At 36.2% G+C, this 115,343-nt stretch carries 109 protein-coding genes, 3 pseudogenes, 2 riboswitches and 1 other annotated feature (2 of these 115 cut by a window edge); of the genes and pseudogenes, 22 read left to right on the forward strand and 90 right to left on the reverse strand.

Annotated features, from left to right (window positions below; translation table 11 throughout):
* Both M3182_RS00595 and M3182_RS00600 read right to left on the reverse strand, forming a co-directional pair.
* A protein-coding gene (locus M3182_RS00595; protein WP_251555751.1) for a ThiF family adenylyltransferase crosses the window boundary here: on the reverse strand, nt 1–1,665 show its 5' portion. The gene continues 180 nt to the left of window position 1, outside the view; 1,665 of the gene's 1,845 nt are visible here — the first part of the coding sequence; the start codon lies at nt 1,663–1,665; its stop codon lies off the left edge, out of view.
* Nucleotides 1,665–2,705, reverse strand: a complete 1,041-nt coding sequence (locus tag M3182_RS00600; protein ID WP_251555754.1) for a nucleotidyltransferase domain-containing protein — start codon at nt 2,703–2,705, stop codon at nt 1,665–1,667. The genes M3182_RS00595 and M3182_RS00600 overlap by 1 nt, the downstream gene beginning before the upstream one ends.
* Before the next feature lie 667 nt (nt 2,706–3,372).
* Here M3182_RS00600 and M3182_RS00605 point away from each other — a divergent pair.
* Nucleotides 3,373–4,371: a phage lytic cycle repressor MrpR family protein gene (locus M3182_RS00605; protein WP_251555757.1), complete on the forward strand. Its 999-nt coding sequence runs from the start codon at nt 3,373–3,375 to the stop codon at nt 4,369–4,371.
* A gap of 219 nt (nt 4,372–4,590) precedes the next feature.
* On the opposite strand, the gene M3182_RS26305 is transcribed toward M3182_RS00605, so the two are convergent.
* From M3182_RS26305 to M3182_RS00675, 14 genes are all read right to left on the reverse strand, one after another.
* Nucleotides 4,591–5,547 (reverse strand): HNH endonuclease, encoded by a 957-nt coding sequence (locus tag M3182_RS26305; protein ID WP_251555761.1) that lies wholly within the window; start codon nt 5,545–5,547, stop codon nt 4,591–4,593.
* Between the two features lie 865 nt (nt 5,548–6,412).
* Complete coding sequence (locus M3182_RS00615) at nt 6,413–7,120, reverse strand: hypothetical protein (RefSeq protein WP_251555763.1); 708 nt, start codon at nt 7,118–7,120, stop codon at nt 6,413–6,415.
* A gap of 247 nt (nt 7,121–7,367) precedes the next feature.
* Nucleotides 7,368–10,325: a Tn3 family transposase gene (locus tag M3182_RS00620; protein ID WP_108072854.1), complete on the reverse strand. Its 2,958-nt coding sequence runs from the start codon at nt 10,323–10,325 to the stop codon at nt 7,368–7,370.
* 29 nt (nt 10,326–10,354) lie between these two features.
* The gene (locus M3182_RS00625; RefSeq protein WP_108072856.1) at nt 10,355–10,909 is read right to left on the reverse strand and encodes a recombinase family protein; all 555 of its coding nucleotides are present in this window, start codon (nt 10,907–10,909) and stop codon (nt 10,355–10,357) included.
* Between the two features lie 528 nt (nt 10,910–11,437).
* Nucleotides 11,438–11,929 carry a PTS sugar transporter subunit IIA gene (locus M3182_RS00630; RefSeq protein WP_061810986.1) on the reverse strand — a complete coding sequence of 164 codons (492 nt, stop codon included), beginning with the start codon at nt 11,927–11,929 and terminating at the stop codon, nt 11,438–11,440.
* Nucleotides 11,930–11,944: 15 nt separating this feature from the next.
* Nucleotides 11,945–12,715 (reverse strand): MurR/RpiR family transcriptional regulator, encoded by a 771-nt coding sequence (locus M3182_RS00635; protein WP_061810985.1) that lies wholly within the window; start codon nt 12,713–12,715, stop codon nt 11,945–11,947.
* Nucleotides 12,716–12,799: 84 nt separating this feature from the next.
* Nucleotides 12,800–14,134, reverse strand: coding sequence for a 6-phospho-alpha-glucosidase (locus tag M3182_RS00640; protein WP_061810984.1), 1,335 nt, complete (start codon nt 14,132–14,134; stop codon nt 12,800–12,802).
* 157 nt (nt 14,135–14,291) lie between these two features.
* The gene (locus M3182_RS00645) at nt 14,292–15,872 is read right to left on the reverse strand and encodes an alpha-glucoside-specific PTS transporter subunit IIBC (protein WP_061810983.1); all 1,581 of its coding nucleotides are present in this window, start codon (nt 15,870–15,872) and stop codon (nt 14,292–14,294) included.
* 216 nt (nt 15,873–16,088) lie between these two features.
* Nucleotides 16,089–17,081 (reverse strand): Gfo/Idh/MocA family protein, encoded by a 993-nt coding sequence (locus tag M3182_RS00650; protein WP_221816605.1) that lies wholly within the window; start codon nt 17,079–17,081, stop codon nt 16,089–16,091.
* A 5-nt stretch (nt 17,082–17,086) separates the two neighbouring features.
* Nucleotides 17,087–17,233 (reverse strand): hypothetical protein, encoded by a 147-nt coding sequence (locus M3182_RS00655; protein WP_251555764.1) that lies wholly within the window; start codon nt 17,231–17,233, stop codon nt 17,087–17,089.
* 518 nt (nt 17,234–17,751) lie between these two features.
* Complete coding sequence (locus M3182_RS00660) at nt 17,752–18,588, reverse strand: hypothetical protein (protein ID WP_251555766.1); 837 nt, start codon at nt 18,586–18,588, stop codon at nt 17,752–17,754.
* A 279-nt stretch (nt 18,589–18,867) separates the two neighbouring features.
* Nucleotides 18,868–19,167 carry a hypothetical protein gene (locus M3182_RS00665; RefSeq protein WP_251555767.1) on the reverse strand — a complete coding sequence of 100 codons (300 nt, stop codon included), beginning with the start codon at nt 19,165–19,167 and terminating at the stop codon, nt 18,868–18,870.
* A gap of 158 nt (nt 19,168–19,325) precedes the next feature.
* Nucleotides 19,326–19,685 carry a GIY-YIG nuclease family protein gene (locus tag M3182_RS00670; protein WP_251555769.1) on the reverse strand — a complete coding sequence of 120 codons (360 nt, stop codon included), beginning with the start codon at nt 19,683–19,685 and terminating at the stop codon, nt 19,326–19,328.
* A gap of 243 nt (nt 19,686–19,928) precedes the next feature.
* Nucleotides 19,929–20,156: a hypothetical protein gene (locus M3182_RS00675; RefSeq protein WP_251555770.1), complete on the reverse strand. Its 228-nt coding sequence runs from the start codon at nt 20,154–20,156 to the stop codon at nt 19,929–19,931.
* A 77-nt stretch (nt 20,157–20,233) separates the two neighbouring features.
* On the opposite strand from M3182_RS00675, the gene M3182_RS00680 reads away from it, so the two are divergent.
* Nucleotides 20,234–20,461 carry a hypothetical protein gene (locus M3182_RS00680; RefSeq protein ID WP_251555771.1) on the forward strand — a complete coding sequence of 76 codons (228 nt, stop codon included), beginning with the start codon at nt 20,234–20,236 and terminating at the stop codon, nt 20,459–20,461.
* Between the two features lie 118 nt (nt 20,462–20,579).
* Here M3182_RS00680 and M3182_RS00685 read toward each other — a convergent pair whose 3' ends face one another.
* Nucleotides 20,580–21,089: a PIN-like domain-containing protein gene (locus M3182_RS00685; RefSeq protein WP_251555772.1), complete on the reverse strand. Its 510-nt coding sequence runs from the start codon at nt 21,087–21,089 to the stop codon at nt 20,580–20,582.
* A gap of 372 nt (nt 21,090–21,461) precedes the next feature.
* Nucleotides 21,462–21,641, reverse strand: a complete 180-nt coding sequence (locus tag M3182_RS00690; protein WP_251555773.1) for a hypothetical protein — start codon at nt 21,639–21,641, stop codon at nt 21,462–21,464.
* 378 nt (nt 21,642–22,019) lie between these two features.
* On the opposite strand from M3182_RS00690, the gene M3182_RS00695 reads away from it, so the two are divergent.
* Complete coding sequence (locus tag M3182_RS00695) at nt 22,020–22,253, forward strand: helix-turn-helix domain-containing protein (protein ID WP_251555775.1); 234 nt, start codon at nt 22,020–22,022, stop codon at nt 22,251–22,253.
* Nucleotides 22,254–22,257: 4 nt separating this feature from the next.
* Nucleotides 22,258–22,632, forward strand: a complete 375-nt coding sequence (locus M3182_RS00700) for a hypothetical protein (protein WP_251555777.1) — start codon at nt 22,258–22,260, stop codon at nt 22,630–22,632.
* Nucleotides 22,633–22,664: 32 nt separating this feature from the next.
* On the opposite strand, the gene M3182_RS26310 is transcribed toward M3182_RS00700, so the two are convergent.
* Together M3182_RS26310 and M3182_RS00710 are read right to left on the reverse strand one after the other, a co-directional pair.
* Nucleotides 22,665–22,976 carry a helix-turn-helix domain-containing protein gene (locus M3182_RS26310; protein ID WP_251555778.1) on the reverse strand — a complete coding sequence of 104 codons (312 nt, stop codon included), beginning with the start codon at nt 22,974–22,976 and terminating at the stop codon, nt 22,665–22,667.
* Nucleotides 22,977–23,003: 27 nt separating this feature from the next.
* The gene (locus M3182_RS00710; RefSeq protein WP_251555780.1) at nt 23,004–25,109 is read right to left on the reverse strand and encodes a hypothetical protein; all 2,106 of its coding nucleotides are present in this window, start codon (nt 25,107–25,109) and stop codon (nt 23,004–23,006) included.
* A 1,166-nt stretch (nt 25,110–26,275) separates the two neighbouring features.
* Between M3182_RS00710 and M3182_RS00715 the strand changes: the two genes are divergently transcribed.
* On the forward strand, nt 26,276–27,676 hold the full coding sequence (locus tag M3182_RS00715; protein ID WP_251555781.1) for a helix-turn-helix domain-containing protein: 1,401 nt from the start codon (nt 26,276–26,278) through the stop codon (nt 27,674–27,676).
* A 1,334-nt stretch (nt 27,677–29,010) separates the two neighbouring features.
* On the opposite strand, the gene M3182_RS00720 is transcribed toward M3182_RS00715, so the two are convergent.
* The 4 genes from M3182_RS00720 to M3182_RS00735 form a co-directional block, all read right to left on the reverse strand.
* Nucleotides 29,011–31,743: an ATP-dependent DNA helicase gene (locus M3182_RS00720; protein ID WP_251555782.1), complete on the reverse strand. Its 2,733-nt coding sequence runs from the start codon at nt 31,741–31,743 to the stop codon at nt 29,011–29,013.
* A gap of 937 nt (nt 31,744–32,680) precedes the next feature.
* Nucleotides 32,681–32,875, reverse strand: coding sequence for a hypothetical protein (locus M3182_RS00725; RefSeq protein WP_251555783.1), 195 nt, complete (start codon nt 32,873–32,875; stop codon nt 32,681–32,683).
* Between the two features lie 148 nt (nt 32,876–33,023).
* Nucleotides 33,024–34,082 (reverse strand): HNH endonuclease, encoded by a 1,059-nt coding sequence (locus M3182_RS00730; RefSeq protein ID WP_251555785.1) that lies wholly within the window; start codon nt 34,080–34,082, stop codon nt 33,024–33,026.
* 340 nt (nt 34,083–34,422) lie between these two features.
* The gene (locus M3182_RS00735; RefSeq protein ID WP_251555787.1) at nt 34,423–35,232 is read right to left on the reverse strand and encodes a hypothetical protein; all 810 of its coding nucleotides are present in this window, start codon (nt 35,230–35,232) and stop codon (nt 34,423–34,425) included.
* 1,385 nt (nt 35,233–36,617) lie between these two features.
* On the opposite strand from M3182_RS00735, the gene M3182_RS00740 reads away from it, so the two are divergent.
* Nucleotides 36,618–36,830, forward strand: a complete 213-nt coding sequence (locus M3182_RS00740) for a hypothetical protein (RefSeq protein WP_251429621.1) — start codon at nt 36,618–36,620, stop codon at nt 36,828–36,830.
* Between the two features lie 207 nt (nt 36,831–37,037).
* Here M3182_RS00740 and M3182_RS00745 read toward each other — a convergent pair whose 3' ends face one another.
* The 6 genes from M3182_RS00745 to M3182_RS00765 form a co-directional block, all read right to left on the reverse strand.
* Nucleotides 37,038–37,970, reverse strand: coding sequence for a D-2-hydroxyacid dehydrogenase (locus M3182_RS00745; protein WP_251429619.1), 933 nt, complete (start codon nt 37,968–37,970; stop codon nt 37,038–37,040).
* 122 nt (nt 37,971–38,092) lie between these two features.
* Nucleotides 38,093–38,221 carry a hypothetical protein gene (locus tag M3182_RS26075; protein ID WP_285866542.1) on the reverse strand — a complete coding sequence of 43 codons (129 nt, stop codon included), beginning with the start codon at nt 38,219–38,221 and terminating at the stop codon, nt 38,093–38,095.
* 23 nt (nt 38,222–38,244) lie between these two features.
* A complete protein-coding gene (locus M3182_RS00750; protein WP_251555788.1) occupies nt 38,245–38,412 on the reverse strand; it encodes a hypothetical protein in 168 nt (55 codons plus the stop codon).
* 227 nt (nt 38,413–38,639) lie between these two features.
* Nucleotides 38,640–39,185: a 50S ribosomal protein L11 methyltransferase gene (locus M3182_RS00755; protein ID WP_251555790.1), complete on the reverse strand. Its 546-nt coding sequence runs from the start codon at nt 39,183–39,185 to the stop codon at nt 38,640–38,642.
* A gap of 120 nt (nt 39,186–39,305) precedes the next feature.
* A complete protein-coding gene (locus M3182_RS00760) occupies nt 39,306–40,229 on the reverse strand; it encodes a deoxyribonuclease IV (protein WP_349775410.1) in 924 nt (307 codons plus the stop codon).
* A gap of 244 nt (nt 40,230–40,473) precedes the next feature.
* Complete coding sequence (locus M3182_RS00765) at nt 40,474–41,811, reverse strand: MATE family efflux transporter (protein WP_251555792.1); 1,338 nt, start codon at nt 41,809–41,811, stop codon at nt 40,474–40,476.
* Nucleotides 41,812–42,209: 398 nt separating this feature from the next.
* Here M3182_RS00765 and M3182_RS00770 point away from each other — a divergent pair, with 398 nt between their 5' ends.
* Nucleotides 42,210–42,446, forward strand: a complete 237-nt coding sequence (locus tag M3182_RS00770; RefSeq protein ID WP_251429607.1) for a hypothetical protein — start codon at nt 42,210–42,212, stop codon at nt 42,444–42,446.
* A 56-nt stretch (nt 42,447–42,502) separates the two neighbouring features.
* On the opposite strand, the gene M3182_RS00775 is transcribed toward M3182_RS00770, so the two are convergent.
* The 11 genes from M3182_RS00775 to M3182_RS00825 form a co-directional block, all read right to left on the reverse strand.
* Entirely contained in the window at nt 42,503–43,309 is an 807-nt protein-coding gene (locus M3182_RS00775; protein WP_251429605.1) for an ABC transporter permease, read from the reverse strand.
* Nucleotide 43,310: 1 nt separating this feature from the next.
* Entirely contained in the window at nt 43,311–44,087 is a 777-nt protein-coding gene (locus M3182_RS00780) for an ABC transporter ATP-binding protein (protein ID WP_251429602.1), read from the reverse strand.
* Nucleotides 44,088–44,102: 15 nt separating this feature from the next.
* Complete coding sequence (locus M3182_RS00785) at nt 44,103–45,155, reverse strand: ABC transporter substrate-binding protein (protein WP_251429599.1); 1,053 nt, start codon at nt 45,153–45,155, stop codon at nt 44,103–44,105.
* A gap of 181 nt (nt 45,156–45,336) precedes the next feature.
* Nucleotides 45,337–45,522: a hypothetical protein gene (locus M3182_RS00790; RefSeq protein WP_251429596.1), complete on the reverse strand. Its 186-nt coding sequence runs from the start codon at nt 45,520–45,522 to the stop codon at nt 45,337–45,339.
* A 17-nt stretch (nt 45,523–45,539) separates the two neighbouring features.
* Nucleotides 45,540–45,695, reverse strand: a complete 156-nt coding sequence (locus tag M3182_RS00795; RefSeq protein WP_251429593.1) for a hypothetical protein — start codon at nt 45,693–45,695, stop codon at nt 45,540–45,542.
* A 13-nt stretch (nt 45,696–45,708) separates the two neighbouring features.
* Nucleotides 45,709–46,137, reverse strand: coding sequence for a DUF1292 domain-containing protein (locus M3182_RS26315; protein ID WP_349774443.1), 429 nt, complete (start codon nt 46,135–46,137; stop codon nt 45,709–45,711).
* Between the two features lie 139 nt (nt 46,138–46,276).
* Nucleotides 46,277–46,771: a flavin reductase family protein gene (locus M3182_RS00805; protein WP_251429591.1), complete on the reverse strand. Its 495-nt coding sequence runs from the start codon at nt 46,769–46,771 to the stop codon at nt 46,277–46,279.
* Between the two features lie 121 nt (nt 46,772–46,892).
* Nucleotides 46,893–47,735 carry a 2OG-Fe(II) oxygenase gene (locus M3182_RS00810; protein ID WP_251429588.1) on the reverse strand — a complete coding sequence of 281 codons (843 nt, stop codon included), beginning with the start codon at nt 47,733–47,735 and terminating at the stop codon, nt 46,893–46,895.
* Between the two features lie 206 nt (nt 47,736–47,941).
* The gene (locus M3182_RS00815) at nt 47,942–48,691 is read right to left on the reverse strand and encodes a glucose 1-dehydrogenase (RefSeq protein WP_251429585.1); all 750 of its coding nucleotides are present in this window, start codon (nt 48,689–48,691) and stop codon (nt 47,942–47,944) included.
* 177 nt (nt 48,692–48,868) lie between these two features.
* Nucleotides 48,869–50,050, reverse strand: a complete 1,182-nt coding sequence (locus M3182_RS00820) for an acetyl-CoA C-acetyltransferase (RefSeq protein ID WP_251429582.1) — start codon at nt 50,048–50,050, stop codon at nt 48,869–48,871.
* A 124-nt stretch (nt 50,051–50,174) separates the two neighbouring features.
* The gene (locus M3182_RS00825; RefSeq protein WP_251429848.1) at nt 50,175–50,546 is read right to left on the reverse strand and encodes a hypothetical protein; all 372 of its coding nucleotides are present in this window, start codon (nt 50,544–50,546) and stop codon (nt 50,175–50,177) included.
* A 182-nt stretch (nt 50,547–50,728) separates the two neighbouring features.
* Here M3182_RS00825 and M3182_RS00830 point away from each other — a divergent pair, with 182 nt between their 5' ends.
* On the forward strand, nt 50,729–50,977 hold the full coding sequence (locus tag M3182_RS00830) for an inner spore coat protein YmaG (protein WP_251429580.1): 249 nt from the start codon (nt 50,729–50,731) through the stop codon (nt 50,975–50,977).
* A gap of 177 nt (nt 50,978–51,154) precedes the next feature.
* Here the strand turns inward: M3182_RS00830 and M3182_RS00835 are convergent, their stop codons facing one another.
* Nucleotides 51,155–53,407, reverse strand: coding sequence for an AAA domain-containing protein (locus M3182_RS00835; RefSeq protein WP_251555794.1), 2,253 nt, complete (start codon nt 53,405–53,407; stop codon nt 51,155–51,157).
* Between the two features lie 84 nt (nt 53,408–53,491).
* Nucleotides 53,492–54,421, reverse strand: a complete 930-nt coding sequence (locus M3182_RS00840; protein ID WP_251429574.1) for an SDR family oxidoreductase — start codon at nt 54,419–54,421, stop codon at nt 53,492–53,494.
* Nucleotides 54,422–54,586: 165 nt separating this feature from the next.
* Between M3182_RS00840 and M3182_RS00845 the strand changes: the two genes are divergently transcribed.
* Nucleotides 54,587–54,760 carry a hypothetical protein gene (locus M3182_RS00845; protein ID WP_251429571.1) on the forward strand — a complete coding sequence of 58 codons (174 nt, stop codon included), beginning with the start codon at nt 54,587–54,589 and terminating at the stop codon, nt 54,758–54,760.
* Between the two features lie 74 nt (nt 54,761–54,834).
* On the opposite strand, the gene htpG is transcribed toward M3182_RS00845, so the two are convergent.
* Nucleotides 54,835–56,712, reverse strand: coding sequence for a molecular chaperone HtpG (gene htpG / locus M3182_RS00850; protein WP_251429568.1), 1,878 nt, complete (start codon nt 56,710–56,712; stop codon nt 54,835–54,837).
* A gap of 180 nt (nt 56,713–56,892) precedes the next feature.
* Nucleotides 56,893–58,563, reverse strand: coding sequence for a dihydroxy-acid dehydratase (gene ilvD / locus M3182_RS00855; protein ID WP_251429844.1), 1,671 nt, complete (start codon nt 58,561–58,563; stop codon nt 56,893–56,895).
* Nucleotides 58,564–58,838: 275 nt separating this feature from the next.
* Between ilvD and M3182_RS26320 the strand changes: the two genes are divergently transcribed.
* A complete protein-coding gene (locus M3182_RS26320) occupies nt 58,839–59,663 on the forward strand; it encodes an MBL fold metallo-hydrolase (RefSeq protein WP_251555799.1) in 825 nt (274 codons plus the stop codon).
* Here the strand turns inward: M3182_RS26320 and M3182_RS00865 are convergent.
* The 3 genes from M3182_RS00865 to fabF all read right to left on the reverse strand — a co-directional run bounded on the left by M3182_RS00865 (nt 59,660) and on the right by fabF (nt 62,440).
* Nucleotides 59,660–60,337 (reverse strand): NUDIX hydrolase, encoded by a 678-nt coding sequence (locus tag M3182_RS00865; protein ID WP_251429562.1) that lies wholly within the window; start codon nt 60,335–60,337, stop codon nt 59,660–59,662. The genes M3182_RS26320 and M3182_RS00865 overlap by 4 nt on opposite strands.
* Nucleotides 60,338–60,477: 140 nt before the next feature.
* A complete protein-coding gene (locus M3182_RS00870; RefSeq protein ID WP_251429559.1) occupies nt 60,478–60,852 on the reverse strand; it encodes a replication termination protein in 375 nt (124 codons plus the stop codon).
* Between the two features lie 349 nt (nt 60,853–61,201).
* Nucleotides 61,202–62,440 (reverse strand): beta-ketoacyl-ACP synthase II, encoded by a 1,239-nt coding sequence (gene fabF, locus M3182_RS00875; protein ID WP_251429555.1) that lies wholly within the window; start codon nt 62,438–62,440, stop codon nt 61,202–61,204.
* Between the two features lie 146 nt (nt 62,441–62,586).
* Between fabF and M3182_RS00880 the strand changes: the two genes are divergently transcribed.
* Nucleotides 62,587–62,838 carry a DUF2533 family protein gene (locus M3182_RS00880; RefSeq protein WP_251429552.1) on the forward strand — a complete coding sequence of 84 codons (252 nt, stop codon included), beginning with the start codon at nt 62,587–62,589 and terminating at the stop codon, nt 62,836–62,838.
* 44 nt (nt 62,839–62,882) lie between these two features.
* Here M3182_RS00880 and M3182_RS00885 read toward each other — a convergent pair whose 3' ends face one another.
* From M3182_RS00885 to M3182_RS00910, 6 genes are all read right to left on the reverse strand, one after another.
* Complete coding sequence (locus M3182_RS00885) at nt 62,883–63,881, reverse strand: LLM class flavin-dependent oxidoreductase (protein ID WP_251555800.1); 999 nt, start codon at nt 63,879–63,881, stop codon at nt 62,883–62,885.
* A gap of 16 nt (nt 63,882–63,897) precedes the next feature.
* Nucleotides 63,898–64,182: a DUF3219 family protein gene (locus M3182_RS00890; RefSeq protein ID WP_251429546.1), complete on the reverse strand. Its 285-nt coding sequence runs from the start codon at nt 64,180–64,182 to the stop codon at nt 63,898–63,900.
* 140 nt (nt 64,183–64,322) lie between these two features.
* Entirely contained in the window at nt 64,323–65,294 is a 972-nt protein-coding gene (gene trhO / locus M3182_RS00895) for an oxygen-dependent tRNA uridine(34) hydroxylase TrhO (RefSeq protein ID WP_251429543.1), read from the reverse strand.
* A gap of 269 nt (nt 65,295–65,563) precedes the next feature.
* Nucleotides 65,564–66,385: an undecaprenyl-diphosphate phosphatase gene (locus M3182_RS00900; RefSeq protein WP_251429539.1), complete on the reverse strand. Its 822-nt coding sequence runs from the start codon at nt 66,383–66,385 to the stop codon at nt 65,564–65,566.
* A 600-nt stretch (nt 66,386–66,985) separates the two neighbouring features.
* Nucleotides 66,986–67,192 (reverse strand): copper chaperone CopZ, encoded by a 207-nt coding sequence (gene copZ / locus M3182_RS00905; protein WP_251555803.1) that lies wholly within the window; start codon nt 67,190–67,192, stop codon nt 66,986–66,988.
* 381 nt (nt 67,193–67,573) lie between these two features.
* On the reverse strand, nt 67,574–68,197 hold the full coding sequence (locus tag M3182_RS00910; RefSeq protein WP_251429533.1) for a DUF421 domain-containing protein: 624 nt from the start codon (nt 68,195–68,197) through the stop codon (nt 67,574–67,576).
* 257 nt (nt 68,198–68,454) lie between these two features.
* A riboswitch (cyclic di-AMP (ydaO/yuaA leader) is annotated at nt 68,455–68,594 on the forward strand.
* A 130-nt stretch (nt 68,595–68,724) separates the two neighbouring features.
* Between M3182_RS00910 and M3182_RS00915 the strand changes: the two genes are divergently transcribed.
* Nucleotides 68,725–69,966 carry a dicarboxylate/amino acid:cation symporter gene (locus M3182_RS00915; protein ID WP_251429530.1) on the forward strand — a complete coding sequence of 414 codons (1,242 nt, stop codon included), beginning with the start codon at nt 68,725–68,727 and terminating at the stop codon, nt 69,964–69,966.
* 64 nt (nt 69,967–70,030) lie between these two features.
* On the opposite strand, the gene M3182_RS00920 is transcribed toward M3182_RS00915, so the two are convergent.
* Nucleotides 70,031–71,038, reverse strand: coding sequence for an NADP-dependent oxidoreductase (locus tag M3182_RS00920; RefSeq protein WP_251555805.1), 1,008 nt, complete (start codon nt 71,036–71,038; stop codon nt 70,031–70,033).
* Nucleotides 71,039–71,197: 159 nt separating this feature from the next.
* A riboswitch (cyclic di-GMP riboswitch) is annotated at nt 71,198–71,283 on the forward strand.
* A gap of 129 nt (nt 71,284–71,412) precedes the next feature.
* Here M3182_RS00920 and M3182_RS00925 point away from each other — a divergent pair.
* Both M3182_RS00925 and M3182_RS00930 read left to right on the forward strand, forming a co-directional pair.
* Nucleotides 71,413–71,550, forward strand: a complete 138-nt coding sequence (locus M3182_RS00925) for a hypothetical protein (RefSeq protein ID WP_251429523.1) — start codon at nt 71,413–71,415, stop codon at nt 71,548–71,550.
* Between the two features lie 176 nt (nt 71,551–71,726).
* Nucleotides 71,727–72,320, forward strand: a complete 594-nt coding sequence (locus tag M3182_RS00930) for a DUF1256 domain-containing protein (RefSeq protein WP_251429520.1) — start codon at nt 71,727–71,729, stop codon at nt 72,318–72,320.
* An 85-nt stretch (nt 72,321–72,405) separates the two neighbouring features.
* On the opposite strand, the gene pepF is transcribed toward M3182_RS00930, so the two are convergent.
* A complete protein-coding gene (gene pepF, locus M3182_RS00935) occupies nt 72,406–74,193 on the reverse strand; it encodes an oligoendopeptidase F (RefSeq protein WP_251555810.1) in 1,788 nt (595 codons plus the stop codon).
* 260 nt (nt 74,194–74,453) lie between these two features.
* Here pepF and M3182_RS00940 point away from each other — a divergent pair, with 260 nt between their 5' ends.
* Entirely contained in the window at nt 74,454–75,230 is a 777-nt protein-coding gene (locus tag M3182_RS00940; RefSeq protein ID WP_251429516.1) for a hypothetical protein, read from the forward strand.
* Between the two features lie 118 nt (nt 75,231–75,348).
* Nucleotides 75,349–75,810 carry a YndM family protein gene (locus tag M3182_RS00945; RefSeq protein ID WP_251429513.1) on the forward strand — a complete coding sequence of 154 codons (462 nt, stop codon included), beginning with the start codon at nt 75,349–75,351 and terminating at the stop codon, nt 75,808–75,810.
* A gap of 34 nt (nt 75,811–75,844) precedes the next feature.
* On the opposite strand, the gene trpB is transcribed toward M3182_RS00945, so the two are convergent.
* The 8 genes from trpB to M3182_RS00985 form a co-directional block, all read right to left on the reverse strand.
* On the reverse strand, nt 75,845–77,014 hold the full coding sequence (trpB, locus tag M3182_RS00950) for a tryptophan synthase subunit beta (RefSeq protein WP_251556014.1): 1,170 nt from the start codon (nt 77,012–77,014) through the stop codon (nt 75,845–75,847).
* Between the two features lie 333 nt (nt 77,015–77,347).
* Nucleotides 77,348–78,193 carry an MBL fold metallo-hydrolase gene (locus M3182_RS00955; RefSeq protein WP_251429510.1) on the reverse strand — a complete coding sequence of 282 codons (846 nt, stop codon included), beginning with the start codon at nt 78,191–78,193 and terminating at the stop codon, nt 77,348–77,350.
* Nucleotides 78,194–78,298: 105 nt separating this feature from the next.
* Nucleotides 78,299–79,192 (reverse strand): MBL fold metallo-hydrolase, encoded by an 894-nt coding sequence (locus M3182_RS00960; RefSeq protein WP_251429507.1) that lies wholly within the window; start codon nt 79,190–79,192, stop codon nt 78,299–78,301.
* A 174-nt stretch (nt 79,193–79,366) separates the two neighbouring features.
* A complete protein-coding gene (gene menC / locus M3182_RS00965) occupies nt 79,367–80,518 on the reverse strand; it encodes an o-succinylbenzoate synthase (protein ID WP_251556016.1) in 1,152 nt (383 codons plus the stop codon).
* 2 nt (nt 80,519–80,520) lie between these two features.
* A complete protein-coding gene (locus M3182_RS00970) occupies nt 80,521–81,336 on the reverse strand; it encodes a GNAT family N-acetyltransferase (RefSeq protein WP_251429504.1) in 816 nt (271 codons plus the stop codon).
* Between the two features lie 23 nt (nt 81,337–81,359).
* On the reverse strand, nt 81,360–82,502 hold the full coding sequence (locus M3182_RS00975) for an amidohydrolase (RefSeq protein ID WP_251429501.1): 1,143 nt from the start codon (nt 82,500–82,502) through the stop codon (nt 81,360–81,362).
* Nucleotides 82,503–82,530: 28 nt separating this feature from the next.
* Nucleotides 82,531–83,916: a YjiH family protein gene (locus M3182_RS00980; RefSeq protein ID WP_251555811.1), complete on the reverse strand. Its 1,386-nt coding sequence runs from the start codon at nt 83,914–83,916 to the stop codon at nt 82,531–82,533.
* A 63-nt stretch (nt 83,917–83,979) separates the two neighbouring features.
* On the reverse strand, nt 83,980–84,834 hold the full coding sequence (locus M3182_RS00985) for a MurR/RpiR family transcriptional regulator (protein WP_251429495.1): 855 nt from the start codon (nt 84,832–84,834) through the stop codon (nt 83,980–83,982).
* A gap of 245 nt (nt 84,835–85,079) precedes the next feature.
* Between M3182_RS00985 and M3182_RS00990 the strand changes: the two genes are divergently transcribed.
* Complete coding sequence (locus tag M3182_RS00990; RefSeq protein WP_251556018.1) at nt 85,080–86,243, forward strand: glycosyl hydrolase family 18 protein; 1,164 nt, start codon at nt 85,080–85,082, stop codon at nt 86,241–86,243.
* A 55-nt stretch (nt 86,244–86,298) separates the two neighbouring features.
* Here M3182_RS00990 and M3182_RS00995 read toward each other — a convergent pair whose 3' ends face one another.
* From M3182_RS00995 to M3182_RS01005, 3 genes are all read right to left on the reverse strand, one after another.
* Nucleotides 86,299–86,604 (reverse strand): hypothetical protein, encoded by a 306-nt coding sequence (locus tag M3182_RS00995; protein WP_251555813.1) that lies wholly within the window; start codon nt 86,602–86,604, stop codon nt 86,299–86,301.
* A gap of 95 nt (nt 86,605–86,699) precedes the next feature.
* A complete protein-coding gene (locus M3182_RS01000; RefSeq protein ID WP_251429489.1) occupies nt 86,700–87,473 on the reverse strand; it encodes a class I SAM-dependent methyltransferase in 774 nt (257 codons plus the stop codon).
* 62 nt (nt 87,474–87,535) lie between these two features.
* A complete protein-coding gene (locus M3182_RS01005; protein ID WP_251429486.1) occupies nt 87,536–88,126 on the reverse strand; it encodes a class I SAM-dependent methyltransferase in 591 nt (196 codons plus the stop codon).
* 607 nt (nt 88,127–88,733) lie between these two features.
* Here M3182_RS01005 and M3182_RS01010 point away from each other — a divergent pair.
* A pseudogene (locus M3182_RS01010) lies at nt 88,734–89,956 on the forward strand (IS110 family RNA-guided transposase).
* Nucleotides 89,957–90,090: 134 nt separating this feature from the next.
* Here the strand turns inward: M3182_RS01010 and M3182_RS01015 are convergent.
* Nucleotides 90,091–90,954, reverse strand: a complete 864-nt coding sequence (locus M3182_RS01015) for a dimethylarginine dimethylaminohydrolase family protein (protein ID WP_251555814.1) — start codon at nt 90,952–90,954, stop codon at nt 90,091–90,093.
* Between the two features lie 186 nt (nt 90,955–91,140).
* Between M3182_RS01015 and M3182_RS01020 the strand changes: the two genes are divergently transcribed.
* A complete protein-coding gene (locus M3182_RS01020; protein ID WP_251429479.1) occupies nt 91,141–91,947 on the forward strand; it encodes an AAC(3) family N-acetyltransferase in 807 nt (268 codons plus the stop codon).
* 224 nt (nt 91,948–92,171) lie between these two features.
* Here M3182_RS01020 and M3182_RS01025 read toward each other — a convergent pair whose 3' ends face one another.
* The 9 genes from M3182_RS01025 to hutP all read right to left on the reverse strand — a co-directional run bounded on the left by M3182_RS01025 (nt 92,172) and on the right by hutP (nt 102,595).
* On the reverse strand, nt 92,172–93,089 hold the full coding sequence (locus M3182_RS01025; RefSeq protein ID WP_251429475.1) for a CBASS cGAMP-activated phospholipase: 918 nt from the start codon (nt 93,087–93,089) through the stop codon (nt 92,172–92,174).
* A 58-nt stretch (nt 93,090–93,147) separates the two neighbouring features.
* Nucleotides 93,148–93,420, reverse strand: a complete 273-nt coding sequence (locus M3182_RS01030; protein ID WP_251429473.1) for a hypothetical protein — start codon at nt 93,418–93,420, stop codon at nt 93,148–93,150.
* A gap of 234 nt (nt 93,421–93,654) precedes the next feature.
* Nucleotides 93,655–94,761, reverse strand: coding sequence for a branched-chain amino acid aminotransferase (locus M3182_RS01035; RefSeq protein WP_251429470.1), 1,107 nt, complete (start codon nt 94,759–94,761; stop codon nt 93,655–93,657).
* Nucleotides 94,762–94,810: 49 nt separating this feature from the next.
* Nucleotides 94,811–96,058 (reverse strand): glutamate-5-semialdehyde dehydrogenase, encoded by a 1,248-nt coding sequence (locus M3182_RS01040; protein ID WP_251555816.1) that lies wholly within the window; start codon nt 96,056–96,058, stop codon nt 94,811–94,813.
* 11 nt (nt 96,059–96,069) lie between these two features.
* A complete protein-coding gene (proB, locus tag M3182_RS01045; protein WP_251429465.1) occupies nt 96,070–97,158 on the reverse strand; it encodes a glutamate 5-kinase in 1,089 nt (362 codons plus the stop codon).
* A gap of 58 nt (nt 97,159–97,216) precedes the next feature.
* Nucleotides 97,217–97,432 (reverse strand) — a binding site (T-box leader).
* An 80-nt stretch (nt 97,433–97,512) separates the two neighbouring features.
* Nucleotides 97,513–98,775, reverse strand: coding sequence for an imidazolonepropionase (gene hutI, locus M3182_RS01050; protein WP_251555818.1), 1,263 nt, complete (start codon nt 98,773–98,775; stop codon nt 97,513–97,515).
* Nucleotides 98,776–98,857: 82 nt separating this feature from the next.
* Nucleotides 98,858–100,522 carry a urocanate hydratase gene (gene hutU, locus M3182_RS01055; RefSeq protein WP_251555820.1) on the reverse strand — a complete coding sequence of 555 codons (1,665 nt, stop codon included), beginning with the start codon at nt 100,520–100,522 and terminating at the stop codon, nt 98,858–98,860.
* A gap of 14 nt (nt 100,523–100,536) precedes the next feature.
* Complete coding sequence (gene hutH / locus M3182_RS01060) at nt 100,537–102,060, reverse strand: histidine ammonia-lyase (RefSeq protein ID WP_251429457.1); 1,524 nt, start codon at nt 102,058–102,060, stop codon at nt 100,537–100,539.
* 97 nt (nt 102,061–102,157) lie between these two features.
* Nucleotides 102,158–102,595: a histidine utilization transcription antiterminator HutP gene (gene hutP / locus M3182_RS01065; RefSeq protein WP_251429454.1), complete on the reverse strand. Its 438-nt coding sequence runs from the start codon at nt 102,593–102,595 to the stop codon at nt 102,158–102,160.
* 222 nt (nt 102,596–102,817) lie between these two features.
* On the opposite strand from hutP, the gene M3182_RS01070 reads away from it, so the two are divergent.
* On the forward strand, nt 102,818–103,711 hold the full coding sequence (locus tag M3182_RS01070) for a UCP032817 domain-containing protein (protein ID WP_251555821.1): 894 nt from the start codon (nt 102,818–102,820) through the stop codon (nt 103,709–103,711).
* Between the two features lie 233 nt (nt 103,712–103,944).
* Here M3182_RS01070 and M3182_RS01075 read toward each other — a convergent pair whose 3' ends face one another.
* From M3182_RS01075 to M3182_RS01125, 11 genes and pseudogenes are all read right to left on the reverse strand, one after another.
* Nucleotides 103,945–104,697 (reverse strand): SDR family NAD(P)-dependent oxidoreductase, encoded by a 753-nt coding sequence (locus M3182_RS01075; RefSeq protein ID WP_251429450.1) that lies wholly within the window; start codon nt 104,695–104,697, stop codon nt 103,945–103,947.
* 65 nt (nt 104,698–104,762) lie between these two features.
* Complete coding sequence (locus M3182_RS01080; protein ID WP_251429448.1) at nt 104,763–105,158, reverse strand: acyl-CoA thioesterase; 396 nt, start codon at nt 105,156–105,158, stop codon at nt 104,763–104,765.
* A 470-nt stretch (nt 105,159–105,628) separates the two neighbouring features.
* Nucleotides 105,629–106,219: a branched-chain amino acid aminotransferase gene (locus tag M3182_RS01085; protein WP_251555823.1), complete on the reverse strand. Its 591-nt coding sequence runs from the start codon at nt 106,217–106,219 to the stop codon at nt 105,629–105,631.
* A 2-nt stretch (nt 106,220–106,221) separates the two neighbouring features.
* A complete protein-coding gene (locus tag M3182_RS01090; protein ID WP_251555825.1) occupies nt 106,222–107,751 on the reverse strand; it encodes a DEAD/DEAH box helicase in 1,530 nt (509 codons plus the stop codon).
* Nucleotides 107,752–107,877: 126 nt separating this feature from the next.
* Entirely contained in the window at nt 107,878–108,183 is a 306-nt protein-coding gene (locus M3182_RS01095) for an iron-sulfur cluster assembly accessory protein (protein ID WP_251555826.1), read from the reverse strand.
* Nucleotides 108,184–108,299: 116 nt separating this feature from the next.
* Nucleotides 108,300–108,641, reverse strand: coding sequence for a hypothetical protein (locus tag M3182_RS01100; protein WP_251555829.1), 342 nt, complete (start codon nt 108,639–108,641; stop codon nt 108,300–108,302).
* 141 nt (nt 108,642–108,782) lie between these two features.
* A pseudogene (gene glsA / locus M3182_RS01105) lies at nt 108,783–109,711 on the reverse strand (glutaminase A).
* Nucleotides 109,712–109,727: 16 nt separating this feature from the next.
* On the reverse strand, nt 109,728–110,153 hold the full coding sequence (locus tag M3182_RS01110) for an EamA family transporter (protein WP_251429435.1): 426 nt from the start codon (nt 110,151–110,153) through the stop codon (nt 109,728–109,730).
* Nucleotides 110,154–110,292: 139 nt separating this feature from the next.
* Entirely contained in the window at nt 110,293–110,505 is a 213-nt protein-coding gene (locus M3182_RS01115; RefSeq protein WP_251555831.1) for a hypothetical protein, read from the reverse strand.
* Nucleotides 110,495–110,910: pseudogene (locus tag M3182_RS01120) on the reverse strand (AarF/UbiB family protein). The gene M3182_RS01115 and the pseudogene M3182_RS01120 overlap by 11 nt, the downstream one beginning before the upstream one ends.
* A 49-nt stretch (nt 110,911–110,959) precedes the next feature.
* Entirely contained in the window at nt 110,960–111,451 is a 492-nt protein-coding gene (locus M3182_RS01125) for an ABC1 kinase family protein (RefSeq protein ID WP_251555837.1), read from the reverse strand.
* A gap of 404 nt (nt 111,452–111,855) precedes the next feature.
* Between M3182_RS01125 and M3182_RS01130 the strand changes: the two genes are divergently transcribed.
* Both M3182_RS01130 and M3182_RS01135 read left to right on the forward strand, forming a co-directional pair.
* Nucleotides 111,856–113,238 carry a class II fumarate hydratase gene (locus M3182_RS01130; protein ID WP_251555838.1) on the forward strand — a complete coding sequence of 461 codons (1,383 nt, stop codon included), beginning with the start codon at nt 111,856–111,858 and terminating at the stop codon, nt 113,236–113,238.
* Between the two features lie 79 nt (nt 113,239–113,317).
* Nucleotides 113,318–113,983, forward strand: coding sequence for a DUF3889 domain-containing protein (locus M3182_RS01135; RefSeq protein WP_251429419.1), 666 nt, complete (start codon nt 113,318–113,320; stop codon nt 113,981–113,983).
* A 119-nt stretch (nt 113,984–114,102) separates the two neighbouring features.
* Here the strand turns inward: M3182_RS01135 and M3182_RS01140 are convergent, their stop codons facing one another.
* Nucleotides 114,103–114,375 (reverse strand): DUF4282 domain-containing protein, encoded by a 273-nt coding sequence (locus M3182_RS01140; protein ID WP_251429416.1) that lies wholly within the window; start codon nt 114,373–114,375, stop codon nt 114,103–114,105.
* Nucleotides 114,376–114,567: 192 nt separating this feature from the next.
* A protein-coding gene (locus M3182_RS01145; protein ID WP_251555840.1) for an alpha/beta hydrolase crosses the window boundary here: on the reverse strand, nt 114,568–115,343 show its 3' portion. 151 nt of this gene lie beyond the right edge of the window; 776 of the gene's 927 nt are visible here — the last part of the coding sequence; its start codon lies beyond the right edge, outside the window — the gene reads right to left on this strand; its stop codon occupies nt 114,568–114,570.

A 115,343-nucleotide genomic window follows, 5' to 3' on the forward strand; every position in this document is an offset into this window, starting at 1 on the left:
CCCCGTTAATACCTTGATACCAGCCTCCACCGCTAACATTGCAGAACGTTCACTATCTAAAAAGCTGTACGGTGTGAATACAGACCCACAACCAGTAATTGATTTAGAAAAATCCTGAAACGGTTCTGCAAATGCTGAACGATTATATATAGGGGAGTCTTCTTCTGATTTAAATAAACAATGATAACACCCTTTTCTTTCGTTATTTAGCGTTAATAACGTGTGTCCACCGATACCAAGAGGTTCCACCCAGGTATATATGGTTGGCGGAGGTTCAGTTAACTTATGCAATCTTTCGTTAATCATCATTTCTTTGTTTGGGGAACCAATTGCAACTATAAAAAGATCTATATTACTCTTACTAATTTCTAGTTCCTCAAATAACGAAAAAATATTGTCATAGTACGCTTTCACTTCTGTAAAAGGATACTTCCTTTTTATTTCTTCTTCCAACCCCCATACTTTCGGTTTATTATAAAGCCCTAATTTTTCGCTTATATCATAAACTTGATCACTGCCAAGTGCGTGACGATGAACATTATCTATTTCCAATTTATCGAAATCAACTAACGAAATTTTTTTAACTCCAGCCTTTGCAAATCTCATAGCAATCTCGCTTCCTATTGAGCCGACTCCAGCAATTAATATATGCTTATCTTTTAATTCCGTATTTCCGCCTGTCCGATTAAGAAGATGATTAGGATGCCATCTTTCGATATTCGCTTTATACAAGGCCGCATCTTTAGGCTTTGATATAAATGGATGTAGATGCCTTTTGAGTTTATTTTTATTCTTATGTGATTTGAAATCAAATACATTCCCATTCATACCATAACCAAATAAGGCCACATTCCCCTTTGGCGTAGGCAATCCTATAATAATAAATTCAAGATTGGAACGAACACCATTTATCTGTTTACTAACTAAACGATAAAACTCTTTTCTGTTCTCTTCCGATAAATTCGAAAATATATTATTTTTCAATTCTCCAAAATCCCACTTTTCCTCATTTATCGGAGGCAACAAAAAAGTCCCTTCTACTAAAGGGATATATAAACATCTATACTTAGTCGCCATGTCAACATCTATATGAAAAATTCGGCTAATCACTTTTTCCAAAGAATCTCTTTTCTCAGCAGCAACAACAATAAAATTGTCATTTTCCACTGGCTTATTCCATAGATCCAGTTCTCTTAATTTTGAATTTGTCGTATCGATATGAGCATAAATGTTTAATAATAGGTTATTCTGCCAATAGACCTCAAATTCATCTAGAAAATCTTTATGATTTATACCCTTCATTCCATCCTCTATTAACTTAATTACCTTATTCAAACAGTGTAATAAGATGGAAGCTGGATACCTCTCATCCAAAATGAGCGATTCATTTCTGGTAAAACACAAGAATCCATTAGGCATCTTGTGAGGGATTATTTTAAATAAGTTTCTTTTATCATAGAACTTTGGAAGTTCATTTGGGAATTTTTCAGGGAAACCAACTGTTAAAACAGCAGTTTCCCCATTTATTTGTACCTCTATTTCTGCAACCTTGGCACATCCAGGATATTCTTCTAAGTCCACTTCTTCTAAAATCGAAAATGAACTAATTATGTCTTGTTCTATTTCACTTAATTCTAGTTTAATATCTTCTAAGCTAAGTAACATTATCCTTTTTCACTCGCTGACTCAGAGCTGGAAATAACAGCAGCGGCCATTGCCTTTTTACCAGTAGTTGACTTTTCCGGAACCGGAAAATCATCTCCGAATTGCTTTTTCAATAATTCTGCCGCATCAGTAGGATCCGCTTTCGCCTTTGCATCTTCTAATGCTTCTAATAATGTTTCCAACTTTTCTTTAAATGTTTTCATTTGTTTGTATGTCATTGTTTCTAATAACTCTGGTTTTGGTTCCACGGGAAGCCGTACTTTTAGCCTTGGCATAAACTTATATTCACCATCTATTTCTACATATTCTTGTTGGAAATTTGAAATTATTTTAGAAACGACGTTGATTAATGCTTCCAGGTCCTTGTATGTCGTCTTTCCAGTAAACGTATCTGTTTCTTTTTGTATATCCAACCAATGATATACGCAAGAAGTTAATGCGATACCTGTTGGCTTACCGTTTACAGAAGAAAATTTAACATCTTTCCATCTTTTTAGATAACGTACAATTCTTCTAAACTGTCTTCGGTCATCTTTGTCAGGTAAATGCTCTCTAATTTCTGTAATTAAGTCTTTTGGATTGGATTCATCCCATTTCTTATCCTCCACTTTGCCATTAGGTTTCCCTTTCGCAAGATACACTTTTCCGTCACTATTATTAGCAGCGTATACAGTTACATCTACGTGATACCCTTCCGCATATGTAACAGTCACACAAGGATTTTTAATCTTTACATCCGATGTATGCCCATCCAGTGCTTTATAAATCCAATTTTTTGCGGTCAAAGGATCTACATCATCCTTTGACATATCAAAATACAAACCGACATCGATGTCATAATCCGAACCTAACGGCTTTATCCCTGTATGCATTGCATATGAACCTTGATTAAAAATATCAAAACTATATGCAGCTTCTTCTGGCAACTTATCTTTAATGCGTTTTACAATAATGTCCCGCTTACTACTAAGTACCTCATTTTCTTCCTTTAATTTGATAGTATCGTGAAAATCTTGAAATTGTTTCTTGCATAAAGCCAAGCTAACCCCTCCCACTAATTTTTATTTCATAACCAAATTATACCATAATACAACGGAATATACGTTCGTTTTTTTAATAAAAAAAGATGAGAAATGCAAGAGCTCCATTAAGAAAAATGATGCTTTTGCCAGTGCATCCTTACTTTCACGTAATTTTCCAGTTCTGCTTCTAGATCCCCGCGGGCTTCTTTATATTGGTTGTTTTTTTGTATTTTGAATTTATTATAATATCATTGTTGCACTAACCTGATCCGGTAGTTTGGTAGTTTAAGTGAAATTTTTCACAATCTAATGATTCTTCATAAGAAAATAATTTTAGATAATAACGAATTGAGTGTAAAAAGAATGAAACTATAAGTATCTAAACTATGCATAGTTGGTTAATTACTTGCTGCACAGTATTCAGTCTACTATGTAAAAAAAGAATTAATCCTGCTGTGAGATGTTTTTATTAAAAAAGGGATTCAGTGGTAAACGCCTGTCATCCGCTGGTAATATATTTGACACTTGGTGGTGAAAAGTATGACAATGGTGGTAAATTTTATTGGTCGTAATCAGTTGTAACAATAATCTTCATTTACCTGTTATATTAAAGGTAAACACTAGATGATAGAGAAAGGTAGAAACAGTAAAAGTATCATAGCCAAAAAGGGAGTAGTATTGAAAAATGAATATATTATATAATGAAGAAATAAAAAATATATTTTTATCAATTTATGATAATCCTAGGACTCAAAATACCATTAAATATGTATTTTATAAGTCTGCTTCTATTGAGAGATATTTGGATAAAGATTTATATAATTTCTCATTAACTCAAATCGGAGAAGTCATTGAGAAAAGTAGACCTTATTCTTCAACTGTTGCAAGAAGTAGTGGTAGGAATATTTCTCAATATATCTCATGGGCGATCGAAAATGGATATAGTGACATTAGCTTAAATCCATTAAAAGATGTAGATTCAAAGTGGTGCGATCAATTTGTAGATAAAAATAAAAGAACTCATTTTAGTGAAGATGAATTATATAATATTATTATTGAACACTTGCCCAATGCACAAGATCAAGCTTTAATCAGTGTTTTATTTGAAGGAATTATTGGAGAAGATTTTAAGGAATTAAAAAATTTAAGTTATAACAATATAAACTGGGAAACTAATGAAATAATTATAATTGGCAGAAATACGCCAATAATGGTTTCTGACAGAACTATTTGGTATTTAAAGAAGGCTACCAATGAAACCACGTATTATTTTTATAATACCGAATCTGATGACTATACTAAAAAGGAATTAATTGATTCTAAATTTATTTTTAAGAACGTAATGAGCCCCAGAGCTAAAAAAGGACAACCAGTTAGCAAACAGACTTTCTACAGTAAGTTGAACTCTATTAAGGAAATTTTAGATGTAGATTTCAATCCGAATTCAATTAAACAATCTGGCATGATCAAAATGGCCGCAGATATTGTGAAAAAGAAGGTTGAAATTGGAGATATGCCTGAATTGGCATATAATGAATTTGCTTTGATTGGTGAGAAGTATAATGTTTCCAAATTGAGTAACAATGGATATGAATACTATAATACCAATTTAATTCGCGAATTCATAACTGAGGACAAGTTAAACGAACTATATGGCTTAATTGTATCCATTTCTAAAAGATGATAATTTGATGGAGCTCTTTAATTTAATACTCAGAGGTTATATTCGTAATATCAAGCATCTTTACATTAACACTGAAACTTTCAATAAAAATATCCAAACAATGAAAATGAGCAAAGCAACTGAGACTATGCTCATTTTCACATCTCATGTAAAAAGCTAGAATTATTGTGGCGTGAGATTTTCTAATCCTATACTCGGTAAAATAATAGAGATGTTTATTTACTTATTGTCCTTATTTAACGAATCTTTAAGACCTATAAAAACCTCCCACGCAAAATTAAGATACTCCTGGCCTAAAGTGTGATCTTTCACCATATAAAGGTCTTTCATATGATTCTCGTTACCCGTATCTAAACAATGAACAGTAAATGTTTCTGGATGAATAGCATAGAAATACTCATCAAATCTGGAGTGACAATTTGGACATAGTACAATAAGATTTTGGTAGGAATCATCACCCTTATGAGTTATATTATATGGTTTAATATGATGAGCTTCTGAAATATAACCATTTGTACTTTTTATTTTACTTCTACATAACTGACAAGTACTTTTGTATAAAATCTTAATCTTTTTCGCCATCTTTGTATCCCGTACCATGCGTTGAATAAACACTTCTCTTAATTTATGATTATATACAGATATACTATTATATCCTATGACATCATCAATCGACATATCTAATCTGTTTAAATGTTGCTCTGAGGACTTAGTTCTTTTTTGTAAAAGGTATAATAAATCTCTATCAATTCTAAAGGTTGCTAATCGTTTTAAAAATTCATGAGGATCAAGCAAATGATATTCATAAAACATTTCCAATGAAGTACCTTCTGCCATTCTTTTTTTAATTAACTTAAGTGTTTGTCCATCTACACCATCTTGAAAAAGTGTTGAAAAACCTGTATAAGGATTTTCTTCAAATAATTTCTTGAATTCTTCAAAAGATAAAGCCATTTTAACAATTCTATCAAGACGATATCTTTGCATAGCTTGGCTAGCTCTTGAATACTCATTAAGTTTTACACTATGTAAACTTTGTTGAATTTCCTCATTTTCATAATATTCTATAAAGTCATTGTATTCTTCCTCGGATTGAATTAGAAATGTTAAAGTTCCCCTCTGCCAAGGTACAAGCTTCGATAATAATTCCTCTATATTCGGGATAATAATAATCACCTCTTATATGTTTCGATTAAACTATTTAAGAAATTAATTTTATTTTTTCAAAAAAATGTTGTTTTAATTGTTGTTTTATAGGTAGTACAATAAATTTTGTATTTCTCAAATCTAATTTTTAACACCAAATTCAAATCAATCCGACCAAAATTAAAAAGTCTCCTTTTAATAGAAATCTTTATTACTATTTAAATAGGAAAAATAAATTCCAGAGCCCAGTCGGTTCAAAGTTTACTTCTGTCCATTTTGACATGACCTATATTATTTTATGTAGAGCACTCTTGTTAAGGTGTTTATGTAAAATTAGTTTGGCTTCGCCCACACTAAATTTCCCTATTCAACTTTTTCAGTGCAAGGCAAGTATACCTTTTTTTTTCCTACCTATATTTATCCTTATTTCAGGTGCGTTTTAGTATTTAGAATCCAACATTAATTCGAAAAATTCCATGATCCCCTTAATCCATATGGTCCTTGATTTAATGACCTCCTTGCATTATCTCCTGAAAGAACAAAGTTATCACCTATTTTTCGATATACCGCTTTGCAATTTAATTTATAGTCACGAATGTTTAAAAATCTACTGCAATCCCGTTATATCCTGTGTATTATTGGTAATACCAGTAATAAAAAGCTTTTCTCAAAGTATGGATCTAATGCCAGTCAGGGATATAAAGCTTGTTTTAAAGTAATCCAAGGTCTGTTAAGATATTAACGATTGCAGCTGCTGTACCTGAAATAAAGAGTGCATCCTATTATTCCTTTAATCAATTGGATTTTCTTTCTCTCCTTTTCCAGAAAATAAACAAAATAAAAATCCGCTTCCCTTATCATTTGATTAAAGAAACTGTTATTTTTGAAATGCAATTTATTTTGGTGAGAAACCACCGCCATAAAAGGTTTTGTATGAATAAAAACGTGAACACCTGTGATTATCACTGACTTCTACTTTATGAACCGAGCATTTAGAACCAGAGTTGTTAGCGCAGTTTTCACAACGCTTAAAAGCATTAGGGCGTGCTAAATATATCCCTTTTGATTTTAAATCCTGCTCTTGTTGAATAGAAGAATCTCTATATTTTACTTCATATTCGTCAAACTTTTTTAATAATTTATCTAAGAGTTCTTTTCGCTCCTCTTTTTTTCTTAATTTCTCACTTTCTCGTCTTTGTATTTGTTTGATTTTATTTATAAGGTCTACCGGAGGATATTTAATTTCTATAATATATGAACCTCGATCTTCATGTTTATTTTTTATGAATAGTGGTCCTTTAGTAAAATCATGTGCTGCAACTTGAGAAATGTCATTAATTTGTATTCCTAGGTCAATTGTTTCATCATCATTTCTTGTGATAAAGAATGGAGCGAGGTTTCTGGCTCTTTTTTTATTTTTCTTAGTTCTACAATTCTTGATAAAATTAAAATGGTTCCCCATTAAATTTATAATAAACTTATATCCTTTAACTTGATAAGTTAAAGAATATGACTTCCCAATCCTCTCTAACAAGGCGAGTGGGATATTATGAATTGAAAACCTTGCTTTAAGGTCACTTGAAACTTTTGTACTTAAACCCAAGAATATCAACTCCTAGTAATTTCTATATTTTTGTAAGAGTAGAGCCATAACGAAAACAGTCAATATTATGATTTCTTTGGTATCACGAATTCTCTATGCGTTATACGTTCCTGTTTTAACCCGGATTCGAAGTGGGCGATTTGTATTTAGTGGGGTCCTACCAACAAAAAGCGCAAAACATACGCTAAGCAAATTTCGACATAAATAAAGCCGAGTTTTCCTACGCTAAGAAAATTCGGCTTATTATTTATTGAATAAGAGGGCGCAGCGAATGTAAGCTTGCTATTTTCTTCATATCAAAGGTGTATTCCCCAAGAAAATTGATATGTTCCCATCCTAATGGCGAAATATGTTTTAGTAGATCTTCTTGAAAATCCCCTTTTTCCTTCAACAATTTTGTTGCTTCGGTAAGATATACGGTGTTCCATACACTAATAGCGTTAATTATAATATTTAAAGCGCTTGCACGTTGAAGTTGATCTTGCAGTCCTCGTTCCCGTAACTCCCCTCGTTTTCCAAAGAATAATGATCTTGCCAAGCCATTCATAGCTTCTCCTTTATTCAATCCTCGTTGAATACGCCTACGTAGAGCTTCATTAGATATGTAATCTAAAATAAAAATAGTTTTTTCGATTCTTCCCATTTCTCGTAATGCAGCAGCTAACTTGTTTTGCCTTGCATATGATCCCAATTTCCCCATAATAAGCGAACCAGACACTTTTCCTTCTCGAATCGAATGGGCTAAACGGAGCACGTCATCAAAGTTTTCCTGAATAATCTTTGTGTTAATCCGTCCACGAAGTAATTTTTCTAGGTCAGGAAAATCACTTGGCTTTTGAATTGTGTATAGTTTGGAATCAGCTAAGTCACGAAGCCTTGGCGCAAAACGAAAACCTAACAAATGACTTAATCCGAATACAGAATCTGTATAGCCGGCCGTGTCTGTGAAATGCTCTTCAATATTTAATTCTGTTTCATGATGAAGCAACCCATCGATGACATGGACAGCATCTCTTGCATTGGTATTAATGACTTTCGTATAAAACGAGGAAAATTGATCACTTGTAAACCTATAAATGGTTGCCCCTTTTCCTGTGCCGTAGTGGGGATTTGCTTCGGCATGCAACGATGAAACACCAACCTGTACTCGCATTCCGTCGGATGAAGATGTGGTGCCATCTCCCCAATAAGAAGCTAGAGCAAGTTTGTGTTGAAAATTTACCAAAGTTGCCTGTGCTCGATTTATAGCATCATCATATAATCTCCATTGTGCGGCATTGGCCATCTGATGATAAGTAACTCCAGGTGTAGCATCTGCCATTTTAGTCAATCCAATATTCGTTCCCATTGCCATAAGCGCAGCCATCAAAATGACCTTTTCTTCTCCATTTGGAGGGCGATTAGTGGAAGCATGTATTAACATTTCGTCAAAACCTGTCCAGTGCGCTACCTCCATTAAAAGATCAGTAAGCTTAATTCTCGGAAGCATATTATATAAGGATAAACTGAAAGTTCGTGCATCTTCTGGGGTATTCTTTTCCAAACGATCCACTCTAAGTTTTGCTTTTTCTATATTTATTCCTTCAAGACTATCAAGGTTATTTGAAACCCATGTAAGGCGTTCAGCTAGAGCTTTCTTTCTTTCCTCAAGGTATTCCTCTGCTGATGAACGAACTGCCAGTCTAGTTTCTTTAAGATTGGTTGTTGTCCATTCATCTTTGGGAACAAGGTACTCCTCAAAGTCTTTATGAAGCCTACTGCCGACTACAGATACGTCTCCTGAACGAATATGATTTTTTAATTCCGTAAGGGCAGCCATTTCATAATAATGTCGATTAATTGTTCCTTCCTCATCGTATACATGCTTTTGCCATCGTTTTGGGACGAAATCTAATGGAGCTCCATCTGGTACTTTTCTTTTTCCGGATTCATTCATCACGTTCAATGTTTTTAATGCACGTAATAATGGTTCTGCTGCTTTTGTAGAATGAAATTCTAATGATTTCAAAAGAGTAGGGGTATACTTTCTCAGATAAGTAAATCGATTCTCTAGCAAATCAAGGTAATCATAATCCATTGGTCGAGCTAATTTTTTCGCTTCTTCAACAGAAGTAACGATTTTATCCCAAGGCATTATCTTTTCAATGGTCCTAAATGGATCAAGCCCTTCATCTCGTGCTTGAATAAGTGCAGCCCCAATATCTGCAAAATGAACAACTTTTTCGTTAACTGCTTTTCCATTTTCTTTTTGCATTTCCTCTTGTGTTTTACGACCTTTCGATTGTAAAATCATCATTTGCCGATCATGAATTTCAATTGCTTGGTCAATTAAATCCTGACTTAGAGTTACTAGGTATGCGACAAGAATGGTATATTTCTTATTTTCTTTAAATCTGCGAAACGAATGGGGTTCATAACGTGCCCCAATGCGAGATAATTGTAGTAACCGATTAGGATGAACTTCATTTATGTTTAATGGAAGTTTCAACTCCCGAATATATTCTAAACGCTCTATTACTTTTAGAAAGGCATCCGGTGATGACTGACCCGGAAGTTCTCTCAACCATGCCAATGGGGTTTTCCTGCTTTCCGCAAAGGGATCTATAAGTTTATCCAATTTGTGTCTTTGCCACGGTGAAAGAGTAGCAGTTAAAGAGTTAAAAATCCTTTCCTCTGCTCTCCGACGGGTATCCCACACAAGTCGCTCTATTGTAGTCATTCCAGGAAGGATTATTTTTCGATTCCTAAGTTCTTCTTGAACAGTTCGAAGTAGATACATAGAATTGCCATTTTGAAGTGCATGTTTCAAAAGATACTGAGCTAACTCCCGATATGTACTTACAGAAAAATTCTGGTATCCATATACCTGTCGAATTTCTTCCATATGTTCATGCTTGGTTGGGTCACGTTGGGCATATAAAGAAAATGAATCGGGATTAGCATTTATTTGTTTTGCTATATAGTGGAGTACATAGTCTGGTATAGGTTCAACATCTGTGAGAGACCACCCTGGATAGCGCAATACACATAATTGGACAGCAAACCCTAAGCGATTATGATCTCTTCTGTGTCGTTTTATAATTTCCATATCAAATTGCGAAAAAGTATAATAGGTTTCTAGTTCTTGTTTACTCATTTCATCCGGTATTTTTACAAATTCTGCTCTTTGATCTGCTGTAAGTAATTCTTTCCCTCTTGATGCCATTTCCTCCCCATCCTTTCGTAAGCAAAGACTTACTTCTTTTCTAAATATCGATAAACAGTTGTTCGGGAAACTCCCCACATTTGAGCAATATCAGTAACGGGTGTCCCATTTGCTACCAATGTCTTCAACATTTCTAATTCCTTTTTATCTAACTTCTCCGGTCTTCCTCCTAAACGCCCTCTGGCTCTTGCAGCAGCACGACCAGCTGCTGAACGTTCTTGAATAAGATTACGTTCGAACTCAGCAAAGGCCGCAAATAGATGAAACATAAGCTGCCCTGTTGCACTAGCCTTGTCCATCGTAATGTTTTCCTGCAAGCTGTGGAAACTAATACCTCGGTCATTAAGGTCATTCACAATTTTAATTAAATGCTGCATATTTCTCCCTAATCGATCTAAGCGCCAAACTACTATCGTATCACCAGAGCGTACAAATCGAAGGGCTTCTTCCAATCCTTGTCTTTTATCTTTGGCGCCACTAATTTTATCTGTAAATATTTCTTCGCAACCATGTTCTTTAAGAGCATCCAATTGTAAATCAAGATTTTGAATGCCTGTTGAAACACGAGCATATCCTACCTTCATTAATTTCTCCCCTTATTTTTAAATTTCTCTGTTTTATCGTAACATAACTTAATGTTAGGGGTAATATCTGAACATAGATTTCTTTACAGAGTTTATGAACACATATAGTAGATAGAAAGCTATAAAACTATTTAAATTTCCCTGCGTTCAGAAATTGATGAGTTTTTGAACAAAACAAATAAGTATCCTGAATGACAAGACTTCTAGGCTGCAGAACAATTTATTTTAGATCTTTCATTTTTAGTTTTGCGCCACTGTTTTTCTAAATGGAAAGCGCCGTAAAACCGAGGAACGTAATAAAAGCCTGAATGAAGGAAGTATCATACAGGCTAATTATTACTTAATAAATTCACTTTTTGATCTAAGAATTAGGTTGTCAAAAATAAATAACAACTATGGCATGAGAATCTTCCTTACCAAGAATGGAGGCCGTTTCGCTTTTTAAAATCAGTTCAAGCTACGAATTTGGCTGGGTCTTAAATTTTTGAGAGCCCCATCACAAATCGATTTTCAAGTATGAAATTTGAGTTATTTAAAAATCAATTGAGCAATTTCCGTTCCACTTTCAACTTCATCTGACTTTAACGGAATCATTTCAGAGATTTTTTCTTCAAAATTCGGGAAAACAAGGACTGAAATAATTTCTTTTCCCTTCTCCTCAATATAGGAAAGATCAAAAGTACCAATGTGGTCATTAACACTAACTATATCTCCAGCATTAATTTTGATATTAAATCCTTCACCTTTTAATTCAACTGTTTCAAGTCCTAAATGTAATAGCATTTCAAGGCCATCTTCCGTTACCATTCCAATTGCATGTTTAGTAGGAAACACTTGTGTAACCTTCCCATTTACAGGAGAAAAAACTTCGCCGTTAGTTGGAATAAAGGCTAGCCCTTCGCCCATCATTTTCTGGGAAAAAACGGGATCTGGAACACTTCCTAATGGAATAACCTCGCCCTTTAAAGGGCTATGGATGAATATATTTTTTTCTTTTTTACTCTTCTTAAAAAACATCATTTCACACCTCAATGTCTATCTTTTACTATTTATATAATCTAAATATCCAAATGCCAATGCTTCTACCACAATAAAAAAGGAAGAGGCAGATCGTACCCACCAATTTTTCGGAATAGGATTCATCGTACTGGAAGCATATAAATTAAAATCAGCATGTCCTGACAACCAATTACTTTTAAAATTGGTAAGGGAAATCATTTTTGCACCCTTAACTGCAGGAATATCAGGTAACCCTTGTAAGTTTGGATTTTCACCGGATAGCGAAAACAAAATAATTAAATCTTTAGAAGTTAACTTTTCAATTATAAGCCTATATTCATTTGCGTGGGCCATTGCAGGAATAATTTGAACGGGTTTGCCAATAAGTAGGAATAGTCGTTGCAGTTCTGCAGCTTGATTTTTCTGGGCTATTCCTGTTGAAATGACATAAATATTTTCGCTAGTATCAATTGCTTTATAAATAGGTTCAAAGTCCACACTATTTAAATAGTCTAACGTTTTATTGACATCATAAAGAACTTGTTCAAACAATTCATTTGGTTTAAGTTCCTCATTTGGGCTGGCATTTTCCCATTTTACAAAGTTTTTAAATTCACTATATCCACTAAAACCTAATTTTTGAGCAAATCTTAATACAGATGATTTGGATGCTAAACTATTTTTAGCTAACTGATTAATACCCATGTTCCCAATTTTATCTTTATTAGCAAGAACGTACTTAGCAATAGTAAAATCAGTATCACTCAAATACTCATAATTTTTATTAATTAACTCTTCAAGATTCACAAGGAGATCCTCCTAACTTAATTACCAGGCAACAGGGTATGAAAACACCTCATACCCGCTACTAGTTTAGCAAACCCTTTTTCCTTAAGAAAGTTCCGGCCAAAAATCCTTGTTTGCCTCGATAAGGTCATCTAAAATTGCTTTTGCAACACTCGCACTTGGTACTGTCTTTGACAATGTTAGCGCCTGCCAAAGTTTTTGATATGATTTTTCTAAATAAGCTTGAACGACTAACTTTTCTACTGATACTTGTTGTTCAATCAATCCCTTTTGGAATTGAGGAATCGTCCCAATAGATAGTGGTTCCACACCTGCTTTACTTACTAAACATGGAATCTCAACCATTGCAGTTGGTTCAACGTTTGCAATCGCCCCATTATTAGGAACAATTAATAGCATTCTTTCATATGTGTTGTATGCAAGCGCTCCTGCCAATCGAACGATGAATTCCGCGTGTTCCCCGGCTTCAATACTTGTTCCTTCAGCGGTGCCAGCTTCGGCAATTCGTATACATTCGGCAAAAACATTCTTTTCACGATGATCCATCACTTCGTTTGCCCGTGTATGTTCTGGGTTTGAATGTTGTACTACATAGTCAGGGAATAAATAATATTTTAAATACGTATTTGGTAGTGTATCCGGGTCAACAGCGTATACGTCCTTAGCTTTAGTAAATGTATCCATCCAGCTGGATTCCGCTAGCAGTGGATTATTAATCCCATCATTTTTAGCCCCATAACCCCATTGTTTTACATGTTCTTTCAATCTTGGCATTAAGTCATTGCCTTCTTTATCATAAAGCTCAGTCCACCAACCAAAATGGTTTAGTCCATAATACCGTTCAATAATATCATTCTCAGATTCCAACCCTAAAATGTCAGCCATTGATTTTTTAATGGCAACTGGCATATCACAAATATTAATGATTTTCGAGTTAGGACGTAAGATACGTGTTGCCTCTGCAACAATCGAAGCTGGGTTAGAGTAGTTTAACATCCAAGCATTCGGTGAATACTTTTCCATATAATCAATTAATTCAATTACTCCTGGAATTGAACGCATACCATAGGCCATGCCGCCAGGTCCACATGTTTCTTGACCAACGGCCCCATATTTTAATGGAATTTTTTCATCTAGTTCACGCATTTTTAGACCACCGACACGAATATGTGCCATTACGAAATCAACATCTGTAAAAGCTTCCTCGGGATCTGTTGTTGCTATGAATTCAATTTTAGGAGCACGTTCCTTAATGATAATTTCACATGCTTTCGCAACGATATCTTGACGTTCTTTATTATTATCGTAAAATTTTAATTTCCGTAATGGAAATTTATCTTGATTTTCAATTAACATCATTACAATTCCAGCTGTATAAGTACTTCCCCCACCAGCAATTACTACAGAATTTTTTTTCATTTTTAGTCCCTCTTTCCTTATTGTTGTTATGTCTTAGTGTATAAATATTTCTTTAAGGTTAGTATACTGCGATTTTTCCTTCATCGTAATAGTTTGGAAAGATGATGGGAAAGGTTTCACTCATTGGGAGATTTCTTTAACCTTCTTACATCCTATTTTACTTTCGAACACTTTTAATCTTTTCTTCCATTTTATCTCGAACTTGACCAACTGATAGTCCAACTATTACTTGGATCGCTTGTTTATTTCGAACTAAGCCATGTGCTCCATGTTTTCTAAAAACTTGTTCACTTTCTAGTTTTTCAGGATCTTTTACTGTAACACGTAATCTCGTTGCACAGTTTGTAATATCTTGAATATTTGCAGCGCCACCTAAATCTGCTAAAAAGTATTCAGCTAATTGTTCAAAAGAACTGCTTCCACCTGTATTTCCTAATTTCTTCTCTTTGTAATCTGCTTTCGTAAATAACTTGCTTTCTACATCATCAGACTCCCTGCCTGGCGTCAAAATATTAAACTTAATAATTAGATATCTAAATAAAACAACATAGATAACGGTAAATCCTAAACCAATACCTATTTGAAGCAGCCAAGTTGCCCAGTGATTTTGCCATGTACTTGCCCAAGTGATTGAGAAATCAAGTAAGCCGTATATAAAGTTACCTGAAACACCAAAGGCATACATAATTGCAGTCATTAAACCAGCCAAAATAGCATGAATTAAAAATAAATAAGGAGCAATAAACAAGAATGTAAACTCTATTGGTTCTGTTATCCCTGTAATTACTGCAGTAAATGCAACAGGTAAAATTAATCCAATTGTTTGTTTTCTTTTCTCTGGTCTACTTGTAATGATAAGTGCAATTGCTATGCCCAAGCATCCAAATACTTTGGAATTCCCAAACAAGGTAAAACCACCCTGAGGAAACAACTCTGTCATTGATTTAGTCGAATTTGCAAACTCTGCTACATGAGAAAACCAATAAGCTAGAAGTCCCCCATTTACTGCAGCTGGTCCATAAGCAAAGGGCTGCCAGATAAAATGGTGTAAACCAGTTGGAATCAGAATTCTTTCTAGAAAACTGTAAAGCCCTACACCTATAGCTCCAGATGTTTTTAATAGCCCTTGAAGTGAAAAAATCCATTCTTGAATATGTGGCCAGACAAGACAAGTTAAAAGTGCTACTGGTATCATAACTAAGAATCCTACTATCGTGACCAAGGCACTTCCTTGGAAAATTGCTAAAAGGTCTGGCAATTTTTTATCATAAAAGCGTTCATGAAGCCAGATAGTAATTCCTGCAATAATTAATGCACCAACCATACTCGTATCAAGCGTTTTAATACCTGCTATACTTGCTAATCCGCTATATCCGCCTACATCCTTAGAGAAATCCACCCCAAAAGTTGAACCAGATGTAGATAGTAATGAGTTGATAAATACATTAAAAAACATATAAATAACGAAAGCTTCCAATGCAGCCCTGCTCTTTGATTTCTTTGCTAAACCAATAGGTAAACCGATAACAAATAAAAGGGGAATATTTTGAAATACAACGTAACTCCCATCAAAAATTAATTTCCAAAATGCATACCAAATGGTACCTTTAGCAGCAATACTTCCGACCATTTGCTCATTTAATAAAGTGTTACTGAGACCTAGTAACAATCCCATAGCCGGCATAATCATTACTGGAATAAACATGGCTCCACCAAATCGCTGCAATTTCTGCATCATAATGAATCAACTCCTTTTTAGTTTTTATAAGAAAGCGCTATCTCTAGAGCAATTATAGAGCTGCATGATTATTCTAACAATCACTTATCAATAACTTGGGAAAAGTACCAGATAATGAAACAAATGAGACTCAGAAAATTGAAAATAACTTTTAGGAGTAGACCTTGATTATTAATAAAAAAATCCCTTTAGTTTAAACTGAAGGGATTACTCGTACTATTTATTTATCCTATCCGCCGGAAATTCAAGACCCATCTGTTTCCGCGCTTCTTCTATAATTCTCATAGTTATCATTGAATGATTGTGCGAATTGATACTTGATTCTAACTGACCAGCCTTAATTAAATTAATAAATTCTTTGGTTTCATAATACATTGTGTTGTTAGATTGTGGGTAGGAAATATCTTCTACTCGTCCATCTCGATAACGAATTTCTACTTTTTGTGGTTGATTGATATTATCTATAATAATGTTTCCATTTTCGCCTTGAATTTCAGAAGGAATATTCGAATCTGTTATTTTTGAATACATAATTACTGCATCCATATCTTTATACTTCAGCAATAGACTTCCTTCTCCGTCTATTCCCGAGTCAAGCATCAACGCATTGGCTTGGACACTAGATGGTACGCCAAATAATACAACCATTGGATAAATACAATAAATACCAATATCCATTATAGAACCATTTGAAAATAAAGGATTGAATGCATTTAATATAGTTCCTTGCTTATAAGCATCATAACGAGAGGAGTATTGACAATAACTTGCAAAATATCGACGTATTTTTCCTATTTTATGTAAATTACTGTAAACACTTTGAAAATTAGGAAGTAATGTTGATTTTAATGCTTCCATTAAAACAACTTTATTACTTTGAGCAACTTGAATCATCGTTTGTAATTCTGTTGTATTGGAAGCAATGGGTTTTTCACAAAGCACATGTTTGCCATACTTCATAAAAATTATAGCTTGCTCGGCATGCAGGGCATTTGGACTGGCTATATAGACTGCATCAATTTCATCGCTTTTTGCCATACTTTCCAAATCCACAAAAATATTCTGTATATTATATTTTCCAGCAAATTCTATTGCCTTTTTCACTGTCCGAGAATAAACAGCAGTTAAAGAAAATTCCTTTAAAGTACTCGCATCTTGTATAAATATGTCCGTTATTCGATTCGTCCCGATTACTCCAAATCGTATCATTTTTCTTACCTCCAATGGACCTTCAGTCGTAATAATTCCCAATATTTCCAATTTAATAGAGTATTACTTGGTCCTTGTAATAATCCCATTGCCGGCATAATCATTACCTGAAATAAATATGGCTTTGCCAAATCGTTGCATTTCTTCATCATACTAGCTAGTTACTCCTTTTTTCTCCTAAGAAAGCGCTATCTATTAAACCATTATAAATTTGTGTAATTACTCTAACAATTACTCATAAATAACTTGGGAAAAGTTTCAGATAATGAATCAAATGAGGTTGAGAAAATTGGCCTTATCTATAAGGTTTAACATTCTAAGCGAAAAAAGATAAAAGATATCACTAACTTTTATCTTCAATACTATTAATAGGGGCATTTTTAAAATCATATTAAGCAACTAAGTGGATATACCCCATCTCAAATATACAGAAGACATTATCAAAGCCAATTCCTCTACATAAAAAAAGACCCTAGGATTCAGGGGTTAAATAAGGTTGAGTTTTAGAAAAAAGGAGTATATCATCGCTTAGAATTCTAAGATTATTTAGCCAATATGAAAGGCTATTAATTCCTTAGCATAGGAAAAAGTCGATTTATTTCATCCAGAAATTGACTTAGCGTATGTTTTCCGCGTTTTGTTGGGGGGACCCCTTAGTTAAAACAATCTATTATCTCTTACACACCTGACAATAAAACCGAGCCAATAAATGATCGCTGCGTATCTTCCATGTATGCCCGCAGCCTTTACATTCCGCTGTTACTTTCTCTCTACTTGAAACATAATTTGTAACATCAATAGCGTTATTTGACCTCGCTAACACTTTTTCTCTAAACGCTTCTGCTCGTTTTATCTTAGGATTTCCTTTTTTCGTTTTCTTTGGGTTCTTAGTCGCTTTCTTAATCCTTGTTTCAGAGCGCTTCCTCCTTTTTCCGATTTTAAGCAACTTCTCTGCAAAGGGATGATTTTGCATTCCTTCATTAAAAAGACTTTTTTCTAGACATCCATATGACTCCAGATTAGATAGATAAAAAATGGTTTCATCATCCACTAATTGTTGGAGTTCATCGAATACTTCCTCTAACCGAACCAATTTTTTATCTTTCAATGTGTAGTCATTGATTCCATGCTTATACTCAGCCAAGACGGATATAAAGGAGTGATCAATTTCATTATCTATCACACTGGTAATCGAATATCTCTCTGGCCTGAAAACAAAAAATCTATCAAAATCCTTCTCGATATATTCGATACCTGATAAACAACGAGGGGTTGTTTCATTCTCAATATAACACTGTTTTTCGACCGTTCTTCCTTTCCCATCCAGGTAACAATAATCGAATCGAATGATGAACGGGTCCTTTCCGTATTCCCCTTTAGTCCTTCCGTTATTTGAAATGAATAGTTGGATATAATAGGCATTCTTCTCTTCCTCGATTTTCGGTGGAAAGCGCTGTACTCTATCCCCTAAAGAAAATGAACTAAATGGATTTGAAGGAAAAATCATTTTATATCTTTCCTGCCTATATCCCCCTCTTTTTTTCTGCAGCAAATGATAAACTTCATCACTACGTTTCTCTCTATTATTTTTTTCTACTATCTTTTCGTTCACCACTTCTATTTGCTTAGTAAACAGTTTATAAAAGTCCAAATCACATTGTTTAGAATCTCTGTATTTTAAGAATGGCTGGCCTGTATTCCTCTTTTTATTCCTTGATAATACTAAACAAAAGTTTTTAAAGGCCTTATCGCTATAAAATCGCAGCTCTTTGAATTTTCTTCATACTTAATCACTTAGATTCGAGAATTCTTGTTGATATTCACCCTTTGCTTCAAGGAAATGATTATATAAAAAGTCCCACCTTTCCACTAAGGATTGAGTTTCAGCCATTTCAACATCAAGGTGATAATGTTTTATTAACTGATCAACCTCAGACACCACTTCTTTAAAAAGTTTTGTGTCACTTAAGTTATCGTTCAGCTCTAACAAGAAAGAAAAATTTTTAGAGAATGAATATTCAAAATTAAATCTGGTAAACCCATAATCATAATAAGAATAGATTCCTTTCACATCTTCCTGGACCAATCTCAGGAAATCCTCGAACTCATTTATTTCGGTATCTCCATGACTCAACTTTAAAACCGCAAGAAAGGTGTTTAATTGATTAAATCCGAAAAACGAGGCATTTAACCTTTTTATGTATTCCTGTTCTTTTTTCTTTAAATCTTCTACCTCAACCTCTTCTAAAAAATCATACGGAAATCACGAGGAGTACAGTTTTTTTCGAGCATGTATTTAAAGATTTTACAGGTTTTGAAGCGTCCATCATAAAACGATTTAGACTTATGGAAGAAGTAGTTTTCGTACTCCTGATGAGAAAGCCGGTTTAATGAAAGGATTTCACTCAAATGACTCTTATACCGTTTTTGTACATCCTTTGACTGTCCGATATAAATAGGAACTATTTTGTCTGAAGTGAAATGGTCTATATAAATCATATAAATTCCAGCAGTATTGTAGCTTGTCGATGATGTGATTTCTCTATCGGAGTGTTCTTCTATCAATCGGTTTACCATGTTTTTGATATCACTAATAGTTTCCATGCTCCCCAACTCCCACAATCACAAATTTTATCGCTCCCTTTCCTATATTTTACCACACGGTCTGCTTTTGATAATTTTTACTTAGGGTATTTTGAAAGCGCCCTCATTCATCTTTCCGATACCCGGTACAAATTCTGAAAAAGCTTCCCTTACAAAATTCTACTAAGCGGCAACTACACTACAGTGCGACTATACGTTAAAGTCCCGCTCCTGCTTTCTACAATCCACCCTTTAAAAATTCCATTATGAACAAAAAGGAACCCACTCCATGAGGTCTGCACGACCAGAAGTGGGTTCCTTTATTTCCCTGGCCACTTTGAAGGCATCATATTTTTCTAGTGCAGCTGTCCAACTGCCAAACACTGTTCTATACTTATCTCGATTGAAACCGTTTTTAAGATATTTCACCAAGTCTGTACAATAGGGTCGTCTATTTTCCATTTCCTCAATATAAAGAAGATGTTCTAACATCTCTGTTTTAGCTTCTTTATAAGCATCAATTCATCAAATCAGTGTATGATGCTAACAATGATAAATTTGAATCTTGTGTGAAGGAACTCTTTGAGGAACATTGGTTTACATTGTTAGGTGAAGAAGGAGACGTAGAAAAAGTTGAGTTTCTATCTATTGAATTAGATGAGGATCCCTATATTATTGATGTTGACGAAGAAGGAGAGAAAACGGCAACAATCGCATTCAATGGAATTGTTTCATTCCTTGCTGATGTATCTTATGTAGATTATTCAAACGCGTATTATGAGAAAGAAGAGCGATAATATTTGTATTTGGAAACTGTGAACGGAGAGATTGATGATGACGTTACCGTACCAGTATTAATGAAAATCAATTACAAGTATCATCACAAAGAAGAATTAGATGTGTACAGTGTCTCTCTCAATGAAGGTGAATCCATTGAGATTGCATTTCCTTATGACTATTAAACAAGTTTCCTTTTGAAAAGATATGATCTATTTTTGCAGCTACTTCTACATTTATCATTTCTTGAATTTTCTCGTTAGATTGATCCAAACCGTCAATAAAAAACTCAAATTTATCTGTCATTATGTAGGGGTGTTTACTTTTGACTGTATTTAGTGTTTTTATAGCATCCTCTTTTAGTTTCATTAGCTCTTTTTGTAATAATGCATAGCCCTCATTTTGTTTGTACATATTGTCCTCATAATTAAAAAAGTACTCTAAAGCTACTTGATGAGGTATCCATAATCTTTCATTATCTTTTAACTTTTTTAGAATATCTAACAAGCTCTTGGTAGACTGGTTTGACTTATATTTATAAAAGTTAATTAGTATATTTGTATCAACTACAAAAATTGCTTGTTCCCAAAGTTCTTTAAATTCATCCTCTGTATATCCAATAAATCCTTTAAACTGTTCTAACATCATTTAACACCTTCTTAAAAATACTATTAATTTAATAATAGCAAAAAAAGGAAGAGCATAGATACCCTTCCCAAAATATTCTTTATTTACTAAGCCCTTTCTTAATGCATGTGTTATAAAGTATTTCAATTTAATTTCTATCTTAATATTATCTTATTTTGTATAAAACAATGGAATATAAATTGTCGCTTTGAGTTAACTTTATATATCTTCCGAATGTGTTAGGTAGTTTTAGATTATCACATCTCGTTCTCTAATAATTAATTAATTTGTATCATCGGAAATGATTTTTTTAAGTTCATCTAATGATAATCCTTTCCATAATAAAGCCAAGAGGAATATACTTAACAACAACCATTAGATGTATATAACCCATTAACTATGTCCAGTTTGTTTATGCTCATTTTGATTCTCAATATTTTTTAGAAAAACTTTAATTTCTTCAACGTCCTCTTTACTTACTCCTGTCTTTTCTACGATTTCATCAACCGACAACTCTTTAATTAGTGATATGCCAATTTCCACAGTTAAGTCTCGAAGTTGTTTTATTTCCATTTAACTTCTCCTTTTTTCCATAGGTAAATTATCTATTAGAGTATTCGTTCTTTCAGGGCTTCAGTGGCTAAGTCGACTCTCACACCTATAATTACACAGATAGCAAAATGCTAAACAGCCTGCAACAATGCATTGATGGTACATTTCAGTGGCCGTAGTGCTTCCCGCGAATTTTATCTTCCTTATTCTATCAGCCCTATATGGGATATTTGAAAGAATGAGGAAGATAATTTTTTTGACTTTATATTTGATTCATCTTAAAAAATTTATTAAAAGATTTTAACTAAATTTTAACTAAAACTACTTTAGAAGGTATTTCTCCTAAAGTATAAATGTGTAACATTTTGTGTAAAATGTGTTATATGGAGGTTGGATCTAATGAATAATGAATATATAGAGTTGTCACCAATATTTGATGTTCCTGATGATGTTATCCTTCATATTGAGGATATTGCTGATTTAGTTGGAATGCATCCAGAGTCTGTCCGGCGTTGGTGTCGGGATGGAAAAATGGCATCCTATTGTTTCGGTAACAAATATATTGTAACGGGACAGGATTTCAAAAACTTTATGAAAGCTTCACGTGTAAAACCAAAATGGACTCGGGAGTAGTTATATGGGTAAACACTATGTTGTTTTATCTTTTTTTAAAGCCAATAAAATAAATTATTATTTTGATTCAAATAGGATGACAATTGTATTCCCTTGTCCATATTGTTGGGAACAAACAAAAATGAATGCGATAACCAGCGAATGGACATGTAATAATTGTAATCAAATCGGAAATCTTTTAACTCTTATTCAAGTTAACAAGGAAGATCCAATTAAAACGAAAGTAGCTGTTTATAATCCTAAGAAAGAAAGATTACAGATTAATTATCTTTTCGATAAAATGTTAGACCTACAAAATAACACTAATTCAAAAAGCACTCTTTTAAAATTAAAGAATAAAGTGAATGACCTTATTGAGTATTATGAAAATAGTGTGTGAGATTTTAATGTGCATTAGTAACACATAAGAATTCAATTTGTTTTTTTAATAAGATTCTTTATTAAGTCATTACGTGTCCATGAAAACAAAAAATCTTTTAAGTCTTTTCCCTTAATATTATACGGCGGTCGCCCTGTGATGGTTTTTAACTTCCATGAACGACACCATCGACGAATTGTTTCTTCAGAATAACCTGTTAACTCAGCTACATCATTGGGTGTTAGCAAATCTTCATCTCGTATTTTGTCAAAAACATATGGAATTTGGCCTTCAAAACCATATTCTGCAACGTACTCTTGGAATTCTTGCCAAGTTGAGTATTGAATTAAGACATCCTTATTCACATTGTCTTCCCCCTCGTAATATGTTATCTACTTTATAGAGAACAGTTCTTTCTCTAAAGCTTCTCTTTTTTCGAACCACTCTTCCAGTGAAAGTTCTTTAGGACGTTTTCGTAATTTATTTAATTGCTTCTTTATTTCCATTATGCGTGCAGAAAGCTCACTATTATCAATCAAATGTGTAGGAGAAACTTGATGATTAGAAAGGGCATATTCCTCTTTGTTATTTTTAGGTTTAGAAATAAGTCCTCTATCCTCTTTATAAATTTCCTTTTCCCATTTTGCTAATTCATTTAAATCCCATGGAAAGTTAATTGTTAGGTCTAAAACTGTATAAAAATCCTCTTCTGAAATTGTTTCTGTATAATGCTTCTCACCAATATCTCCAGCAATTTGGTGACGCATTTGAACATCCGCAGCCACTTTTTGAATACGTCCGTTTAAGCGTTCAATCGGTAGTTTTACTGAGAATCCATCAATAAGGTTATTCATTGATCGACGCGCAGTCTTTAATTCAAAGTCCCTTCTTTGTTCTAAGGTTAAAAAATCAAGTTGTTCTTTTAATCTTGTCATATCAAATATTATTGAAGATTTATAACCGCTCTCAGGAAATAAATCCTCAGGGCGAAACATATATCCAACACCAACTGGTTCATTCCTCTGTTTTTTATACAAACGTCTAAGATACTCATTAATCCTTTTAACTGTTCCTGGAGGAATAGGTGTACCATAAATTGGATGTGATGATGAACGTTCTTGTTTTGAAGCTTCACGCGGTAGGTGTAAAACTCCCCAGCCCCGATTGTTAAGAGCGAGAAATCCCTCACTATCCAATAAGAAATACTCAATTCTAAGTTTCCTTACTTCATAAGGCCTTAGTGCACTTACGCAACACAGCTCCCAAATTGAAGCATACTTATAAGGATTGTGTGACAGAGGGGCATTAAGTATTTTCATTCTTACAAGAACCATTTGTTCACGAGTTAAGAATGCCTTTTCTTTTTGATTAATTTTCTCATCTGCTGGAACTTCATTGTAGTTTGCAGGAAACTGGTTTAAAAAGGACTCAATTCTTCTTTCTAATTGTCCAAACTCAAACCATTTTTCAGGTGTCGATGCTTCTGCTTTCCTTCTTTGAAGAACCCAGGAATAAAAAGGTTTAATAGTTTGGTAAACACTAACTGCAGTAGTCGTTTTTGATTTTGCAGTAAAAGCAAATGCATCCTCCACGTCTACGTCTAAAGGATTAAAAATATCTGGGTTGTATTGCTTCTTTTCCTCATGTGTTAAGGATGCATACCTCATCTTAGGTTGTTGCTCAATATGACATCTTGAACATATGATGCGAAAAAAGAACGTTGCTAAAGCGCTTCTTAATTTAGGGATTGTTTCCTCTTTATTGGCAATGTATTTCTTAGCACGATAGTTGTTGTGAGAAATTCGACCACCTTGAGCCCTAAAAGAAAGATAGTCTTCAATAGTTTTTCTCTGCTCACTATTTAGAACAGTAAAATTTGAATTCTCGATTGAATATTTTTGAGACAAACTATACTTTTCCTTTCTTTTATCTAAAACCAGACTTTCCACTTCTTTTAAGGACAAAGTATCTAATCCATAATTATTGACTTTAACCATTAATTCGCCGTTTCTCTTATAGTTTAGGATAGTTGCATTAGAAACTTTAATACCTCTTTTTCCAAGTGCCTTGCTAATAAACCCTGTTGTAAGATACTCACATTCTTCTAAAAAATCATGCTTAAAAAAATAAATATACGGTCCAAAAACCGAATCAATCCTTTTCCTCCGTAACAGTTTCACATATAAATGTTCATATTTTTTTGAATCAATCATCTGTTTTAATTCGATATCTGTTTTTAAAACGCCTTTCATAAGGGTTCCCATGTTTATGTAATCAGAATTACTATTGTAGTTGTTGAATTCTTGGACATTCTGATCATATATTTTTTTTATTGTTGGTAAAGCCTCAACTAAAACAAGATTTTGTCCATATCCTTTTGCCTTCCCGCTAAACCATTCTGAGTAGCTATCAATAGACTTTATTACCTCAAAAAAACCTTCTGATATTCTCCACTCTCTACTAGCAGCATAGACTGTCATAAATTTTTCTAGTTTCATAACTCACCTCTATTTGTTAGTTTATCCATATGAAATTTATACATACACACACAGCACACACTATTTAACTGATTTTCCTTCTTACTGCACCACCCAAAAAGAGAATTTTGTAGAATAATGTGTGTTCTGTGTGTATGACGACGTGATGAAAAACGGAAATGTTTTTCCATCTTTGCACAAAAAAGCACCACTAAAAATTGCCTCTATAAAAGACAACTTTTAGTGGTGCTTCCACTGCTAGAAACTCAGATTGTTATTTAGTTACTACATACAAATCTATTTAATCATGTAATTTAACCATATGCAAGATTAAGTACTTAATAAAACACTTTTTCTAGTACTTTATAATCTTGCGGTTTCTTTTGTTCCTAAATATTATTTGGTTATTTTCAGCTTTGCCATTATCACTTTCACATATATCAACGTTTACTTAAAAGTTGCAAAAGAGTTAGCTGGAATAATTGGATTACTCACAAAACAATGGCGGCGTGCCGATTCCGCCAATTTGGGCAAATAGCTCGTTTCCTCCTAATCCTTTCTAGAACTCAGACAAAATAAGGGAGAACTCCCTTTGCACAACTGTTATATCCTTCTAATTTAGTTTAGCCAAAAAGTCTTAAAATGCTTGGTTATTCTTATTGTCATACAAGGGTTCCTTTAAAACTAGATTAACGTAATCTTTGTTGCAATTTACATGTTGCATATACAATAATGGATTTCATACCTGTTCAAGGGAATACGGTCGGTATATAGCTCACATTTTCGTTAATGACTTCTTCCACTTTGTTAATTCTCTTATAAAGATATTCTTAGTAGGGCTTAATTTTTTTTGCTTGTTAAAATCTATGAAACCTATAGACTTTTTGCCTTGTCCTTATCATAAAACGGTACATATTTCTGCAATTTTTCCGTGTTCCCTTGACAGACACCGATAACTCGCTCTGCTTCTTGGGACAACTCTGATTCAATCAGTTCTGTTATAACTTACACCTGTAAATCTTCAACATTGTTCAATTCTTTCATATCACTTACTATGCTGGGACACCTTTATCATTGATTAATATGTAATTTAATTATCAAATAATCTTTGTTAATTAAAATGTATAAGAATAATAAACATTGACCATAAAAGAATTAATACTACCAAAGGAGGTATTAATTCTTTTATGGTCAACTTATCGCAAACTAAAATTAATACAATTATTTATATGTACGTAAATGAAAGAAAATCAGCTACAAAGTTGGCTGAGGAATTCAAAATCAGCATTACTAAAATTTTGAGTGTTCTTCGTGCTCATAAAGTAGAAATTAGAAGATCAGTTTTAACAGTAAAAGAAAAAAGGGATATTATTAAAAGGTATGTTGCAGGTGAGTCAAGCACTAAACTATGTAAAGATTATGGTGTTGCAAAGGGTACTGTCTTAAACTTGTTAGCAAAGAATAATATAGAAAGACGCGATCCTGGTACTCCTAGGAATGTCCCGAAAGAGGATAGAAACAAAGTTGTTGAAAGGTATATGTACGGAGAAACCGCTGAAGATATTGCAAAAAGTTATGGGTGTTACAATGGGGAAATTTTACGAATTATCCACAAAGCAGGAGTTAAAGTTAGGAAATACGTCCCTATGGAACACGAAGAAAATCGCGCAAAAAAACGCGATAATGTATTAGATGAAAATTTCTTTTTGGAAATAGATGAAGAGAAACAAGCATACTGGTTAGCGTTTATTGCAGGTGATGGACATATAAGAAAAAACACGTTGGTCGTTAAGTTGAAAGGAGATGATGATGGTCACCTGAAAAAGTTTTTAAAAATGTTGAAGGCTACTTATGAAATAAAAGAGCGCGTAGATGAAGTAGACTTTGGTGACGGTAACGGTCCTCAGAAATACAAATCTGCAACTGTTTCTGTGTGTTCAAGAAAGTTGTGTGACTCTATAAGAAAGCATCTGAACTTGGGTGATAAAACAGAAAAGACATATGACTTAAAATTCCCAAAAGCAATATCTTCCCATTTATATAAACACTTAATTCGTGGATGGCTAGAATCTGACGGTAGTATCCAGTATTATGGTACTCCTGACTGTAAAGTATGCTTTTATGGAACAGAGGATGTCTGCAGAACAATACGAGATATTTTGGTTGCAGAATGCGGTGTTTCCAATCTTGCCCCTAAACCTAAAGGGCCTACAAATAAGTATGATGGGCAAATGTTCGAAATTAAATGGGGCGGAACGATTCAAATTTTAAAGATTTTAGATTGGCTTTATGGTGGAGCAACTATTTTTTTGGACAGAAAGTATACACAGTACAAAAGTATCGAGCGGCGTGAATTCACTAATATTTTAGATTTCACAAGTGGAAACAGAATAAGAAACCGCCGTAAACAATTAGGTCTGTCGAGAAAAGACTTAGCAATAAGAATAGGTTGTTCGATATCATATATTAATGGAATGGAAAATGAATATCGAACTACTATAAGTTCAATGATTGCAGACAAACTATTTCTTGTATTGGGTCTAGACAAAAATCCGGAAGAAGATAAAAAGGCAAAAAAATCAACATGAAAAACACGGGCAAATCGATTCTAAGCATTCGCTGGCGATGCCCTCCTCCCAGCGTCTGTAACGAATCGGGCATTAGAGCAATGGAAGGCAGCTTGGCTATGGCTCTGACTCTATTCAAAAAAAAGAATAGTTCTATTCTAGCTCTCAGTTTCGCATAAATGATGGTTCATTTCTTTGCAATGAAGGGATCAATTCATCCGCAATAATCATATTAAGCCATACTCTATATACCCTTGTGTTCTTCAATTATCTTGAGTGTTCTTTTAATACCCACATTATAAATAAGCAGCTTTCATGTTTGTTCTAAAATATTGTAAACATAAGAAAAACATGAATTCAAATTTTCCATTTGCACTTTTAAGAAAATCAATATTACCACTTTTTAGAGAATCTAAGTATGGCAGAGCTATATCTTCTAGTAAACTATGAAAATCTTCTACAAGGTTATTCATAATCACATACAAATTTGATTCTTTTTCGTCATCCAATTTCCCTTCAAGTTCTAAACGCTCTTTAAGTCTAAATACGTATGTAAACAAATTTATCCAATTTCTATTTACCTCTTGAATTTCTTCAGTCCAATAATCCTTTATAAAGCCTTGTTCAATAATTGATATTTCAAATTTGTTAAGATTTCTTAGTCTATAAAAATTTCAATCCTTTGCAATTTCCTTTGAATTTACTGGAAACACACTATTATCTCTCAAACAAAATAATTTTTTTGAACCATCAGTCCATTAGGCTAGATAATACCTCCAGACATAATGCTGTCCTCATTTTTTCTCCATTTCGGTTCACCATGCCTTATATAGATAAAATAGTATAAACAAAAATACATATGTAAGCAAATCCCTATCATACTTGCACTATAAACGGTATTTTTATCATCTAATCCTCCTTCACTAACCTTGCTTAGTTTAGTATATTTCTTCAGAATTTTTTCCACAATCTGGCCAGATACCACAAAGAATGAGCGCAATTTCTCTAGAATTACCCCCTTGAATGTTATAGTTTTCCCTCCATTTTTTTTGAGAGTTCAATAATAGTTGGAAGATATATTTTACCAATATTCAAAATGTCTGTATTACGCAAGAAGCCTTTCATTTTCGACTTTATTTTGGAAAAATTATCTCCTATAAAAGACTCTTCAATTGTCATATTTTCAATTTCGTCCATGTATTGTTCATAATCATTTCCATACATTTGGCATATTGATATACGGCCAAGATGATTAAAAATCATTCCCAATCCCGTTGATAAAGATTCAATACTATCTGGAAAATTTGCTCTTTATGCCACTTTATGACCCTTATGGCATTCAAAGCTGAAACGAATTAGTCCCCCCGAGTCAACCTCTTCAACAACTGTATATCTTTATTGTTGTTTTTTGGTTTTATGTTACTCAACACCCTTTGCTCTACCTCAGGTGTCCAGTAGATTTTAAGTTTTTTTCTTGCACGGGTAATAGCCGTGTAGAAGATATTATGTGTTATAAGTTCGTCGATCTCGTCAGTTATGACGATTTTAACAGAGTTGTACTCCAAGCCTTGTGCCTTGTGGATGGATACCGCATATGCAACTTGAAACGGAACGACCGCTTTTGAAGAGCCGTCATCATCCTCATCTGTGTTTTTAAGTTTGTTGACACAAAAACGTATAACTGAATTTCCACTTTCTAAGTTGTCCAATAACTCAAAATCCTGGCCGGAGGCATCTACTCCATTGATTACCGTGTCCAATTCGATGTCAAACTGTATGCGTTCGGTGAGTTTTTCGCTATCAAGAATTTCTATTCCTACTATCCATCCCTTCATATTGTTGTAAATCAGGGGGGCAAAGCGGCCGGAATCATTAAATAAAATTGGGTCGTTGACCTTATACTTCTGAATTCCCCACAACACGGAAACGTTCAAATTGCTCTCTTGTAAGAAGCGGTTAATGTTGTTTATTCCGTAGAGGCCGTCATAATTAAGGCAGAGAATAATTTCGTCTGATTCAGCAGGATCGAAAATTGAAACGTCCAAGGTGGTGGAATAGCCTCTCCTTGTAATTAGTTCGAGAATGGTATCATCCGTCTTACGCACTCTATCCCATAAAGATAATAAACCTTCATTATTGCTCCTGTAAGGCTTTGTTAATTCAAACACTGAGGTTTCAGGAACAAACTCACGAGCCACGCTGAACCAGTTGCCAAAACGGATAGAAGTTATCTGATATGAATCACCAACCATAACCAAAAGCTTGTATGTTGCTTTGATAAGAATATCTCTCATATCACGATTGTTAACCGTACTGCACTCATCAATTATTAGTAAGTCATAGTCAGTAACGTTGCTCTGCCTTTTAAGAAATTTTGTAATCGTTGAAAACGTGCAGTTAGAAGCTGTCACTCTTCGTTTCAAATTATCGACAGCGGGGTTGGTCTGTGCTAAAAACAGTTTTTCCTTATCGGCAAAGAAATGTGCAATGTGGTTTATGAACGTAGACTTTCCCGTGCCGGCTGAGCCGTACAGTAAAGCCACCTGTGATTTTTCAAACATTCGAGTTAAAGCCTCTTTTTTTTCGTCGCAGTCAACACCATGGTTAGGTTCGCTCAACCACGCCTTTACAGAGTTTGAATAGTTCTGAACTCCGCTTTTTGCTAGATCCTCAAGTTTGGCAATAATGAAACGGGTATCGTTTTTATAACCATTAATAAAGATGTGGCCAGTTTCAATTACCAATTTGCTGTTTTCAAGATGGCCGTGCCATATAGTGGAATTATAGATTCTTACGAGTGCCTCTACATCATCGAACCCAACAATATCCTTTACGGGCGTAAAAAGTTGTCCTTTAATTTCGGTGTTGTTCCTAACCAGACGTGCAAGTATTTCGTGTTGCCGCTCTGCAGCATCGATGCAAGCGAACAAATCGCCAAGTCTGGGGTTATGTCCAATCGGAGACGTATTAAATGGCATACTGTCAAACGGGATACAGCCATTTTTCACATAAAGTCCGGACAATTTATTGTTTGCAAGGCTTTGCTGCTGGTTTTTGATTACTTTGTTATTCAAATGGTAGAGTAAATAACGTAGGAGATTGCTTCCCACAGCATTTGCTTTTATTATCGTGCGGCAACGCTCCAAATCATTGAAGAACACAACCGCCTTGGCTCGTTGTGTCGCTTGTTGCTTAATCTTTTGAAATTCCGTATCGGAGAAATCAACGAGTTCCGTCAGATTAAATCCAGTTGAGGTTAAAAATTGTGAGATTCCCTGTTGTTCGGCGTATCCGGTCGTAACGGCAGTTCCTCTAATCAGACTTGTAAAATTCTTAAACTCACAATCTCGAATTGCGACTTCCCAACCTACGATAACGATGATAGGCATAGTCTTGCCGAGGATTTCAATGTTGTCATGGGCTAAGGAAAACTTGACAGCATAGTTGTCGGTTATATCCAAATTTGTAAAGGCAATAACCCGGTTAAACTTACTCGCATAATCATTGGCGGGTGTAAAAGTTACCTCATAGTAAATCCGTTGACCTACAAAGAATGGCTTAATCTTTTGAATATAGTATTTCTCGGATTTTCCAACTCCCTGCATATTATAGCGTTTTATCTTAGCGGCAATCTTCTCATAATACCCCTGCATGTTTGAATCCATGTTCAGCGGAAACTTGTCTAGGTTGCCAAGAACGTCAAGGGATAAACTGTCATGCAGGAGGTTTTTGATTCTCAAAAGGTACTCATAATATTTCAACATTAACCGCTCTGAGTTTTCCTCGTCAAGCGTATAGTGAGATGCTACGATTTGCAGATAATCATGAAACCGCCTTAGCACTTTTAAATTGCCCCGTGTTTTAACAAAGTCAATTGCTTTGCAGATATTATCATAGCTGTTTTCAATGTCTTGACCGTTGGCGTAGAACTTCAGCATTATATGCTCAGCAAAGTTACGTAGTTGAGACAGGATGTCCTGCGAAACTACGCCTCTTGGCGAAGTGCCAAGGCTGTCTATGTGACGGCAAATAACCTTGTTAATATTAAGAATCTGTGCGTCTATTTGAAAAAGTGTTACATTTGACATTATGCACCTCCAATAAAGCCACTACTATTACATCCTTGCTATATATAAAAGAATCCAGAGATAATTTTACCATTTAACTCATACTCTGTTACATTCCGCTTTTCTATAAACATACTTCGACAAAAATTGTTAAAATCCTCCAAAGTAAAATTTACTGATAACATTCTTTTTATTCCTTTACCACTTTTCCTATTTCAGCACCCATCTGAGGAAAAACCTCATTATAAAACCCCTCCTCTTTCATTACTAACACGTTCGGTTGAGAAGGAGAAAACGTAAATTCACATGTTAATTACCACTGGTTTTAGCAAGCAAACCAGCAATACAAATAACCATACAAAAAGAATCAGATTGGAATCTGATCCTTTTGCTCTGAATTCACATTCTTAAACTAAAGCAGTATAGTTGAGAAGGACGATAACCAATTTATAATTAACATCCTCTTGGTATAACTGCTGAACATTAACGTTGTACTGCGACACTATATTACATTTTGTGATATTATTTATAAACAGTTATTCTTTTTTTCCAGGCTCCTCTCCCAGAGTCGGTTCAGGCCGAGGTCCAAAGCGATACCCCAGCGAAAACATTAGGAAAGGGAGTGGTAGTTATGAAAGAAATGTTTACGAGTCTTAAAGGCTTACAGGTAGTGCTTCAGATAATAACTTTAGTTGTAAATATTGCTGTCTTCAGTAACTCCATCGCTGGGGTGCCTGGAAAAGTGAATAACTTCAAAACATAGCCAATTACACCTTTTTTACTTAGTATTCTGAGTCAAATATGAAAGACGATCACTATTAAATGATCGCCTTAGATGTTTTATTTAAATGTGGAGTTGGTGCAAAGAATCCTGTTATAAAAAAATGTCTTGTTCAACATACGCACCCTCTAGTTCAACAAGAGGGTGAAGAATCAAAATGATAAATCTCCTCGCTATCTATTCTTTCTCGTTGCTATCCACTAATGGTGGTTTAACGATTCCATGAAGTATGATACCTTTTTCTTTAAAATAACTAAAAAATTCATGCTGGTTAGCAAACTGTGGTAATCCGTATATTTCCTGCTTATTCATATCTGATGTAAATACCGTTATTTCCCCATTTTTAAGTGGCAACTTATATGTATTAGCCATATCTCAATCCCCCTTCGATACATGATATATATATAAGAGATTATTTAGTCGCATGTTGTTTAGTAAAGCACCCGTTACTTTAAGTGCGATTCTTCACAAATAAATTTAGAATAATAAAATAAAATTATTTTTGGGAAACCTGCTTGAATTATTTTAAATTTTTAATAGAGTCAAAAAGCCTTGGTTGTGAACTTAGAAATCCTGCCAATTTAGCACTTGCCATTGAACCAGTCATCGATAGTATTCCATTAATGTTTATTAGTTCATATCTCTTTTCTTTTGGATAATTAATAATTGCCTTGCTAATTGGTTGAACAGGACCTTTAAAGAATGTATCATAGTTTTCAATTGTATCTATATAACAATTTAAATGACCAAAAATACTTAAGTATAAACGAACCTTTCCCCTATTTGGGTAATATGCAAATAAATGTTCCAATTTAACATCAAGTGTAGATAGTAGGACTTCCATTTCCATACCGTCTGGTTGAGTAGAATAGATAACATTTCCTTCTTTATAAAATGATGGGATGCTTTTATTTAGTTCATATGGGAATAATCCAGATGTTAATTTCTTAATTTGACTTGCCCCAGTAGAGTCCCATAAATAATCTCTTAATAAAGTAGCAGTTTGTGAGTTTGTAAAATTAGGTATAAATTTGCATGCTAAACCTAATATTATTTTTACCTGTTCCCGTCTTATGTTCTTTAAATCAACACTTATCTTCATGTTCACAAACCCAGGGTGTTCTTTGGATGGCTCTGGTAGAACTTCGGGCAGCATTAATTTCAAACCCTTTTTTCCTACTTTTTTTCTGACATCCTTTAGTACATTTTTTACAAATCTTTTATCTGCCAATATTGTACCTTTATTATTTATATAATCTAGTTCAACCTCTGGCTTTGTTATTGGAATTATTCCTTCTTCATTAATTAGTATTTGCATCTGTTTTCCGTTTTCACTGGTAACATCAGTTAATACTTTGTGGACTTTTCCTCTTTTGCCTTCTAAACCAAGAATGGCTCTATCCCAACTAATGAACCATTCATCCTTAAAAAAATTATCGATTTCCCTGTTTGCTTTACTATTACACTCATTACAAACTAGAGTGGTTGTAATACCTCCTCCACATGATTCCGGAATAATGTGTTCTAGACTATTCTCTGGATCCTCTTTTTCAATACCACAGTAATAGCAAATAAACATTTTTTATCCTCCCGTAAGAAATTTGTCAAAATGTACATGTTATGAATAATAATTGGCATTTTTTCTGCTTGATTATTTTGTATCTTAGTTAAAGCACCCAGTAAGTTGAAGAGCGAACGCCTAGTTTTTACTCCGCATTTCAATAATAATTAAGTAGTGTTCCATTCTCATTGTTATCAGTTCAGATTCCAACTTACACATTTTTAGGAAAACTATTTAACCCGCCTTTATTTTTGCGACTTTTATATGTATTAGTTCAGTAAAAAATTTTAACCATCCATATATGGCTGGTAATGGGCATATTCAACTCATAATTAAAGAAAATGCGATTATTTTAATATTATTCTCCAATAATTTTCCTAATAATACTTATCTCATCATTTATTAACTTCTTAATACTCCTTACACTTTCTTTATAAAAATTATTAACATATAAATCATCCCAAATTTTATGACGTTCATTTAGATTAAAATTTATTATCCATAACAATTCCGTAGATTCTTTTTGGTAATGTCTTAATTGTTCAATTTCGCTGATACTTTTATCTTCCTTAGCCTTTAACTCATCAATTATCTTTTCAACTTCTTCTATCCTTATTTCACTTCTAATTAAGTCAGTATATAGAACATCTATAATTTTTGAATGAGTTTGATAGTTTTGTATAATGAGTTCTTGCAGATTAACACTTGATATTTTCTCTATACTTGTCCAGGTATCTTCTCTAAGTTTCTTTATAAATAAACTCAATTCTTGATACCTTGGTTCCATAATCATTCCTTGTATAAGCAAATGTTTTTGAACCTCTTTTGCTTCTTGGGAAGGTTGTTGCATATTTTTTTCGTCACCCATTTTTTTCAATTTGTTTAAATTTTCTTCTAAAATTTCAATTTCATTTTTAATCTTAATTAAAGTTGGAAGTTGTTGTACTTTTCGTTGAGTAGATATTTCTTTTTTGTGTGCCTCTATTTGTAGTCTTGCAGCCATTATTGCAACTAATGCCCCAATAATTCCCCCAGAATAATTCCCTAAAAAACCCATCCAACTATTTAAAGAACCATTTACTTTTGGTGCACTCCATGAAAACAAAAGATAATTTAATAACACTGGAATAATGATAGCAAATATCCACAAACCAATTTTTTTTAACACAAGCATTAGCTCCCTACATCTTTTTTGATTTCTTATGTATTATATCAATCCAAGATTCTACAAAATAGAAATTTTTTTATCTTATGGAAAGATTTTTGTGTCTTGTTTCAATCATCGATTCAATATGTAAAATTCAAGATCCTTTTTCAACTTAACTGCTCCGTTCGTAATATAAGGTCAACCAGAAATATCTGGTTAACCTTATATTACGAACGGGGTGCTTTAGTTTTAGAAGAAAAATTATATATTTATGATAAAAAACGCTCAGAAAACTGAGCGTTTTTGTTTGCTGTTTACACTGTTAAATTTGGAAAAGGCTCTTCTAATGAATAAGCTTGGTTAGATGAATAATACCTTTTATAAAACCATCCACGATTATGGTCAAAACTTTCTGGCATCTATTGGTAACTTAGCCGAAATAGCATATGAACTTTCTTTAAAGGCAAAAGTGGTACATTCTTATGGCAGTAATCAATAGTGGTTCTCCTTACGCATTTACTGGCTCAGTCATCTGCAATACTCATGAGACGCTATTTGACAGCATGCCTTAACTCAGATGATTATATCAATTTTACAGGCATCAATTTGATTTGTTCTAAACCTTCTGTTCCGATTTGAATTTGTTTTTCATATCCTTCAATCATATCTCCAAAAGCAGACATTCTTAATCCCACCTTTTAATAAAAGATAGACAACCTCTTTTAGTGTTTTTACTCGTATTGGTTCTTTTAACATATTTTTTGTTGCGAGATCTATATGTATCCCTAACTCACCTTCTAAGAAAAACTTAATGCTTAGGAATTCTAACCCTCAAAGACTTTTGTAGGATAAAAATACTTAGAATCTTTCCCTCATCTGAATGGAAAAAACTTATTATGGACATATTTTTAGATATAGTGTATTTTTACGTGTATGTATAAACTTATACATAACTCCCGAAAAGATGAACAAGCATTATGTATACTTTTCACAACGGTTCACATAATGTACCATTGATATATATTATGTAAACTAGAAAAAAGATTTGTGAATTTTACTATGATTTAACTTCCCCTTGTGTTCTTACATCCACGGTTTCCCTAAATTATTTAGATTAGTTTGACTAGATATCCCTTTTACTCCGGTACAATAATTGTAATTTGTGTTTCCTGATTTTCCTGAAGAGTTGAATATTGTTCATGCCTGACACCAATCAATATTCAGTTAATGTTTATAACTTTTCATATCGGTTAATTATGCTCATGTTTTCTATGTAGAATATTTGTTCTGTTATAGCAAAAATACCCTGGTGAAATAAATTTAACTAACTTCCTTCCGCACCAATCCTTCTGTTGCGTATATTCTATATTGCAGGAAAAGAAATACACGCAAAGGAGCGCAGAAAGATGTATGTGATCCATTTTGTTGAAGATAAGAAGCGCATTCTGACTCAATTCGTACAAAAGATCCCTTCTGTCGATGACCAGGTTAAAATTAAAGGCAAAAAAGCAAAGGTTATTCGTGTAGAACCCCAAGAACAAAAACAAGTTGACATTCATATTGTCACTGAGAAAATTGTAAAAAAGAATACGAAAGAACCTCCAAAGAAAAGACGATAATCTTGGATCATACAGTAAAATAAAGAGAAAGAAAGCTGCTCAGCCCTCTTTCTCTTTAGTCTCTTTCCCTTTTGAGAATCTTTATTTTTTTCGTATTTGTAAGAGTTACCTATGCTAGTACAATACTGCAACTAATTAAGTAGCTAATCACTATAATTAAAGTGCATTTAAGTGATGAACTAGCCAAATAATAGAGTTTATTAAAAATTAATAGCCTCTCTGAGTATCTACAATATTATTTAGCGGCTCATTTTTTTCAATCTTATTTAAAGTTTCAAGGAAGCAGTCTACTCCTTCTTTCGCTGTTGTAACTGCTGAAATATGAGGAGTAACTATGATATTTTTATGATTCCATAACTCATTTTCTGTTGGAAGTGGTTCTTCCGCAAACACATCAAGCACTGCAAACCTTATACTCTGTTGATTAAGTGCTCCGAGTAGTGCTGTTTCATTTAAAGATGCCCCACGGCCAACATTAATAAACCCAGCACCTGAAAGTCGATCAAAAATGGGCTTTGCAAACAGACCGAACGTTTGTTTCGTCAACGGTAATGTGTTAATTAGATAATTCATATCACTTAAATGATCATAATGATCTTCTAATGTCATAACTTGATGAAAATATTCTTTTTGCTTCCCGCTTAACGATACTCCGTATACCTCTGCCCCGAATTGTGAAAATACTTTTGCAACTCTCTGGCCAATCTCTCCTGTACCATAAACCATCAATTTTTGACTGCTTAATAATCCAGGCGTCATCGGTTTCCATTGTTTCTTCAATTGCAGCGTCTGATACGAATGATGGAGTTGGATATCACGTAAAACATAACTCAAACTATATTCAGCAATCCTCTGACCAAATGAGCATACGGTTCTTGTTAGTAGAACACTTTCAGGCCATGATCTGTCAAACAGAAAACGATCGACGCCAGCACCTAGTGAGTGAACCCACTTTAAATGGTTATAATCGAAGTCTCCTTTCATATTAAATGATACAAAGGCATCTGCCCATATTAAATCATTTTGAGTGACTTCATCATCTGAAAAAAACCGAAAATTTTTATGTATGTTATAGGGCGTAACGAGTTCTTCAATTTCTTTAAACATTGGACTCGCTATAACAATATTGTTAATTTCCACTTCGCTTTCACCTCAGGCCTTTTCTTCTATGATAACAAACTAATATTAAAATTGACCTGTAAAAATTGATGAAACAGCCAAGAAATAAATTCTTGACTGTTTTAAAAGGAATTATTTCGGTTTTAGCGTTTTTTTACATTATCATTTGGAGAATCACCGGTGCCATTTTTACTCTTACTGTTTGGTGTACCAAAAATTTGGTTATCCTTTGTAACTTTTGCTCCCTCGGAGAAGTTATCCTTTGTTTTCATAGCTTTACCCACTCCTTTTGACTTTAGCGAATTCGACCTGTTATTCCGTTATCACCCATTAAACTTTCACCAATTTTCGGTTTACTAGTTGGCTGTTTCTGTTTGTTTTCCTTGGAGAAACCAACTTCTGTATTACCAGTAGACATGAGTGGCTGGTTTACAACCTCATTTTTGTTTTCTTTATGAGCCATACTCAAATCTCCCCCTTTCGTAATCTTTCGTATTATCTGCTTTTCTTTTTGGACATATACGAGATTACACATTAACAAATTTGAACAGAAATTGTTCTGTTGCCTTAACCGTTTTCTTTTTTTTCGTACATTATGTATAATAAAGTTGTAAATCACATATATAAAAAAGACCGCAGGGGCTGGTAACACCGTACGGTCGATACAATAGAGGGTTCCCTTCATGGGGATCAGCTAAAAGTGGCAATAATCCACCCTGCAGCAATAGCTAACAAACCTGACCCAGTTCCGATATCGAGAACTTTTTTTGCATGTAAATTTTCATTTAAAATAAACCGTAAACAATCTTGAGTAGTACCATGCAAACCTGATCCAAACGCACGTGGTGGTTCAAATAGAATTACTTTACCATCAAGCTCTTCATCAGCAATAGTTGGTTTTATGAACCAGCCATTAGAAAGGTCAATAACTGGGAAAGGTTGTTGCCATCCTTTGTCTTCTTTCAGCCATTGACCATCAATTGCAGTTAACTCAATATTTAAAATGTCGGCTAAATGTTGTCGAGTTGCTTCGATTGTTTTATCTTCTGCATCTTCAAGAACAATTTTCAATTCAACATTCTCGTTTAATCGTTTCTGATAATCATATCCATTCTCATATTGAATAGCATCGAAAGGCTGATCATAATACAAATTATAAAATCCATACATACTTAGAGTTTCCATGATTATATCAATGTTTTGCAATGAAACGATTGTCTTGTATTCGTATAACATCTTCTACCATCCTATTTCAAGTAATTATTTTAACCACATTATACCATTTTAAAGCGATTTTAATTCTTTTAACATTCCAATACAAATAACCTGCTTTCTAAAATACCGAGAGCAGGTTTATCACCCAAATTCCGACCATCTCTGTAATAACAATTGTATTTCCTTATCATGTGTTACCCCTTCATCATCTGGGGTTTCTAGTATTAGCGGAATATCCTTTATGGTCGGAGATAAAATCAATGATTCGAATGCTTGTTCGCTAATATGTCCTGAATTTAGGATGTTTGCATGACGATCTCTTCGTGAACCAGTGGGATGTTTTGAATTATTTAGATGAATCACCTTTAATTGAGACCAGTAATCTAATTCCTTCCCTTTCACAATCAATTCTTTTGTATTTTCCCCATCCCATAATCGACTAGCAAACGCATGACATGTATCGAAACAAAATCCAATTTTTTCAGGATATTGAGATAGGTTACGAATTTGTACCAATTCCTCTAACGTCGTACCTAAACCGCCTTTTGTTCCAGCATTGTTTTCTAATAATATCTTTGCTTTCCCATCCCATTGGTGAAGTACTTCATTTAACACATGTAACATTAAATGATAGCTTGCAAGTGGGTCACTTTTACTAATTTGGTTTCCATAGTGGACGACTACACCGAGTGAACCGCAGCTATTAGCAATTTCTAGATCGTTCAAAAGCGATGAAACCGTTTGTTTTAGGTTGTTATCATCCGGTGTTAGACTTGTAGAATATGGAGTATGAGCAACAGAAATTATTCCATGTTCTCGGCAAAATTTCTTGCAATTTTCTGCATCCTCTTTATCGAATATTTTAATTGAAAGACTTCTAGGGTTCTTAGGAAAATATTGAAAAGCAGTGGCCATGTTTGCCACCGCTCTTTTTGCTGCAGCTAAATACCCATCACGAATACTAACATGGCTTCCTAATATCATCGTTATTCCTTTCTTATCTCTTAATTTATCCACTGCAGATACAAGATAATGATCAATTGATCTTCGTTTAAATTGTGGCAAATTATTCCATGAAATAATAAATAGTGATAACAATATGCTTAAAAGTACGTAAAACTACTTTTTCTACATTTATTGAAACATCTTCATTGTTTTATTGTTTCCAACATTATTATTTCCAAATATTTAGCAAACATTTAGGTTGTGGTATTTTTTTCATACTCTTTATTGTTATTGAATATCAGTAAAAGAAAAACCAACACGCAGTTCATATTTATGGCTGCATGTTGGTTTAAAATAATCACATTTAGTTGTTAGCAAAGAGTTTTCGTTGTTTCCATTTCCCAAATTTAAAATAGCCAAAAGCAAAAAAGCTGCTGATGATAAAACTAACCCCCATCCCAAGGGCAATTCCATTGGAACCAAACATGTCGGAAAAGAGATAGGTTAACGGATAGCGAAGCAACCAGAATGAAATTAAGTTTAAGATCAAGACTTGATACATCGCTCCTGAACCTCTAACGATTCCATTTAAAATAAAATTAAGTCCGATAAACGGATAAAAGAAAGCAATTATTCTTAAATATTCTGATCCGAATGAGGCTGCTTCTCCGTTTTGAATAAATAGCCCTATTAAGAATTCTGCAGAGAAGAAAATCACTACTGCAATCAAGAGCATAATGGCGAAATTATAGACAGCTCCGTAAATCGCTAGCTGGCGTACACGATCCCAACGACCTGCACCAATGTTTTGGCCGGCCATACTATTTACCGCTGTTCCTAAGGCCATTGCCGGTAAGGTAATTAAACTATCAATCCGCTGGGAAGCACCAAATCCGGCCACAACATTTTCCCCAAAACCATTGACCACACTTAAGATTGCTAATACACCAGCATGTATGACCATCATTTGCAGACCTGAAGGAATCCCTAATTTTAAAATGAGCCAGACCTCTTCCATACTAGGGACAGTAGGAATTGAAAAAGGAACTAGTTTGTTTCTAAGTGTATAAATCAAGCCATATAAAAAGGAAATTCCTTGTGAAAAGACAGTTGCATAAGCCGCTCCCTCAATCCCCCAGCCAAAGACTAATATAAAAACAGGGTCCAAAATTGTATTTAAGATAACGGCCACCAAAACGAAGGTTAAAGGCGTTTTGCTATCACCTAATGAACGTAAGACAGAACTGATAAAATTATAACCTAGTAAAAAAAGAATTCCGATAAAGTTAATGCGTAAATATGCATTTGCATCTGCCAACATATCAGGAGGGGTATCAAGCATCAATAGAATATGTTCTGAAAATATAAAACCTATAAAACCTGCGACCAGAGATAAAATAGATAAAACGACTACAAATGCGTTTAAATAGGATTTAAGCCCCTTCTCATTACCTTTGCCTCGTTGTTGTGAAAGGATTGTCAAGGTTGCATGATTAATTCCGATAATAAAAGACAAAACTGTGACGATTACTGTTGAAGCGACTGTTATGGCACCTAATGGATTCGCACCCAATAAATTTCCAACCCATAAACTATCGATAAACTGGTAGGAAACTTGTAGTAAATTGGCAAGCATAATGGGTGTTGAAAACAAGAACAATTGCTTGACGATTGAGCCATTTGTAAAATCATGTTGAGCCAATCAAATCGGCCTCCCTTTCTTCAATGAAACATTCCCATAGTTTAACATATCGTTCGTACTCAAGCACGAGACATGCTCAGGAAACAAAAGGGATTCCGTCAATAATCTTCAGCGAATATCGAAAATGCAATAGCTTAATAAGCGCTAAGACAACAACCATTGCTAAAATACCCCCATAATATTCCCAAACCATTCTTGTTTATAAAACATTCGCTCCTTTTTTCCTCCAAGGGTAGTAAGTATGAGCCTTCACAGTAATTCACTTGCGGAAAATTTGAACTCAAGTTGATAAATAAAGTGCCATTAAGTGGCACGATTAAACAATGCAAAGAAACAACAGACTTTAGATGTAGGGAGAGAAACTTTGATTGAAACGGAGATAGGAAGGGGTTAGATTAATGGCAGATATTTTCGATCCAATGGAATATGAAATTGGCGTTCCAATACGGACTTTCAATATTCTCGATACAGCTGTAACAGAAGAAGGGTATGACGTGTTATTAAATATTGATTTAGATAGTGGCTATGAATTAGAAGATGTAAAAATGAAAATTTCGTTTGAGGACTTAGCTGCTTATGAAACAAATGATATACATGAAGGAGTAAAATACGCACTTGGCTTTTTTACGGAGTAAATCAAATAAAAAGTCAGTCCAATTTTGCTAAAAGGACTGACTTTTTATTCATTTATTTATTTCCATGGGATCAGTTTACGTTCTAACCATTGCAGCGCACGATTAAATGTTAGTCCAAGGAAAGATAGTATGAGAACACCTGCCATAAGTTTTGTTGTAATCATAAGGTTTCCATAGTGTAATACCATTGCCCCAATACCATATTGTGCGGCTATCATCTCTGCTGAAACCAAAAGCAATAGTGCTGTTCCAGCAGCCAATTTTAACCCAGCAAAAATAGTTGGTAGCGCACCAGGCAATATTACCTTGCGAACGACGCTGAAGTGGTTTGAACCAAAAGTCACTGCGGCTTTGATTAAGCTAGGATCTACACCTTTTACTCCAGAAAAAGTATTGATTAATACAGGGAAGAAAACACCTAACGCAATAATCGCAACCTTAGGCATTTCACCGATGCCAAACCATAAAATAATTAAAGGTAATAGAGCAATTTTTGGAATTGGATAAATCGAATAAACGATTGGGGTAAAAATGGCATCCGCCCATTTAGAGAACCCCAGGATTAAACCAACGATAATACCAAAAACCGCCCCAATTGTATATCCTCCAGCAATCCGATAGAGACTTGCGAAAAGGTTCTTAAACAGTTCCCCACTGCTAATCATATCCCAACCATCAGTGACAATTGCTGTTGGTGCCGGGAGGAATAAAGGTGGAACAATATTCATTCGACAGACAAGCTCCCATAAAATCAAAATACCGGTAATGCCGGCAACAGAGACATAAGCTGGTACCTTTTGTTCTAAAAAGGCAACTCGATTTTTTATGATTTTCTTGGTTTTATTTGGACTAGTGTTTGCCATTTTACACCTCCTTCAATGCTTCTTCAGCATCATGTCGGATTAATTGCCAAATATCATCCGCATATTTTTCAAATTGTTGCCGATATTTGTCTTGGTCTCGACCGATTTTAGGGAGGTCAATCTGAATAATTTTCTTAATGTGGCCTGGATGACGTGACAGCACAATTACTCGGTCTGCTAGGTATACAGCCTCCTGAATATTATGTGTCACATACAATGTGCTTAACTTTGTTCGATTCCAAATGGTTAAAAGCTCTTCCTGCATAATGGTCCGTGTTTGAGCATCCAACGCAGAAAATGGTTCATCCATTAACAGGAGGTCAGGCTCGACTGCAAGTGCGCGAGCAATACCTGCTCTTTGTTTCATGCCCCCAGAAAGCTGTTTCGGGAAGGCATTTTCAAAACCTGTTAATCCTACCATATCAATATAATGTTGACCTTTTTTGGCACGTTCCTTTTTAGGAACTCCTCTCTCTTCTAATCCAAACGTAACGTTTTCTAAGACATTGCGCCAAGGAAAGAGAGCAATATCTTGGAAAACAATCCCTAAGGTAGGTTCTTTATCATCGTTACTACCTTCAAAATAAACTTGTCCTTTTGTTGGTGACAATAAGCCGCCAACAATATTTAATAGAGTCGATTTACCACATCCGCTCGGACCAACTAAGACGACAAATTCTTGTTCATTAATAGTAAAGTTGATATCTTCGAGTGCGAGTGTTTCATTCTTTTTTGAATCGACAAACTTTTTTTCTACATTCTCAATTACGACTTTCATGCTGTCACTTCCCTATTATTTCAACGCTTCTTCTAATAAATCTGTATTAACAATTTTACTTGCATCGATTGCTTTATCAATCAGCTTTTCTTTCGCGTACCAATCAATTTGAGTTTGGATGTCTTCCTCTAATAATTTTCCTTGAGGATCCATATACGGCATACCCAGCTTAATTAATTCAGGGTCTTGGTCCGTATATTTTGCTATGATTTCAACAACCTCATCATAGTTTTCGCCAGGAACCAATTCACCGTTTTCTTGTGTTAATACGGCATCATAATAATACTGAGTTGCTTTTACATACGCTTTTAGGAATGGAACTGCTACCTCCTTGTTTTCGGCAAAAGCTGGAGAAAAGAAAATGCCTGATGTTTGATAATCCATTTCCTCACCAACTTGCGTAATCACTTTACCGTAGCCTTCTTGAACAACGGTTGAGATATTCGGTTCATTTAAAATGACTGCATCTACTTGTTTACTATTCAATGCTTCCATCAAGCCTTTAATACTGTTTAAGGGAACTAACTGAACATCATTAATTGTAAGTCCGTGGTTTTCTAGTATCCTTCCAGCCATATAATGGAAGGTAGAGCCTGTTTGCGTGATGCCAATTCGTTTTCCTTTTAGATCCTTGGGTTCTGCTACATCAGAATCGTCTGGAACGAGTACAGCTGAAGATGAGAAGCCTTCTTGTTCTCGCCCTTTATCTGCTACGATCCATAATTGCTGTCCACCAGCGACCATATTAAATAAGCTTGCTGTAATTCCAGTCGCTCCTACGTCAACGCTACCACCAGCTGTCGCAACCGTAATTGGTTGTGCCGCTTCAAACCATTGTGGATTAACTTCAAGATTTTCTTCCTCAAAGTAACCTTTTTCCATCGCAATAAATAAAGGAGCTGTACTTGTTAATTTCAGCATGCCTACATCAACAGTGATTTTTTCAGTAGATTCATTGCTTTTTTCACTATTGTTTTCTTCACTTGCATTATCTTGACTGCCACAACCCACAAGCGCAAGCATGACTGTGAGCGTAATAGCTATCAATCTCCATTTAGTTTTGTTCAAAGAAATTCCCCCTATTAATACAATTTTTTTAATTTATAGACTATTATAACGCAAGCTCATAATTATTCTACACAATTTTTAAAATTACTGTAATAAAATGCATCTAACAACATAAAATGAGGAAATTCAGAATTTCCTGTCATTAAAAGAAAGTAGCCATTTGGCTACTTTCCGTTCCTAATCACATACTTGGTTGACGTCGCTTTAATTGCTTTTCAATTGCTTGGTCACGTTCGCCTCCATCTGAAAGTTCTTCTGAGAACTCATGTTCATTCTTTAACCCCTTTTTACCTACTAATGTTGAAGTTCGAATGGTTTCGGATTGCAAATTATTATTGGGTGCACCTTGATGATTCCAATCAGCCACTTTCTAACCTCCTTCATCTAGCTTGGATTAACTTCGTCATAAGAAAGAGTTGTTACCTCTGTGTATTCTCCTTTTTCGATTTCACTATTTGTAGCTTCTTCGTTCATTTCTTCCTGATCATCCATTCCTGGGGCGACAGTAGGTTCTTGTTTCTTTAAATTTTCTTTTTTCATTTTGCACTCCTCCTTACTGTGGATCTGCTGGAGCAGCATCAACAGCTATTTCATAGGCATCAAGAATGGCTTCTTTTTCAGAATGATTAGATAATCCAATTAGATGTTGCCCATCTTCATCTTCCTCAACTTGCATAAGGACAGTATCATTTTCGGATCTTAATAATGCGTACGTTTCTCCCCGCATATCAAATAAAGCTTCAACTTCATACAAAATTTCGTTGCCAGCTTCATCTTCTACCGTAATTAAGTCACGAATATTTTCACTTTTAATCATCGTTTCACCCCATTCCCATAATAAGAGGTTCACTCTCCTCCGTATTAAAATTTCCACTTCATAAAGAATCATGCTGAGTAGATACTGGAATAAAATTGGTTTTATTAATAGACTCTTTTCTAAAAATTGTAGACCTGTTAAATCTAGATAGTCATTTTTTCCCATGATTAATTTAATTCAGAACTAAAGTTCAAAATATGACTTACACATTGTATAGTTAAAATTCGTTGGTTAAAAATAACCTTAATTACGAAAAGTAAAATAAAAAAACCTTCCTTAAAAAAGGAAGGGAAATCTAACAGTTTTACTTATAAAATTCATCTGGAATTGGACCAAACTTTCGCTTATGGTACAATAATGGTTCTTTTTGTTCACTCTGAATTTCAACAACTTCTCCGATCAAGATCGTATGGTCTCCGGCATCCACAGTCTTATATGTTTTACATTGAAGAACGCCTGCTGCACCAGCAATCACAGGGAGATTATGAGCAGACAATTGCCATTCACAATTACTAAAGCGATCTATTCCCTTCGTAGCGAATAAGGAACAAATATCACTTTGGTCACCTGCTAACACATGAACAGCAAATTTGTCAGTGTTTTTAAATACATCATGAGAAGATACTCGCTTATCAATTGACCATAGAATGAGCAATGGGTCAATAGAAACGGATGCAAAAGAATTGACCGTTAACCCAAGTGGGGTACCATTCTCATCAACAGTTGTAACAACCGTAACACCTGTCGGGTAATTACCCATTACTTCTTTAAATAACGCCTCATTTGTTTGGTTCGTCATCTGGTTCACACCTTCCAATAATCATTAGCTATCTTTTGATATATAACAATATTAACAATTTTAAAACCATGTGTACATTTTTCTGACTAACTAATTAAACTAAAAATAGGTAGCAATACAATCAATAAATTGCTTGTTGGCGAATCCATTTTGTAGCGACCCATTTCTCGCCCTTTTTGATTGGAACACTGCTATGCACGGACATCCGATCTACTTGACCTATGCTGTTTCCGTAATGAAAATAAACAGCGGATCCTTTCTTAGGGACAATACTAATTCCTGCTTTTGGAAAAACAGTTTCTCCGCCGGCTTCAACGTCATTTAAGTAAATGAGAAAAGTCCCCACTCTTTGCCCACCTTTTTCAGGGTCAACTTTACTGGGTGGGAAAAAATCAAAATGCTGTTTATACTCTTCCCCTATGTCATAATTTAAAACTTGAAGACCTTCTCCATTTTCAACTGGAAAGTCAGTCAGTGCAGCTATTCTTCGTTCAATTTTTCCAATTAAGTTGTTTTCATGGACACTAAAAGCCATTCCCTTGCTTGTTCGGCCAGGTGCGGTTACTTCCTGACCTGTTTTAGGGTCTACAATTTTAGAAGGGAGCAAGCGTTCTTTTGAGCATAAAATGAGTTCGTCACATTCAGCTTCACTCAATACATTATCTAAGTGAAGGATGAACGGCTTATCAGCTCTAGAGAGTACTTTAATGTCACGGTCGAGGGTGGAAATAACCGTGCCCTTTTTCCCTATTGGTGGTGTCTCGGACTGATATGCCTCTTGTACGGCTTCATTCGTAACGATGGATTCTTTCCCCACGATTCGGAAAAGTGTCTCGTATGCAAAGCGGGGGGCAAATCCTTTTTTGATTAAGGCATCTGCAATGACAACAGGACTAACACCTTTGCTTAACGTATCAATAATCCAATCCCTTAGTTCATTTGAGATTTGTCTTATTTTTTCCATAGAATCGTCTCCTTTAGAGGCCGTTCGTCTTTTTAAGTAAGCATTTACATAAAACAAAATGAGTTCATCAATTAATTGTAAGGCAGGCATTCTATTGCAGTTTCGATATATTAATAGATTAAACAAAATTCCAAAGAATTACAATAGAATAAATAGACCAAAAAGCCTTCTCGAGTATATAGGCGAGAAGGCAAATATTCATATATTCATTCTTCATAAATCATCTTTTTCGTCATACCACCATCTACTTCTAAGTTCACCCCATTTACAAAGTTGTTTTCTGGTGACGTTAAGTAGAGACATGCTCGGCCAATATCGTCCGGTTTACCAACACGCTGGGAAAAATGTTGTCGGTGGTCTCGTTCCGTTAATTTTGAATAATCACCTGTCTCAATCCACCCTGGGGAAATGGCATTAACTGCTATATGATCTTCACTAAAAGAAGCAGCAAGTGCATGAGTTACCGCCACAATTCCACCTTTTGTTGCTGCATAAGCTTCCGAATTGGGTTCGGACATTAAGGCTCTTGTTGAAGCAATATTCACTATTGCACCACCACTTTCGTTCTTCCGCATATATTTTGCTGCTTCACGTGATGCTAAGAATACACTTCTTAAATTGGTGTGCATGACGTCGTCCCATTCTTCTATCGTTAATTCATACGGGCTTTTCCATATTCCTTTACCGGCATTATTAATTAATATATTGAGACTATTGTATGTATCGTATGCTGTTTTCATTAACTTTTTTACTTCACTTTCGTTTCTTACATCGGTCAGAATAAAATGAGCTTGTCCACCATTCTTCTTTATATCGAAAACTGTTTTCTCTCCATTTTGTTTGTCCACGTCAGCCACAAACACTCTTGCTCCATTTTCTGCATAAAGCTTAGCTATAACTCTTCCAATCCCATTTGCTGCCCCGGTTATAACTACTACTTTATTTTGGTAATTCATTGGTATCCCTCCTTCGTTTTCATATCCATGATTATACCCTAAATATATTGTTCTATAGGATAATAAAATTTTTGTCACTAATTCTTATTCATCATGTAAACATTTCTATGAAGATCTTCACAAAAATCGCGTGTACCTTCTTAGGCACACGCGTTTCCTATGAATCTATCTCTATGGTTAAATGCCCTCAATGACGACAGATATACCTTGGCCACCACCGATGCAAAGTGAAGCTAAACCGTATTTTCCTTGTCTTTCTTTCAATTCTATAGCTAAGGAGTGGAGAATTCTTGTTCCACTTGCCCCTACTGGATGACCTAAAGCGATGGCCCCTCCATTTACATTAACCTTTTCCGGATTAAGATTCAGTGCTTTGATCACAGCTAATGATTGCGCAGCAAATGCCTCGTTCAATTCAATTAAATCAATATCACTCATACTTAAACCGGCTTTAGCCAAAGCGATTTTACTTGCTGGAACTGGACCTATTCCCATAATTGTAGGGTCTACACCGGCTACTCCCCATGAAGTAATTTTGGCTAAAGGCTTAACATTTGGATGTTCTTCTAAATATTTTTCTGAAACTAGTACAACCGCTGCTGCACCATCGTTGATTCCACTTGCATTTCCTGCCGTTACAGTTCCATCCTTTTTAAAAGCAGGTCTCAGACCAGAAAGCTTCTCTAATGATGTAGCTGGTTTAATATGTTCATCCTCAGAAACAGTAATGGTGCCTCTACGATTAGAGACTTCAACAGAGACAATTTCTTTCTGGAATCTTCCGGCATTCCTAGCATTTGCTGCACGTTGTTGGGAGATGAGTGCAAACTCATCTTGTTCCTCTCTAGTAATCTCGTATTGTTCTGCTAAGTTTTCAGCTGTAATCCCCATCCCACAACCTGTGTATTGATCTTGCAATGTTAAGGTAAGCATATCATCAATTTCTGGTGTTTTTAGTCCTGTCCCAAATCGTGTATTTCTTAAAACATGTGGGGCTTGACTCATATTTTCAGCTCCACCAGCTAACGCTGTTTCCGCATCTCCCAATAGAATCGCCTGTGCTGCTGAAACGACTGCCTGCAGACCTGATCCACATAAACGGTTAAGGGTTAGCGCAGGCGTTTCTATTGGAATCCCTGCTTTAAGAGCGATATGTCGGGATAAATATGAAGCCGCTTTTGTTGTATGTATGACATTGCCAAAAAACACTTGATCAATCTCATTTGCTGAGACATTGCTTCGCTTCAAGGCTTCTTTACTTGCTATCACGCCCAAATCGATGTCTGAAACATTTGTTAACGAACCACCAAAACTTCCAAATGGCGTGCGTGCTCCTTCTACTAAGTAAACCGCTTTCATTATCCTCACTCCTAAGATATTTTTTCTCGTTCCTTCTATCATTTTATAATTCTCCATTTAATTTTACTACACTTTACTGTTTATTTCGAAAATTTAAATTAAGGATTAAAAAAGAGCTCTTGGATTAATCCTCTGACTTATACACTGCGTGGTAAGAATTTTCTCCTGAATGAACAGAGAGGAGGGTATCAGCATAACCAACAAGACGATTAATTAGTTCTTCCACAATGGCATGAACGATTGGTCGCGTATCTTCTTCATGTAATTTAGGATCGTCAAAAATAACCGTTGAATTGATAAAGATATCGCGATTCCCATATAAATCATAATGAATAATAGCTTTCCCAGCAGCTCCACCAGTTTGGGGATCTTCGAAACTTGGCAAAAAGACATACCATTCTTCAGCAGTAGCAGACCGAAAGTTTTTTGTGAATGTTAATCCTTCTAATTCGTTTTTAATTCGGTTATTCAGTATGGTTTGTTTAGCATCTATAATTTTATTGTTTTTATGTTTGTCTTTCACCCTTAACACCTCCTCCAAATATCTATTCTCCCCACTCGTCATCATATCAACCGCTCTAGGTGGGGTATTTTTCCTATAAAAGGCGAATACCCAAGAGATTATATGGGTGTCTGCATAAAATGTACGGAATAAACATATGAGGAGGAATATAGAAAATGAATAACGGTCAAGAAATGTTTATGAATCCTTATGACACGAGAATATTTGGTAGACCATGGGGTTTTGGGCGTCCGTTCGGTTTTGGTAGACCATGGGGCTTTGGGCGTCCGTTTGGTTACGGCTTTGGCTTTGGTGCTCCGTTTGTTGGAGGTTTATTAGCAGGAGCAGCCTTAGGAAGTGCTTTCTATCCGCCATATGGCCCTTATGGTTATGGATACGGATATGGTTACCCATATTTTTGGTAATAGGTGAAGGTAAATTCCCCAAGCATTCCGTTAGTAGATAAAAGTTTACTGGATAAGGCTTACAATCGCATTAGTCTAGCTTACTTTAATGAGTCTTTTTTAAAAAATAGTCTAACAAAGAGCTACGAACCTTTGCAAACTTGAAGGTTCGTAGTTGACGTTTTGTTTGATTCTCTTCTATTCTTTCAATAATTGTCCGATGAAAAATTCACTTACCTTTCTAGAATGAAGTCTTGCTGCAACAAAAGGTGGGTCCACATCAACCACCGCTTCTAATGGTTGACCAAGCCATAATATTTCCTCATCGATTAAAATAAATGGGAAGGCGATATTTTCATCCATCCACTGATTTGGTTGTAAGTGTTGCATTGGTTGTTTTGAGACAAGAGTAAACGAAACTTTTGGATGCCTCTTAGCCAACATTCGCTCCCATTCTGTAGCAAGAGTTTTCCCCTCCGGGATCGCAATAACAATAGAGTTTTTCGCAGATTGTAGATCTTGGAATACTTTAGATTGCTTTCTTGCGTGCGACCAAGCTAATTTTGAGTGTTGGTTTTTAATCCAATATCCAATCTTTTGCGTTGTCACCTGTTGATTATGCTGCATTTGGTGGTCAACAAGTTGTCGGAGTGTTTTCCCACGGAAAATGTTTTTTTTAATAAAGGACGTATTACTAACGTGAATAAACTTTCCACGGGTACGAGTGATGGCGACATTAATTAACCTCTCACTGTCTTTGCCAACTAACAGCATCCCTGGTCTTGATTGAGGTTCGGCATCTACAGTATCAAATATCATCACATCCCGCTCACTTCCCTGGAATCGATGAACCGTTGCTGCTATAATATCCGCATTTTTGTTTTCGTTTTCTAATAACTCCTCTATCAGAAGGTTCATTAAATTAGATTGTATCCGGTAAGGAGTCACGTACCCAATTGATTTGGCCCCTCCGAGAACAGATTCATAGATGAGTTGAAAGGACAATAACAATTGCCAAAGATTATATCTCGAGTTTGAGCTCTTTTCACTAAGAGAATGGTGTCCTGTATAACTAGTATCTAAAAGTATAGAAGCATGTCCTGAAAAAGGTGTTTGCAAGACAATTTTATTGCGATTTGTATACACAGCTTCATGATCTGCCACAAGAGACTTGTATATATATTGATTCGTAAAAGCGGAAATGTCTGGATGCATCCTGCGCTGCTCTTTTAATAATAACATGTGGGGATGTAACTTCTGCTGATTCACGGAATCAGCAACGTTAGTTTTATGAAAAATATCCTCTTTTAACCACTCTGTTACCAGTAAGTCTCGACTTGCTGCGATGGGTGGTAACTGTTTAAAATCACCACATATGATCACCCTTTTTCCTAGCGTTGCTGCAAAAGCAGCTTGTGGAACATAGGCCATACTCGCCTCATCAACAATAATCAAATCAAATTCTTTTTCATAAATAGCAGAATCACTCGCTGCTTTCGCGAGCGTTGTACCAATAATCGCAGCTTTTTTTAACAATTCTAGTTCCTTTTGACGAAACTTATCTAGTAGCCTAGCTAGCTTAGTTTCAATTTCTAAAAGCTCGTCCGAATCTCGTTTGCTAAACGACCGAGTTAAATCTTGTTTTATTGTTCTTCTCTCAACTAATAGTGCAGTGCGTTCCTTTGATAATTTAGGGTTGGAACTCTCAATTAATTGTTCAGAAGTAATCTCAGTATGATTGGCAAGGGATTGCCCAGAATTTGTACCGTAACGAAGCACATCTCCTACACAAAATTTGTCTTTCCTCTTTAGAAATAAAGAGATTTCTGCAAGAAGAACATCTACTGCTTGATTGCTGTGTGCCAACACCAAAATGCGTTTTTCTTGCAAGTATTTATTTGCTGCTACACGTGCAAGTGTATATGTTTTGCCGGTGCCAGGAGGACCCCAAACAAACGTTACTGGATTATACTTTGACCTTAAAGTCAATTCATGAACATTGCTCTTGATTCTTGTTGTTGGATGTTTCGGTTCCATTGTTGGGTCCATTAGCCTTTTTAATCTAGCTCGCTTTTGCTTGCTTTTCTTAATCTCGTCTAATCGTTCAATTAAGTTTTCTAACAATTCCCAAGGGTCATGTAAGAGTGTCGCTTCTGATATTAATTCTCCTATACTTTTTTCTAGTGCAACAATCATTCCCTTACCTTCAGAAGATAGAACACGACCATTTGTTTTTAGCCCTCCCCATTCTAACCTTATTTTTGATCCGATTGGAATTGGCAATGAGCTTGATGTATCAAAATAGTACGTAAACATTTCATCTCTTGATATAAATCGACCATTATAGACAATATATCGTGTTCCACCAAATTTTTTTAAAAAAGAAATTTCTTTTTGAATCGCTTTTTGCCATTCTTTTATATATGTTTTTGTTGTATTTTTCTCAACCATAAATGCATCCTTTGTATGTTCAAGTTTAATAACAAACAACACTTACGTTTAAAATAAGTGTTGTTTGTTTATTATCGCATATTTTTACGAAGACATCACTTGCCCACCATTAACATGAAGTGTTTGTCCGGTGACAAATCGTGAATCATCTGAAGCAAGGTACACATAGGTTGGTGCGAGTTCAAATGGTTGCCCTTGCCGCTCCATTGGATTCCCAGCAAGCGGAACTTGATCAGCAGAAAAGCTTGCTGGTATTAATGGTGTCCATATACGTCCTGGTGCTACTGCATTAACTCGAATTCCTTTATCAACCAAATTATTTGCTAACGCACGAGTAAATCCGACATTTGCTGCCTTTGTAGCTGTATAGTCAATCAATTGATCATTTCCATCATAAGCCACAACTGAAGCTGTATTGATAATGCTACTTCCTGCCTTTAAGTATGGCAATGACGCTCTTGTTGTATAAAAATGAGAATAAATATTGACTTTAAAAGTATCATCGAACTGCTCGTCAGTGATATCCAATAAACTTAATTGTTGAAACTGAATCCCAACATGATTGCATAAAATGTCTAATTTCCCGAAGGTTTGAACCGTTTTTTCAACAATAGCTTTGCATTGTTGTTTCTTTCTTAAATCCCCCGGAAGCAATAAACATTGTTGACCAAGTTCTTCAATTCTAACCTTAGTTCGATTCGCATCTTCATGTTCATCTAAATAAGAAATGGCGACTTTCGCTCCTTCTTTTGCAAACGCAATCGCAACCGCTGCACCGATGCCACTATCCCCACCAGTAATTAGCGCAACTTTCCCTTTTAACTTTCCGCTACCTAGATATTGAGGATTTTCAATAATCGGTCTAGGAACCATTAATTTTTCTACTCCTGGTTGACGAAGTTGTCTTTGCTCAGGGACGGTTAATGGAACATCTTTGTATTCAGTGATTTTGCCATAATTCGGATACATCGGATACCCTTGAATGGATTTTTGTTGATGGTGATCTTGTGACATAAAGAACCTCCTGAATAACGATTTCTGATTACTCTATGTCTTTTGGGCTATGGATGTGCTTGGTTATTTCATGATGTCCAACAGTCCAGTAGAGACGCGCTCATTTCCATATTACTTGAATAGGATATTAGCGGGATTTACATTTTGTTTTTGGGGGTTACGAGATTGTCAAACTTCATTTATCATGCAAAAGCCACGTTATTATTAGAGCATCATTCACCAGAGAAAGTAAATGTCTTATATAATCAAAACCTTTACCCATTTCAACTTCCAAAGATTGGACCAAGACCACCATATTATACTCATCCTAGGTATGAACCATATTATCCTATAATTTAAAATGAACTAGCCCCGTGTTCCACAAACTGAAATACGGGGCTAGTCCCTTAAATATAGTGACATATAATCGATTTTTATATCATTACTTTACAAATATCATTTGTAAACTCAACCGGGTCTTGAACAGGTAAACCTTCAATTAACAATGCTTGATTGTACAAAAGATTGGTATAAAGATTTAGTTTGTCTTTGTCACTATTAAATGCTTTTTTTAAAGATTGGAATACTTCATGGCTTGGATTGATTTCCAATACTTTATCCGCTTTGATATTTTGGCTATCAGGCATTGCATTTAAAATTTTTTCCATTTCGATAGAGATATCTCCTTCAGATGCTAAGCAAACTGGGTGGGATTTTAACCGTTTTGAAGCACGAACATCTTTAACTCTTCCTGCTAACACATCTTTCATCGCAGCGAAAAGCTCTTGATTTTCCTTTGAAGTTTCTTCATCCTTATCATTGGTTTCTTCCTCAATGCCCAAATCTCCGCTAGAGACCGATTTAAATTCTTTTTCTTGATAGTTCATCAACATTTTAATCGCAAATTCATCGATTTCTTCAGTAAAATACAAGATTTCATAACCCTTGTCGGCAACAAGCTCAACTTGAGGAAGCTTTTCAATTCGCTCGACAGATTCACCAGCAGCATAATAGATGAATTTTTGGTCTTCAGGCATCCTAGAAACATACTCGTCTAATGTTACTAATTTCTTTTCATTTGATGAATAGAACATTAACAAATCTTGGAGCGTTTCTTTGTTTGCTCCAAAATCATTGTAAACACCAAATTTCAACTGGCGACCAAAGGACTTAAAAAACTCTTCGTACTTCTCCCTACTGTTCTTTAATAAAATTTTTAATTCGCTCTTAATTTTCTTGTTAATGTTTTTCGCTATTAATTTTAATTGACGATCATGCTGAAGCATTTCACGTGAGATATTTAAAGACAAATCCTCTGAGTCTACCATTCCCTTTACAAAACTAAAATAATCTGGGAGTAGGTCCGCACACTTATTCATGATTAGGACCCCATTTGAATATAATTCCAAACCTTTTTCATATTCTTTGGAGTAATAGTCAAACGGAATATTTTCTGGGATAAATAAAATTGCGTTATACCGAATTGTTCCGTCTACACTAATGTGAATATGCTTCAGTGGTTTATCAAATCCATAATGTTTTTCTGTATAAAAATTGGCATAATCTTCATCCGTTAATTCACTTTTATTTTTCTTCCAAATTGGAACCATGCTATTGATGGTTTGTTCTTCTTTATATTCATCATATTCATTTTCACTGCCTTCTTTTAGGCTTCTTTGAGTGATATCCATTTTAATCGGATAACGAATAAAATCAGAGTATTTTTTAATTATTTCCTTCAGCCGGTATTCTTCAAGATATTCATCGTATTGCTCTTCTTCGGTATTCTCTTTGATTTTGAGAATGATATCAGTTCCGACGGAATCTTTTACAGCTGGTTCAATTGTATAACCTTCTGTACCTTCTGATTCCCATTTATAGGCTTGGTCACTACCTAATGCTTTACTGACTACCGTAACGACGTCAGAAACCATAAAAGCGGCATAAAAACCAACACCAAATTGACCGATGATATCATGACCATCTTTAATTTCGTTCTCTCTTTTAAACGCTAATGAGCCACTTTTTGCGATAATACCTAGGTTCGTTTCAAGTTCTTCTTTCGTCATTCCAATCCCAGTATCTGAGATTCTAAGCGTACGATTTTCGTTGTCCGCATCTATTTTTATGTAGTAACTATCTTTGTTAAATGTTAAGGAATCATCTGTTAGCGCGCGATAATAGATTTTATCGATTGCATCGCTAGCATTTGAGATAAGTTCACGCAAAAATACTTCCTTTTGGGAATAAATCGAGTTGATCATCATCTCTAATAATCGTTTCGACTCTGCTTGAAATTGTTTCTTTTCCATAGCACTCTCTCCTTTTATAATAGAAAATATCATAATAAATTTCAGGGGAATATATAGATTAGTTTAGCACTCTCAATCCATGAGTGCTAACAAATATTTTAATAACATATCTTAAGTAGGACTGTCAAGATATACGAAAAGAAGCAACAGAGAAAATACTCCATTGCTTCTTCTAGAACATTAAACTTTTAATACGCCTCCCTGGCTAGCATTTGTAACCAGTTTAGAATAACGTGCGAGATAACCTTTTTTCACTGTTGATTCAAAGCCTTTCCAATTTGCTTTCCTATTTTCAAATTCTTCATCCGAGATTTCTAGATTGATTGTACGGTTGTTTAAATCTAACTCAATGATATCTCCATCTTCAACAAAGGCAATTGGCCCACCTTCTGCTGCTTCAGGTGAGATATGACCAATACTGATACCACGTGATGCCCCAGAGAAACGACCATCAGTAATTAAACCAACCTTTGCACCTAGTCCCATTCCGACAATTTGTGATGTAGGTGCGAGCATTTCTGGCATTCCTGGACCACCTTTTGGTCCCTCGTACCGAATAACAACTACATGTCCTTCTTTAACCTTTTTATTCACAATTCCATTTAACGCTTCTTCTTGAGAATTAAAACAGATTGCTGGTCCTCTATGATATCCTCCTACAGCAGGATCAACTGCTCCGACTTTGATAATTGATCCTTCTGGAGCTAAGTTGCCAAATAGTACAGCTAACCCTCCGCGTTCAGAATGAGGATTATCGAGTGGACGAATAACGTTCTTGTCCAATATCTCTGCACCTGCAACATTCTCTTTCAAGGTTTTTCCAGAAACCGTCAATAAATCACCGTTAATTGCACCTGGCTTCTTCAATAACTCATTAATAATCGCACTAACACCACCGGCATTATGCACATCTTCAATATGATAGTCTGATGCTGGAGCAATCTTGGCTAGATGTGGCACACGGTTTGCAATTTCATTAATTCGTTCAATAGGATAGTCAATTTCAGCTTCATGCGCTAAAGCTAGGGTATGAAGGACAGTATTTGTTGAACCACCCATTGCCATATCTAAAGCGAATGCATTATCAATTGTATCAATGGTCACAATATCACGAGGCTTAATATCTTTTTTAATTAAATTCATTAATTGTTTGGCTGACTTCTTAACAAAATCTTTTCTTTCTTCTGCAACAGCTAATATCGTCCCGTTTCCAGGAAGAGCAAGACCAAGTCCTTCAGCTAAACAGTTCATGGAGTTTGCTGTGAACATTCCTGAGCATGAACCACATGTAGGACAGGCGAACTGTTCAAGTTCTTGTAGTCCCTGGTCATCAATTTTTCCGGCTTGGTAGGCACCTACCCCTTCAAATACGGAAGATAAAGAAAGTGGGTTTCCATCCTTATCTCTGCCCGCTTGCATAGGGCCACCACTTACAAAGATTGTTGGAATATTGACACGTAAAGCGGCCATCATCATTCCAGGGGTGATTTTATCACAGTTCGGAATACAAACCATCCCATCGAACCAATGGGCTGATACAACTGTTTCGATAGAGTCTGCAATAATCTCACGACTCGGCAATGAATAGCGCATTCCAATGTGTCCCATTGCGATTCCATCATCTACACCGATTGTATTAAACTCAAATGGGACTCCACCTGCTTCACGGATTGCCTCTTTTACTAATTTTCCAAATTCTTGGAGGTGAACATGACCCGGAACAATATCAATATAAGAATTACAAACCGCAATAAACGGTTTTCCGAAATCCTCTTCTTTAACGCCAGCAGCACGCAATAAGCTACGGTGTGGTGCACGGTCGTATCCTTTTGTAATCATATCACTTCTCATTTTACCCTCAGACATTGGTTGAAAGACCTCACTTTTCTTTTAATTCAATAATATCTTTCTATTATTATATGAAATAATAACACGTTTTTTAAAAAAATAAAATGTTCACACAAGTAAAAATAGACATCCAACCAAGATAAAACGCTTACATGTTGTTATTTTCATTTTACTTAATTTGTTTTCATCTCTTTATTTTTTATTAGAAAATTCGTAATATACAGTTAGCTGTGTTTTGTATCAAAGGACATTAACTTAAAATTAGGAAGGAAGATTTTGTGGAAAAACTAAAGGTACTTCGCATCCCAATACCGACTCCAACTCTATGGCCGCACACATCAACTAATTGTTATTTAATAGGAAATCACCATGAGAGTTTACTTGTAGATACAGGTTACAATCATATTGAAACTAGAAAAGTATTAGAACAATCGCTTCAAGAAAATAACATGCCGGAACCGAAGCACATTGTTTTAACACATGCACATCCTGATCATGCTCCGGGGGTCCTTCAAGTCGCTAACTGGTCTCCAATTATCTACTGCCATACTTACGAAAAACAAGCGATTGTAGAGGCTATTTCACCATATTCGGCTGTAAAAACTGTTAATGATGGAGATTGTTTTCAAGTTGCTAATCACGAAATAATTTTCCTTCACACTCCAGGCCATACAAAAGGACATCTGAATCTTTATATCCCAACTGAAAAAATTTTGCTTGCTGGAGATAACATCCTATCAGAAGGTACAACATGGATTGGAAAACCTGATGGCGATATGACGGATTATCTTCATTCATTAAAGCGACTACAAAGTATGGAAATCAAAACAATCGGACCAGGTCATGGTCAATGGGTTGAAAATCCACAAAAGCAAATTTCTTTTGTACTTGAACGACGATTGTTTCGGGAAAAACAAATACAAAAGTTATTATTTGAGTTTAAACAACTTACTGTTTCTGAACTGACCAAACATATCTATCAAGATCATATTCATCCAAGCGTTTTTGAAGTGGCCAAGCGAACAACAGAAGCGCATCTCTGTAAACTCATTAAAGATGGAGAAGTGCAAGTGCATGATGATTACTATATGATAAAATCTTAATTTAGCGGAAATGGAAAACTTTGTTTTTTCTGTTTTGGCATCATTAATTCTCCACCGTTTTCATAGCTAAGAATGGTTTCTAATGAATCAATTGTCGGTGGGACCAAAGGTAATTTCCCTTGTTTATATTGGTTTAAGGCGGTTTCAGGTCTCATCCATACGGCTTCGGCAATTTCTTTATCATCTGGTCTTGGGGTTTGATTTGTTGGAAGGGTTGCTATGAAAAATCGTGTATCAAATCGAATTGGACTTTGTTTTGGTGTAATACGGTGTCCAAAGTATGTTAAACTGTTAAAGTCAAAATAAAGCTTTTCTTGTTTTAAAATACTTGAAAATGAGATTTCTCCTGCTAACAGCTGACGACGGTATTCTTGCTCAATCCCTAGATCTAATCTTGCAGCATGGCCGTCGTCCTGTCTAGCTAATAAGATCCCTACTTCTTCAAACAACTCTCTCGCTGCAGCAATATAGTATCCAGCGTGAAAATCCTCGTTTTCCTTTCGATTTATTACAAAATAGTCATCGATTATGGCATCTTCTTGTTCAACAGCACCACCTGGAAAAACAAAATACCCTCCTAAAAACCTCATCGTTTTTGGTCGTTTCGTCAAATATACTCTTGTTTTCTCGTCAATCAATACAACAGTTGATGCTGGTTTAAGATTTGAATCCATATAAACCCACCTTTCTAGGTCGTTTCAGATTATTTATATTCTTATTCTTTTATTTTTAGGAAAACAAGCTAAGAAGAAATCCACCATAGAAAAGTGGTGGATTCGAATGAAGGATTCTGTATATTTGCTTATGATTTTATTTAAGAAAAATTGTCTTGGAGTGCTTTTCGTAATAATTGTTCCCCGCGATCAAGGTCTGCTTTCACTAACTTCTTATATGCTTTTGCTGTCTCCTTATCTTTTATTGAGTAAACAACAACTTCCTTATATTTCGCTCCTTCTTCGACTATTTTATGTCGGGTTAATATTCCATCCTCTAATAAATCATGCAATGCTCGATAAATCTCAGAATGCTGTGGTTCATATCCAAAGGGTTTAAAAGCAGTTTTCAATTCTTCTAACAATTGCATTCCATACCAACGCTCTTTTTCGATACTAGTCAGTATGTATAATTTTAAAAATGCGCGTTGTTTAATTAGAAAACCTGTACTCTCCCGTTTCCTATTCATCGACATTCACCTCAAACTTAAGTGATTGACATCCTTCAGCTTCTCTAACATGCTGTTATATTTATTTAAATATTCAATTATATTGTAACACAATGTGTTAGTAGCTACTACTATTTCCTTCTAATGCTGGTTTACCTTAAACGCTATCGTGCTTTATTTGATGAGTTTCATGATATTTATTGGGCGAAGGGTTCAGTTTTACAATGTGTATTTAGCACATAGTACAACTTACAGAGTATGAAAATTCATAACCTTTTTTGTTTGATTAATCAAACTTTAAAGAACACTAACATGTGAAGTTTCTTAGTTTTGTCAAATTAAAAAACCTAGAGAAGACTCTCTAGGTTTTCCGGCTTTATTCATATTTTTTAAAGATTAACGATACATTATGCCCACCAAAACCAAGGGAATTTGATAGTACATAATCAATTGTTTTCTGTTTAGCTTGATTCGCTACATAATCTAAATTCAATTCATCATCTGGAGTTTCATAATGGATTGTTGGCGGCAAAATGCCTTCCTTAATCGCTAATACAGAAAAGATTGCTTCGACAGCTCCTGCTGCTCCTAATAAATGGCCAGTCATCGATTTCGTTGAACTCATGCTCAATGTGTATGCATGTTCACCAAAAACTTCTTTAACAGCTTGTGTTTCATATAAGTCATTATATGGCGTACTTGTCCCGTGAGCATTAATATAATTTATTTCTTGAGGAGAGAGATCGGCGTCTTCTAGAGCTAAACGCATGGCTCTTTGTGCGCCTTCCCCTTTAGGTGCTGGTGCAGTAATATGATGGGCATCTCCTGTTGCTCCATAGCCAACCAATTCTCCATAAATTCTAGCTTTCCGTGCTATTGCGTGATCTAACTCTTCTAATATAATGATTCCCGCACCTTCAGCGATAACAAAGCCATCTCGATTTTTATCAAATGGACGACTTGCTGTTTCTGGATTAGGATTGGTTGACAGTGCTGTCATATTATTGAACCCTGCAATCGTCATTTCTGTAATTGCTGCTTCAGTACCACCTGCAACCATAACATCGACTTCCCCATTTTGAATGACACGGAAAGCATCTCCAATAGAATTTGCACCTGAAGCACAGGCAGTAACCGAACAATTATTGATTGCCTTCGCTCCCAATTCGATTGAAACACGTCCCGCAGCCATATCAGGAATAAGCATTGGGATTGTGAATGGATTTACACGCCGTGCTCCTTTATCTAAAAACCGCTTATGCTGTACTTCAAATTCATCTAAGCCACCGATGCCTGAACCAATCCACACACCTACTCTTTCTGGAAGGACGTGTGTACCAATGGTGATCCCCGCATCATTAATGGCCATTTTACTTGCAGCTACGGCAAATTGCGTGAACCGCCCCATCCGTCTTGCTTCTTTACCATCCATGTAGTTTTCAGGGACGAAATCCTTCACCTCTCCTGCAACCTTTATGCTATTATTCTCAGTATTGAACTTAGTGATCGGTGCGATTCCTGATTCACCGTTCTTAATTCTGTCCCATGTAACATTAGCATTATTCCCTAAAGGAGTTACTGCTCCGATTCCTGTAATGACCACTCGTTTCTTCATATAAACTCTCCTTATTTTAATACTAGCTACTAATATCTGATATAAGAGTATTGTAACATATTTTTAAAATTTTGGTTTAAGATTTATTACTTGTACATTCATGTGATATAGTAGATAACAAGATTTGAATTATAGGAGAGAGAATAATGAGTGTACATAAAGATTTAATTAAACATGCTGCTAATCAGAATCAACAATATCAAGAATTTATGAGGTTAGATCAACTCCGTGAGAAATATATTGAACAAGCAGTTGAATTATGTAGGTTAGGGCAGCCATTTTCTACGGATAAAATAAATGCGGTAACCAATAAGATGAACTCCCTGACTGTAAGAATGCTTCCAAAGAGGAAAAATGTCAGCGTTGAAATGGTTCAGGAATATGTGAAATCGATATAAAGAAAGACTCCATTCTAAATTTAATAAGAGTGGAGTCTTTTTTCTTATTTCGAATATTCATCCATAATAAGACGATAAGATTGAATTTTATCGTCTATTGAATGACTGATGGTCACAATCATTAATTCGTCTGCTCGATAGAACGCTTGAAGTTCCTTCAGTTTTGATTTGACTTCTTTTGGATTTCCGATAATCATCTTTTGCTTTTGCATTTCTAGTTGTTGTTTTTCTCCCTCTGTAATTGGGTAAGTTTTGGCTTCATTAATTGAAGGTACTCCTTTTTTGCCATTTCCCTTTTCAAGTTGTCGTGACCAAACTAGAGAACTTAATGCGATCTCCTCTGCTCTTTCTGTTGTTTCCGCACAAATTACCGAAACTGTTAATATTATTTTGGGACCACTTCCATGTTCTCGAGGTTTGAATGCATTGCGGTACTGGTCAATGATTCCCTTTCCATCTTCACTGCTCATAAATTGACCAAAAGCATAACTTAAGCCTTCATTAGCGGCGAGTATAGCGCTTTTCTTTCCTGTTCCTAATAACCATACTTCAGGAGGTGTATCCGGTACAGGTGTTGCAGATAAAGTGGCATGTGGATTAGCCGGTATGTAGTCATCGTTGATAAAATGAAGTAAATCAGTAACTAAGCTAGGTAGATTCCAAACTTGTTGAAGGTAGTTTTCTGAAAGTGCCGTGGTAGCTTCAGCTGAACCTCCAGGAGCCCTCCCAATCCCAACATCGATTCTGTTAGGAAATAAAGTAGCTAACATGTTATATAATTCAGCAACTTTATATGGTTTATAGTGAGGCAGTAAAACGGCTCCTGAACCAATGCGAATTTTATTTGTCTGTGCACCAATATAACTTAACATCACCTCTGGTGCAGGACAGGCTAAGCCAGGCAAATCATGATGCTCTGCTATCCAATACCTCGTATATCCTAACTCTTCACCAGCTCGAGCAAGTTTAACGGAAGCTTCCAATGCTTGTTTTGCGGTATATCCTGATGAAATTGGGGCTTGATCCAATATACTTAACTTCATGTTCCAGCCTTCTTTCTCATCTGACAATTTCAGTTAATGTGAGTTGATAATCGCCGACCTGTCCTTTTAAATATAAATTTGTGATTGAAGTGGAGTAATTTGTAATTCTACCCCTGAAACTTAATTTCCGCTCAGGTACTATGACATCAAATGTTTCACGATAAAGCAACATCGCTGTATCGTGATACTCCTCACTTGTCACCTTAAAGCCTACAGATATTTTATGTAAATCGTTTACTTTTTCTTCATGGTATTGATAGACACTAATTAGGTGACCATCTAGCTTAATTTCGGTTACCACGTCAATGCCCTCCTTTTTTGCAATATTTTGCTATTTTCCTCTTTCAAAGGATTCCCTTTTCCGTCACGCTAAAAAAACAGAGTAAAAAGCAAGTACCTTTTTACTCTGTTCATATTGTTGAGATTTAACTCTATAAAGCATTATCCTGTAACAACATTTTCTCTCTCTGCGATTTTCTTTAAACGCAATTCTACTTCTTCTTCCGTTAAACCATGTTCTTTTACATACAGGTTTCGTGGATGTGTTCTACATTCATGAGTACAACCGCGCATATAAAAATGCTCATTTTCTTCGGAAACAAGTATTTGTTTATTGCATTCAGGGTTAGCACAGTTCACATAGCGCTCACAAGGTTCACCTGTAAAATAATCCTTCCCAACAACAACATGCTCGACTTTGTTTACAGGAACACTAATTCGACCATCGAACACATAACATTGTCCATCCCATAATTGACCTTGCGCTTCTGAGTCTTTTCCGTATGTGACAATTCCGCCGTGAAGCTGAGAAACGTCTTCAAACCCTTCTTTTTTTAACCAGCCAGAAAACTTTTCACAGCGAATTCCACCGGTACAATAGGTTAAAATTTGCTTTCCTTCAAGCATCTCTTTGTTTTCACGAATCCAATCAGGGAGTTCACGGAATGCTTTAATGTCAGGCTTGACCGCTCCCCGGAAATGTCCTAAATCGTATTCGTAATCGTTACGTGCGTCAATCACAATCGTATTGTCATCTTGCATTTTTTCAAAGAACTCTTTTGGCTCTAAATAATTCCCTGTAAGCTCTAATGGATTGATATCATCCTCTAGTCTAAGTGTGACAAGCTCTGGACGATGACGAACGTGCATTTTTTTAAACGCATGACCATCCGCTTCATCAATTTTAAAGACCATGTCCGCAAAACGCGGGTCATTTTTCATCGTTTCCATATATTTTTCGGTTTGCGCAACCGTACCAGACACTGTTCCGTTAATTCCTTCTGAAGCTACTAAAATACGTCCTTTTAATCCTAAGTCTTTACAAAATTGTAAATGCTCTGCTGTAAACTCCTCTGGGTTCTCAATCAGAACATATTGATAATACAGTAAAACTCGATATGAAGTATTTTCCATTTTGTTTAACCACCTAATCTAAATATGAATGAAAAAAAGACCTTGAACAGAATAAGCCCAAGAATCCTGTGATTATCACTATTATCGTATTATAAACCTTTTTTTAAACTTACGTAAAGTAATATGTTTTTCATAGAATGCTATGTATTTCCAATTTAGGTGAAAATGCTACAATTCATCTCAGAAGTCAAACACTTACTTGCTGACCACATAGCAAGTATAAAAAAAGCCAGCTCACATCTATCATGCGAACTAGCTTTCCCTCGTTCTTATGCAAATATAAGTACGGCTGTACCAACAATAAAACAATAGATACTAAAATAAATTAAGTTTCCCCTAGCCATAATTCCCATAAACCATTTTAATGAGAAATACGAAGCAATAAACGAAACAATGAATGCCCCTAAATAAGGAATGAATAATTGGCTAAGATTCGGGTCATTTAGTAAGTCTGAAATACTTAAGATTGTTCCACCCAAACTAACTGGAATATATAATAAAAACGAGAACCGCAGAGCAGTTTCTGGTTTCATTCCTAATCCCATCGAGGCAACAATCGTTGCTCCAGAGCGACTGATTCCCGGGATTAAAGCCACCGCCTGAGCTAAACCAACGATTATGGAGTCTTTTAACGTAATGTCTCCATCTTGTTTTCTACCGCGCAAGTTCCGAATGAGAAATAACGCTACCCCTGTAACGAGAAGAGTAATACCAATAATTTGAATTCCATTTCCTTTCATTACTTCAGAGATCTTATCATCGTACAAGACACCAATTACACCAGCAGGAATAGTTGCAATCACTAAAAAGAGGATGAACCAAAAGTCAGCTTTTGCCTCAGGTTTACGTGAGATTGTATAAGCAATTCCATTTTTAGCCAGGCGACTAATATCTTCTTTATAAATAAGTAAAACAGCAAATAACGAGGCGGCGTTTACAAGTAGCTCAAAAGTGAGACTTTTCGTTTCAATCCCCATAAAATATTGCGCCAGAACCAAATGGCCGCTTGAGGAAATCGGAATGGGTTCTGTAAACCCCTGTAATAAACCTAAAAATAAATACTTTAGAAGTGTTAATAGCTCAAACTCCATATAGTTTCTCCTTATACAAACTGTAGATTTCTAAACACACCTTATTTATATTAGCATACTTATCCAATTCGGAGTTATCTTTTTTAAGGCTCTTTTCTCAATCTTTGTTGCTCTTCAACAAAAGATATGTTGAATATGCTAGGGTATTCAAAAATAGATTCATATTAATGAGAAGAGAGCTTGCTAACTAATTTTAAATATACAAGATGGCTAATATATGGTTCATGTCGGCTTTAAGATTTAAACAACAAACCATACTAAATAGCTTTTTATTGAGTTTCTATTTTATCTTTGCAATTTTCATAAGCACTCTCTTTAATCTGATTATGATGGCACATAATTTTTTCTCTTATCCTTTATTCCGTGGGGTATCGTTTCAATTACCCACCAAATACCTCTGACAGCACTGCGGCAGGGAACAACAAGAAGGACCATAATCGAAATTAGGTCCTAAATAGTTATTATTATAATTTCTTTATAGTTAGCTACTATCATTAAGTAATATCAATTTTGTTTAATCCGTGACAATATCGTACTATAGTCTGCTCGGAAAAAACATGCTAATTAATCATTAGCACGTTCCTCCATTTTATTCAAAGATTAAGCTACATCATATCCTTGATCATCGATTGTTTCTTTAATCTTTTCAAGAGTAACAAGGTCACTGTTAAAATCCACATCCACTGTACCTTCATCTAAATTAACAGTTACAAGATGTACACCTACAAGTGCACCTACGCTACCTTCGACTGCTTTCACACAATGACCACAAGACATACCCGCAACATTTAAGGTTACTTTTCCCATTAAAGATACCCCTCTCGTTTATTATTAAATAATTTTTGTATCGTAACAAGAACTCATCCACAATTTCCAACCTGAAATCATTTGATAACACACCTTTTCATATGACCTTTTAAGAAGATTTGTCCGACTCAGTTTATAGCCGCCTGAGTGGTAGAAATTTGGGTTAGGCAACATCACAATAAGGATCTTTTTAGAATCCACTATTCCCAGTCCACCAACACCTTGTTATTCATATTACTATACCCCACTATAGTATGTAAATCATTCTGATTATGATTCATAAAACGTTCACATCTTCTACTGTATGAGCTTAGCTGACATAGCCCTATCAGTTCGTTTCAAATCGAGAAAAGAGCATTTTAAAAAGCTACTGATTGGAGATTACTGCAAATGTTTTGGTGGCACATCTTCATTGTGAGCATTGCGAGCAACTTCAGTAAACAAGTTTTGACTATGATTCAAGTCACTCTGTTGTGCTTGATTTTGCGGGATTAATAGCAATTGCTTAATTTGTTGAAGGTCTTGTTGTAGTTCTTGAAACTGTTTTATTGTCACAGGTTGCGCTTCCTGTTTTAATGTATATCCAACTTGACCATTCGGTTCGATCGTCGCATATTCAACGTCACTAATCCGCGACACATTTTGTTGTCTTAGGTTCATTTCAAGTTGATCAACCGTAAAGCGTAGTTTGCGCAAATTCTTTTCATTAATATTTCCATTTTCAATAAGGATTTTTGACTTGCCAGTAATAATTTTTTCGATAGTATCCGATTTTACCTGTCCTATTTCCATCAAAAATAATGTGATTACTAAGACAAGTCCGACCCCAAGTGTCACCCAAATGTTTTCTCCGGCCACAGGCTGAATTAATAAGGAACCAATCCCAATCATAATAACGGTTTGTGCCAATGTCATTTGGGAAATTGATTTCCTTCCTGCAAACCTTAAAAGAGCAGTACCACCTAGTACAATTATAATAGCTTTCCAGACCCAATCAAAATCCATCCGTATACCTCTTTTCTTAAAAAGACTTTATTTAATCAGTTCATGAACCATTTACATTTAAATCGTTAGTATTTTTCCCACTAGAGGTTGTAATATGAAAATTTAGTTAAAAAGTTTTCATAATTGCTGTAATTGTTTTTTCAAGAGGAATTTACATATTAAACTGACCGTTCATAATAAAATACAATTGACAAAGTACTTTTTCCATAATAAATTAATATAAGGATATAGTATTTATCTTTGTCTTGTACCATTATTCATATATTTCGCTTAATCTTTCGAGCGGGGGAACCATTGTGCTTATTTTTAAGCACCGGGGTGAATCCTTTAACAAAAGGTAGGGTACTCTCAATACCCGAATCCGACAGCTAACCTCGTAAGCGTATTGAGAGGAAAACACTGCATAACTGCACAGTGGTTTTAACCTCTGTGTATTTTTATGCATTTTTTTTCGATTTATCAACTGTATTTTAGTATAAAAATACACCTTTATTAATTTTTAATCTATTTAAATTGGAGGTAGATTTATGAAATTAGCCAAAAAAATTATTATTGCATTAATTCTCGGAGGTTTAACGGGCTTAGCAATTAATATACTTTTCCCCGACATTTTCCCTTCAATAGACCAATATGTTTTTACACCAATTGGTAAGATATTTTTAAGTATGATTAATATGCTCGTTGTTCCAATTGTGTTTTTTTCAATTACACTCGGTACTGCCGGTTTAGGTGATCCCAAAAAACTTGGGCGGATTGGAATTAAAACAATCTCCTTCTTCTTAATTACTACAGCTCTTGCTATTACTATTGCCCTAGCTTTAGCAATTGTTTTTGAACCAGGAAAAGTCGGAGATTTTAATTTAACAAGTATTAATTACGAATCGAAAGAGGCACCGCCTATTTCTGACACCCTGTTAAATATTATCCCAACAAACCCGGTAAAAGCTTTTACTGAAGGAAATATGTTACAGATTATTACGTTTTCAATATTTGTCGGTTTTGGTCTAGCTATGCTAGGTTCTAAAACTAAAGGGCTACTAAAAATTATTGAACAAGGTAATGACTTAATGATGTACCTTGTGAACCTTGTGATGAAATTTGCTCCCTACGGGACCTTTGGTTTAATTGCTTCTGCTGTTGGAAGTCAAGGTTTTGGCGCTATAAAAGCGATGGGACTATATATGTCGATTGTTCTTTTAGCACTTTTAGTTCATACCATTTTTGTTTATGGATCTGCAGTAGCCTTATTAGCAAAGAAAAATCCATGGTGGTTTTTTAAGGGGTTCGCACCTGCAATGAGTGTGGCATTTAGTACTTCAAGTAGTAGTGCCACATTACCTTTATCAATGGCTACAGCGCAAAAGAATTTAAAAATACCAAAATCCATTAGCAGCTTTGTTCAACCATTGGGTGCAACCATTAATATGGACGGGACCGCTATTATGCAAGGTGTAGCCACTATTTTTATTGCGCAAGTATTTAGTGTTGAATTGACTTTTACTCAGTTAATAACAGTTGTTTTAACTGCAGTCCTTGCAAGTGTTGGGACAGCTGGTGTACCTGGTGTTGGGCTAATCATGCTAGCCATGGTATTAAATTCCGTTAATTTACCAGTTGAGGGAATCGCGCTAATTATAGGAATCGACCGCTTGTTAGACATGACTCGAACAGCTGTTAATAGTACTGGAGATGCTGCGTGCGCACTAATTGTTGCAGAATCAGAGGCTAAGAATGAAAAAGCAGAAAAAGATTTAAAAACGGCAGGTTAACATAACAAAAGGATGAAATCATAATGATTTCATCCTTTTGTTAATTATCTATGAAACTATATGCCTATTCATCTGTAACTTTAACTAGCTGTTTGCCTATATTTTCACCTCGGAATAAGCCTAAAAAAGCGTTTACGGTGTTATCAAACCCTTCGACGATATTCTCTCGATAGGTTATTTTTCCTTCCTTTACCCATTTTGATAAGTACATTAATCCTTCCTTGTTGTGTTCAGCAAAATCACTAACAATAAATCCTTTCATTAAAGAGCTAGTTTTTAATAGTTTGTCCATAACCCTTGGCCCCATCTCAGGTTTGTCCAAATTATATTGCGATATCTGCCCACAAATAATGGTTCTCGATTGAAAGTTAATTATTTTCAAGACTTCATCAGAAACCGTTCCACCAACATTGTCAAAATATATATCTACCCCATTTGGACATGCATTCTTTAATGAAGCAAGTAAATCTGGTGTCGCCTTATAATTGATTCCCTCATCGAAGCCTAGTTCTTCTGTAATAAACCGGCACTTTTCCTCAGAACCTGCGATACCAACAACCCTACAACCTTTTAGTTTAGCGATTTGACCAACAATCGTTCCCACGGCTCCAGAAGCACCCGAGATGACAACGGTTTCTCCTGCCTTCGGTTGTCCAATATGTAGCAATCCAAAATATGCTGTTAACCCCGGCATGCCAAGCACATGTAAAGCCGTTGATACTGGCGCAATTTCTGGGTTTAACTTTCGAATATTCTTTCCATTGGAAACATTATATACTGACCAATTCAAACGGCCTTCTATATAATCTCCAGTCTCAAACTTTGGATGATTGGATGCCACAATTTTTCCAACAATCCCACCAATGAATGGCTCTCCTACTTTATATGGCTCAGCATAGCTCTTTGCATCTGACATTCTTCCCCTCATATAAGGGTCGACTGATAGATACATCGTCTGGATTAAAACCTCATCTTCTTTAATACTAGGAATTTTTTCTTCAACCATATTAAAATGACTTTCATCAGGCATTCCTACTGGACGATTGGCCAATAAAATTGTTTTGTTTTTCATTTAATAAACCTCCCTATTCACCCTTATTAGTCTTCTCTATCTTACTTATTCAACATTAAAGCAACGTTTCCTTAAAAAATTTGAAAAAACTAATCTTTTTTATTGGAAATAGTCAAAAAGAATGATAAAATAGTAACAACTATATAGGTAAATTTAAAAAATTGATAAAGGCAAATCCATTGAAAAGTGGAGACGCAAAGCTATAGGGGCTAAAGTATAAGATACCACGCCAGCCAGCTACCGATTATGAGCAAAAAATGACTAATCGGACCCGAATAGTCATTTTTTATTAGCTCCAACGCCTAGCAAGATAATTGAATATAATTGGTACATGCGGTGAATCCTTATACTTCCCTGAAAATGAGGAGGTAGCCATGAGTAATTTAGAAATTCTAAGCCTAATTGAAAAGCTCGGCCAATTATTTACGGACTACAGAAACTGTAAAGATCCTAAAACAAAGGAAGAAATTTACCGAGATATTCAATTAATCGGCAAAGCTATTGATGTTTAATTTTACTAATATTTTATAAACAACTGAGGAAAGGAGATTTGTCTCCTTTCCTTTTTCATTTAATTACTTCTAATATATTAATTCGCAGGTTTTTGGCTAGGGATTATAGAATAAATAGAATAGACATCCTCCCTAGCTCAACCGAGGAATACATATTCCCTGAAAGAAGGAATTAAATGATGTTCCAGCAAACCATTGACAGGAATCCAGAGTTACTTAGCAAGATTTCATATAAGAAACCTTATGCTCCAATGTTAATCCGGAACCACTTGTTTACAATAATCCCTAAAGAAACGAAATATATTTATGTAATGGCTATTGGCTCTAATAGTATTATCGGAGATAGCATAGGTCCCTTTGTTGGTACCCTTCTTACCGGCCAATACCCCAAACATCTGACTGTAATAGGAACATTAGCGTCTCCTCTTGATGCTACAACTCTCGAAACAAGGATTGAAGAGGTCCACTTTCCTAACAATAGCTTTGTAATAGCTGTTGATAGTGCTATTGGTCCTCCATCTTATGTTCAATCGATTGTAATTACAAAACAGCCACTTCAACCTGGAAAAGCATTACATCATGAGCTCCCAACAGTTGGTCACTGTGGTATTTTGGCAGTAATGCTAGAGAATCAAAAAAACATTGCCTCAAAGCTGATATATTCCGACCTAAATGTAGCTTATTCGATGGCAAGAACGATTGCACTTGGTATTTCGTTGGCAGTAAGACAATTCTACCAATACCCCGCCGAACAGCCTATATTAGGTTAAAAGAACCAACAAAAAGCGGTTAAGGCGTTCAAGAACTGGTAATTCACAGTTCTTGAACGCCTGTTGAAAAACACTCGGACTTACATTAGAGTTTTGAAAATTCTTCAATTAACTCTGTAAATTTTTTAAGAGCATTTTCAATAGGTTCAGGGGTTGTTAAATCCACTCCTGTCTTTTTTAATAATTCGAGTGGATAATCGGAACTGCCACTTTTCAAAAATTCTAGATATGCGGTAAGTGTTTTTTGATCCCCATCGAGTATTTTCGTTGCAAGGTGAATAGCAGAAGCATAGCCCGTTGCATATTTATAGACATAAAACGGACGGTAGAAATGTGGGATTCGAGACCATCCGTATTTCACTTCCTCATCAAAAACAATTTCGTCACCATTATATTCCCTAAACAGGTTTTCATAAATTTGATTAAAGACTTCTACATTAAGCGGTTGTCCTTGTTCTGCTAATTCATGCGTCTTCAGTTCAAATTCAGCAAACATCACCTGTGTAAAAAACGTACCTTTGAATTGGTCAATCCAATGATTAAGCAGGTGTTGACGAACCGCTTCATCTTTTTCATTTTTTAATAAATAATTGATTAGCAATACCTCGTTTACAGTTGATGCCACTTCTGCCACGAAAATACTGTAATGAGCAGTGATTTGGGGCTGGTGTTTCGAACTCAACCAACTGTGTACCCCATGTCCACATTCGTGAACGAGAGTAAAAAGACTGTCTAAGTCATCTTGATGATTTAGTAGAATATACGGATGGACCCCATAAACTCCAAGATTATAGGCACCTGAGCGCTTTCCAGGTGTTTCACGAACATCCATGTAACGTTTATTCTTAAATGTCTTTAATATCTCAATGTATTCCGGCCCTAGGGGCGCTAGCGCTTTACACATCGTCTCGAATGCTTCCTCATATGGTATTTCTTGTTTCACTCCGCTTACTAGTGGGACGCTTAAATCGTATTGATGAAGCTCCTCTAACCCAAGCTTTTCTTTACGAATTTTTGAATAGCGGTGCATTGGTGAAATTTTTTCTTTTGTTGTCGCAATCAGGTTTTCATAAACTTGTTTAGGAACTTTATCTCCAAACAGGCCTTTCTCTAGTGCTGATGAATATTCTCGAAGTCTTGCGGTAGTAACATTATTTTTAATCGCCGCTGAAAGCGTGGAGGCTATCGTATTCTTTAGTTGCAAATAAGGCTGATAATAAGCCTTATAGGCTTCGAGTCTCTTTTCACGGTTTTCGTCCTCAATTAATTTAGAGTACATTCCTCGTGTTAATTCTACCTTTTTTCCATCCTCATTTGTAACTTCCCCAAATTTTATATCTGCATTATTAATCATGCCAAACGTACTACTTGGGGCAGATAGCGCTTCACCTAATTGGGACAAGACGGCCTCCTGCTCTTTCGTTAATACATGTGGTTTATAGCGGAACGCATCAAATAAATCTTCTTCAAAGTATTTTAATTTTTCTTCAGCGACTATGTATCCCTTTAATGTCTTTTCATCTAAACTTAGTAAATAGGGCATAAAAAATGAAGTAGCCGCACTTACTTGAACACTCAATTGTTTCGCACGATCTAAATATGCTTGTGAGCTTGTTTCTTTTGTATTTTCATCCACTTTCAACATTGCATATGCATACACTTTGCCGAAGACCAAAGACAATTCCTCTCTAAGTTTCAAATACTGATACAAACTCTTCCCATCAGTAATATTGCCGTCAAATTGTTTGAGTTTTTCCGCCATTTGTGCAACCTGCTGATATTCTTGCTCCCAAAAAGAAACATCCGAATAAATATCGGTTAAATTCCACTTTTCTTGTTCAGGTACTTCGTCTCTACTTTTGTAAGATAACACGCAACCACTCCTTTAGTTATACTATTCTAGAGTATATTCTAATGAACTTATGCTAAAACCTTCAAATAATTAGAATAAATGGGTAGAATGTTTTTGATAGGCTCTTTTCTTAAACTTTGCTGCTATTAAACAATAAACACAACTGAATGAAATAGCTGCATTCAAGAGAAGTGAGCTACTAACATATTATTACGTTAAAATCTGCATTTGGATTTAACTACAATCTTAACGAAAACAGCTTCTTGAAAGGACGTTGAACTATGGCAACAATACCGCATATTGAAGATTCTACTCTTACTACTTACATATCACCACAAGGTGAATTTGAAACTTTTACAGATGATAATCATTTTTTCGAGAAATTAAAAGAATGGGGACTATCTACTGCCAAAAAAAAATTCTGGTATAAAGAAAAAGAACATCAACGTTTAGTTTCCATCAAAGGTTTTCAAGTATACGGGGAAACAGATGATTACAATACAATCATTATTGAATTTGAGGACGGTAATTTAAGTTGTATCCATCCTGCTTTTTTAAAAGAAATGCAAGCGGCTAGTTTTGGTAAAAACCTACTTACTAACCATACGTCTCCCGCTACACAAGTAAAACAACCCACAGATCAAGCGAAAGCGGAAAATGAAAAGAAATCAACAGTTTCTACAAGTAAAACAGAGAAAAAAACGACCAAGGAAAAAGCGAGTAAACTTGAGTTGCCGACCGAAAAAGTTCATTTTACCGCCAAAGTTAAGCAATTTGGTTTAACGTGGAATCATTTTAATGAGGATAATGATGAGGTCGTTGTTTTTGAAGAAGTAGTGATTCAACAAGAACAACCACTCGAAATCGGCTTTGCTTGGTGCGCTCATTCAAAAACATTAAAGAAACAAGAACTTCTACCTGGCGAAACACTGGAGTTTGATGGAAAAATCGTAAAAAAGAAATTGCCAAAAGGAAAAGATATCGAAGACGAAGAAATGATTGTACAAGAGCCGGTCCAATATAAACTGAATAACCCATCAAAAATAAAGAAAGTTTAATTCAAATAAAAATGTGAGATCCCCGATCTCGCATTTTTTATTTCCTACAACTCCCTGCTTACGTATAAGAATAAGATTTTGTCCCACTTTACACAATAAGCGCAAAGGAGGTAAAGACATGAAGCACTTTACAGCAATGGCAATTAAATTCGGAGCCAGCCTTTTAGTCTTATATGTCATTCTCGGCTTTGCTAATGGTATGTCCTTTTCGAATGTCTTCTTTACCACGCTTATTCTTAGTGTGGTTTCCTATTTATTAGGAGATCTGCTGATATTACCTAAAACAACCAATGCAACAGCTTCCCTTGCTGACTTTGGTTTGTCATTCGCGCTCATTTGGCTTATAACATCCAATATGACAACAGCAAGTACTTTTTGGCTCTCGTTTATTGCAGCGATTGGAATTACCGTATTTGAATATTTCTTCCATCAATACCTACAATATGATGGAATTGGGAGAACAAAGGTAGCAACAACTTCTGTCAGATCAACCAGATTACAATATCAAACTGAAGCGGCAGAAGAATTTGCACCTGTTAAACCAGATGTACGATCTGATGAGGATTTGGATAATAAATAACGAAAAAAGGCAGCTATTTAGGCTGCCTTTTTCGTTATTTATTGTTTAACATCTTAAATACTTGCTCAACATCTTTGTCACCACGGCCAGACACATTTACAATCAAAATGTCCTCTGGGGTTAATTCTTTAGCCAATTTAACTGCATAGGCCACTGCATGAGAGCTTTCAAGGGCTGGGATAATCCCTTCAGTTTTGGACAATAGCTGGAAAGCTGTTAATGCTTCTTGTGCACTTGCAGTAACATATTCTGCTCTACCACTCACTTTTAAATGACTATGTTCTGGACCTACACCCGGATAATCCAAACCAGCTGCGATGGAATAGGTTGGTTTTGGTTCACCTTGTTCATCAATTAATGTCAGGCATTTAAAACCGTGAATCACTGCAGGGATACCTTCTGACATTGTCGCCGCTTCAGACGGTTCAACTCCGATTAGACGAACATTAGGTTCGTCAATATAATGTGCAAAGGCTCCTATTGCATTACTACCTCCACCAGTGCAAGCTAAAACAGCAGTTGGTAGCTTCCCTTCTTTTGCTAAAATCTGCCGCTTTGATTCCTCACTAATCACAGCTTGGAAATGCTTTACCATTGTAGGGTATGGATGAGGCCCTACCGCTGAACCTAACAAATAGAATGTATTTTCATAGTTCTCAATTAGATCTGCTAAGGCAGCATCAACTGCATCCTTAAGACGACCTTGACCTGCTTCAACTGCAACGACTTTAGCACCGAGCAATTCCATCCTAAATACATTCAGCGCTTGTCGCTCAGTATCAAGTTTTCCCATATAAACTATGCATTCCATTCCGAACATAGCACAAACAGTTGCCGTCGCTACTCCATGTTGCCCTGCACCAGTTTCAGCAATGATACGCTTTGCTCCCATTCTCTTTGCAAGAAGGATTTGCCCTAATACATTATTAATTTTATGAGAACCTGTATGGTTTAAATCTTCTCGTTTTAAATAGATTTTGGCTCCACCAAGGGTAGTTGTTAAATTTCCCGCAAATGTTAGTGGGTTTTCGCGACCGACATATTCGCGTAAATAAAACTTAAACTCTTCCTGAAAATCAGGATCATCCTTATATTTTAAAAAGCTTTCTTCAAGGATATTCATCACTTGTTGGAGGTTCTCGGGAACAAAGCTTCCCCCAAATTCTCCATAAAAACCTTTTGTGTCTGTCCCTATACTCGTCATACTCATCTCGACTCCCTCTCAACTAATCTAATTCATGAACAATTATACTATAAAAATAGTAAATATTCACTTATTTTTAAGTTATTCCGTTAATAAGCAATTGCTAGTAAAGGAAAGTTAAACGGGTAACGATGATAAAAATATAAAAGTCTTTATCAATCGAGTAGCCATTCATAGGGTCATAAATTTTAACTCTATTTTTTATAGAAAAATAGTGACAACCAATCAAATTGCTATTGTCATGTTAGGTCAGCTTAAGCTATAAATTACTACTAAAAGAGTGTACTTCAAAAAGACAGATCCAAATTGTATCTGCCTTTTCGTTTTCGTTTATTAATTTAAAAATTTCCCGTAGTCAGGTACGGCAATCTGATCAAACTCATTTGCGAGTTTCTGTAAACTACTTGCCAATGTTTCACCTGTCATTGGAAACCCATGTCCTGTTACAGCAACCAACGGATTAAGTTCTGCTAACTTTTGCACCGAAGCTTTTGCAGCTTTCCAATCAGGTGTTAAATATCGTGGAGGTCCGCTAATTTCTTGCTCCTGTGTGATGACTTTATAAAGATACTCTTGTTTTACTGTAACAAATGCATCCCCCACGATTAAGCATTTGTCGGCTTCTCTAAAAAATGACACATGCCCTTCACTGTGACCAGGAGTGTGAATCCAGCGAAATCCTTCCATATAAGGTACAGTACCATCAGAAGGTAGTGCTTCCACTCGATCCCCTAGTTGTACTGGTTCATTTGGAAACATTGGTGACATTTTTGCAATCATTCCACCTTCAACTGTTGAATCAGGGGTAGGATAACTTTTTTGGCCAGTTAAATATGGCAGCTCTAACTGATGTGCATAAACAGGAATATTCCAGTACTTGATTAATTCTACTATTGCCCCTACATGATCAAAATGTCCATGTGTTAGTAGAATTGCTTTTGGTTTCGCATCTTTACCAAAACGTTCCTCGGTTACAGCAATAATTTCATCGGCTGATTCTGGCATACCAGCATCTACTAGAACAAACTCTCCACTTTCAGGATTTCCGACGAGACAAATGTTAACAATTTGAATGGTATGTGAATAAATATCAGGTAAGACCTCAATCCCCATTCCGCTACTAATGGACGTAGCTGGAATGTATTTATAGTCGCTGCCATAAGAAAGGTTCTTTTCCATGAAATTACCCCCTCTTTTTAATGTGTGAACCTACAATAGTTTTTGCCAGAAAAAATCAAATATACAAAATAAGAGAAGCAATCGCCTTTAAGACGATTGCTTCTCTTATTTTGCATTTGTATAAACCCTGCTGAGTTCTGGTACAGTTAAACCAAGACGATGTAAATGCTTGCGGATCCCGGTACGTTCCCATGTTTTTAGTATTCCATTATCCAAAGTCCTTTTTGGATAAAAAATCCCAATACTTGTAAGTTCTTCGAAAGATAAGCCTTGCGCAACATATCTTTCAATTTTTTCATCACGTTGGTTAATGATCGCAAGATAGGTTTCCATTGCGACTGCAAATTCCTCTTTTGTAAATACACCTTTTTGGTGCCCTGTAATATAAGTATTTGCATCAAGTTCTAAAAGACGTTTCCCAGAACGAATAAAATCATCAATATCGCCATCTGTCCCGTTGTACCATGGACCGAATGACGTCATATCGTAATCGCCGGCAAATACGACCCCTAAATCAGGAAAATACGGACATGATAATCCACTTGTATGCCCTGGGCTATGCAGAAACTGGACTTTAATCCCACTAAAATTATATTCTTTTTCATACTCATACGTACCTGTTAGTTGTCCTAAGCTTTTCACCCATCTTGAAGGAAGATTCTGCTTCCATGTTTCTACTCCTTTAGGACCCCATTCTTGGTACACACCGTTTGCTCTGGCGATTCCTTCGATTGATTGCGCAGTTTCGTATTCAATCGGATTAATTAACTTCTCTGCATTTGGAAATAAGTAATTATGAGATGTATGATCTGGATGATAATGGGTATTCATAATCAACTGAATTCCATTTTCTTTTTCAATTTGCAATAAGCTCTTAGGGTCAGCTCCAGAGTCAATCAGTACCTTATCAGCACAATCTAGATACAAACTTCTAGAATAAGGTACTTTACTACTTTTATTTGGGCCCTCAATAAGCATAATTGGTCCTATGCGTTCCATTTTAGTCACCTCAAAACATTGGAAATTCTATCAATTTAATATTGAGTGAATATTCATTCATTATAGCATATCTTTTAATTTGAGCAACCGCTCATTTTCCAAAAAAATGAAAAATGCTTCAATGGTGGCCTTTTTGAATATCCCCATCAAAGCATTTGGTAAACTATTTACTTTTTAAATTTGTATTTGGGAATCACAGGATTTAGAAGTTGAATTTTCAAAATCAACGGTTTTTTTACGAAAGGATATCTCCTCAATCATATCTAAATTGGGTTCGTAACCGATTCCAGGTGTCGCTGGAAGATAAATATATCCATCTTTCATTTCAACCTCTGGTGAAATAATATCTTTCTTCCAATAATGTGCGGACGGAGCCGTGTCTCCTGGGAGTGTAAAATTGGCAAGCGATGTAATCGCAAGATTATGAGCTCGACCAATTCCTGCCTCAAGCATACCTCCACACCAGAGTGGAACCCCCTTCTCTAAGCAAACATCATGAATTTTCTTTGATTCAGTTAACCCGCCTACACGACCAATTTTAAGGTTGATGATGCGACAGCTTCCTAATTCAATCGCTTTTCTAGCATCTTCTGCACTGTGAATACTTTCATCAAGACAAAGTGGTGTCTCCAACTTCGCTTGCAACTTTGCGTGATCAATAATATCATCGTGAGCCAGTGGCTGTTCAATCATCATCAAATTAAACTCATCTAACGCTCGTAAATGGTCAATGTCATTAAGTGTATAAGCACAATTTGCATCTGCCATTAAGTTAATCTGTGGAAAATGCTTTCGAATGGATTTTAGAATTTTAATATCCCATTCAGGTTTGATTTTTACTTTAATACGCCTATATCCTTCTTGCAAATAATTTTCAATTTGTTGTAGTAGCTTTAACTCAGTGGTTTGAATCCCAACACTTACTCCAACCTCAATTTTCTCCTTCGTTCCGCCTAATACTTTTGCTAATGACTCGTTCTTTTCCTTGGCGTAAAGGTCCCAAATCGCTCCTTCAATCGCAGCCTTGGCGTTGAAGTTACCGCGTACGAATGAAAATCTCTCCGTAATATCATCTGGATGGTTGATTGGTGCTTTCATTAATAGAGGAATCAGAAAATCATTCATAATATGCCAGTTCGTTTGGACGGTTTCTTCATTATACATCGGCTGGACAATCGAAACCGATTCTCCCCAACCAGATTTCCCGCTTTTACCGGTAGCTTCAACTACTATTATTTCTTTATCATATTCTGTCCCAACACTTGTGGTAAACGGGTACAATAAATCCATTTTGATATGCCTCAATGTGATCCTAGTAATTTCCATCATTACACCCTCTTTTCTAGTACATACAAATACTGGTTTGTAGTTCGATCATCTTTTACCAAATCATTAACAACCCAACCATTTGCTAAGTATTTAGTAAAAACTTCGCGTGTACAATTTCGCCAAGAGATAGCTAGCGAAAGGTCTCGTTGCTTAATTTCTTGAAAATTACCAGGTACAGGAACAAAGAGATAGTGATCTTCTAAAGTCAAATCCCACTTTTCAGGTACCAGTAGGCGGTCAATTTGTGCCGTCTTGATGACTTTTTTCTGCTCACCTGTATATTGCTTTCTTTCAGCTGTTTTTTTCTCTACGTCCACTGGCCATTCCACTAAAAAACGATCCGTGGCAATACCAGAATTCAAACCATCATCCATTTCACCGTAGGCATCTTCCATATATGTCTTACAAATTGCACCTAGTTTATGTAGATTTAAGTTTCCATTCACTGTTTCAAGCGGATCATATGTCCAAGTAATCAAATCATAGTCTTTTTCATTGGCCAGTGCTTTTTGGGCCCATTTTAACCTCTCGCCAATCCCATATTTGCGGTACTCAGGGTGAATCCCTAATGAATGGGAACAAAGGTAAACCTTGTTCCCATCGAATCCAGGAAAACTATATTGAAAACCAATTAGTTGATTTTTTATATACGCACCTAAAATGAATCCCCCATTTTTCACAACCGTGATGGTTTGGTTAACTGCAATCGAATCTTCAAAACTCCATACAATTGTTTCTAGCTGACGAACTTCTTCCAATTCTTTTATAGTTTGTAAATTTCGGATTTCAATTTCTGCTTGTACTTGTTGCCTCATTTCTCTCCTCCATTCATTACTAATTATACCCAACTCTGTTGATCTGCTTCTAGCATCATTTTCGTGAGAATCTTTGTTCCATAGATTAAAGCCTGATGATCAAAACTCATGTCTGGATGATGCAACCCGGGAGCAAGTCCGCAGCCAAGCCCAATCATTGTCGCGGCCAAATCTGGATTTTTCATGGTATAGAAATGAAAATCCTCCGCCCCTGGTGAAACGCATTCTGATACGACTTTTTCTTTTCCAAGAATAGCTCCAATTGCTTTTTCAGCTATCGTAACGGCCTGGATGTTTTTTACTGCAGCGGGTGAAAATTCATCATCCATATGATAATGGATATCTGTTTCGGTTAGTTCAGCAATTTTATCAACAGTATGTTTAGTTTTTTCGATTAATACTGTCATGCCTTCATTTCTTTCGGAACGTAGGTCAAATGTGAAATGTGCAGTCTCAGGAATAGCATTTGAGGCAACGCCACTTTGAAGTTCAGTAATTTTAATCGAATAACCACCAACATCTGCCGGTAAACGAATTTGTTTGATGGCCTGAATTAATAACGACGCAGCCTCAATCGGATTGTTACCATCCTCTGGTCTAGCTGCGTGAGCTTGAGCACCTTTAATCGTACCTTTTAGAGTCGTAGTAGACCCATGAAGAATTACGGGGGCTGCCTTGCCAAACTCAACTTCAAAAGCCGGACGTAGATGAATTCCACCTAGAAATTTCACGTTATCTAGTGCACCATCTTTCATCATTTGTAATGCACCACCAGCCAATTCTTCAGCTGGCTGAAAAATAAATCGGATTGTATAAGAAAACTTAGTATTCATTTTAGACAATGCAATGGCCGTCATCATCACCATCGTGCTATGAGCGTCATGCCCACATGAATGATTCGCACAGATGACTCCATTCTTTTCTTGTACAAGGGCATCAAGATCAGCCCGAAGTGCAATTACTTCGGGCTTTTCTCCTCGGATTTCAGCAATAAATCCATAATGATCTTTAAATGCTTGGACATAAAGACCAGCATCAATTAAAATTTCTTGCAAGTAACGAGAGGTTTTTTCTTCCTTCCAACTCGGCTCTGCAAGTTTATGGAGTTCTTTATAGGTGTTTAAAATGAATGTTTGATAATCATCTATAAACTGCATCGGATTCATAGAACTTTCCCCCGTTAGATTCTAAAATTTAGAACAAGATATGAGCGATAATTACCACAATCGGTAAAGTAATTAGCGTACGGAAAATAAAGATTAGTACTAAATCTTTAAAGCTTACAGGAACTTTTGAGCCTAATAACAAGCCACCCATTTCTGAAAGATAAACAAGTTGTGTTACTGAAACACAAGCAATCACAAATCGAGTTAGTTCACTCTCAATACCACTACCAAGAATGGCAGGCATCAGCATATCCGCAAATCCAATGACCATCGTTGGTGCAGCTTCAGCAGCTTCTGGAATTTGCATGAGTGTAAGAATCGGTTCAAAAGGTTTTCCGAGTATCGTAAAAAATGGAGTGAACTCGGCAATAACAAGCGCTACCGTTCCGATTGCCATTACAATTGGAAGAACGCCGACCCACATATCTGATACGTTCTGGAAACCTTCTTTAAACGTAGATGAAAAGGATTCATTATTCTTTGCTTTTGTGACTGCTTTATTTAAACCCCATTGAACTTGAGAAACGCCTGCTGGAATGTTTTCTTCTTCTTTTAATTCAGCTTTTTCATAACCCGTATCCGTTTTTTTCGATAAAGGTCGAATTCTTGGCATAATAACCGCTGCCACCAACCCAGCTAAAATAATTGTTCCATAATAAGGAATAAAGTGAGCTTCTAGGTCTAAATACTGTAGGATAACAATCGAAAAGGTAATTGAGACTACTGAAAAAGTTGTTGCAATGACAGCTGCTTCACGTTTTGTATAATATCCTTCTTCATATTGTTTGGACGTTAATAGGACACCAATCGTGCCATCGCCGACCCAAGAGGCTAAGCAGTCTAAAGATGAACGTCCAGGTAGTGTAAATACAGGACGCATTATTTTCATAAACAAAGCACCAACAAACTCTAGAAGGCCAAAGTTTAATAATAATGGTAAAAGCATACCTGCTAAGAAGAATGTAGTAAAAAGAATAGGAATTAAATCATAAAGAAGCAAGCCACCTGTATTTTCAGAATATACCATTTCAGTACCGAATTGATAGATGGTCATCGCTGCAAAAATTGTACCGAGTAAACGAGCCATTACCCAAAATTTGCTTACATTAAAGAGTGTATTTAACATTTTATTCTCTAGGACTAATTTTGGTTTCAACAACGTTGCCACTAGGGATCCTACTACAGAAATAACCATAATAATTAACACCATCGTTGGGATCCAATCCCCGATTAGTCCATATATTTGATTTGATAAAAACGCGATTGGAACTGTAATACCATCACCCATATTAATGGGAACAATAAACAATAAGATCCCGATTAGAGATGGAATTAGAAATTTTAAATAGTCTATTAATGTGAATGATTGATCAATTTTCGTTGTTTTTATTTTTGCTTCTGTTATACCGCTCATGCTTACACCTCAGTAGTTATATATTTTTAAATCTAGGTTTATTAAATCCTAGCTTTCTAGTTACTATTCTATAAATAAGTTTTGATTAGAATAAAGTTGTTCTAACTTCCGTTGTCTGACACTAATATGGACGTGGTCTCTAGTTTGAATTCCTGCAAGAATCATTTCCAATAAACTGATGACCGAAGCAATGGAGTTATGTCCATTCTCTACTTTTTCCTCTGTGGTTAACGTAATATCTGCCAATGGTCCTACAGGGGAGAGTTGTCTATTAGTAATGGCAATCGTTTTTACTTTTTGCCTTTTGACCATGTTCATTAATGTTAAGGTTTCGGTTCGGAAACGTGGATAAGAAAAAATTACTACAATTGAGTCTTCGGATAAATCTTGCACATCTTCAGGGATGAATCCATTCGGATTTGAAATGTATACATTCGCTCTAAATTGTCTTAATGCGTAATACAGCCAATACCCCGCCGCATAAGAACTTCCGAAGCTTGCGATATACACAACGTCTGCATTTGTAATTTTGTCAACGGCTTCCCAAAAATCGTTTTGATTTAGTTGGCTTAATAATTGATTCAGTACGTTTTTTTCACGTGCTATCACAGATTCAAAGATTGAGGATTGTTCTACTACATCATTTGAAGCAGTATCATCAAACATAGAGGCATGCTTATCTGCCAACCAATCAATGCGGATCTTTTCCTGTAAACCTGAAAATCCTGAAAACCCAAGTGCATATGCAAGCCGAATGACTGTTGTTTCACTTACACCAGCTTTTTTTCCAATTTGATAAGCTGTATGTAGTGCCCCTTCATCCAAATGGGCTTTAATATACTCAGCTACTTTTTTCTGCCCTGGAGACAAAGAAGGATAGCTTTCTTTAATGATTTCATTCAATTGCTTATTTTCCATCCTTCCACCCCTTTCCGAATTATGATGAAGGAAAAACTTCTTTTTTATAATATAAAGCATTAAATCCTGCTTTGGCAAGAAAAAAATGAATAAAAAAACATATTATTTGATATTTATACAAACATAGATCCACTAAATTACCAATTATCTGGATGGTGCCTGGCACCTGACATTTGTTACCACCACACTCTGGGGGTTTTTCTGATAGAATTTTAATGCATATATGAAAGGAGGGGTTCAGTTTGATGAAACGCAAGTTCTCTATGATTCTCATAATGATTTTACTTTTTACAGGAGGCTTTCTTTCAGGTATGTGGACTAGCAACAACAAGCCTAGCAATTCAGCCACAATGATTAGTAATGTCTTGCCCGTCCCAATTTCAGAAAAAAACCCTGTGGGGAAGGTACTTCCTGAACTTCCACTCTCTCCCTCAAAGGTTCTCACTGGATATGTTCAAGACTTCCGCGATCCTGACCAATTAGATATGACCCATTTAACACATGTTATTTTCTCTTTTGCTCACCCGACAAAGGATGGAGAATTATTGTTAAATGGTGATCCTGCGTTAAATAACTTAAGACATACAGTGAAAAAAGCGCATGGACAAAATAAAAAAGCGATTCTAGCTGTCGGCGGTTGGTACCATATTGAAGGAAATGAATCATATGATCATTTTAAATCTGCTATTGAAAACGATACTTCACGTACCAAATTAGTCAAAGAGCTTATGAGAATCGTAGAAAAAGAAGATTTAGACGGAATTGATATTGACTTTGAACATCCACGTTCTAATCAAGATGCGAGATATTTAACTCTTTTTATTCAAGAATTAAGCCAGCATCTTAAACCGAAACAAAAAGAACTTTCAGTAGCTGTTAATGCAAAAATTCATAGCGTAGCTGGGACCGAACTCACTTCGGTAGTATATGAACCTGCGATGTTTGAATATGTTGACCGAGTTCATATAATGGCCTATGATGGTCAATGGGACGGTGGTTATAATGCTGCTAACCTGTCCTCTTACACTTTTACTGAAAACATTGTCCAATATTGGACGAACCTCTTTAACACACACCAAATTCCAAAAGAAAAGCTTGTTTTAGGAGTACCATTTTATGCCCAACCCGTAGACCCTGACATTAAGCAAGTTTCCTATGCGGCTATTGTCAATCATGATTCTAGTAGCATTGTCAATGATACTGTAGAAATGAATGGAACTACTTATCATTTCAATGGACTAAAAACGATGGAGCGTAAAACAACACTCGCTCTCCAACATGGATTTGGTGGGATGATGATATGGGAAGTAGGACACGATACCTCTGGGACACACAGCTTGACAGCTGCCATTTCAGACAAGTTATCTAGTGAAGTGAACGCTAATGGAAAACTCTACACAAATAATTAAAAACAAAAAACACGATTCTCTTTAACTAAGAAAATCGTGTTTTTGTTTTATAAAACTATTTATCCACTTCAACCTTCACTAACCCATCTTTTCTTAATTCCTTCTCAAAATAAACAAGAATTCGGTCATTTTCTTCTATAGGCTCTTCGATGTTGACATTTTCTTTTTTTATGTAGATACTCTGCCCATCATCGGCTTTGCCATAATACCCGGTACGGTCAATTTTCGTAATTGTATAGGAATGTGTGATATACTCCTTATCAACTTGGTTCGAAACCGTTTTTGCTTGATTTAAAGAAATATTGATATAAATTAAGACTCCTAACAGTATGGTCAATAATGATAGAATAAACACCTTCATCAACTAGTTCCCCCACATAATTTGCAATTCCTTCATCATTATATGTTTGGGTGTTTGTTTCATGACACAAAGCTGCTGATTTCCCAACTTTATCCTTAACCTTTTCTTGCTACCACCAACATAGATTGCCCTTGAAACGATTCAACAGATTGATGATCGTGAACAATAGAAAAGTATTTTTGTTGTTCTAGCGAGGAAGAAAGGAACATTTTGCTCAGTTCCTGCCTCCTGTCTTGAGTGACCCCCATCATGTCGCACCATTTATTGAACACAAATTTTTTCCTAAATGTATGCAGTTCTTCTATGAAAAACCCAGATGTTTCTAATTTTGTAAGCCATTCCGATTTTTTATACGCACGGACATGACTAGGATCGCGTTGCCTTTCAACAAGATTATAGAAATGATCATATCCATCGTTTTCAGGTGTCACATTATCAATCAGAATAAACAGGCCATTGCTTTTTAGAACACGATAAACATCACGAACAAACTGTTCAACATTCGAAAAATGGTGCGCTGCAATTCTACAAGTTATAGTCCCAATCGATTCGTCAGGAAAAGGTAAATTTTCCGCATCACCCTGAACAAAAGCAACATTCTTCACTCCATTTGACCTCAAAAAGTCTTTTGCCTTCTCGATCATTTCTGGAGTTAAATCGAGCGCAACTACCTGTTGAAAATAAGGGGATAATGCGTTTGCCACATGTCCCCCACCAGTTGCAATGTCCAATAATTCACCGGAGGGATTGCACGCCCGAATAATCTCCGTCAGTTTTTGAAGATCCTCACCCTTTGCATGAATGTGACTCGTTACATAATTCTCTGCATTTTTACCGAATTGTTGAATAACCTGTTTTTTACCTTCCAAATTTTCACCTCAATTTTTTGTTGAACTATACTAAAGCTTATGATGAAAACAGTGGCTTAAACCTATTTTTCATTTTTTAACGTCATTGAGATAAACAGACTACGATAATACTTTTTAAGATCAACAACTGTTAATCCATAACTCTTTACCAGTTGATATGTATCTCGATCTAAACAACAACCATCGCATACCTTTTTCCAAAAGGGTGTTAATGCTTTTTGTAATTTCGCCAATAACGGTTGTTCCATTTTTACATGTTCGAACATAAGAATTTTGCCATTTTGTTTGCATACCCGCCTCATTTCCAACAATGCTTGATCAACATTGGGAATCGTGCAGTAAACTAGCGTGGCGACCACTGTATCAAAAGAATTGTCAGCAAAAGGAAGCTTTTCTGCACCTGTTTGCACCACTTTTATCGGGACATTTGCCTGATTCTTACGTTTTAACGAACGGCGAATCATGAATTCGCTCGGCTCAATTGCTGTCACTTCAACTTCTCGATAATAAGGGAAATTTACTCCAGTCCCTGAACCAATTTCAAGTACTTTTCCATTAGCCTCTTCTAATAACTGTTTGCGAATCTTTTTAAATCTTCCTTTTTCCAACGGACGCATAAAAAAATCATACCACTCTGAAAATGTCTTACTCACTTCCCTACCCCAACTTCCTTCTTAATTTCTCTTTGTTGTCGTCTAACCTTCTTATCATTATTATAGCTTGAGAATACGAAATCGACAGCTAAAAAGAATTTCTATTTAGATATAGACAGTCTCATTTGGTCTTCTAAAAATTTTAGTACAAAGATAATCCCTGCACTAGGCAGAATTTTGTTTTTCTAAATGGCTCTTTTCGTAAAGATTGTTGTTAAAATCCTAAAGCCGATTTTAACGCAAAATAAGCAATTTTGTTCGTTCATACTAAGTTTGCTGGCTCTTTTCTTCTGATTTAAAGTTACTTTCCAGCGAAAAACACGGCTGATCTTTTTCATTTTATCTCTAAAAACAACAAAGACATCCATGCAAAAAATATCGCACCATGATGCATGAAAATGGCTGTCCCCTGCCCATAAAGAATAATAGATGCGGTGCATAAACAGAGGTCGTTCAAACGTGATGTCAACGAGCTCGTAACAAAGACGGACCGTCGGAATGCAAGTGTACCATGTATTGTCGCTCTCTTAGAGAAGCACGTAGGGTAGATTACACAGTAAGCTTCCGAACTATGTTCGCTGTTTTTTAAACAGGGGAGGTATTTTTTGTGCGTATAATTAGCAACTTTGTCTGTGGTTTAGATGTCCACAAGAAAAGCATAACTGCATGTGTGCTACTGCCTAATCAAAAACATATCGAAACCTTCGGGACCATGACAGATGATCTTATATTACTTATAGATTGGATTCGCTCCCATAACTGTACTCATATGGCGATGGAAAGTACAGGGGTCTATTGGAAACCAATTTATAATCTTCTTGAGTTGGAACCTGATATTGAAGCTTATGTTGTCAATGCGCAGCATATTAAACAAGTACCTGGTCGTAAGACGGACGTTAAGGATGCAGAATGGATAGCAGAACTCTTAAAACATGGCCTCTTAAAACCGAGCTATATTCCATCAAGAGAGCAGAGAGAACTACGCGAACTTGTTCGTTATCGCAGAAGTTTAATTGACGAAAAAGCAAGAGAGGCCAATCGCATACAAAAAGTGTTAGAAGGTGCCAATATAAAACTTGGTTCCGTTGCTTCAAATGTACTAGGAGTTTCTGGGAGAGCTATTATTAACGAAATAATTAAAGGCAACATTGAACCAACTAAATTAGCTGAGTTATCTAAAGGTAAACTTAGAAAAAAGAAAGAGCTATTAGAACAATCCTTGAATGGACTAATTGGTCCCCACCAACGTCTTATGCTTAAAAAACAAATAGAGCATATAGAATTTTTGGAAGAGCAGATATCCGAATTGGATGAAGAAATTAAAAAAAGAACATCTTCTTTTGAAGAAGATATAAGGTATATGGATAGCATACCTGGAATAGGCAGACAAACAGCTGAACAATTATTAGCTGAAGTTGGACCAGATATGACTCGATTTCCAACAGCTAATCATTTGACCTCCTGGGCTGGGATGGCTCCAGGTCAAAATGAAAGTGCAGGAAAAAAAGACCTGCCAAAACAAGGAATGGGAATAAACATCTTCGGAGTGCTCTAATTGAAGCAGCAAATAGCATTATAAGAAAAAAAGATAGTTACCTTCAGGCTAAATACCACCGTATAAAACGAAGGCGTGGTAGTAAAAAAGCAGCTGTTGCCATTGCCCGTCAACTTTTAGTTATTGTTTATCATTTATTAACTAGAAAAGAACAATATCAAGAATTAGGTTCCGGTCATTATAAAAACCAAGCGATAGAAATTAAAAAGAACAAGGCGTTAAAGAGTTTAAAGAAGTTAGGATATGAAGTAGTTTTGTCGCCACAAACTGCTTAAATCCAGATTTTATATCCTGAATAAGGGATTCAAAAAAACGATAAACGAATCCCTTACTTTCTTATTGCCTTTTTTAAGAAAAATTTTCAGGGTAGTTTGAGAAAAGAGCCTTCTAAATAGAAAAACAAGCGGGGTTATTCCCCGCTTGTTCTTAAAATTGGCATAGTACAGCATCGGAATGATCCGCCTGATTTAATAATTTCTGTTATATCCACTTCGATGACTTCAAACCCTCGATCTCTTAACTGTTTATTCACTTCTTTATTAACAGGCAAGCTGATCACTTTTTTGTTTCCAATAGATAAGACATTTGTTCCTAGTGTAAATTGTTCTTCCTTAGAAACCTCAATTAATTCGTATCTGGATCCAAACAATTCAATATCTTCTTTAGTCAACGCCTCAGGGTAAATGATTGCGAGTTCCGGGGAAATGACGTTAAAGACACAATCAAGATGAAGGTAAGTTTCTTTAAACTTTATTCCTTTCACATCAAAACTTGTTAATAATTGACTTAAGTGTTCTACTGCTTGTTGATTGGTTCGAGCACTTAATCCGATGTAAATGGTCTCGCGATCGATGATAACATCGCCACCTTCGATATGATCCCCCACAATATTATAATAGGAGAAACCTTCATCTTCGAGCCATTGACGAAGAACATTCTCTTCTCCTTGGCGAACCTCGCTTGCCATATCAGCTACGAAAACAGTCTTTCCAAGTGTGAAGCCGATATCACGTGTAAATACCTGTTCGGGGTACTTTTTATGATATGGCAGTAAAATTGTTTCAATTCCATAGGATTTTAGCGTTTTAACAAAGTTTTCATGTTGTTCTAGTGCCCGATCGATATGTATCCCTTCATCTTTAAAGTGCTTTTGCGTTTCATTGATCACATCTCGAATCGTCATATATTGTGGTTGACAAAGGATAACTCGTTTTAGTGTATCGTATTCAGTAAAACAAGCTGTCTTATGTTCCATATTAGAGTTAACGGTCATACTAAACCTCCTTATAAATCCTTCGATTTTTAATATACCCCGAACTGGAAACAAATACTGATACAGGCATTAGACATAAGCAATCTTTCTTTTCAAATTGATAACGAAAAGGTTGAAAAATTTATTCTTTCCCCGCTCTTACAAATGTGGCTATGGTATAGTTTGTAAGAAGGAGTTGAACTAAAATTGCATGAACTTAATCAAATTTTAAACACCCCTCAATTTCAATCTAAAGAGACATTAAAATCTCAATTAAAAGACCTTGGGATTGGACCAGGTGACAAAATCATGGTCCACTCATCCTTAAGTTCGATGGGCTGGATTGCTGGTGGTGCACAAGCGGTTGTTGAAGCATTAATGGAAACGGTCACAACTAGCGGTACAATCGTTATGCCTGCACAGTCTGCTGATAATTCTGAACCCTCTTATTGGATGGCACCGCCCGTTCCAGCAGAATGGCACCAATCGATTCGTGATTTTTTTCCGGCTTTTGACCCCCATCTCACTCCATTAAGAGAAATGGGGAAAATTGCTGAATGTTTTCATCGACATCCTGCTACAATTAGGAGTCCTCATCCCGCTCATTCGTTTATGGCTTGGGGATATGATGCTGAGGAATGGATGTGCGAACACCCACTAGATGACTCATTCGGGGAAACATCCCCACTCGGAAAAATGATGAATGCAAACGTAAAGATCATTTTAATTGGTACTGGATTTGATTCATGTACGGCTCTCCATTTTGCGGAATATGCCCAAGAAAACCGTTCAACCTCACTACAAGGAGCTGCGATGCTGGTAGATGGTCAACGTGCTTGGGTGGAATATGAATGCTTGGATATGGATTCTGATCGATTCCCAGAGATTGCAAAAGAATTTCGCGGTGAAATTTTTGAAGGAAAACTCGGAATGGCAAAAACAATTATTGTAGAAATGCAACCGTTAGTGGAGTTTGGAATTACATGGCTAGCCAAACAACCTGTGGTTGATTAGTAAAGACACGGTAAAATCATTTTGTTAAGTGAGAGAATGAAAACGAAACATGATATTTTCTAATTACCAGAAACCTGTATTATTAAGATTGTTGTTAAATTACTAAAGTAAATTAACAGCCACAACAGAAAAAAAAACAGTCTTACATAAATGTATAAAAAACTGAACAAAACAAAAGAATCGGACTATCAACAGATAAGTCTGATTCTTCTATTTGTCTAAAATCACCTATTAATAAATTGGGTAATTTCTTGTTTGTACTGTGCAAAAGTCTGTTGCCCAAATCCAATGAGTTTATCCATATATTCTACATCATCAAATGGCATTTCTTCGCCAAGCTCTTTATTAATCCTTAAATAATTCTTCCCGAGTAGTAAGTTACAGTGGTAAGAAACAGATTCAGAAGAAATATCCATAGCAAGATCAATTAATTTTGGCGTTACTTTAAAAGATGGCAATTCGAACGGTAACCAATGACGCAAACCCCAGTACTTTTCACCATCTATTGAAAAATCAATGTTTTGTTTACCAGTCCCTATTGATAAAATTTGTGTTGATTCTAAGGTTTGGTGATGGTAATGAAGGGCATCGGTTAAGCTCACAAGAGATGGGTTATTAGCCCAAAGACCGCCGTCTATGGACAAATATTTATTCCCAATATTATTAGGTGGAAAATAGACAGGAGCGGAACAGGAGGATAGAACTGCATCCCAAAGTTTCACAGAAACTTCATCCATTTCATTCGGGCCTTTACTTCGATGAACATAGGGTTTACCGCGAGTTAAATCGACCGTTGGAATTAGCAGATGTTTTTCTACGTCTGATAAAAGAGTATCTCCAAAAGAGTCTTTTAAGAGGCTTCGCAAATGTCGATCACTGTAAACACTCTTGAATAGACCAACTTTAGCTTCACGGAGAAAAATTTGCTTCCCGTATTTTAAGTACTGCGCTAATAATGGATCCATTTCCTTTTCTAATGCAACAGCCGAAGCAATAATTGAACCTGTACTTGTTCCAGCAATCAAGTCAAAAAGAGTGCCAATCTTTTGCTGATATTCTTCTTCTATCGCTTTTAAAATGGCAATCGCGAAAACGCCACGAATCCCGCCACCATCGATGCATAGAATTTTCAAAGCAATCACCTAGCATTCTGCAATTTCGATTAGGTTCCCCTTTTTTTCTACCATTATGAAATTACATTTACTCTGATTTTTCCGATTCGAACTCCATGACTTTTTCAAGCTTTTCTACTAGCACCATACATTTCCGATTCCCAATATCATATATGTACATTTTTTGTTCTTTTTCTTGAAGGAACTTCCTAAATTGAATATCGCCTTCAAGCTGATTTTTCACAGCAAGTTCCGATACCATTTTCATAATTTGATTAATGGTTGGTTCTATTTGTGATGCAATTTTGATTGGGACAGGTAATCCTTTAACCCTGAAAGTTACGATTATAACCTTATCCAATGAATTCATCTCCTCGGTAAAATAATTCGACTCAAGGAGATGAATTCCTGCACTTTTCTTTTTTGTTTATGGCTCTTTTCTCAAAACACGGTTGTGGAATATAGAATAATTTAGCTATGATTCCATTCCATAGTTCGTTACGCTTCTAAATAAAGGATAACGCAGAGAAAGGCTTATTTCGCGTTTTAGCTCCAAACTTTAAGAAAACATCCTTGTTGATTAAATACGAAAAGTTTACTTCGGTTGTGCAGCGGTTGCAGGCTCTTGCTTTTCTACTTTTACTGTCCAACCAAATGGATCAGGCTCCGTACCAAGTTGAATCCCTGTAAGAGTATCGTATAATTTCTTAGATAGCTCTCCAGTTTCCCCATTATTAATAATTAGCTTTTCGTTTTCCCAGAAAAGTTCACCAACAGGTGAAATCACGGCTGCAGTCCCTGTTCCGAACGCCTCTTCTAAGTGCCCATCCTTATATGCTTGATAAAGTTCCTCCATCGATATTTGTTGTTCAGATACAGGAATATTCCAATGTTTTAAAAGTTGAAGAATGGAGTCACGCGTTACCCCTTCAAGGATACTTCCATTTAATTTCGGGGTCACAACCTTACCTTTGATTTTAAAGAAAATATTCATACTTCCAACTTCTTCAATGTATTTATTTTCTCTTCCGTCTAACCAAAGAACTTGAGAATACCCTTCTTTTTCTGCTACTTCTTGGGCTTTTAAACTCCCTGCATAGTTACCAGCCGTTTTTGCATTTCCTGTTCCACCAATTGTTGCCCGCACATACTTGCGTTCGACAGCAATTTTAACAGGATTAATACCTTCTTTGTAATAAGCCCCTACAGGTGAAAGAATGACAATAAACTTATAACGACTAGATGGAGCAACACCTAAGTAAGGCTCGGTTGCAAAGATAAATGGACGAATATATAGAGAAGTTCCCTGTGCGGTTGGAACCCATTCTCTTTCAATATCGATTATCTTTTGAATCGCTGCTAATGCTAACTCTTCATCGATCGGTGGGATACATAGTCGATCATTTGAACGGTTCAAGCGTTTCATGTTCATGTCAGGTCTAAAAAGCAATACATCATTATTTTCTGTATGATAAGCCTTCAAACCCTCAAAAACTGTTTGCCCGTAATGGAAAACCATCGATGCCGGATCAAGGGTTAACGGCTGATATGGAACAATACGAGCATCATGCCAGCCTTTTCCTTCTGTATAATCGACAATAAACATATGGTCGGTAAAATTCTTCCCAAACTCGAGATGATCGAAATCCGGTTTTTGTTTTGGTTCCGTTGTTAAGTTGACTTCAATTTTAAAATCTGTCATATATTCATTCCCCTGTTCAATAAATTATATTTTAATAATATTATGACATTTATTTACGAATTTGACCATTCCCATATACAAAAAATTTACTAGAAGTTAAAGCCTCAAGCCCCATTGGTCCTCTTGCATGTAATTTTTGTGTGCTAATTCCGATTTCTGCACCATAACCAAACTCAAATCCATCAGTAAACCGTGTTGATGCATTATGATAAACCGCCGCTGCATCCACTCTCGTTTGGAAAATTTCAGCATTTCTTTCATCATTTGTAATAATGGCTTCGGAATGTTTTGTACCGTACTGATTGATATGGGTAATGGCTTCGTCTACCGACTTAACAATTTTCACGCTGACAGATAAAGCTAGATACTCCGTATACCAATCTTCTTCCGTAGCAGGTTTCGCTGCAGAAAACTCTTGACAAACTGTTTCATCTCCATAGGTTTCTACACCATGATGGTCAAGAATCAATAACAAACCCTGCCCATGTTTTGCAAACCATTTTTCATGAATTAATACTGTTTCAATCGCATTGCAGACAGATGGTCTTTGTGTTTTTCCGTTAATAACAATCTCTTCAGCCATCGATTTTTCTGCACTTTCGTCAATATAAATATGGCAATTCCCCGCACCTGTTTCAATCACTGGAACGGTTGATTCTCTAACCACAGTGTCAATTAGATTTTTTCCACCTCTTGGAATCAATACGTCAAGGTATTCCTTTAAATGGAATAACTCCTTTGCAGTTTCTCGACTAGTATCCTCAAGTAACTGTACAGCTTCCATTGGAAGTGCACTATTTTGTAAAGCACGGTGAATCGAGTGAACCAATGCGATATTGGAGTATCGAGCAGATGAGCTTCCACGTAAGACAACTGCATTACCTGTTTTCAATGCGAGTGTAGCTGCATCAATCGTTACATTTGGACGGGCCTCGTAAATCATCCCAATTACACCCATTGGAACTCGATTTTTCTTGATGATAAGCCCATTCTCTTTTTCAATATTTTCTAAGTTTTCTCCAATTGGATCTTTTAATTGGATTAACAAGCGAACTGCATCCGCCATATCTTGTATTCGTTTCTCATTTAACATAATTCTGTCAAGAACGGATTCTGAAAGTCCATTTTGCCTACCTGTCTCTAAATCTTTCTGATTCTCAAGTAGGATGGTATCCTTATCTACAATCAATTGATCAGCAATTAATTCAAGAGCATTATTTTTCACCTCTGTGTCTACACCTACTAATATTCTGCTTGCTTCTTTTGCTAATTTTCCTTTATTAACGACTTCACTCATAATAAATCCTCCTATACTTTCACCCAATGATTTCGATGTATTACTTCCATCAAGGGTGTATTTGCTGCACTACTTCTTCCAACCACATCTTTAAGCTCATCTGCAGAATAAGCGATTTCACCTTTTCCTAATAAACCACCATTCGGTCCAAAAACTTCAACAACATCACCAGAACGGAACGTGCCCCATATTCTTGTAACACCAGCTGGAAGTAAGCTTTTCCCCTTATGTAAAATCGCTTCCTCTGCCCCCTGATCAACAAAAATAGCTCCTGAAACTTCTGAATGTAAAGCAATCCATTGTCTTCTTGTATTGATAGAGGAAACTTGCGGATTTTGAATATAAGTACCATCACCATTTCCCTTGATGATCTCGACGAGTTTTGCCTCTCCTTTTCCTTGTCCGATAAAGACAGGAACCCCTAGAGAAAGTGCGGTTTTTGCTGCCATTAGCTTTGACTTCATCCCACCGGTTCCTACTTTTGAGCCTGAACCTTCTGCGTAACCTACCATTTCATCCGTAATTTCATCGAGGTAATCGAGACGTTTTGCTTCAGGATTATTGCGCGGATCAGAATCATAGAGCCCATTAATATCTGTAAGAATAATTAATTGGTCAGCATGAATAAGTCCACTAACTAAAGCAGAAAGCATATCATTGTCTCCAAACGTCAATTCCTCAACAGAAACAGTATCGTTTTCATTGATAATCGGTAATAATTTTCGTTCGAGTAGTTCCAACAATGTAAAATAAGCATTTTGATAACGTTCACGATTAGAAAAGTCGGTACGTGTTAGAAGAATTTGGGCCGGAACAATGTTGTGGAGAGAAAACTGCTCTATATAAGATTGAATAAGTAGACTCTGTCCAACCGCAGCCGCCGCCTGTTTTCCTTTCAGAGTCACAGGTCGTGTAGGATAGCCTAATGAAGTAAACCCGGCAGCAACTGCACCCGATGAGACCATTAGGACTTCATGTCCTTCATTTCTTAGCGCTGCGACAGCTTCTACATGGTCACGTAACTTCGCTTGATCAATTTCCCCTTTTTCATTTGTTAATGAACTACTACCAATTTTTACAACTATGCGTTTTTTTTCCATGGTTAAATGCTCCCTTACAAATGACTACATAAAAAAAAGCCCAAATTCATCCTTTATATGAAAGGACGAAAGGGCTTATCTTCCGCGGTACCACCTCTATTGGATGTAAAGTTACATCCCGCTTTGCCTGATAACGCCAGGAATAACGCCCATGTATTAGGCATGGGACTCAAAAGGTAGGTTCCGCGACTTAATGTGACAGGATATTCCAGCTACTAATCCCGCTCTCTTGCACATAAGGACTCGCGTACTAGTCCTTCGTTAACGTTCAACTATTTGAATAAATATTAAGACGGCTTTAATAAAAAGTCAAGATAGGAAAAGCTGCATTTTTATAATATCTGATTTTGATCATTAATCTGACAGGATTCTGCTCTCGTTCCAAATTAACTTTCCGCCACAATAAACACTTGCTGCGTGATTTACGCCGAAATGATACGGTAAATATTGATAGTTTGGAATGTTCCATATAACAAAATCTGCTTTCCTCCCAACATCCAAAACTCCTGATTCTGCTTCTTGGCCAATTGCCCATGCACTATTAATTGTCACCGCATTCCAAATTTCTTCAGGTGACATTTTTAATTTTAATGCTGCTAATGACATAATTAGTTGCATATTTTCGGTTACACAACTACCAGGGTTAAAATCGGTTGCTAAGGCTACTGCTGCTCCCGCTTCAATCATTTTTCGTGCTGGGGCATATTGATCTTTCCCAAGATAAAAGGTTGTTCCTGGAAGTAAAACAGCAACCGTATTGGTATCACTCAAACGTTTGATTCCTTCATCAGAAATTGCCACTAAATGATCCGCACTTGTTGCCCCTAAATTGGCAGCTAATTCGGCCCCTCCTAGAGGATCAATTTCATCTGCGTGTATCTTTAATCCAAACCCTTTCCTTTTTGCTTCTAGTAAAAATTTATGTGATTGTTCAATAGTAAAGACACCAGTCTCACAAAAGATATCAACATATTCAGCTAGTTTCTCGGTATTGATATCATCTAGTAAACTCGTCATTTTCTGCAGAAATCTCTCTTCTTTTCCGCGATAGGTGAGTGGAATTGCGTGCGGACCCAAAAAGGTGGAAACGATTGAGATTGGATATAATTCGTTCAGTTTCTTGACGACCCTTAACTGTTTTAATTCCGTATCTCGGTCTAAACCATAACCGCTTTTTGCTTCAAGAGTGGTTACCCCAAACGATATCATCGTTTCCAAATGTTTCCGCGCTTTCTCAATCAGCTTACCTTCTGGTGTGTTTCTTGTCGCTTCAACAGTGGAAAGAATCCCTCCACCGTTCGCTAAGATTTCTAAATAGGGCACGCCAGCTTGTTTTAACGCTAACTCTTGTTCCCGTGACCCTCCATATACGAGATGGGTATGAGGGTCAACTAAACCTGGAGAGACTACTTTTTTCTTTGCATCGATTTTTTTAATAGCGATAAAGTTATGAATCTCATCGGAATTTCCTAACCACGAAATCAACCCATCCTTAACTGCGAAAGCCGCATTTTCTTTTATCAATAACTGCCCCAGTTGATCTCCTTTTAAAGGTGTTGAGCAGAATCGTGGTAGGATTAACTGTCCAATATTATAAATTAATAAATCTACGTTCATCTAGTTCACTCCCTAATGCTCAAAAATTATGGTTATGTGCATAAAACCAACTTGTTTTTCCGATTCTTTTTAATGAAATCAATTAGTCTAACAATGGAATATCAACGCCCTTTTCCTTTGCGACAGCAATTGCCTGCTCATAACCTGCATCTGCATGACGCACAATCCCCATACCGGGGTCGGTGGTTAACACACGTGTTAGACGTTCTTTTGCCAAGTCAGTACCATCAGCCACAACTACCATTCCGGCATGAAGGGAATACCCCATTCCGACCCCACCTCCGTGATGGACTGAAATCCACGAACCGCCTGCTGCTACATTGACTAAAGTATTTAAAATCGCCCAATCTCCCACCGCATCACTACCATCTTTCATCGCTTCCGTCTCTCGGTTTGGTGAAGCGACAGACCCACAGTCAAGATGGTCCCTGCCAATAACAATTGGAGCTTTTAATTCTCCCTTTCGAACAAGTTCATTGATGGCAAGACCCATTTTGAGCCTTTCACCGTAACCGAGCCAGCAAATTCTCGCTGGTAACCCTTGAAAATCAACTTTCTCTTGAGCCATTTCGATCCATTGCAGCAAATGTTTATTGTTAGGAAACAATTCTTTAATTAATTGGTCTGTTCGATAAATATCTTCGGGGTCACCAGATAATGCTGCCCAACGAAACGGACCTTTTCCTTCGCAAAATAACGGACGAATGTACGCTGGTACAAACCCTGGAAAATCAAACGCCTTGTCTATTCCTTCATCTTTCGCAACTTGGCGAATATTATTTCCATAATCAAATACAACGGCACCTCGATGCTTGAACTCAAGCATTGCCAAAACATGTTTCGCCATTGATTGTTTTGAGCGTTTTACATATTCTTCAAGATTTTCAACTCGAAACTTTGTCGCGTTGGTTAATGACAGACCTTCAGGAACATAGCCATTTAACGGATCATGTGCAGAGGTTTGATCGGTGACAATATCAACTGGGAACCTTCTTTTTAATAGCTGATGATGAATTTCAGCAGCGTTTCCGACAAGTCCGATGGACAAAGCTTTTTCAGCTGCTTTTGCTTCAATGGCCCATGTGATTGCTTCGTCGATTGAAGTGGTTATTTTATCACAATAACGAGTATCCAATCGTTTACTAATTCTGTCTGGATCGACCTCTACAGCCAAACAAACACCACCATTCATCGTAACCGCCAGCGGCTGCGCTCCCCCCATTCCACCAAGGCCCGCCGTTAATGTAATGGTTCCTTTTAGGCTGCCACCAAAGTGCTGGCGAGCAACCTCAGCGAAGGTTTCGTATGTCCCTTGCAGAATTCCTTGTGTCCCAATATAAATCCAGCTACCTGCTGTCATTTGACCATACATCATCAACCCTTTTTGATCTAACTCATGAAAATGGTCCCAATTTGCCCATTTAGGAACCAACACGGAATTGGATAATAAAACTCTGGGGGCTGACTTATGTGTTTTAAATACAGCAACAGGTTTTCCTGATTGAATTAATAAAGTTTCATCATTTTCAAGTCGCTTTAATGTCCGAACGATTGCATCAAATGCCTCCCAATTCCTTGCCGCTTTTCCGATTCCACCGTATACGACGAGTTCACTCGGTTTTTCTGCTACTTCAGGGTCTAAATTGTTGCATAACATCCTTAAGGCTGCCTCTTGTTCCCAGCCTTTACATACCAAGTTTAATCCTTGATTCGCTTTGATTACACGAACATCATTCTCTTTTTTCATTCCTCATTCTCCTCTCATTCTTTTACGTGGTTAAGTTCCATTTTTGTTATCTCAATAAGGTCATTATTTTTAAGCCAAGCTGTTAACTTTTCAATGTCTTGTGAAAATATGCGATCTTCTGTAATTGAAGAAACGATAGATCTAGCTTGATGGTAAAATTTCCTTGTTGCAGGAGCGAGCTTATCGATGCCTCGGTACTGTACTGCTTGGAGGGCACAGATGCATTCGATTGCTAGCACCCGCCGGACATTTTGAATAATGCTATAGGCATGCCGGGCAGCAATTGTTCCCATACTTACATGATCTTCTTGATTTGCTGAGGATGGGATTGAATCCACACTAGCCGGATGAGCAAGAATCTTATTTTCCGAAACAAGTGATGCAGCTACATATTGCATAATCATTGCTCCTGACTGAAGACCAGGCTGCGTACTTAAGAACGGTGGTAAATCATTTAATTGCGGGTTCACTAGTCGCTCAACACGTCTTTCTGAAATATTTGCTAATTCAGCAACTGCTATTTTCATAAAATCCATTGCAATCGCAATTGGCTGTCCGTGGAAGTTCCCACCTGAAATTACGGTTTTCCCATTATCAAATATCAAGGGATTATCGGTTGCTGCATTAAACTCAATTTCTAATTTTTCTCTGACATAATCCAGCGCTTGCCACGTAGCTCCGTGTACTTGGGGGATACATCTTAATGAATAAGCATCTTGAACGCGTTTTTCACCTTGCTTTGTCACCAATTGACTACCCGACAATAACTGTCGAAACCTCTCTGCGACTTGGATCTGTTGAGAGTAACCTCGGGCTTGATGGATCGAAGGGTGAAATGCATCCACTATACCTTCTAATCCTTGAAACGTTAATGCTGCAATTAATTCACTTTGTAAGGCTAATTCTTTCGACTCTAGCCAACTTATCGCCCCCACCGCTGTCATCGCTTGTGTTCCATTGATTAATGCAAGACCTTCCTTAGCTTGTAGGTCGATACCCTCTAGTCCTTCCACTTCGTAAGCTTCTTTCGTTGGCAAAGCCTTCCCAGCATAATAAACCTTTCCTTCTCCCATTAACACAAGAGCTAGATGAGAAAGTGGAGCTAAATCCCCTGACGCTCCTAAAGAGCCTTGTTGGGGAATGACGGGATGAATTTGCAAATTCAGTAAGATCAACAACCGTTCAATGATAATCGGACGAACTCCGGAGTATCCTTTTAATAAAGCATTCAAGCGAAGTAGAACCATTGCCCTTGACACCACTTCTGGAAAAGGCTCGCCTACCCCACAAGCATGGGAACGAATAAGGTTAACTTGAAGTTGATTGACATCGTCTTCCTCTATTACGACGTCACTGAATTTACCAAATCCAGTGTTAATTCCATAAACGGTTTTTTTTTCAGCAACTATACTTTCAACAGCTTCTCTACTAGCTTTTACTTTTTCTAAGCTCTCTTTTGAAACAGATACGATTACTCTTTCATAACAAACCTGTTTGACTTGATCTATGGTTAACGAATTTCCATTAAGTTCGATCATTTTAACCAACCTCCTTTTAGTACAATAAAAAAAGGCGACAATGGCATAGAAATACCATCATCGCCTCCTATTAACTATTAGACTCTAGGCAATGTCTTTAGATATGATTGATCCCTAATCCGATTGCTTCATGCTCCGCACCTTTCACAGGTGCTCCAATCGTTCCATAAAAAGCAACAGCAATCCACTCCCCTTCACGCTCATCTTGATAAGGTTTTCCTCTAACAATTGAAAAACGAAGACCAACTGTACGGCTCATTTCTCCGATTGCAGGCTTACCTCTTGTAACACCATCTATTCCTTCTAAAATGGCATGATAAAGTGCATGAGTTTCGCGATATACTTGGTCTTCAATTAGTTCATTCCGTTTAGCTGCTGTTTCCACCGCCGCAATCACTTTTTGCATATTCATACTGCCTACTTTCCCTTGGCAATATCGTACATGTTCAAATGAGGGACTTAACAAATTTAATTCTTCTTGTGACAAGGAAGCAAGTAAAATTGCAATTTTGCCAATCTCTGGTTTTTGATTCATAACAACCTCTATTTCTGAATTTTTTCTATTCACTAATAACTACTAATATTTTATTCGTCCCACTGTGAACATGTCAATGAATTTGGAAAATTTTAGTATACTAACAAAGCAATAGAGTAGCAGATTAAAGGAAAGTACCGATGTTCGCTATATTTATTTTCCAACATATCCCTAATGAAAATGGTACAATTACTTAAATAACGAACGGAAAGGAGAATGCTAGTGATCTATATTATCGGTGCATTATTTATTGGTTTATTTATTTTCTTGTTCACTAGAGAATCAGAAAAAGCAAAGTTAGAACGGTTTAAACGTGAATATCAGATCTCTAAAGGAGATATGCAAAACATTGATTTTTTTGATGTGGTGAGTGAACGGCTAGCATATTCACTGGACAATGCTTTGCAGACCTTTGACACAGCACAATTGAACCTTGAGTTTCGTATTCAATATCCCCGTATGTCACAAAAACAAGTAAATGAATATTGGCGTGAATTAAAAAGATATTTTATCCTTGTGGCGATCTTTAAGAAAGTAGAGATGTTTCATTCTAAAGTAGACGAATTATGGCATCTAATGTTAAAGGATGAAAAAAACTATGAACGTTTTTGTCAAGAATATATCGGATCAAAGATTCAGCATATCTCCCATAGCCAACCTACTTTTAAACCGACAGAAAGAACTTTCCTTGACTTTTGTTATGTTCAGTTGTTTACAGTGGATAAAGTGTCACTGAGGATATGGGGGAAATTCTTTAAAGAAGACAAAGGTAAGCAATTTCTGGATGATTTTGAAACATTGTCCATTAGCAGTCTTAAAGAGAAGTATATGAGGACACAAACCAGTCTTGAGGCAGAAGAAACCTTCATCAAGTTCCACAAAAGGTTTATTGAGATAAATGAAGCAAATGTAAAGCGCTGGAAAGACAAATACAACGAAACAAACGACGCTGGACCTGCTTATTTCGCCTATATCGACGCTGGGGAAAGCGATAAAGAGTTTAACGAAGTTTTCGGTCAAGATTCCCATGGGAATACATCAGATAGTTCTACTCATTCTGATAACCATGATTCTGGGTCTAGTTGTTCTTCTTGTAGCTCTTGTTCTTCATCTTAGAGTCTTAGATTTTCCAAAAAAGAAACATTAAAATATTTTAATTAAAAGGCTGTTTTCTCATAGAATGTATCTATTTGTTGAATAACCTAGCATATTCAGACGTATCATTTGTTGAAAAGCACAAAGTTAGAGACAAGAGCCAATTTAACAACACACTAGCAAATTGCCTATCACTCTCGTTAGTTGGATACAACGAGAGTGATAGGTAAACCAGTATGTTTCTATTTTCAGTATTAGAAGGTCAATCCACCGCCATCAACATGAATCGTTGAACCGGTAACGTAAGATGCATCATCAGAAGCGAGGAAAAGAACAGCCTTTGCTACTTCTTCAGGTTGACCAACTCTTCGAAGTGCATTTGCAGATGCAATAATTGGCCACTTGCGCTCATCGTCTTTCCACCCTTGGATAATATCCGTATCGATCACTCCCGGTGCTACCGCATTCACACGAATGTTTTTATTACCATACTCCAAGGCGGCATTTTTGGTAACTAAAACAACGCCACCTTTAGACGCATTATATGGTCCAACATATTTTTTTCCCTTGAAACCTAATAAACTAGATGTATTGATAATCGAACCACCACCACGCTCTTCCATTTTAGGGATAACGAACTTCATCCCAAGAAATACGCCTTTCAAGTTAATATCAACAACCCGGTCCCATTCCTCAATCGGCATATCAGCTAGTTTCACTTCTTCACCACCTACACCGGCGTTATTAAATAGGATATCAATACCACCATATGTATCAACTGTTTTCGAAATTAATTGCTCTACTTCATCTGGACTCACCATATCAGCAGGAACGCATATGGAATCCCCACCAGCATCATTAATTAACCGGACGGTTTCGTTCGCGCTATCTTTGTTGATGTCAGAAACCACAACCTTCGCACCTTCTTCTGCAAATAGACAAGCAGTCGCTCGTCCAATCCCACCACCGCCACCAGTTACAATTGCTACTTTTCCTTGTAATCTCATTCCATTCCCTCCATAATATCGACAATTTAGTGTTCATTATAACGTTAATTTATAAAATTTTCAATTTATTCTGAATACAAATGTTCTGCTAATTTCTTACGGATCTCATCTGGAATCCTTTCTGTTTTTCCTTCCTTGAAATTGTAATTAACATAAATTGCTGAACCTCTTGCACAAATGTATCCACCTTGATGAATTTCTTCATAGATTTTAAGACTAGTATTTCCAATGTCTTTAATCCATGTTTTAACCGTCACTTGTTTACCGTAATAAAGCTGGTTTACAAAATCAACATTGAAATTAATGATCACCATTTTCCAGTCATCCAAACTCAAGTCAGGTGTAAATAGTTTGAAAATCTCGTCCCTCCCTGACTCAAACCAGACAGGAATTACCGTATTATTTATATGACCAGCACGATCTGTTTCGGACATACGTGGATCAATTACTTTCTCAAACAATGTCATCCCTCCGGTAAACTTTTGATATTTTTATTGTATTATTCGGCAAATTGTCCAAATTTCCTTTCCCTTTGACAATATTCATAAACACTGTAGGGTTACAGCAAACAAAAACTCACTCTGATAAAAAGAATTTGTATAACAATATTAGAGGGTGACTGAAAAATTTCAAATATATTTAGCCAGAGTGGCGCCTCTTTTTTCCTCAATCTAGATGTTTTTTTGTTGAATCCGTCTGAGATAGGGGAATCTCCCTTCCACAATTTAAAAGAAACCTGATTGATGCGGAAAGGCTTGACTCTTGCGTGATCAGCAGTTTAGGTGAATACTCGCAAAAAGCGAAGGCAGATGGAGGCTATCCAGTCCGCCCCTCGGAAAGCAAGCACCTGGAGTGGTAATCCACGTCCAACATATAAAAGTTTGCTGAAAGCAAAAAAGAGTGTCCCTTGGGACACCCACTAAAAAACAAACTATCCGATCCTTTCAACAAGATGGAATAAAAACCTATATGTTAATTGATAAGCCTCGGCAATGGTCATCGATTCATTAAAACCATCGACATGGTTTAGAGCGAAATTCACATTCCAAATCCCCTCATTAGAGTCAAACATTAAGTCGACTCGTTTATTATCTCCTGTCATTTTTTCTTCGAAATAGGCCTTAATGAGGGTAGCATGCTTTTTTTGTAGCTTCAATCCTAATAGGATATTATATGTACCAAAAACATCATCCACTTCAAACGAAACAGCATCGACATTAATGAAATCAAACCATTTTGATTCAAGATACATAAATTCATTTTGATGTTTTTTAAAATACTCAATTGGTTGATTTAAAAATTCGCTTGTTTCTTCATTTAAAAATTCTTCTGTTTCTTTATCACTACGTTCAATATAGGCTTCTGAAAAACGTTCATTTGTATCTTTTTCAATCAGCTTAATTTCGTCAGTGAAAAGATTGTTTTTTTCTACAAACTGTTTTTCTTCTGGATAAAGTTCTAGAACTTGATTTCCATCAGCTTCGATGGTAGCATTTAACCATTTTTTAAGTTTCTCCATCATTCTTACTTCCTTCCTTTTCGTTTAGGGCGATTCTGAACTTTCTTTCGCCCATCACGTTTCCCTGTTCCTCCTTGTTGGGAGACAGATTCTTTCTGATTTTTATTTTTTCTTGGCGACCGCTCTGTGCGAGGCCCCCGATTTCGGCTGCTTTCACTGTCCATCATTTGCTTATCTTTCCGGATGGGGTTCGTGTTTTTTCGATTCCGAAGTTTAGGACCTTCCTCTTCTTCCAGTCTATTTTTTCGTCCAATTCTGGCTTTCTGACTTTCAGTCCCTCGTGAATCATTTGTTTCTTTTTCTCTGTTGCTGTTTATCATTCTAGAAGTTTTTCCCGGATGCTTTTGCCTCTTATTTTTATCAGTTTGGCCCTTTTTTGTATACCGAGTTTTATTGGGAGCCTTTTCTTCAACGTCAGTATTTTGAATATTTTTCTTTTCAATATTAATATTCAATACCGATTCTATTTCATCAAGTAACGAACGGTCTTTTGCTGAATAAAGTGTGATCGCCAAGCCTTTCATTCCCGCACGTCCAGTACGACCAATTCGATGAACATAACTTTCAGCATCCAAAGGGATATCATAGTTAAACACATGCGTAACACCTTCAACATCCAGTCCTCGAGCTGCAACGTCTGTGGCCACGAGTAGTTGAATGTCTGCATCTCGGAACCGTTTCATTACCTTTTCTCGTTTTCCCTGTGAAAGATCGCCATGAAGTTCATCACAAGAAAACCCATCTGTACTAAGGGCATCATAAAGTTTACTTACTCTCCGCTTTGTTCGACAGAAAATAACTGCTAAAAATGGTCGGTGTGTTTGAATAAGCTCAATCAATGTCGCTTGCTTCGCACGATCGGTCGTATATAGTGCGATTTGTTGTACATTTTCTGCTGGCCTTTGCGTTTTTTCAATTTGAACATACACTGGGTCTTGCAAGTGTTTCCGTGCTAATTTTCGAATTTCTGGTGGCATTGTCGCTGAGAACAACATCGTCCGTCTAGTAATCGGGGTTTGATTAATTATCTTTTCTACTTCATCAAGGAAACCGATATGAAGCATTTGGTCAGCTTCATCTAACACTAGGAAGGATAAATTCCCCAAATCAATCGTTTCTCTACCAATGTGATCTAGTAGTCGACCCGGGGTACCAACTACAATTTGAACGCCCTTGTCTAACTTCCTTAATTGTTTTTCAACATCCTGACCACCATAAACAGCTAATACTTCTAAACCCTCAATATCATTTATCAGTTTATTTATTTCCTCAGTAATCTGCAAGGCTAATTCTCGAGTTGGAGTAACAATTAGTGCTTGAATAGATGTCGAGTTTTCATTTTTTATTTTTTCTAATATAGGTAAAACAAATGCTAAAGTTTTCCCAGTACCTGTTTGGGCTTGGGCAATCAAATCTTTTCCTTCACTTATAATAGGAATCGCCCGTTCCTGTATTGGAGTGGCTTGTACAATCCCATTTTCGCGCAATTTGCTTACGAAAAGCCCTGATATTTTTAATAAGTTAAAATCAGTCAATCATTAGACCTACCTTCTGTATACTTAAAATTATAACCTTATCAATAATGAGTGTTTATCTATAAAAAAGCAAATATTCATGTTCACAAAAAATAAACAACGTGACTAGTCACGTTGTTTTACACTTTAATGGTTATGTACATGAGGACTTTTAGATGGATTTGTGATAATAAACTCCTCTTGAGGTACATAGAAGTACTGAATCCAAACACCATCTAGAAACTCTTCCCGCGAATCAAGTAATACGTCAATTCCCTTTTCCGTGTGTACGATCTCATCATGTTCAGTTGCTGTATCGAGAACAATTTTATAATGGGCATGATCTCCATGCATATAATCAATCGCAACACGAATCATTTTTCCTTCTGCTTCTTCAGTTACTAACATTTCCTTTAACACTTTCGCGGCATTCCGATTAATCTTGCACTTCATCTAACAATCCCTCTTTCCTTTCAATCCATCGCTCTTTCATTATCATAACCATTATTATATGTACAAATTAGTTTTATTTCCTATTCGAATTTCCATTTATCTATGTATCGTTTTCATTAGTACGTTTGAACTGTTCTTGTCTCTTCACTTTCTTTCATTTTAACTTTTTCGATTTTATCAACAAACATTTGAAAGACTTTTTTCTTTTCTTCTAAATCCTTTATAACCTCTTTTAAATGATTAAATTTTTGTTCAAAAGGTTGATGATAAAGCTCACGGATGTTGCGGATAATTTCTTCGTTTACCGTAGATTGAACCACTTGTTTAGTTATGCTAAATTTATATGAATATATTTGAAGTTCTTGCTTCACCCGTTCATATTCTTTATCAATCTCACTCAATAAATCTGTAATCTCCTCTTTCCATTCGTCTAATGATTTCTGCACATGCGGCTCCATAGTTCTTCCCCTTCTATTATTAGATTCAAATTGTCCTAACTTTACTATAACAAAACTTTTTTTCAATTCCTTTTCTATAACATTACAATCTCCTATCGATTACAATGAAAAGTGGTCCCAAATATAAAATTGGGACCACTTTTAAAAAATGCTTAACTCATATCTTTTTGACAGCATTTCTAAAAACTCTATTCCACCTATACTATTTCCTTTCTCGTCTAACGCTGGGCCAAATATTCCTATTCCAAAACGGTTTCGAACTGCACCCATTATCCCACCAGAAACACCACTTTTTGCTGGTATCCCAACTCGAATCGCAAATTCTCCGGATGCATTGTACATTCCACATGTTACCATAAAGGTTTTGCACAATCGCGCTACTTCAACAGGAATAATTTGTTTTTCTCTAACTGGGTCAAAACCGTTCATCGCAAACACAAGTCCGATTCGCGCTAAATCTAAACAATCCATTTCAATCGCACATTGCTTTGTGTATAAATCTAATAGATCTTCAACATCTTCATCAATAATTCCATCTTGTTTCATATAGTAAATAGGGATCGGTTAAGAAAAGCTGTTTCGAATTCAGATTGAGCAACTTCGAGTGAGTAAGTAATAACATTATGCCCTGCTAAATCCCGAATAAAGGAAATGAGTCGTTCTAACCTTTCCTCTACATTGACACCCTTGATTAAATGGGTAACAGCCAAGGCTCCTGCATTGATCATCGGGTTCAACGGCTTCCTTGAATGGTTTGTTTCAAGTTTTATAATTGAATTAAAAGGGTCACCTGTCGGTTCATATCCAACCTTATTAAATACACATTCTTCCCCACAATCCATTAGTGCCAAAGCCAACGACAAAACTTTTGAAATGCTTTGCAAGGTGATTTTTTGTTCAATGTCCCCTGCGGACAGACAAGTTCCATCTGCGTGATAGATCGCAACTGATAAATCATCTCGATTGCCTTTTTGCAAGGCAGGTATGTAATCAGCGACTTTCCCATGTTTTGTTACTTTTTTCGCTTCCCTTACTAATCCATCTAACTCTTCACTTGATCTACATGGCACAATGATTCCCCCCACATTAACTTAGAGCTGTTAATATTACCCCAACTGTAATCAGAGCTATTCCAAAGCCATTAAGTAGACTGATTTTCTCACCTAAGAAGAACACAGCTAAAACAGCTGCTACCACGACACTGAGTTTATCCACTGGAGCAATTTTGGAGACCTCGCCCATTTTCAATGCAAGAAAATAAAAGACCCACGAGCTTGCACCTGCCACTCCACTTAATACAATAAACAATAATGCTTTGCGGTCTTCCATCACTTCTGGAATCTTTCCCAAATTCCCTTGGAATAAGACCACTCCAAATAAAAAAATTGCCATGATGACTGCTCGAATGAGAGTAGCTGTATTTGAATCTACTTCTTGCAAACCGATTTTCCCAAAGATTGAGACAAGTGCTGCGAAAACGGCTGACAAAATTGCAAAGATAAGCCAAGACATTCGGATACCGCTCCTTTTTCATTCGAAATTTTTTCATCTCCATTATTCTTTCAAAATGACCATCTAAAAATGCAAAAAAAGAACGATGATCATATTAAGACCTCGTTCTTCTTACCGTTAAATCTCGAGTCTAAAAATACTAAATATAATCAGTATAAACATGCTTCATGCCAACTTTAATTTCGCCAATCAATAACTGATCGACGATTTTCTCTATTTTACCGGGCATATTGCCTAAAGTTCCTGAAAAGGTTTCGGCAGGTACAGCTGCCAAACGGTAGATAGCTTTAACAATCATGTCTGTATCTTCTTTCATTAACCCAATTAATAATGTTGTTAAGTCAAATCTCATAATTGCCGTTAATGTACCCACCCGGACCAAAATCAATAAGTGCAAGTTGTTCTGTTTCACAGTCATATCGTAAATTTCCAGGATGAGGGTCTGCATAAAAGAATCCCTCTATAAAAATTTGTTGAACAAATGATTCGACTAGCAGATTGGCAAGTTTTGATTTGATTTCCTTAGGCATGTTTAAGACAACAGGATCTGTTATTTTTACCCCAGTCATTGCATCCATTGTTAAGATACGAGATGTTGTATATTCCCAATAACCGTTGGCACTTGGATGGAAGAATGATTGTTGAATTGAAGTTGAATACTTTCGCAATTATGGGCTTCTTGTAGATAATCTCGCTCTTTCTTGAACGATTTAGATAATTCATTTACGACCTCTGATAAATGATACTCTTCTGCCAATTTGTATCGTTTCTCAAGAAGTACAGCTAAGTCTTTGAGAATTTCAAGGTCAGTTATAAATGACTTTTTGAATTCCTGGACGCTGTACTTTGACTACTACCGTCTCACCAGTTTTTAATTGTGCCGAATGAACTTGACCGATGGAGGCCGCAGCCATACAAGTTTCACTAAAGGTAGCAAATAGATCCTCAATAGGTTGATCCAATTCCTTTTCAATGATTGCTCTGACTTCCTCTATGGATACTGGGGGCACATGATCCTGTAATTTTTCTAATTCTACTATCACATCAGTAGGTAAATAATCACTGCGAATACTTACTATTTGTCCCATTTTTATAAACGTTGGACCAAGCTCTTCTAATAGACAACGAATAGGGTTTCCATATTCTTTGCTCGCTCTAAATTCATGCGACATTCTTTCTTGATAATTTAGTAAGTGGTGAAGACCAATGTCTTCAATTACATAACCGTAACCATATTTCGCGATTATGGATACAATTTCACGATAACGGTTTAATTGACGAATTCGCTTGGTAAGCATACCATTACCTATTCGCTATTTTTCCCTTATTATATCACTCTGCCAAATTGCTAAAGACTTAACAAAAGGACAAATAATTGACATTAAGTATATTTCTCTAATATTAATTGACAGTCTTATTTTTTCTGAAGTCTAAAAATTTCAATTGCAGACTCGGTTTAAACAAAAATCTGGACAACAAATTAATGAATTGTTTCTATTTTCACATACCTCTACCTTTTATTAACACGAGGAGGATAGGCAAAAACATTTTATGCCTTGAATTCACTCATTCGAAAAACCTTTCATTCATAATCAGATTGGAGTTAGTTAGAAATGTCTACTACGAGACCAACGGTTTATGACAGAACCAAATGGAAACAATACCAGGTAAACAATCATTACTTCTATAAAAGGAGAGTAACATGAATTCTAAACAATATCGTACGGAATATGATTCTATTGGAAAAATCACGGTTCCTGCCCAGGTTTATTACGGATCACAAACTCAACGAGCGGTAAATAATTTTCAGATTAGTGGTACAGTTCTGCCAAGAGGGTTTATAAAAGCACAAGGAATTATTAAAGCAGCCGCCGCTACCGTAAACATGGAATTAGGAAAACTACCGACTGATATTGGTAAAGCCATAATTCAAGCTTCTGAGGAAGTAATTGAAGGGAAATGGGATGAACATTTTGTTGTTGATGTCTATCAAGCAGGAGCAGGCACTTCCCAAAATATGAATGCCAACGAGATTATCGGAAATAGGGCGTCTGAAATTTTAGGAAGGCTGTCAAGTACAAACCGTGTTCATCCAAATGATCATGTCAATATGTCTCAATCTACCAACGATACTTTTCCGGCGGCAATAAACATTTCTGCAGTAGAAATGATTACGGAGAAATTACTTCCTGCCCTTTGTAATCTACAAGTAGAATTAGAAAAGAAAGCAGAAGAATTTATGCCTATTTTGAAGTCAGGACGTACTCATTTACATGATGCTGTTCCTATCCGATTAGGACAAGAGTTCTCAGGTTATGCAGAAACGGTCCGCGCATCAGCTCAACAAATAGAAAAATGCTTAAATGCTTTATATGAAATAGGTTTAGGTGGGAGCGCGATTGGAACCAAAATGAATGTTGACCAAAAATATCCATCAAAAGTTATACAGGAAGTAGTGAAACGGACAAACCGCCCTTTTCGGGCTCCTGAAAATTTGTTTTATTTTACGCAAAACACAAGCGCAGCCATTCGCACAATGTTAGCATTGAAAGAATCTGCTGTTCATTTAATTAAAATTACGAGCGACCTCAGGCTTCTTAGTTCTGGTCCTAGAACTGGGTTGGCAGAAATCACACTTCCATCTGTGCAAGCTGGTTCAACGATTATGCCCGGAAAAGTAAATCCCGCCATCTTAGAAATGACTCATATGGTTTGTTGCCAAGTCATCGGGAACGAAGCAGCGCTTTCTACTGCTGGACTATCAGGGCAGTTAGAAATAAATGTAATGATGCCTTTAATTGCACACACTTTGCTCCAATCACTTCAAATCCTCTCGAATGCGGTGTCGACTCTTGTCACAAAGTGTATTAGCGGGATTGGCGTAAATCAGGAAACTTGTACGAGATTTTTGGAAGATAGTTTAGCATTAGTCACTGCCTTAAGTCCCAAAATTGGATACGACATGGCTTCGCAGATTGGTAAACAAGCAGATGAACAAAATAAGACTATTAAACAAATCCTGCAAGAAAAAGGGATGTTCACAGCTGAATATGAAAAATTACTCGATCCTAGGAGCATGATATAATGCCTTAATTCAATGATCTGTCACCTGCCAAGCTGATTCCTTCATAAAATATTAAAAACCTTTCTTACTGGAGGAAAAAATGTTTAACAATTACGGTTACTTCTCAAATGTAAACTTTCGCCACCAACCTTATCCGGGTTTTCAAGGAGCACGATTTGGCGGCTACCCTCATCCTAATCACATGCCAATGCTTCCGTCTATTCGACAACAACCAACAAAAGGGCAAGCGACCTGGACAGATGGCGGACAGGTTACGCAATGTGGGACTCCGTGGTCGACTAACGAGTACATGACAGCGGCAGTTGGGACAAATACTCCTTATCAATGCGGACAAATTCTCAAAATCCGAAACCTAGACTCTCCTACACAACGTGAAATCTTAGTGAAGGTTGTAGACCGGGTTCCTAATTATCCTGCAACTAAATTAAACCTGCATCGTAGGGCATTTACAGCTTTAGGGGCAGACCCCAGTGTTGGTGTAATAAATATCGAAATCGTCTCTTCACCAGAGGTTGAGGAGGAAGAATGGGGAAAATATTTACTAGAAGTCACGCAAGCAGCCTATCCAGGTTATCGGGTTACCGACTACCGTTTTATTGAATCAACAAATATGTCTGCCACACAAACGAAACGCACTTATGAATTTAATCTGCACAACGCACAAGGTATGTTAAAGGTCAGAGGAAATGTCATTTACAATCCGACTACCAAGCGCGTCATTTCATTTGATATTTTTGAGGTGTAAAAAGTTGGAAGAAAAAGGATGGTGCCTGGCACCATCCTTTTTCTTCCATATATTCTCATCCGTAAGGCAGGTTCTCTTCTACAGCGATCTTGTAGTTAAAGACTACGCTTAACCTTAGTTTACTCTCGTGGGGTTTTATTGTTGATTTCTTGAAGTGTTTCTTGGATTTTGAAGAAAACAATTAATAATTCACAATAAATTCGCATGATAAACGGTCCCAAGACCATTGTAAACAAACCGGAAATGACTTGAGCTCCCCCACCGTAAGGACTCGCTGCACCTGCAAAAATTTGAATAATCCCAAATAAGACCGAAAGAGCAGCTCCAATCCAAAAGACAAATTTAATAATGGATGGTGTAATCATCTTGTCAAACTGTAAAAATTCTTTCATTATCAAACTCTCCTCTCTATGCCCTCCTTTTAAAGTATGAAAATCAAATTGTTATATGACGGTTTTCTAACCGACCGCAAATTGGATATTAGGGAATTTCTGGATGGTGCCAGACACCATCCAGAAATATGGGAATAAAAAACTAGATAGCAATGTTCTTGCTATCTAGCATATTGGCCCTTTAACTTTCGTTTATGATCCATTCCGGTTTTTCGGTGAAGTAATTTTCTTTACAAATTTACCTATTTCTTTAATGGCAAGTCTAGATTCCAACATTTTCCCGCTTGCCTGCCATACATGCCACATTCCTTTCCAAACCTTCATTTCGACAGAAACACCATCATCATGTGCTTTTTTTGCAAGCAATTCGGCATCACTACGCAAGATTTCAATACTTCCTACTTGAATGAACAAAGGAGGAAACCCAGTTAAATCAGCAAAAACCGGAGAAATAAGTTCGTGATCAAGCGGGTATTTTCCTGCATATGCTAGGGCCGCCGCTCTAGTTCCTTCTACATTTAAATAGGGATCTTTAAGTTTGTTCCTTCGGTAACTGTCTCCACTACTAGTTAAATCGACCCATGGAGAAAGACAAATGACTCCTCCAGGAAGCTGATAACCAAGATTTCTAAGATAAAGTGTGGATGCAACACTCAGTCCTCCACCCGCTGAATCCCCTGCAAATAAGATATTACAAGCATCGTAGCCTTGATCCAATAACCATTGATACACCATAATTGTATCTTCAATTGCAGCCGGAAATGGGTGCTCTGGGGCTAAACGATATTCAGGTAAGAGGACCTTGACCCCAGATGATTTCATAATCCTTGCAGCCAACGAACGATGCGTGTTAGCTGAACAATATCCATAGGCTCCACCATGGAGATAAAGAATAACCTTTTCATCTGTTGAATTCTGTTCTGTTGTAAGCCATTCGGCATATAAACCACCAATATACACCTTCTCTA

Source organism: Mesobacillus maritimus, assembly GCF_023715205.1.
GTDB classification, from domain to species: Bacteria; Bacillota; Bacilli; order Bacillales; family Cytobacillaceae; genus Mesobacillus_B; species Mesobacillus_B maritimus_C.

Excerpts from the sequence above, each read along its gene's own strand:
- M3182_RS01125 (WP_251555837.1), bottom strand. The coding sequence starts at position 111,451 with ATGCTTACCAAGCGAATTCGTCAATTAAACCGTTATCGTGAAATTGTA.
- M3182_RS01075 (WP_251429450.1), bottom strand. The coding sequence starts at position 104,697 with ATGAGATTACAAGGAAAAGTAGCAATTGTAACTGGTGGCGGTGGTGGG.
- hutU (WP_251555820.1), bottom strand. The coding sequence starts at position 100,522 with ATGAAAAAAGAGAATGATGTTCGTGTAATCAAAGCGAATCAAGGATTA.
- M3182_RS00685 (WP_251555772.1), bottom strand. The coding sequence starts at position 21,089 with ATGATGTTAGAACAGTTTAAAGGATTTATTGGATATACAGAGGATGAA.
- M3182_RS00970 (WP_251429504.1), bottom strand. The coding sequence starts at position 81,336 with ATGAGGCAACAAGTACAAGCAGAAATTGAAATCCGAAATTTACAAACT.
- M3182_RS00885 (WP_251555800.1), bottom strand. The coding sequence starts at position 63,881 with ATGAAGTTAAGTATATTGGATCAAGCCCCAATTTCATCAGGATATACC.
- M3182_RS00990 (WP_251556018.1), top strand. The coding sequence starts at position 85,080 with ATGAAACGCAAGTTCTCTATGATTCTCATAATGATTTTACTTTTTACA.
- M3182_RS00655 (WP_251555764.1), bottom strand. The coding sequence starts at position 17,233 with ATGATGAAGAAATGCAACGATTTGGCAAAGCCATATTTATTTCAGGTA.
- M3182_RS00625 (WP_108072856.1), bottom strand. The coding sequence starts at position 10,909 with ATGAAGGTAGGATATGCTCGTGTTTCAACAGGCATTCAAAATCTTGAT.
- M3182_RS01130 (WP_251555838.1), top strand. The coding sequence starts at position 111,856 with ATGAATTCTAAACAATATCGTACGGAATATGATTCTATTGGAAAAATC.
- M3182_RS00630 (WP_061810986.1), bottom strand. The coding sequence starts at position 11,929 with ATGATGTTTTTTAAGAAGAGTAAAAAAGAAAAAAATATATTCATCCAT.
- M3182_RS00975 (WP_251429501.1), bottom strand. The coding sequence starts at position 82,502 with ATGAATCCGATGCAGTTTATAGATGATTATCAAACATTCATTTTAAAC.
- M3182_RS00675 (WP_251555770.1), bottom strand. The coding sequence starts at position 20,156 with ATGTTAGAACATCTTCTTTATATTGAGGAAATGGAAAATAGACGACCC.
- M3182_RS00945 (WP_251429513.1), top strand. The coding sequence starts at position 75,349 with ATGAAGCACTTTACAGCAATGGCAATTAAATTCGGAGCCAGCCTTTTA.
- hutH (WP_251429457.1), bottom strand. The coding sequence starts at position 102,060 with ATGATCGAACTTAATGGAAATTCGTTAACCATAGATCAAGTCAAACAG.
- M3182_RS00960 (WP_251429507.1), bottom strand. The coding sequence starts at position 79,192 with ATGGAACGCATAGGACCAATTATGCTTATTGAGGGCCCAAATAAAAGT.
- M3182_RS00980 (WP_251555811.1), bottom strand. The coding sequence starts at position 83,916 with ATGAGCGGTATAACAGAAGCAAAAATAAAAACAACGAAAATTGATCAA.
- M3182_RS00810 (WP_251429588.1), bottom strand. The coding sequence starts at position 47,735 with ATGGAAAAAATAAGACAAATCTCAAATGAACTAAGGGATTGGATTATT.
- M3182_RS00955 (WP_251429510.1), bottom strand. The coding sequence starts at position 78,193 with ATGGAAAAGAACCTTTCTTATGGCAGCGACTATAAATACATTCCAGCT.
- fabF (WP_251429555.1), bottom strand. The coding sequence starts at position 62,440 with ATGAAGAAACGAGTGGTCATTACAGGAATCGGAGCAGTAACTCCTTTA.
- trhO (WP_251429543.1), bottom strand. The coding sequence starts at position 65,294 with ATGGAAAATACTTCATATCGAGTTTTACTGTATTATCAATATGTTCTG.
- M3182_RS00815 (WP_251429585.1), bottom strand. The coding sequence starts at position 48,691 with ATGAATTACCAAAATAAAGTAGTAGTTATAACCGGGGCAGCAAATGGG.
- M3182_RS01085 (WP_251555823.1), bottom strand. The coding sequence starts at position 106,219 with ATGATGGAGAAACTTAAAAAATGGTTAAATGCTACCATCGAAGCTGAT.
- M3182_RS00640 (WP_061810984.1), bottom strand. The coding sequence starts at position 14,134 with ATGAAAAAAAATTCTGTAGTAATTGCTGGTGGGGGAAGTACTTATACA.
- htpG (WP_251429568.1), bottom strand. The coding sequence starts at position 56,712 with ATGGAAAAGAAACAATTTCAAGCAGAGTCGAAACGATTATTAGAGATG.
- M3182_RS00865 (WP_251429562.1), bottom strand. The coding sequence starts at position 60,337 with ATGGATTCAAATCTTAAACCAGCATCAACTGTTGTATTGATTGACGAG.
- M3182_RS01095 (WP_251555826.1), bottom strand. The coding sequence starts at position 108,183 with ATGAAGTGCAAGATTAATCGGAATGCCGCGAAAGTGTTAAAGGAAATG.
- M3182_RS00690 (WP_251555773.1), bottom strand. The coding sequence starts at position 21,641 with ATGGAAATAAAACAACTTCGAGACTTAACTGTGGAAATTGGCATATCA.
- M3182_RS00710 (WP_251555780.1), bottom strand. The coding sequence starts at position 25,109 with ATGAAACTAGAAAAATTTATGACAGTCTATGCTGCTAGTAGAGAGTGG.
- M3182_RS01040 (WP_251555816.1), bottom strand. The coding sequence starts at position 96,058 with ATGAGTGAAGTCGTTAATAAAGGAAAATTAGCAAAAGAAGCAAGCAGA.
- M3182_RS01140 (WP_251429416.1), bottom strand. The coding sequence starts at position 114,375 with ATGAAAGAATTTTTACAGTTTGACAAGATGATTACACCATCCATTATT.
- M3182_RS26315 (WP_349774443.1), bottom strand. The coding sequence starts at position 46,137 with ATGGGAAAAAATGACTATCTAGATTTAACAGGTCTACAATTTTTAGAA.
- M3182_RS00645 (WP_061810983.1), bottom strand. The coding sequence starts at position 15,872 with ATGATGCAGAAATTGCAGCGATTTGGTGGAGCCATGTTTATTCCAGTA.
- M3182_RS26075 (WP_285866542.1), bottom strand. The coding sequence starts at position 38,221 with ATGAAAACAAAGGATAACTTCTCCGAGGGAGCAAAAGTTACAAAGGAT.
- M3182_RS00660 (WP_251555766.1), bottom strand. The coding sequence starts at position 18,588 with ATGATTTTTCCTTCAAATCCATTTAGTTCATTTTCTTTAGGGGATAGA.
- M3182_RS00920 (WP_251555805.1), bottom strand. The coding sequence starts at position 71,038 with ATGAAAAACAAAACAATTTTATTGGCCAATCGTCCAGTAGGAATGCCT.
- M3182_RS00840 (WP_251429574.1), bottom strand. The coding sequence starts at position 54,421 with ATGTCACAAGATCACCATCAACAAAAATCCATTCAAGGGTATCCGATG.
- M3182_RS00700 (WP_251555777.1), top strand. The coding sequence starts at position 22,258 with ATGGGTAAACACTATGTTGTTTTATCTTTTTTTAAAGCCAATAAAATA.
- M3182_RS00770 (WP_251429607.1), top strand. The coding sequence starts at position 42,210 with ATGGCAGATATTTTCGATCCAATGGAATATGAAATTGGCGTTCCAATA.
- M3182_RS00805 (WP_251429591.1), bottom strand. The coding sequence starts at position 46,771 with ATGACGAACCAAACAAATGAGGCGTTATTTAAAGAAGTAATGGGTAAT.
- M3182_RS00880 (WP_251429552.1), top strand. The coding sequence starts at position 62,587 with ATGAGTGTACATAAAGATTTAATTAAACATGCTGCTAATCAGAATCAA.
- hutI (WP_251555818.1), bottom strand. The coding sequence starts at position 98,775 with ATGAACGTAGATTTATTAATTTATAATATTGGACAGTTAATCCTACCA.
- M3182_RS00730 (WP_251555785.1), bottom strand. The coding sequence starts at position 34,082 with ATGTTTATTTGCTATTACTGTGGTATTGAAAAAGAGGATCCAGAGAAT.
- M3182_RS00930 (WP_251429520.1), top strand. The coding sequence starts at position 71,727 with ATGATGTTCCAGCAAACCATTGACAGGAATCCAGAGTTACTTAGCAAG.
- M3182_RS00740 (WP_251429621.1), top strand. The coding sequence starts at position 36,618 with ATGTATGTGATCCATTTTGTTGAAGATAAGAAGCGCATTCTGACTCAA.
- M3182_RS01015 (WP_251555814.1), bottom strand. The coding sequence starts at position 90,954 with ATGACCGTTAACTCTAATATGGAACATAAGACAGCTTGTTTTACTGAA.
- M3182_RS00720 (WP_251555782.1), bottom strand. The coding sequence starts at position 31,743 with ATGTCAAATGTAACACTTTTTCAAATAGACGCACAGATTCTTAATATT.
- hutP (WP_251429454.1), bottom strand. The coding sequence starts at position 102,595 with ATGAATCAAAAACCAGAGATTGGCAAAATTGCAATTTTACTTGCTTCC.
- M3182_RS00780 (WP_251429602.1), bottom strand. The coding sequence starts at position 44,087 with ATGAAAGTCGTAATTGAGAATGTAGAAAAAAAGTTTGTCGATTCAAAA.
- M3182_RS01100 (WP_251555829.1), bottom strand. The coding sequence starts at position 108,641 with ATGGAGCCGCATGTGCAGAAATCATTAGACGAATGGAAAGAGGAGATT.
- M3182_RS01115 (WP_251555831.1), bottom strand. The coding sequence starts at position 110,505 with ATGAGATTTGACTTAACAACATTATTAATTGGGTTAATGAAAGAAGAT.
- M3182_RS00605 (WP_251555757.1), top strand. The coding sequence starts at position 3,373 with ATGAATATATTATATAATGAAGAAATAAAAAATATATTTTTATCAATT.
- M3182_RS01135 (WP_251429419.1), top strand. The coding sequence starts at position 113,318 with ATGTTTAACAATTACGGTTACTTCTCAAATGTAAACTTTCGCCACCAA.
- proB (WP_251429465.1), bottom strand. The coding sequence starts at position 97,158 with ATGGAAAAAAAACGCATAGTTGTAAAAATTGGTAGTAGTTCATTAACA.
- M3182_RS00940 (WP_251429516.1), top strand. The coding sequence starts at position 74,454 with ATGGCAACAATACCGCATATTGAAGATTCTACTCTTACTACTTACATA.
- copZ (WP_251555803.1), bottom strand. The coding sequence starts at position 67,192 with ATGGGAAAAGTAACCTTAAATGTTGCGGGTATGTCTTGTGGTCATTGT.
- M3182_RS01110 (WP_251429435.1), bottom strand. The coding sequence starts at position 110,153 with ATGTCTTGGCTTATCTTTGCAATTTTGTCAGCCGTTTTCGCAGCACTT.
- trpB (WP_251556014.1), bottom strand. The coding sequence starts at position 77,014 with ATGACGAGTATAGGGACAGACACAAAAGGTTTTTATGGAGAATTTGGG.
- M3182_RS00755 (WP_251555790.1), bottom strand. The coding sequence starts at position 39,185 with ATGTTATACGAATACAAGACAATCGTTTCATTGCAAAACATTGATATA.
- M3182_RS00620 (WP_108072854.1), bottom strand. The coding sequence starts at position 10,325 with ATGGCATCAAGAGGGAAAGAATTACTTACAGCAGATCAAAGAGCAGAA.
- M3182_RS00715 (WP_251555781.1), top strand. The coding sequence starts at position 26,276 with ATGGTCAACTTATCGCAAACTAAAATTAATACAATTATTTATATGTAC.
- M3182_RS00925 (WP_251429523.1), top strand. The coding sequence starts at position 71,413 with ATGAGTAATTTAGAAATTCTAAGCCTAATTGAAAAGCTCGGCCAATTA.
- M3182_RS00795 (WP_251429593.1), bottom strand. The coding sequence starts at position 45,695 with ATGAAAAAAGAAAATTTAAAGAAACAAGAACCTACTGTCGCCCCAGGA.
- M3182_RS01035 (WP_251429470.1), bottom strand. The coding sequence starts at position 94,761 with ATGACAGATTTTAAAATTGAAGTCAACTTAACAACGGAACCAAAACAA.
- M3182_RS00670 (WP_251555769.1), bottom strand. The coding sequence starts at position 19,685 with ATGGAAACTATTAGTGATATCAAAAACATGGTAAACCGATTGATAGAA.
- menC (WP_251556016.1), bottom strand. The coding sequence starts at position 80,518 with ATGGAAATTACTAGGATCACATTGAGGCATATCAAAATGGATTTATTG.
- M3182_RS00995 (WP_251555813.1), bottom strand. The coding sequence starts at position 86,604 with ATGAAGGTGTTTATTCTATCATTATTGACCATACTGTTAGGAGTCTTA.
- M3182_RS00820 (WP_251429582.1), bottom strand. The coding sequence starts at position 50,050 with ATGAAAGCGGTTTACTTAGTAGAAGGAGCACGCACGCCATTTGGAAGT.
- M3182_RS00695 (WP_251555775.1), top strand. The coding sequence starts at position 22,020 with ATGAATAATGAATATATAGAGTTGTCACCAATATTTGATGTTCCTGAT.
- M3182_RS00870 (WP_251429559.1), bottom strand. The coding sequence starts at position 60,852 with ATGTCGATGAATAGGAAACGGGAGAGTACAGGTTTTCTAATTAAACAA.
- M3182_RS00915 (WP_251429530.1), top strand. The coding sequence starts at position 68,725 with ATGAAATTAGCCAAAAAAATTATTATTGCATTAATTCTCGGAGGTTTA.
- M3182_RS00725 (WP_251555783.1), bottom strand. The coding sequence starts at position 32,875 with ATGGCTAATACATATAAGTTGCCACTTAAAAATGGGGAAATAACGGTA.
- M3182_RS00985 (WP_251429495.1), bottom strand. The coding sequence starts at position 84,834 with ATGGAAAATAAGCAATTGAATGAAATCATTAAAGAAAGCTATCCTTCT.
- M3182_RS00775 (WP_251429605.1), bottom strand. The coding sequence starts at position 43,309 with ATGGCAAACACTAGTCCAAATAAAACCAAGAAAATCATAAAAAATCGA.
- M3182_RS00650 (WP_221816605.1), bottom strand. The coding sequence starts at position 17,081 with ATGATACGATTTGGAGTAATCGGGACGAATCGAATAACGGACATATTT.
- M3182_RS00910 (WP_251429533.1), bottom strand. The coding sequence starts at position 68,197 with ATGGATTTTGATTGGGTCTGGAAAGCTATTATAATTGTACTAGGTGGT.
- M3182_RS00900 (WP_251429539.1), bottom strand. The coding sequence starts at position 66,385 with ATGGAGTTTGAGCTATTAACACTTCTAAAGTATTTATTTTTAGGTTTA.
- M3182_RS00830 (WP_251429580.1), top strand. The coding sequence starts at position 50,729 with ATGAATAACGGTCAAGAAATGTTTATGAATCCTTATGACACGAGAATA.
- ilvD (WP_251429844.1), bottom strand. The coding sequence starts at position 58,563 with ATGAGAAGTGATATGATTACAAAAGGATACGACCGTGCACCACACCGT.
- M3182_RS00835 (WP_251555794.1), bottom strand. The coding sequence starts at position 53,407 with ATGGTTGAGAAAAATACAACAAAAACATATATAAAAGAATGGCAAAAA.
- M3182_RS00750 (WP_251555788.1), bottom strand. The coding sequence starts at position 38,412 with ATGGCTCATAAAGAAAACAAAAATGAGGTTGTAAACCAGCCACTCATG.